Below are 115,343 nucleotides of genomic sequence, written 5' to 3' on the forward strand. Positions count from 1 at the left end.
TGAATTAAATTAGAACGTCATTCAATTTATACACAATCCGCTTTGAAGGGCTGTTTTGATTCTGGTAATGAAAGATTCAAGTCTATAATAAGATTTGTTTTCAAGCTAAAAGAACCCTCTTCTATTTATAATAGGTGGCTTGATAAAACTCTCTCATTATGGAAAATTTATACTTTTGTGTTCTGAAACTAGTGTAAGTATGAGAAACAAAGCTTTTACCTAAATCAACAAATTCGCTAATTTATTTTTGCAAGAAGCGGAAGAAGGCGACTCCCAGCGGGAAAAAACTGAAACCCCTACAACGGAGTGCTTAAAAAATAGGCTGTTGAGAAGTGACTTTCTCAACAGCCTGAGAACAGGCAACAAAACCTGTTCTTTTCGTGTATTCTTCTATTCTGCTGGTTTTACCCTTGGCTTCGGAATATATCGTAACACTTGAAACAAGAACACAATGGCTATTGTCCAGTAAAGAGCAAATTGGAATGGGATGTTCAATCCTACAAAGTTTAAAAGGGCGAACAGTGTTGTTGGCAAGGTAACTGCAAATGCAGATAACACCCAGCTATGCTTGTATTGCATATTCGGAAGACCTACAGTCTTTCTGAATAAGTATCCGATAAGTGCCAGGAATGTAACGCCGATAAACTTACTTGCGGTATAAAAAATGTACATAAGTACAATGATTAAGCCAATAATAAGGGGCAGCATCCCTGAGAATGTTTCAACCATTTCAACGGTTTGGCTTTTCGTTAGATTCAAATCTAAATCCTGATAAGAGACCGGTTGTTGCGTAACGCCATTCGTGATGAGTATGGCTTCTCTTTCCAAGAGTGCGATGGCTTCATTGTAGTTTCCGCTAACGTCGTCTGGTGTAATTTCACCTGTTGGGTCAAATATGATGGTTTGTCCGTCTTCTTCATTTATCACGGGTTCATTTGTTTCATTAGAAGTAAGAACACCGTTTTGAATGTGAAAATCCGGAACACTTTCTTCCAATTGACTCTCCAATTGGTTTACGAAGGAATAAATTGTGGTTCCAAGGGAAATAGCAAGGGGAAGCAGTGTTATAAACATAAGTAAAAATACATAGCCGATCGCTCTTCCGATCTTGTTTTGACGAAATGTGGCGACCGTACTAGGTGAGTATAGACTAGCCGCAAATTGTTTGAAAATATTCATGCGCGCACTCCTTTGACTAAGTAAATAATATCCTTTTCCATTCTATCGAAAGTCTTGATAATGTACAAGATTTCTGGATTTTTCCATAGAAGAACCTTATTTTTAACAATTGGTTAAAAACTTAATAAAATCTTTACAATTCATTAATAAAACATTAAAACTTTAGCTGTACGATGAGAGTCGTTGAGCAAAACAATCATAAAACATACAAAACAAACATTAGTCATAAGGGGATGAGATTGTTGGAACTTGAACTTCGAGATTTGCTATTTATGTTTTTTGGCGGACTAGCCATATTCTTATTTGGAATAAAATTCATGGGGGATGGCCTTCAAAAAGTAGCAGGAGAAAGATTAAGAGACATTCTTGATAAAACGACAAGCAACCCGGTTATGGGTGTTTTTGCCGGTATTTTTGTAACGGTATTACTGCAAACGAGTACCGGAACAACTGTACTTACAATTGGACTTGTAAACGCAGGATTTATGACATTTAGACAAGCGATCGGTGTTATTATGGGAGCGAACATTGGTACTACGATAACCGCATTTATTATTGGATTGAATATTTCCGAATACTCACTCCCGATTTTAGCTATCGGAACCTTCTTGATCTTCTTCTTGAAAAGTAAAAAAGCCAATAACTATGGTCAAGTATTCTTTGGATTCGGAGCGCTCTTTTATGGACTTGACTTGATGGGGGATGGCCTTAGACCGCTAAGAGACTGGGATGTTTTTACTGACTTAACGGTTCAAATGAGTGATAACCCACTTCTCGGAGTTCTTATTGGTGTGATCTTTACAGTTAGCGTTCAAAGCTCGTCTGCAGCAATCGGTCTCCTTCAACAGTTATACGCACAAGGTGCTATGGACCTGTCTGCAGCATTACCTGTCCTATTTGGTGATAACATTGGTACAACCATTACTGCGGTGTTAGCAGCACTTGGGGCGTCTCTAGCAGCAAAGCGAGCAGCTGCCTCTCACGTAATATTTAACCTAGTAGGAACGATCATCGTATTGATTTTCGTTGTCCCTTATACAGCGATGATTGCTAATATTAGTGAACGGTTAAATTTAAACCCGGAAATGCAAATTGCGTTTGCGCACGGGATCTTTAACACAGCTAACGTAATCATTCAGCTACCGTTTGTTGCCGTCATTGCGGCCATTATTCTGAAGATCCTTCCTGGTAACGAGAGCGTTGTTGAATATAAACCGCAACACTTGGATGCTTCGATTATCCAACAATCCTCATCCATCGCTCTTGGACAAGCTAAAAAGGAAACGCTTCGTATGGCAGAGCTTTCAGAAAAAGGTCTTGTTGAAGCTCGAGACTTTATTTTAACGGATCAAAAACGTCATTCTGAACTTGCTTTTCAATTCGAAGACGCGATTAACAACCTGGATCAAAAGATTACAGATTACCTTGTCAAGATTTCTGCAAACTCCCTTTCTGCTCATGATTCCGAAGAACACTCCATGTTAATGGACACAGTTCGAGACATTGAGCGAGTGGGAGACCACATGGAAAACTTGGTGGAGCTTGGCGAATATAAAATTGCGAACAAGGTCAAAATGAGTGAATTAGCAACAGAAGATATTACGGAAATGTTTGATTTGACAATCGAAACGTTGCAACAAGCTATAAATGCATTGGAAAACAAAGACATGATTGCAGCTCGTTCTGTTGTTCTTAAAGAGGAGCAGATTGATAAAATGGAACGACAACTTCGTAAAAAGCATATTATGCGCTTGAACGAAGGGAAATGTAGTGGTGCTGCGGGAATTATTTTCGTAGATATGATCAGTAACTTGGAGCGAATCGGTGACCATGCAGTAAACATTGCAGAAGCCGTGATTGGCGAAGAATAATATGGTAAAATAAGAGGGGCGATCATGCTCCTCTTATTTTTATTGAATAGTGGATAAGCCTTGGCATAGAGGCATTCGACACTTTTTTATTTATTTTTAAAAAACGATTGACTTCTTGTTTGATCACATGCTAAGATATTCATTGTCTTTGAGAAAATAAAATGACATCTTGGCGGTGTAGCTCAGCTGGCTAGAGCGTACGGTTCATACCCGTGAGGTCGGGGGTTCGATCCCCTCCGCCGCTACCAAGAGGACCCTTAGCTCAGTTGGTTAGAGCAGACGGCTCATAACCGTCCGGTCGTAGGTTCGAGTCCTACAGGGTCCACCATTCAACGACTACATAATTTTTAGTCTATGCGGATAAGCTTTTAATACGGAGGAATACCCAAGTCCGGCTGAAGGGATCGGTCTTGAAAACCGACAGGGGCTTCACGGCCCGCGGGGGTTCGAATCCCTCTTCCTCCGCCATTATCTGTAATCAACGATTTATGTGTTCATACGCTGAACATGTAAATCGTTTTTTTATTGTATACAATTATGATAATGTACTTATAACGACATTTAGAAAGGTGCGGTACGATTGGAAATCAAGGTAACGAAAGAAGCCCAGGATAAAATCCTTGGCATGACTGGGTATAATCCGCTTATTATAGAGATTGAACACGATACAGATGGCTGTGGATGTGTTGTGAGTGGTGTAGCAAGGCTTGTTCAACATGACGAAGTTCCAAATCGATTTGATACTCTTGAGTCCGACTTTCAGGAGGCCACCTTCGTCATTGATCCACAAATGAAAGTATTTTTCGATAAGCAAGTAACGGTAGATTGCTCCAATGGGAAATTGCAATTAAAAAGCCCGAATCAAATGCTTAATCCACGTTTGAAATTTGTTCCATACTCGTCATAACGGTCTCGTTTCCATACGTAATCCAGACGAAAATGCCGAGTAGGATACAGTAGATGGCAAAATACGAAAGCTTTGTTTTTTGAACCATACGAATCAACCATCGTATACCAATAAGAGCGAACAAAAAGGAACTTAGAAAAGCAATTGTCAAACTTAATAGGCTCACACTGGAAATGGCGGACATGCTTGTGAGTTTTAACAAAGTAAGTCCTGAAATAATAGGGATCGACAGTAAGAAGGAGTACCTTAGTGCTTCTTCTTTTTTTAGTCCGAGCATCATGGCGCCTACAAGTGTGCTTCCGGCTCTTGATATTCCAGGGATAACAGCGATGGCTTGAGCAACCCCGATCCAACAGGCGTCTTTAACTGAAATGTCTCCTTTTCCTTTTCGTTCATTGAAACCACCGTGTTCGATGAAGATGAGGAATATACCTGTTATAATTAAAGCGACAGCAATCAATGAGAAGTTTGTTATGCCGCTTCCTAATGCACTTTCGAGTATCTTCCCTACAACGAAGGTAATCACAGTTGAAATGAATAGAAGCAAAACGAAACGGAAGTCGTTTTTACCCTCTGTTGAGCGCTTGAGAAGGTAACGGGTAGCTTTTGTAATCAATGTCACAAGCTCTTGTTTGAAATACACGAAAACGGCTAACAAAGATGCGAAGTGGAGTAATACTTCAAAGGTAAGTGTAGGATCGTGATAAGAGATCCCGAGCATTTTTTCCACTATTAATAAGTGGGCCGAGCTAGAGATCGGTAAAAATTCACTGATTCCTTGTACGAGGCCGATAATGAGTGCTTCAAACCATGTCATTATAGAAACTCCTTTCGATAATGGGGCTTGTCTTCTTATCATTTATATTTCATTTCACTAACACTATGACAAAAAAGAAGGAAACGGATTTTAAAAATGGAAGTATGTAAGATAAATGCAAATGAGTATGCCTTTAGTCAGTCAAATATGCGAAGTGAAGCGCTAGCAGCGACGGATCTTTTACATCATGAGTTTTCTGTGAGTTTCTTAGACGCAGGTCACGAAGTGTTACTTGTAGAGGTATTTTTTACTGGCCCGCTGGCACCGCCGCAAAAAGGGAGCGAATGAGGTGAAGCAAAGCCATACACACTGACGTCAAGGTATACCTATTTAAATGAACGCAGTGTTTAATGTTTGAATAGCGAGGGTATATCTGGTAATGTAAAACCGTAGAGCTTGTTCGAAGTTCTACCTAATCGTGATGCGCTTACATGTGCATTCATCGGTTGAAATGAGGTACCACCTCATTCACATAAAAAAGGATTACATATTACTAAGGAGGAGATTTTAGATGGCTTTCACACTACCTGAACTACCTTACACACACGACGCATTGACACCACACATTGATGAGGAAACAATGCAAATTCACCATGGTAAACACCACAACACGTATGTTACGAAGCTAAACAGTGCACTTGAAGGGCACAGTGATCTTCAAAGCAAGAGCTTGGAAGAGCTTCTTACAAACTTGGAAGCATTACCGGAAGACATTCGCGGTGCAGTTCGTAATAATGGTGGCGGACATTATAACCACACATTATTTTGGCAGATCATGAGCCCGGACGGCGGCGGAGAGCCAACTGGTGAGCTTGCTGATGCCATCAATAGCGCCTTCGGAAGCTTTGACAAATTCAAAGAAGACTTTAAAAACGCAGCTCTAACACGCTTTGGTTCTGGCTGGGCTTGGTTAGCTGTTAATAACGGCAGCCTAGAAATTACAAGCACACCAAACCAGGATACACCGATTATGGAAGGTAAGACTGGAATCCTTGGTGTAGATGTATGGGAGCACGCTTACTACTTGAAATATCAAAACAAACGTCCTGACTATGTTGATGCGTTCTTTAACGTAATTAACTGGGATGAAGTTTCAAAGCGTTACGCTGAAGCAAAATAAAGAATACAAAAAAAGAAACGTTCCGGTTACTCCGGATCGTTTCTTTTTTTGTGTGTTTTATAAGTAAGTAGCGATCTGAATTTGGAGATTACACAATTGTTTTGAGGATCGTTTCTTTAAGTAGCCTGACCTCTCTTTTTGAGAAGGCATTGAAAAGTTCGATCTTTACTTTTTAATGCCTCCTTTTTCAGGTATGGAGGTCGTTTAGCGTGTGGATGTAGGGTATTAACGGGTAAGATAGAAAAATTCACGGTTCCATTTTGGAAATTAACGGCATCTGAGCGTCATTTCGCGGCAAAGACATCAATATTAACGGAGTGATTACGATAATTCCTCGAATAGCGTCACATGGCGCTATATCTCTTATGTGAACGTTAACATGGCCCTTCCTTCTTTAAATCTGAATATCCGAAGGACCTTTTGGCACACTAAATGACGTGATGACATAAGGAGAGTTCAGCCATGAAACGAATCCTAGGGACGCTTATCGGTGATATTGAATTGAATAGAGATTTAGGCTTGCTATTGTTTATTGGTGGGTTGTATGCATTGGGGATTGCTTTATCCAATACGTTCGTGAATGTATACTTGTGGAAACAATCCGGTGAATATGTGGATATTGCTCTTTACAATTTAGCGGTGGTCATTTTCCAGCCATTAACATTTCTTTTAGCCGGACGGTGGGCAAAAAAGATTGATCGAGTTATTGTTCTGCGCTTAGGTGTAATCTTTTTAAGTGTGTTTTTTACAACGGTTCTCACAATGGGGGAAAACGCAGGGAAATTTCTTCTGATTTTAGGCGCTTTACTTGGTATTGGGTATGGTTTTTATTGGTTGTCGTTCAATGTACTGACGTTTGAGATAACAGAACCGGAAACGAGAGATTTTTTTAATGGGTTTCTAGGTATTTTAACGTCATTTGCCGGTATGATTGGTCCAATTGGTGCCGGTTTTATTATTACGCATATGCCGAGGCTTACGGGATATCGTGTTATTTTCGCTATTTCACTTGCACTGTTTTTGCTTGCTGTTGTTTTAAGTTTTTTCTTGAAGCGCCGAGCGGCGGAAGGAGCTTATCAATTAAAGGACATATGGAATTTAAGAAAAGAGGATGTGAACTGGAAAGCAATATGCCATGCTCATTTTTTCCAAGGTCTTAGAGAAGGGACATTTATCTTTTTAATTGTTGTTTGGGTGTATGTAGCAACAGGGAGTGAACTGGCTCTTGGAACATATGGCCTTGTCGCCTCAGCTGTCGCCTTTATTTGTTATTATCTTGTAGGTCGTTTTATTAAGCCGCCACTTAGAAAAAGAGCGATCCTCATTGGAGGGATCATGCTTTATGGAGCAATTTTCTTAATTATTTTTGATTTGACCTTCACGAAGTTGCTGATCTACGGTGTCGTTGTTTCGATTGCCTATCCGCTACTGCTTGTTCCTTATATTTCATTAACGTATGATGTGATTGGGAGTGGTTGGAATGCAGCCAAGATGAGGGTTGAATATATTGTGGTCCGTGAATTGTTTTTAAACTTCGGAAGAATTACTTCCATCTTACTTTTCATTGCCGCTGTATTGCTTATGGGGGACGAAAAAGGAATTCCGATTGTTCTCCTTATTTTAGGGGCCGGTCATTCCATTATTTACTGGGTTGTTAAAGGGATAGAACTCCCCAGTGCCAAAGAAAAAGAGACATTTTCCGTACTAAAAAAACGATAAGTTTATTCATTCGGGACTAAAGGTTGATGTTGAAAAGATTCGCGAATATGCTATAATAAAGTTGAAATTTAACAGCGCCTGCGGTGTTGGTGAACTTCGAGCTTATTCGAACCGAACACCAATTCACACGGGAGCTTCACATTGAACGATGGACAACATGCCTCAACCATTTGAGGACGTTGGAAATGGTTCTGCGAGCACCCACCTGCCTAAGGCGGGTTCGTGATGTCTTTGAAGATAACCGCATTCGCGGGCAAACGTTTAAACGATAAGACACCTGTTGAAGGTGTCTTATCTGTATATTCTCATAAATTATGGTATGATCTAGATAGAAAAGAGCGGGTTTCCCGCTTATCAATAACTTGGCAAAGAGCCAAGTTTTCTTTGTGTAAATCATAAGAATCCTTCTCACAAATCACGCGATGCCAAGTCCCTATAATGATTACATACAACTGCTTACTATACATAAGAGCTAAGGGCATGATTTCGGCAGAATATTAGATTTTGCATCATGAAGATAAGAGGATGAGTATACTTGTTATTCAGTAAATCTTTTCAATGAATTGTGAAGCACGGCGTCCATTCTGGTCGTGCTGTACAATCTGAGTTAAGTGTATTTTCATCTAAATAAAATAAGAAAGGATTTCGAGATGGGAGAAAGAAGAAACAAAGCGCACGTTCCCGTTAGATTAAATACGTTGTTTTTTGTCGTATTTATTTTGTTTTCAGCACTTATTCTTCGACTAGGCATTGTTCAAATTGTGCAAGGGGAAGAGTACCAAGAGCAACTTGAAAGAACGATTAACATCAGTTCACCTGTAGAAGCGCCGAGGGGGCTTATCTACGACAGAAACGGAAACGTGGTCGTTGATAACGAACTCCAGATGACCGTTACATATACGAACAGGCGTACATCCATGAAAGAAATGCTGGAAGTAGCTAGAGAATTGAACACCTACATTACGATTGAACAAGAGCGGATCAACGAGCGGGATATCAAAGACTACTGGCTCGTGTTAAATCAGGAACGAAACGAAATGCTCGACTTGACTCACTATGACGAACCCTACGACATCCTGCCTTTGGATGAACAAAGAGAACTCGGATTAAGTGAAAATGAAGCCTATATGGAAAGGCTTGAGCGGATTACTGAAGAGCACTTGGGCATGATTACGGATGAGGGGATGGAAGTGTTCCATATATGGCGTGAATTTATTGCCGGATTTAACTACCTCCCTCATAAAGTAGCTCAAGGAATTGAATACGAAGAAGCTGCTCGAATTATGGAGAACATGGAAGATTTGCCTGGTGTAGATATCATTCGGGATAGTCAACGTAAGTATCCATACGGAGATACACTTGCTAGAATGTTTGGAAATACGGGGTCCATTCCAAGAGAGCGAGTGGACGAATTTCTGGCAAATGGTTATACGAGAAATGAATCGGTTGGGACAAGCTACCTGGAAGCCCAATACGAAAGTGTGTTGCGAGGTCGAAACGGCTCTCTTGACAATCACATGAATCGCCAAGGAGACTTTTTAAGAAATCCTGAAGTAAACGAAGGTAGTCGGGGAAATGATCTGATTCTTAGTATTGATATGGAACTTCAACAACGAGTTGAAGAAGCGATTGAAAAGGAACTTTCTGAATCAGCACGCCACTTTATCGAAGAAGAAGATGCTTATGTCGTGATGATGGACCCTAATACTGGTGAAGTGCTTTCCATGGCTGGTCATAACAATAATGAACTGGGAAATGTTCTTTCAGGTTTTGAAGTTGGGTCTTCCATGAAAGGGGCATCCGTTCTTATAGGCTATGAAACCGGGGTGTTTAGTCATGGAGAACAAATAGTCGATCGTCCCATTCAACTTCCAGGTGAAGGAGTAAGACCTGTACGTTCTCATAGGCCACTTGGAAGAATTAATGACATACAGGCATTGGAACAGTCTTCCAATATCTATATGGCTGAGATTGCCCTGCGTTTATCCAATTACATTCCTCAGGTGTCGAACACATGGGGAGACTACCACTCTGTTTATGACCTGCTTCGTTATCATTATGCTCAGTTTGGCCTCGGAGTGGAAACGGGAATTGATTTACCAAATGAAGCAACTGGATATGGTAGTGGTATCTATGGAAACCCTGGTAATATGCTCTTCCTAACATTCGGTCAGTATGACACGTATACACCGATGCAGTTGGCTCAGCACGTGAGTGTGATCGCAAATGGAGGATATCGAATTGCACCGAGAATTGTTTCTGAAATTCGTGAACCAGGTCGAAATAAACACGATCTAGGTCCGTTAGTGAGACAGAATGACCCCAAAGTGTTAAATAAGATTCCAATGAGTGACCAAGACCTTGCTCGTGTACAAGAAGGATTTCGACAAGTGATGCATGGAAGTCAAGGAACGGCGCGCTCTTTCTTTGGCGATCTTGATTACAAGGTAGCCGGAAAAACTGGAACGGCTCAACGAACAATTGAGGGAGAAGCGGCGAACAACCAAACGTTGGTTGGCTACGCTCCTTATGACGATCCGGAAGTAGCCTTTGCCATTGTCGTACCTGGCGTCTCTACCACTCACGGAGGGGTTGCCAACCGTATTGGTGTGGAGATAATGGAAGCCTACTTCGAGCTTAAGGAAGGTCGCTCAGACGACGTGGATGAATCGGAGATGCTTTTCGAAGAAGAGTTTACTAACTCTGATGATTGAGTAAGGTAAATCCAACATTATTAACGAGGTAACCGTTATACTAAAAAGCTCGGTGCGAAGAACCACTCGCACCGGGCTTTTTGACGTTCTTTTTTTAATGAGTATACTACGTTGTCATTCATCTTGAGGTCTTCCACACCCTGCGCTTTCGTTCTTTAATCAGGATTAGAGTTATACCCTGCAGTGAGTATAGCTGCGAGAAAGCTTGCACAAACAACGAGAATAAGAAGAAGCCTGCTAAACTGAAAGTTCTCTAAGAATGGGAAGATGGCTAAATAATGGAGCGGGAGAAGAAGGAAGGTGGCTAGAATAATTAAGATAATACCGAACGTTTTCATCGTAAACACTCCTCTATTACTGAACATAAAAAGGCTACGCTTGTTAGCGTAACCTGATTTCTTAATATCATACTTTACGAGGTTAATTGGCCGATAATCTCTCCGATGCTCATTGTACTATCAAAGACAAATTCCCCTTGCTTAAGGCTCATTTCTAAGTTGTTGTTACTAATATAGTCATTGAAGTCGCTGCGGTCTTCAATAATATCCGTACGCTCTAATATACCGGCAATTTCTCCGAATGTCATTCCTGGTGTTACGACGAGAGCCGTTTGATAAACAGTCTTTGTATCTGTCATTTCATCCGTGTGAGTATCGTCCTCTTCTCTTTCTGCTTCATCTGCTTCAAGATCTTGGATGCGTGCTTCCAAGTCTTTTTTTTCTTCTATTAAAGAAGTATATCCTTCGTTAGTTGAGACAACAAATTCTGAGGTTTCAAGGAATTCAATGGCATCCTCTTCGGTCAAAACCTCTGTCGATTCTGCAGTCGTTTCACTGTTGTTGAAATAGAGAGCACCGGTGAAAATTGAGGTCGTTACAAAAATACCAGCAGCCGTTCCTCTTAGTCCATTTTTTGTTAACATGTTGATTCTCTCCCTTTACCTGTTCTGTGCAAGAAGCTCATCAATGTCGGCTTCAGAGCGATTGGTCTGGCTGGATATTTCCTTTATATCAAAGCCTTCTTCATAGAGAGCAAGCACATCATCGCGAGTTAGTTCAGAGGGAGTTAATGCAGGTTCTGTGGCAGCTGCAACCTCATTGGTGTTTTCAATCACGAGTTCTTCCTCGAGAGCTTTAACTTTCTTTTTTACTTGATACATTTCTTGCATTAAGCTTATGGAGAAATTCTCAACCTGTTTCTCCATTTCTTTTGCAGGGTCTTTTTTAGCAAAAGACAGTACAAACAAAAGACTGCTTACACTAAACATGATGATGATTAACCAAGTCACTTTTGTATCCTCCTTCATCCATATGTACGTGTAATGTTATACCACATTTTCATGTCTCTTCCTAGAGACTTTAGTTAGAATTGTCGAAGATGGTCGTTTGAGCAAGCTTGTTTTATTGACGAAAGTTGGCGTGTTTATGTTCTTGAAGAGTGTTCGGCAATGTGTTTTAACTTTTTTTGTATGCCGTAAAAGCAACTGACAAACTGTGACAATATTGCCTTCTTGTTGATATCAATAAGGAAGAGTAAGATTAAGGTACAAGCCGCTAGCATCTCTAGAAGGAGGCGAAGACGTGTATCTAAACGAAGTAAAAGAACGAGTATCCTCATGGGAGAAGTCAAGTGTACTAGCCGTCAAAGGTCAAGGGAAAATCGCTTTATACAACGATCATCAATCCCCACTCAAGTATAAAGAAGGAGAGACGGCAAACGTTCAATGGAAATGGATTCATTTACCTATGAAAAGTCAGAACCGTACGATTAACAAAGTGTTGGTTTATAACCCTACGGATAAGCCGGTAAAAGTAAAATTAACAATTAGGTACCAAATGGTAGAACGAAGTGCCGAGGTTGTATATTATTCTCCAAGCCAAGAATCACTTATTGTTCATGACCAAAATGCCTATGCATTGTTTGGCGGGATCACTAGCCAAGGGACACATTGTTCATATTTAACAACTCTTGTAAATGACGGAGATACAGTGGAAGTGGATTACTACCAAATGCAGCCTATTGTACAATTTAGTCACGGATGGGGACTTGATTATGAGATTGAGCTTGAGGCATACGAGTCCGGGTTCTTTTACGAGTGGGAAATGAAAAACGAAGACCTTTTATGGTTGGAGGAAGCTCATAGCCAATATCATAACCTTCTTCAGACTTGTCAGATACCTTTGGATGACAAGGAATAAACCTTTACATTTTCACATTCCCTCTTGATTGTCTCTCTTGTTTTTGCTATATTTTAAAAGTATGAGTAAAGATTAGAGGTTTGGAGGGAGATATCATGCGCGTTCAAGTTACATTAGCTTGCACTGAAACTGGTGACAGAAACTACATTACGACAAAAAATAAACGTAATAACCCAGATCGTATCGAAATGAAGAAATACAGCCCACGTCTTAAGCGTCACACGGTGCACAAAGAAACAAAGTAATGTGGGAAAAGCGACTTTTTATAGGTCGCTTTTTTTATATCCTTTTATAGGGAGATGAATCTATTGGATTTTAAAAGTGAGAAAAGACAGTTGCGTGAGCAAGTGAAATCACGAATGGCTGAGATGAGTTCTCAACTATTAAAAGAAAAAACATCTACGATCCATCACAATCTCTTCAATCAAGCGGAATGGGATGATGCTCTGACCATTGGCATTACCTTATCTGTAGGACGAGAGATTGATACATATACTATTTTTTCGAAGGCCCTTTCTTGTAACAAACGAGTGGCAGCACCGAAATGCAACCCTGAAACGAACACATTAACTTTCTATCTTATTAATACGCTAGATGACTTGGAAGACAGCTTTTATGGGCTCAAAGAGCCTGATCCTAACAGGTGCAAAAAAATTGCGGGAAAAGATATTGATCTTCTTCTGGTTCCGGGTGTTGTTTTTTCGGAAGATGGTTATCGGGTAGGCTATGGAGGAGGATATTATGATCGTTTTCTATCAGCAAACAAGGAGCTTCTCACATGCTCCCTTGCTTTCGATTGTCAGATGAAAAAAGAGATCCCGGTTGAAGACCATGACCAATCGGTAAAAAAAATCATTACAGAAGAACGGATTCTCATTCTATGAGCCTCATTTACGCCTTAGGTGTCCTTATATTAGCTTTTGGGGCATGGAAAAAGGGTTCACTTACCATAGGGGCGACATTTGGTGCTATTGTTATTGGCGTGGTAATTGGTCTTGCTTTTGAATTAGCAGGCTTGCTCGTTCTTGCCAGTTTCTTTATTACATCTTCTGTCTTAGGGAAAGTCTTTGACAAACGATATGACCTTAATCAGATGGAGGAAAAAGGCAATCAAAGGGACATCCATCAAGTCCTAGCAAATGGAGGATGGTCGGCCGTTTGTGCCACCCTTTACTTGATCACATCAGACTTTGTTTGGGTTGTAGCTTTTTTAAGTAGTATGGCGGCAGCTACGAGTGATACGTGGGCCTCGGAATTTGGTCGTTTAAGCAAAAAGCGACCATTGGATCTTGTGCGTTTAAAGCCTGTAGAGAAAGGGCAGTCCGGAGCGGTTTCCATTATTGGAACTATCGGTGCGATCGGAGGGAGTTTGTTCGTTGGTGGTGTCGGAGCTTTACTTTTTCCAAGCGTGGGTCTAGGGTGGTTTATTGCTATTGTTCTCGTAGGCTTAATTGCACAACTCCTTGATACCATTGTAGGTGGTACATATCAAGTTCTTTACCGATGTAACAAGTGCGAAGTCCTAACAGAGAAAAAAAGGCATTGCGAGCAACATACAAAGGTTGTGAGAGGCATGTCATTTGTTAACAATGATGTAGTGAATCATGTATGTACGAGTTCAGCGGTGCTGTTGACAGGGATGATTTTTGTTTTAATGAAATGGGGGGTGTAGGCGATGACGAACAGGTACTCGCGTCAAGTGCTCTTTCAACCGATTGGAGAAGCTGGACAGGTAGAGCTGTCAAAGAAGAGGGTCTTTATAGTAGGCATGGGAGCCCTCGGCACGGTTTTGGCTACCCATCTTGTACGCTCTGGTATAGGCTATGTAGGCTTTGCTGATCGGGATTACGTGGAACGTAGCAACCTCCAACGACAAACGTTGTTTGATGAAGACGATGTAAATCACGCATTACCGAAAGCGGTTGCAGCGGAGAAAAAGCTTAAAAGAATCAATTCGGAGGTTCAAGTAAAGGGACATATAGCAAACATTACAAAAGACAACATTCTAACGTATGTAAAAGGCAGTGATGTGATATTAGATGGGACGGACAACTTTGAAACCCGTTTTCTTCTTAATGATGCTGCCTTCAAACTCGGTATTCCATATGTTTACGGCGGAGCAGTAAGTTCGAGAGGGATGCAGGCTACTTTTATACCAGGTATGACCCCATGTCTTCGATGCATGGTTGATCCTGGCTCTGGTAAAGGTCAAACATGCGATAGGATTGGCGTCCTATCTCCAGCCGTTGATATCGCGGCAAGTTATCAGGTAATGGAGACGATAAAATTATTAACAGGTCATAAAAAGGATGTTAGACGGACACTCCTTTCCTTTGACGTATGGCGCAATGACCGACTTGAGATAAAAATGAAACAAGCCCATGACTGTAAAACGTGTGTACATCACGACTATCCATCGCTGATGGACAGCGAGACACAAGTAACGGTCTTATGTGGGAGAGATACGGTCCAGATCATTGGAGAAGAAAGAATTGATCTTTCAAAGTGGGCGAAAAAGCTTAGGACTTTGGGGGACATAGAGCTAACGCCTTTTTTACTCAGAATCAAGCTTGCTGACAACAAGGTGATCGTCTTGTTTCCTGATGGTCGAGTGCTGATTCAAGGCACACAAGATCCGGAAGAAGCGAAAGTGTTGTATGCAAAATATATCAGCTGTTAACGATATGAACGAAGGATAGACATAAAGTTGTCATATTATTCCTTCGTTTCTACACCAAATGTTTGTGAAATAGTGTACAATCTAATTGTAGGCTGGGAAGCCCTCTGATTGAGATAGGTTCTATGGGGGTATGATGCTTATAGAAATACATGTCTTACTGATTATCATGGAGTGAGAAAGGTGGAGGTTCTTTTGCAAAAAGAATATGAAAACAAAACCACAAGAGTAGCTGTTATTGGTACAGGTTTTGTAGGTTCTAGTTACGCTTTTGCCCTTATCAATCAAAATGTTGCAGATGAAATGGTATTAATTGATTTAAATAAAAAGAAAGCGGAAGGGGACGCAATGGATTTAAACCATGGTCTTCCTTTCGGCTCGCCTATGAAGATATGGGCTGGGGATTACACTGATTGTAAGGAAGCAGATATCGTCGTGATTACAGCTGGAGCAAATCAAAAGCCTGGTGAAACGCGACTAGACTTAATTGAAAAGAATGCGGCTATCTTTAAATCGATTGTAGATGAAGTAATGAATAGCGGATTTAACGGTATTTTCATTGTTGCCACAAATCCTGTTGATATCTTATCGTATGCGACATGGAAGTTCTCAGGGCTACCTATGGAACGAGTCATTGGTTCTGGTACTATTTTGGATAGCGCCAGATTCAGATTCCTTTTAAGCGATTATTTAAATCTAGATGTAAGAAACATTCATGCTTATATCCTAGGAGAACATGGAGATACGGAGCTTCCGGTTTGGAGCCAGGCTCGAGTAGGACTAGAACCTCTTGCTCGTTATATCGAAAAGTATAAGCCAGAGGCAACACAAGAAGATCTTGATCAAATTTTTGTGAATGTAAGGGATGCCGCCTACGATATTATTGAGCGAAAAGGGGCAACTCACTATGCGATTGCGTTGGGGCTTATCCGTTTAACGAAAGCCATCTTGAGAAATGAAAATTCAATCTTGACCGTCTCCACTTTGTTAAAAGGAGAATATGGTTTAGAGGATTTGTATATTGGAGTTCCGGCGGTAGTTAATAAACATGGAATTGAGCGTGTCGTTGAGATTGATTTAAACGATGAAGAGAAAAAACAGCTCGTAGCCTCTGCTGAAACGCTAAAAAAAGCAATGAAACCGGTACATGAAATTGCAGCGGTAAAATAACAGGGAATATTTTCAATATGTGATCTTGGTGGATAACTTTCTTCATTCAACCTCATCCTAATGGGAAAGAAGGAGGGGTGGGCGTGGATAATCGGATCTGGATGTTCCTCGGCGCTTTCATTGGTGGATTATTCTTGTATCGAGTGAGGTACCGAATAATCAATGCATTTTTAAAACGTCCATGGTTACGTAGGTTGGCAGTTAGCTCAGTCATGAGAATACCAGCTGTTAGAAGTCGAATGGTTTCCCAAGCCTTGCGATAATCAAAAGAAAGAGGTCCTGTATGGTTCAGGGCTTCTTTTCTATTTTCCAGCATAGAATACGCAAAGTGGGAATCTTCGTAAATGGGATCGGGCCTCTGGTATACTAAGAGGAGGCCACTGAAAAAGTACAGCCGGACTTTTTCACTGCCTTTATTTGACTGGCAAGGGCTCCACTCGGTTGCGCGCCTGTTACGAAAAAACGACTCGTACCAGGCTCTCAAAACATGCAACCGTTCCGCTCATTGTTTCGAAAGCATTGAAAAAGGTATAGATTAAACTTTTCAATGTCTTCTACTAAGAAGGAGTGTTTGAACGTGAAATGGAACAGCGTGTGCTTTGATTTAGACAATACATTATTCAGTCATGAGCGAGCATTCAAAAAAGCAATGGCGGAATGCTTTCAGGAATTAATAGATAAACACTCATCGGATACAACCATTACATTTAATCAATTTTTCCCCATCTTCAAAAGGAATAGTGACCGGTTTTGGGGCTTATTTGAAAAAAAAGAAGTGTCAGCTAAAGAATATCGCCGACGTCGTTTTTTAGAAACAATGAAGGAACTGGACCTTTCTTTCTCAAAGGAAGACGCCGATTGGTTTCATAAACGGTATTATGAGGTTGTAGATAATTATTGTGTTCCTTATGAAGGCTTAAGTGATCTTCTACATTATCTTCACTCCCGTAAAGTGAATATGGGGATTATTACAAATGGAACTGCGGATACACAGTATAACAAGCTTGAAAAGCTTCAAATCTCCGATTGGATAACAAAAAACCAAATGGTTGTAAGCGAGGAAGTGGACGTAGCTAAACCGGACAAAAAAATCTTCGACCTTGCTAAAGAAACGTTTGGGTTAAAAGAACCTGTCTTATTTGTAGGAGACTCGTGGAAACACGATGTAGTCGGACCAATCGAAGCTGGCTGGGATAGTATATTCATGAATACAAGAGGTGAAGAAAGACAAACGGTTCATTCACCTGTAGCGGAATGTAATACATTGGTAGAAGTCTTGAGCGTGATCGCAAAGGAGGATGGTACATGAGCGTTCTCACCCAACAGCTAAGATATTGGGAGCTTCTTTATCATCTTGTGAACAAGGAAGGTATGCGCGTTGTTCACTTGTCTAAAAGCGATGGTGAAGCATGGCTTGAAGATGATCGAAAGGAACCGTATCAGATTATTAGGGTTTGCAGGAAGGAACTTGATTGGTCCCGTGAACTTCGATCAGATATTAAAGAAACAGAACAAAAAGCAAAACAAGTACGAAAAAAACTTGGCTTAAGGCAAGCAAATGTCGTGAGTATCATCGTGACCAAGTATCCTCCAGTTGATACTTACGAGGAGTTGGTAGACCAGCCGCTTCCGTTAACGGCTGGTGGGAAACAACAATTACGAACGATTCTTTTAACCGAGGATTCCTTGCAGTCGGTCATGTTTCCCCTTGCTACGGAGTGGGGGCTAAAGGAAACACCGGATTTCTTGCCTGTTGATGCTCTTCAAGATGAAGAAGAGATGGTAAGGATGCTTAAAAGGCATGTCAATCGTGCAGCAAATACTCGGATCGAAGATGAGAGAAAGCTGTTTTTTTATGGAAAACCCTTCTTCACTTTTTTTCTGCTCGCATCAATTTTAGCTATGTTCGCCCTCGTGGAACAAGCTGGATCTTCTACAGATATTAGAACGCTTATTGAGTTTGGTGCTAAGTTTAACCCGTTAATACACGATGGAGAATGGTGGCGCTTCTTTAGTGCCATGTTTTTGCACATTGGCTTTCTTCATTTATTTATGAACTCATTAGCACTTTTTTACTTAGGTGGCGCAGTAGAGAGAATCTTCGGTACGAGACGGTTCATTTTGATTTATTTTGTGGCGGGGCTCACGGGATCTGTTGCAAGCTTTGCGTTTAATGAACAAGTATCTGCAGGAGCAAGCGGTGCGATTTTTGGTTGTTTTGGTGCCCTGCTCTATTTCGGATTGAAGCACCGTCGATTGTTTTTTAGGACGATGGGCATGAATGTCATTGTCATCCTTGTCATCAACTTGAGTCTCGGTTTTCTTGTGCCGATGATTGATAACGGTGCACACATTGGTGGTTTAGTAGGTGGGTTTTTAGCGTCTGCTATTGTAAATTTGCCAACGTCACCGTTTAGGTTAAAAAGAAGGATTCTAGCTCTACTTGTTACAACTATTGGTGTAGGAGGCTTAATGGCATATGGTTTCGTGAAGCCTACTGATGGAAGTGGTTCGTTAGCCTATGCACAAATTGGCCAAGAGTACTTTCAAGAAGAGAACTATAGTGAAGCTCGAAGGTATCTAACGTTGGCTGTTGAAGCGGATGTTCAAATGAAGGAAGTATACTTTTTACTGGGAAATACGTATGCCATGGAAGATCAAGTTGAAGAGGCAGAACCCTATTACAAAAGAGCGATCGAATTGGATCCTGAGTTTGCACCTGCCCATTACAATCTGTCTTTAGTGTATTATCAGACAGGAAGGATTGATGAAGCGAAGCGATCAGTAGAGCAGGCACGATCCTTGGATCCTGAGAATTCACAGTTTAGAGAGTTTCAACAGGAATTACAAACGAATCATCCATCTTAACAAAAGCTCCTAAAGGGATTTATCCTTTTAGGAGCTTTACTTTTGTTCGTGAAAATGAAGATGTAGTCCAGACCTGAACTGAACTAAACAATGATGCTCTCTTCTTTTGCCGTGCATGTATTTTAGTATTTAGTAAAAAATGAATGGGAAGGGAGGGATGGCATTATGAAGTTGCCGAAAAAACATCCTGTATCTACAGAGTTAAAAGAAAATGTCGATTATTTAAAAAGAGAGCTGGCGATTGATAAGAGTTTTGATTTAATTCACCTAGATCTAGAGTATGGTGGTATCGAGATGGCTCTTTTTACCGTAGATGCCTTTGCAAAAGATGATGCTCTCACTCAGATTCAAAGAGAACTCAATCATATTGATGGTGCGACAAAAGAGAACATTCTTGACCATCTTTTAAAATCACGTATTCCATACATAGAGCTTGAAAAGGTAGATGACCTTGAAATCGCCTTGGTGGAAATCCTATCGGGGCCAGCTGTTCTCCTTATTGATGGACAGTCAGAGGCCTTAGTAATTGATACACGAGCGTATGAAATTAGAGGACCTGAAGAACCTGATTCAGAACAAGTTATTCGTGGGGCTAGAGACGGTTTTGTTGAGACGATGGTATTTAACGCCGGTCTCGTTCGGCGAAGGATTCGTGATCGCAATTTACGAAACGAATATATTCGAATCGGACGGAGGTCTCTATCCGATGTCTGTATTACGTATTTAGCCGACATTGCTGATAGGGAACTTGTAAATTACATTAAAACAAGTTTAGAAGAAATTGATACAGATGGTCTACCTATGGGGGATAAAACTATTGAAGAATATTTGTTTGGGCAACATCGAAATCCATATCCTGTAGTTAGGTATACAGAACGTCCTGACGTCGCGTCTTCTCATGTTTTGGAAGGCCATGTGCTTATTACTGTAGACGGATCGCCAAGTGTCATTATTACACCAACAACGTTTTGGCATCACTTGCAACATGCGGAAGAATATCGCCAAAAACCGATCGTAGGAAGTGCCTTGAGGCTTGTTCGCTTTGCAGCCGTTTGGACAAGTATTTTTTTACTTCCTTTATGGTATTTATTTGCCCAAAGCCCTGATTTATTACCTGAGAACTTGTCGTACATCGGGATGGATGACCCAGGGGAAGTCCCACTTATTGCTCAGTTTCTCTTAGCGGAAATAGGAATTGAAATGCTAAGGATGGCAGCCATTCATACACCATCGGCTCTTGCCACTGCACTTGGACTTGTTGCCGCGATCTTAATTGGTGAAGTAGCCATTGAAGTTGGACTCTTTTCCCATGAGGTCGTTCTATATTTAGCCATTTCCGCCGTCGGTTCATTCGCTACCCCTAGCTATGAGATGAGCCTGGCTAATCGGTTGATGAGAATTGCCCTTCTAATCGTGTGCGCAGTCTTTCATGTGCCAGGATATATTGTGGGCTCATTACTGTTGATTTTGCTTTTAGCGTCCATGAAGTCATTTGATACGCCATATTTTTGGCCGTTTATTCCATTTAATTTAAGAGGATTGAGGGATGTTGTGTTTAGAGCACCAATGCCTTTGAAAAATCGTCGTCCAAGGTCTATTCACCCGATTGACCCTGATCGATGATTGTGAAATTGGACGAGTAAGTAGTGGGAGAGACAAAGCTCATTAGGGGGATACCGGGAACTAATCATTTGGATAGGGAAGGTCCCCCATAGCTGTCAACTTAAGGTTGAGTGGAGTAAATCAGTTGAGCAAAGGTGGAGCCGGAATGTTCTTCGCTTTTTGCGGAAAGCGTCCACCTGTAACGGAATATATCCTTGTCAAAAAAAACTTCAGAAAGGAAGCATCTTTGTCATGTGAAAAATTGAGAGTGAATGATCAATAAGATAAAAAACCAAAAAAAGCTGCTAAGTTTGCTTAACTTGACAGCTATGAGAAGGTCCCCTTCGCTACACAGTCGTTGGCATAGAGTTTGGTGAAGTACTAATTAAGATCGATAAAAGATAAAAGGTGTCCCCAATGTTGGGGACACCTTTTATTCTTAATGACTCATGTCTTTTTCATATAATTCATCTGTAATAAAGATGTCTTCTTTCTCAATGGCGGATTTAGAGGCAAGCACAAGCCCGATAGGAGACTCTTTGCCGTCGTTTACAATGGTAAACTGTACACCGTTTTTATTTGCTTCTTGAACGTAGTTCGAATATGCCGGGTAGTTAAGGGATCCATTTATATAAAGCGTTACATCGGAATGTCTTTTCATTACGTTTAGGACTTGATTATACATACCACTCTCTCGAACTTGCCTATTCGTAAGGGCTAAGTAAATGCGCTCTCGAATCGTTGAAAGAAACAGCTTTCTTTCATCTGGTCTGATTTCAGGTGAACCATAGATGCCTTGTTTAAGCACTTCTTTGAGTTTTTGCTCTGACATGGTTATTCCCCGTTTCTTTTGTAGAGTTTGCTCAGTACTTCTCAAACTTTTTACATCTTTATTATACCAGTTTCAAAACGTATTACACAACATAAATTCTTGTCCTTAAAAAGGAACATGAATCATACACATAACCGAGGGGGGCGTAGTCATGATTGACGTTATGGTTTTCACGTTTTTTATTCTTTTAACTGGTGTAGCAGTGGGGTCATTATTAACGGTAAAGCTCATATTTTCCTGGCAAACGGTCTTTACAATTACAGGACTTATTTTCTTCTTTTTTGTGTGGATCGGCATGTTAGTAGGTGGGTGGCTTTGGCTTCCTGATCCTTTATTAAAAGGGCTCATCTCCTTCGTTGCTGTTGTAATGGCCGTATTCTTTTTTCGTACGTACCATCCGTCATTTGGCTACATCCCCAGTAACGGACTTGCTCATTGGGGTGCGTTGGCTGCTTTCTTTTTTTTCGTTGGTTTTGAGGTGGGAATTGCAGACTTATCCAAGTGGTTAATCTTGTTGTTTATGATTGTTTTTGTAGCTGGAGGGTTAAGTAGTGCTTGGCTTGTTTGGCGATTGAAAACAATGATGGAATTTCGGTTCTTGGTCCAGTATGTACCGATCCTACTGTTTGTTTTTATCGCTCTCTTAAAACTGGTATAATCGGTTAAAGAGGTGGAGGAAACATGAAGAACTATTACGATATTCTACAATTACTAAAACGCTTCGGAACGATCATCTACACAGGTGATCGTTCTGACGATATAGAGCTAATGGAAGAGGAACTGGATGAATTGCATGGAATGAACATGATTGAAAAAGAAGATTTTATCCGGGCAAAACTTATTTTAAGGGAAGAAAAGAGTCGTTTAAAAGAAAAGTAAATCACTTTGAATCGTGATACAATATTTAAGTGAACAGCAAAGATAAAAAAGGATGATACATATGACAAAACGAAATTGGCTTGCTGGTGTTGACGTTGGTGGAACAACGATTAAGCTTGCGATCCTCGATCATGATGGGGATTTTATTACCAAGTGGGAAGTGCCGACGGACATTAGCGACTCTGGGCATCACATACCAAAACATATTGCAGCAACTTTAAAGGACAAGCTTCATTCTTTTGACGCTACTTTTTCCGATCTGAGAGGAATAGGTGTGGGAGCTCCTGGATTTATTGAAGTGGAAACAGGATTTATCTATCAAGCAGTTAACATCGGGTGGAGAAACTATCCTTTGAAGGAACGTTTGGAAATGGAAACGGGAGTACCGGTTTTTGCAGATAACGATGCTAACCTAGCTGCAGCTGGTGAAATGTGGAGAGGTGCCGGTGGCGGTGCTAAAAACATGCTCTGTGTCACCCTCGGAACAGGGGTTGGCGGCGGATTGATTTCTGAAGGTATTGTCCTCCATGGTGCAGCAGGTATGGCAGGGGAGATTGGTCATATTACATCAGTTCCTGAAGGCGGGGCTCCCTGTAACTGTGGGAAAACCGGTTGCCTTGAAACAGTAAGCTCAGCTACAGGTATTGTAAGATTAGCAATGGAAAAAATCGAAGCGACCAAATCGGGGCAATTGTTTGAACTTTTTCAAACGACAGGGTTGGTTACAGCTAAAGATGTATTCGATGCTGCTGAAAATAACGATGAGAACGCCAAGGAAGTTGTACGGGAGGCTATGTATCACCTCGGATTAGCAGTGGCGAACTTGGCAAACAGTTTAAACCCGAATGTCATCGTCATTGGAGGAGGAGTATCCAAAGCAGGAAACAAATTGATTAATGCTTTACGACCTCATTTTAATCGATTTGCATTGCCTAAAGTTGCTGCTGAAACCACTTTTCAGATTGCTCAATTAGGAAACGATGCAGGTGTGATCGGGGCTGCATGGCTAGTAAAAGAAAATATAAACAACGAATAGATAAACATAAACAGAGGCAGGGACATTAAGAAAGTGTCTAGAGTGAAATTCGAACTTCGCTAACAGGGCGGATGTGAGTAGCGGTTTACTTGTACCGTATACCATTGTTCGGGTTTACGTTCAGAACATACACTTCTGTCCCGGCCTCTTATTTGTTCTTGCCGACTAAAGACCAGTTTTGTTTTTCAGAAGTGAGACAGAATCAGGTCTATGTGCCGCATGTGTGAAACAGAGCTTTGAATGGTTGAAAGGGTATTTAGCTTTTTTTTCCTCTTTTCAAAAGGGATTTTTGGCTCAAATCATTGATTAAAGGTATACTAAAAGTGATTTCAGGAGATGTGGTGATAAGTGGTGAGTGACAAAACTTTAATTAAGCTTCAACATTGTAGTACGCAAATTTTGCAAGATATTTCCCTTGAAATACATAAAGGAGAGATTGTTACACTGATTGGCTCATCTGGAGCTGGAAAGAGTAGTCTTCTTATGTTGTTGAACAGACTAAACGACCCTGATACAGGTTCGATCCATTACCGAGGTAAGGATGTAAAGGAATTTGGTATTACACAATTGAGAAAGAGTATCGGAATGGTGTTTCAATCTTCTTCTTTATTTGATGGAACGGTTGAAGATAATTTGTGTTACGGTCCATCTTTGTTTGGAGAATGGGAAAAAGGGATGGGAGAGCGCTTATTAGATAATGTACAGCTACCAAGAGACTATTTAAAAAGGAACGTGGAGGATTTGTCAGGTGGCGAAAAGCAACGTGTAGCGTTAGCTCGTACACTGGCGAATAAACCTGACGTTCTCCTTCTTGATGAAGTGACTAGTGCTCTCGATTTGAAAAATGTTGAACTTATCGAAGCCTTTTTACTTGGCCTTATACCCGAACGGGTTCACGCCATTGTGATGGTCACTCATGATGTTGCTCAAGCAAAGCGGCTTGGGAATCGAACCGTTTTTATGGACGAAGGAAAAATTGTAGAAACAGGAAATACAGCAGAGCTGTTTGAGAATCCTCAAACAGAAAAATTACAGTATTTCTTAAAGGAGTGAGAAAATGGCACCAGAGATATCTAACTTATCCATGTTTCTACTGATCTTTTTCGTGCTCATTCCTGTATCGTTGTCTTACATCTATTCGTTAGGATTAAGTAAGTCTATTGCTTGGTCGTCCTTTAGGGGAGTGGTGCAACTCTTTCTTATTGGATATGTGTTAACATATTTATTTTCATTGCCACCTTTACTTGGGATCTCTCTAATGCTTTTTGTGATGGTTACTGTGGCCACTTTTCACGCAAGTAAAAAAGGAACAGGGATTCCGTATTTAAGGCCAGTCATTTTTATTGTAATCGTAAGTGTACAGCTGCTGATTCTCGCGATGTGGCTTGGCTTTGATATGATTAACTTTCAACCCGATCAAGTGATTCCTATGAGTGGAATGGTTATTGGAAATAGTATGATTGCAATTGGACTTGCTCTTGAGAGAATGAAAAGTGAATTCAAAGAAGCGAAGGGAAAGATTGTAGCAGCATTAGCATTAGGGGCTAAGCCTGATCAAGCTTCCACTATCTTAATCAGAAAAATTGTAAAAGCAGCAATGATCCCAAACGTAGATGGTTTAAAAACAATTGGGCTTGTTCAGTTGCCAGGGATGATGACGGGTCTGATTTTAGGTGGAGTCGAGCCTATTGAGGCCATTCGTTATCAAATTGTGATTTCATTAAGTATTTTTGCCTCTGTCTCACTTGCTGCTATGCTTGTAACCATTATTTTTTACCGGTTTTTCTTTAATAAGAACCAGCAGATGCTCACTTTAGATGAGAAGTAAGTAGCGCGGAATAAGCAGTCATTTTTACGCGTGCCTGGGTTATCGTAATCAGACTTATGGAAAGAGGTAGGTAAAACTGTGAAGGGGAAGCAGCTTTCTCTGCGGACGGTATTAATCATACTGGTTGTCGCTGTCGTTAGCGCCTCGTTGCTAATGACCGACATCTTAATCAATCATGCTGTGGGGAATAATATATTAGAAGAACAGGAACGTAAGGGGCAGACGTTTGCAAGGCTTGTTGCGGAAGAGGAACAAATCAGACTGGGGTTGGAAGCTAATAATGCCTTAGCTGTGCAGGAGTATGCAGAGAAGGTAAGGGAAACGTCCGGCCTTCTGTTTGTTGTTGTAATGGATATGAACGGGATCCGCTTTTCTCACCCGAATGAGAGTTTAATTGGAGAACCGTTCATTGGAGATGATCAATGGCCTGCTCTTCAAGGCGAAACGTATAGTTCCGTGGCCGAAGGAACCCTCTCACCATCTCTACGTTCATTTACTCCGATTTTTAGTACAAGTGGAGAGCAGATAGGGGCTGTGGCAGTTGGAGATTCAATAGATTCAATCGATGAGCTACTAGCAGAAAATCATGGAATTATTCTCACGAGTTCCCTCTTTGGTATAACGATCGGAATCATTGGTGCTGTCCTTATTGCCGCTTATGTAAGGAAAATTTTGCATGGACAGGAGCCGAGAAACATCGCCAGAACCTTTGAGGAGCGCAACAGAATGCTCCAGTCTGTCCGCGAAGGCATCATTGCCGTGGACCAACATGGGGTGGTGACCCTCGTTAATGAGTCGGGAAGAAGGCTACTTGAGAAGGCAGGACTCGCCCAGGACCCAGTTGGTATAAAAGCGATAGACTTTCTGCCTGAGACAGGATTGAACCGGGTACTCGAGACTGGAGAGGCGGAGCTTGATGAAGAAATGCGTCTCGATCGAATGACACTGCTTATTAACCGGGTACCTTTGACTGTTGGAGATGAAGTCGTTGGAGCGATCTCAACATTCCGGGATAAAACGGAAATGAACGCGCTAGCAGAACAACTGACCGGGGTAAAGGTTTATAGTGAAGCGCTTCGTGCTCAGTCTCATGAAGTGAAAAACAAGCTACACGTCATTATGGGAATGCTCCATACTAAAGCATATGAGGAGCTTCAGAATTATATTTATGAGTTGACTGAGCTTAATTCCACAGCCAATGATTCAGCACTGAAGCAGTTTGCTGATCCGGTTTTAGGAGGCTTTATGCACGGAAAACTCAGTTTTACACGAGAAAGGAAGGTGCAGATGGAAGTGGTTGTTCCTTCTGTGATTCCCGCTCCTATTAATCCTCAAATGAAACACCACTTAATTACAATTGCCGGTAACCTCATCGATAATGCTGTAGAAGCGATACAACAACAGGAAGTTAGATTGATTCGAATAATGTTCCAGGTTGAAGTAAATGAAATGATCATTGTTGTTAAGGATAATGGACCAGGGCTGAGTGAGGAAGAGCAAGAGAAACTGTTTATGAAAGGGTACTCTACAAAAGGTGGTGACCGGGGATACGGTCTATACCTTGTCTGGTCGACAGTTCAGGACTGCTCTGGGACAATTTCAATTGATACTCTCAGAGGGAGAGGGACGACAGTTACTGTTACCTTACCTTATGAAAGTAAGGAGGAGAAGTAATGATCAACGTTCTTATTTTAGATGATGATCCAATGGTTGCGAAATGGAATAAATCATATGTAGGGAAGCTTGAAGGCTTTAGTGCCGTTGGAATTGCCCATAATTATGAGGATGCAAAAAGGTTTTTGAAAGATAAACGAATAGACCTTCTTTTACTTGATATCTACATTGGTGCTGATAACGGCTTAGAACTACTTAAGGAACTTCGAGCTGAAAGCTTATGGGAAGGGGATGTTATCCTCATAACGGCAGCGTCAGATGCCGGGTCAGTAAAAAAAGCGATGCAGTACGGAGCAGTGGATTATATCATGAAGCCTTTTGATTTTGAAAGGTTCCAAGAAGCGATGATGAAATACCAAAGCAGAAGGAAGTTATTCGAAGAGCATGATGTTCTGGATCAGGAGAAATTGGATGAGCACTGGTTTACCCAAGAAGAGAAAAAGGTAGGCGAGCTTCCAAAGGGGCTCTCTGAAAATACGCTTCTCATGGTAATGCATGGGATCATTAAGCTCGGAAAGCCGGCATTTTCTACTGAAGATGTTGCAACTGGCACGGGTATTTCCCGAGTAACTGTTAGAAAATACTTAAAATATATGGCGGAAACCGGATTGCTTGGAGAGCGGTTGACCTACGGTACAGTCGGTCGTCCACAACACTTATTCTTACTTGATGATGAGCAAAAAGAAAAGATTTTAGAACGTGTATAAAAATAGAGCAAGCTGGCTGGCCCGTGGTGGTCAGCTTTTTTTATTTACAAAACTAATTGTTAATTTACTTAATCTAGGATTCTCTAAAAAACTAGCTTACGATTAAACAACACTTAATTGAAAGCGTTTTCTCATAACGGGAGGGACAAAAATGGCAATTAAAAAACATACTAGCGAAGCAGTAGAGTTACACGAACGTCTAAATGGAAAAATAGAAATTACAAACAGGTTACCTATACAGAGCGAAGAGGATTTAAGCCTCGTATATACGCCTGGGGTAGCAGATGTGTGCCGAGAAATTGAAGAGAATCCGGGTAAAGTGAATACACTGACCGTCCGTGGCAGTATGATAGGCGTTGTGACAGACGGATCTGCTGTACTTGGTCTTGGAGATATTGGACCGAAAGCTGCGATGCCAGTTATGGAAGGAAAGTGCATGCTTTTCAAAGAATTCGGAGGATTGAATGCGTTCCCCATTTGTCTTGATGAAAAGGATCCTGAGAAGCTGATTAACATCATCAAGTCGCTGGCTCCAACATTTGCTGGCATTAACTTGGAGGATATTTCAGCTCCTCGTTGCTTTGAGATTGAAGCGAGATTGAAAGAAGAGCTTGATATCCCGGTCTTTCATGATGACCAGCACGGAACGGCGATCGTTGTGCTTGCAGGTCTAATTAATGCCTTAAAGTATACAGGCCGTAAGAGAGATAAAGCGAAGGTTGTTATAAATGGAGCTGGAGCGGCAGGCATCTCCATTGCAAAGTTGCTGCTCAGTGCTGGTTTCACAAATATCACCTTAGTCAGCCTCGAAGGAATTGTAGCAAAAGGTGAGCCTTGGTTGAACAGCCAGCAGGAAGAAATGGCTTCATGGACAAATTTAGAAAATAAAACGGGAAAACTGGATAACGTAATTGAAAAGGCTGATGTGTTCATTGGTGTTTCAGGACCGAATGCTCTTCGTCCACTTCAAGTAAGGCTAATGAAAGAGCGAGCGATCGTCTTTGCGTTAGCCAATCCTGTTCCGGAAATTTACCCAAATGATGCACTTGGGGCAGGAGCAGAGATCGTTGCGACGGGTAGGTCAGATTTTCCAAACCAAGTTAACAACTTACTTGCCTTTCCTGGCATTTTCCTCGGTGCGTTAAATGCAGGAGCCTCAGATATTACAGAGGAGATGAAAATAACGGCAGCAGAAGCGATCGCCAGATTAATTCCGGAAGATCAGCTGAAACCTTCTTACATTATTCCCGGTCCGTTAAATAAAAAAGTAGCACGGATTGTGGCTGAAGCAGTCGAAACTGTAGCACAGAAGCAGAGGGGGGTAAAACAGCATGGAAGCACTTAAGCGCGTAAAAAAGGATCAACCGTTTAAGACGGTACCTGATGTGTCAAAGAAGAACAGAGAAGTGTCTGTATTTAATATTCCAATGCCATACTTTGCGATCATATTCGTATTGACATTGGCTGCGGTCTTCACGGAGACGCTCCCTGCTGGGATGATTGGCAGTCTACTTATTATGATTGTAATCGGCGAGGCCCTTGGTTGGATTGGCGACCGTACTCCAATCGTGAAAGGTTATCTAGGTGGCGGTGCGATTGTGGCGATCTTTGGATCGGCCTACCTTGTTTATGGTGGCATTTTGCCAGATACAATAGTCACCCAGGTTGATCAGTTTATGACAACAGGTGGGTTCCTTGACTTCTACATTGCTGCACTCATTACAGGGAGTATTCTCGGGATGAATTCTCAAATGCTCGTTAAAATCGGCTTGCGTTATTTTGCTCCTATATTCGGGGCGATCGCAGGGGCGGTGTTGCTCGCAGGGATAATCGGGCAACTGGTCGGATTTACACTTCAGGATGCCGTTCTCGTTATTACCCTACCAATCATGGGCGGCGGTATGGGTGCCGGTGCCGTTCCGATGGCTCAGGTTTATTCCGAGTTTTTGGATCAGCCGGCGAGTTACTATATTTCAATTCTTGTTCCGGCTCTTGCGCTCGGTAACGTTTTTGCCATTGTGCTGGCAAGTATGCTTAATAAACTTGGGCAACGTGTTCCGAGTCTCAGTGGTAACGGTAAACTGATGGATGGTTTTGAGGAAACGAAAACCACGACGACATTCGATCTTAAAAAACTTGGAGTTGGTGTCCTGGCAGCTTTGCTATTTTTCACGGTCGGCCAGTTGCTTGGACTTATTCTGCCTATTCATCCCTATGCCATTATGATCTTGCTGGTAGCAGCAGTTAAAATCATGAATGTCATTCCTTCAACAATTGTAGAAGGAGCAAGCCAGTGGTATCAGTTTGTAGCTAAAACTTTTACCCTTGCACTGCTTTTTGGTATCGGGGTTGCGTATACAGACCTTGAGGCAGTATTAAATGCTTTAACGCTTCAATATGTGCTGATTGTCCTTGGAGTTGTAGTTGGTGCGATGCTAGGAGCTGGTCTCATAGGACGCCTAGTGGGCTTCTACCCAATTGAATCCAGTATTACTGCAGGATTATGTATGGCTAACATGGGTGGAACAGGGGACGTTGCAGTACTTTCTGCTGCAAAGCGTATGCAGTTAATGCCTTTCGCGCAGATCGCTTCTCGCCTTGGCGGAGCCGTTATTCTATTGTTAGCAGGCCTATTGATGAGCCTTTTCTGATGAAGTGACATGGTGAAGTGAAGCGACCATTATGTGGGTCACAAAGGTAAGAGCGTCTCCTTTAATAGAATAAAAAAGAAGGCAGAAGCGACAACACTTCTGCCTTCTTTACGTTTTTTATCATCAAATGCTTTAGTATATTAGAAACCTGGACTCAAAAAGTGTTACGATAAGCGAGTTAGAGAAAGAAGAGAGATTAAATTAGGAGGAGTAACTCTAGACATAATACATGGAGGGATTACTTTTATTACACTGGTGGAAATGAACCTTGAAAAAACGTATGATAATTGTAGGCATGACTGAATTAATAACTTATAGGAAAAATGTTTAAGAAGCTCTGCAGGAGAATACAGACAAATAAAGGAGTTATATTTATGGGGAATAATAAATTGGTTATCTTTTTGCCTTTGACAGTTATGATTGGTCTATTCTTTCTAGGATACTATTCAATCATGGGTGCAGATGAGGTGGATAATGAAAATTTGGATGAAAGAACTGAATTGCATGTAACGTTATCCGATACAGGTGCGTATGTGGGCTGGAGCTGGGATACCATGCCGAGTGACGGTGTCATCGGGGACGATTATATTGAAATGGTCTTTTATGATCAAAGTGGAGAAGTCATTGATGTTGATGTTCAAGAAGCAGAATTACACCTTTTGCAAGGAGTGGATCGAATTTATTCAACGGATGACATGGTAGAGAGTGAAAAAGGTGTCTTGTTCACGTTTCCTAACAGAATGGAAGAGAATCTTACATATGGAAACAGCGGAGCGATTAAAGTAGCCTTTAACGACGATCGTGTAGCCTCCGCAGAAGTAAGGTATGCTCATACATGGACTCACGGTAGTTATCTTGATTCGAATACGTTGGGTCAAAGTGACATTGCTTTTTCAGGACCAACTGAATATTGGGTGATATCAAGACAATCACAGGAAGAGTCGGAGGAATAGTCGTGATTCGGGGGATGTCGTTTCAAAAAGGCGTTATGTTTATGGGGAAGAAATACTTGGCCTGCTCGTATGAAGAGAACAATAAGCATACTACCTGGGTGAAACCTGTCAATGGGAAAACGATGTTAGCTGCAGGGAGACTTGTGTTTTTCTCTATGCCCTTTTGGTATCATGCAATTTTGCTCGTAATAGTGGGAGGAATAGGAGGTCCCCTCGGTTTAGGTGAGAGTTGGCCTTTACCTGCTCTTCCTTTCGGTGCATTGGTATTATTTTTAGCAGGAACGCATTTTTACTTTCCAAGCGAATTAAAGAGATATCACGGGGCAGAACATAAGGTGTTCAGTTGCAAAGAAAGAATTAGTATAGTAAATCGAAAACACATTTCAAATGCTGAAATAACAAATCGGAACTGTTCTACAAATGCAATTGTTCTTTATTTCTTTATGTTTGTTTTATCCAATGCAGTTCTTTTGAGCTCAGGTTTGATAAGCGGGGTAAACATGGTCATGACTGTTTCATCCCTAGTTGCTCTTCTATTGATGCCTTTCTTAACGTATTGGTTAAACCGAACGAAAGAAACAAGCTTCCATCGTGGACTTCTTACAATCTCTTATTGGCTTCAACGTCATGTTACAACCAAGGAGCCTAAAGAGAAGCATGTAAAAGCAGCAATACGATCCTACCGAAAACTGGCTATGAAAGAGTTTCCTGAAAAAGTTAGAAATAAGAGTAATTACGTAAAGAAACCAACTCTTTCAATCGCTACAGCTGATATTAGTGTGGTTCCCATCGGAGATAATACGAAGTCTGACGCTGAATATTTGGCGCAGGTAAAAGAGTTGTTAACCACGTACGAAAAATCTGTGACATGGACTGCATATGAGCGCAGTATTGTTATTGAAGCACCGTCCAAACGATTGTTTAACGTGCTTCAAGCTATTCATGACTTGCATGCGAAAGAAAATGTGGAGCGCGTCATTACCACGATTCGAGTGGATGAAAGAAGAAGCAGAGAGAGTCAAAAGTCTGCTCATGACCAAGGGCAAGGATAGAAAAAGGGGCTCTGGAAACGGACACCTTGCGTAGCGTTTGAATTGAGCGTAAAACTGCAATGCAGTAAAAAAGGGCGTCCAAATTGGACACCCTTTTTTACTAGAGTACTTTTTACAGTGCACCGCCACCGCCGCGTGTAATATAGGCAAAAATGGTCATAACAGAGAACCAGCCAAATACAGCAACTGTTAAAGCCGCAAAGCCCACGGCAAAAAAGTTTTTCTTCTTAAATTCGCGGTATAAGCCTAGAGCTGAAAAGATGGTTACTAATAAACAAATAATCCCAAAGGCCATACTTTCGCCTCCTATCGTATGTAAATAAAACTTTCTATAACTAGTTTTACCTAATGCAAGTTTATTTTACTTGTTTTTTTTCTTTTTGTCGAGTCCTACTCACACTCTTTGGAAAAACCTTTTCCTTTTAGTACAATAGAAATATCAGAAAAGAGGAGGAATAATGATGGAAGTCATACAAATGCCACTTGGGCCCCTTCAAACGAACGGGTATTTATTACATAACGAAAGAAAAGAAGCAATCATGATTGATCCCGGGGGTAATCCTGAAAAAGTATTATCCTTTTTGGAAAACGAACAACTAAACCTTATGGCCATTGTTCTCACTCATGCTCATTTCGATCATATTGGGGGAATAAACGGTATCCTGGAACAAAGGAAAGTACCGGTTTATGTTCATAAAAAAGAAGAAGAATGGCTTATTGATCCAGCGAAAAATGGGTCAGGGCGATTTGCAGGCATCACTCCAATTATAGTAAACGGAAATATCGATACGATTGAAGGTGATAAGGAGTTTCAGATTGGTTCTTTTGTGTTTCACATGTTGGAAACCCCCGGCCACTCTCCGGGAAGCGTTTCTTTTTACCTTCCTGAAGAAAGTGTGATTTTCTCAGGAGACGTTTTATTTCAAGGGAGCGTCGGGAGAACAGATTTACCTGGTGGTAACACGGACACCTTACTCAAATCCATTCATGATAAGCTTCTTGTTTTACCTGATGAAACGATCGTTGCCAATGGCCATGGCCCAGCAACAACCATAGGTGATGAAAAAGAAAGCAATCCCTTTCTAAACGGATTTTAATATGACTTGCACCCTCCTTACTGGTATAAGTCACCATCTTTCGTGTAAAAGTAACATTGAAAGAAGGTGTTTAATGTGAGTGAGGGTGTTTATTTAGGAATGAACGTAGCTGGCTGGTTTTTTTTATTTACACTGATGTGTCTGTCTGGAATGGCTGTGATCATCTATCTGTGGGGAAAAAGAAGCGGACAGTTTAAAGAAGTGGAAGGAGTTAAATATCGAATGATGGATGAAGAAAAGAAGGATATATAGGAAATGAAAAGGACTTCTTACTCTCTTTCTCGAATGATGTAAGCGATAAGAGGGGAGAGTGGGGCTATTGAAAGACCATCTCATTCAAATGATTGAAAGAGATCCGAACAAGCGAATCGATTATCATACGTTTATGGAAACGTGCTTATACAAGCCGGGAATTGGTTATTACGCAAAAGAGGAAACGAAGTTAGGTCGTGAAGGGGATTTTTACACGAGCAATCATGTTCACCCTGTATTTCCGAAAACGATCATGACTTTTATCGTGGATGTGATAAAGAAAGAAAAGCTTTCACCTAACATCATTGAATTTGGTGGTGGAGACGGGACGTTTGCTTTACATGCCTTATCTTACGTCAAACAGACGGATCCCGATCTTTACCAAACCATGAATTATTCAATAGTAGAAACAAGTGAACACCATAAAAAAGTAATTACCGAGGCACTCAAGTGTCACCAGGACATTGTTTCAGTAGTCCCATGTTTAGGGGATGTAGAAGTGGGGCAAAGGGAAGCTATTGTATTCTCAAACGAATTAGTGGATGCTTTTCCCGTTCATGTGGTATCAGGAAAGAAAGACGGTTCAATTGAAGAAGTATGTATCACGGTTAAAGATGGTGAGTTAGAAGAAGTAACGGTACCTTGTGAACATGAAGAGGTGCTTGAATGGATCTCATCTTATGGACCCTCTCTTCCTGAAGGTCATCGCACGGAGGTTAGCGTCTATATGAGAGCGTGGATTCAGAAGGTAGCGGCGTGGCTTGAGAAGGGGTTAGTGGTCACGATTGACTACGGTTATTCAAATGATGAAAAAGCAGCAACTTTTTTAAGAGATGGGTCATTACGGGGATATAAAAATCACCGACAAGTACGCAATCCTTTAGCTTATCCTGGAGAGATGGATCTTACTGCTCATATACAATGGGATGCTTATCGAAAAATCATGAAGGAAACAGGCTTTGAGGAGGTCGTTCATGAACGGCAGTCTTCGTTTCTTCTAAAAGCAGGATTGTTTACGTTCTTGCTGGAAGTGGAGCATCTTAATCCCTTTTCCGACAAAACCAAACAAAATCGCGCCATTGCCACGCTCGTGCAGCCTGGTGGAATCAGTGACGCATTCGAAGTAAATGTACAATCAAAGGGGTTAAGTGGTTATTACCGGTATGATTATTTTACACGGGACCCTTATAACCCCAACCTAGCAAAGTGAGGGTCCAAAGGGTAAACGACGAGGAAAAAACATGATGAAAATGCATTGGGAGAGCATTTTTACACAAAAAAATCCCCAGACTTAGTTGTCCGGGGATTTTTTTCTTCTTAGTGTCCTACTCCAGGTACCATGATGAAGGTAGTGTAGTAAGTAAAACCAACGAAGAACAATGTTAAGTATGCGCCGAAGATGTAGATGTAAGTACGTTCAGTCAGGTTTAAGTAGCTAAGGGCTAAAAACACGCCAGTCTGACCAAAGAACAACATTGCCATTTCGTGCATACCTCCAACCATAAAGAGAATAGCCATCATTCCGGTCCAGAAGCTGATTACACGGAACATGCGATCCATGATGCATCCCTCCTTTTATGTAGCTCCAAACGTTGCTTTGTTTAGTATGCATAAATCAATACACTTTATTATAAAACAAAGATTGTCCGTTTGTAAAATAAATCTCGGAGAAATAAAGCTTAGAACAAAAATTGTAAAAGGAATAACACCAAATAAGGAAGATAAATAAAAAAAGAATAAAAAATCGCCGAAAAGTGAAGAATAACTTTTTAGAAGAAATGTTCCTTTATTAAAGGGTTTTAGTTTAGAGAGGTAGAAAATAAGGGTAAAGGAATTATAAATGACTTTTTTTCATTGTGAAATACAAAACAAAACTGGAGGTTGTCAGGATGAGTAAAATGGACACGAAAGATTTTATTATTGGAGCAATTGTTGGGGGGATTGTAGGAGCATCCGCAGCGATGCTTACAGCACCAAAGTCTGGTAGAGAATTACGTGAAGACATTAATAAGCAAGCAACAACAGCAAAAGATAAAACGCTGGAGTTTACAAATGTTGCAAAAGAAAAAGGAAATGAATATTCGAAGCTAGCAAAAGAGAAATCTGGAGAGTGGAGTGAAGCGGCAAAAGAGCAATGGGGCCGTGTGGCTGACAAGTCTTCACGTCTTTCTGACAAAGCATCTGACTTAAGTGAAGACTTATCAGCAGATGTGAAAGATATTTTGGAAGACGAGAAAGGCGAAGGCCAAAAACTAGCTCAACAAGTAATTGAAGAAATTGAGCAAACGCGCGAAAAGCTGGCAGAAGATGCGGCTGAGCTAAAAAAATAAACCAGGTAAACACCGCGAAACTACCCTTTCGCGGTGTTTTTACATGAAAAAGTTTCATCTAGCTCCCGTTTAATTAATCATAGAGTGGGGAAGCCGATTAGATTTCTTTCTTGCACCTCCTCCTATAAAACAAAAAAGAACACCAATCTCTTGGCGTTCTTTTTTATGTATGGTTGGGATGGCAGGGATCGAACCTACGATCACGGAGTCAAAGTCCATTGCCTTACCACTTGGCTACACCCCATCGGCGCTACAAGATATAGAATGTCTCTTTTTAAAAAAGATTATGCACAGAATAAAAAAATGAAGGAATTTGGAATTTTTTGTAGAATCTTTAGGGGGAACAGGATTAAAATATTGTTAAAAGGTCGGTGATGCCAATGGATGTTGAGTATTGGACAAAGAAACTGTTAATGGATGCTGCACGCAAACACGCTTCAGATGTACACATTTTGCCCACCCGTCAAAATGGAATTGTCCGGTTTAGAATTAATGGAGATTTACTTGACGCCCACGTAACAACCTCGGTACTGCTACAAAAGATGATTGCCCATTTGAAATTTTTATCGGGAATGGATATCGGTGAACGTAGGAGGCCACAAAGCAGTGCCTTTGAGATGTTTCTTGGCAAGCAACTTTTTTCCTTGCGTTTATCCACCTTTCCTATGACCTACTCCGAAACCCTAGTTATACGCCTCCTTCATCAAGGTAGTCCACCTCCACTTAAACAGCTCACATTATTTAACTCCCAAGCGAAAGAATTACTCGATCTAACATTTGTAAATCACGGCCTTATTTTATTGTGCGGGCCTACGGGATCGGGAAAAACAACGACGCTTTATGCCCTAATGAATGAAAGTATAAAAACGGAGAGGAAAAATGTAATTTCACTGGAAGATCCCGTTGAACGAAGACACGACAGCTTTTTGCAGATGGAAGTGAACGAAAAGGCGGGCGTTAACTATGCTCAAGGCTTACGAAATGTGTTGCGTCACGATCCAGATGTGATTATGATTGGAGAAATCCGTGATGAAGAAACAGCCAGAATGGCTTTTAGAGCAGCGATGACAGGACATTTGGTTTTATCAACCCTTCATTCATCTACGACGACGATGGCTGTTAGACGGTTGGAAGAGTTCGGCTTAAGTGCTGCTGATATCTCTGAAACCCTCTTGGCCGTTACCACTCAAACCCTCGTTAAACTTCTATGTCCTTTATGCCATGGTGATTGTCATGCAGCATGTGGAAGAAGGAGAAAAAGAGCCGCAATTTTTGATACCCTCTCAGGAACCAACCTTCAACAAATCATTCGTCGTGAAATCCCACCTTCAACAAAAAATCACACCCATATGAAAAAAGCATATGCTCTAGGCTACTTATCTGACCAGGAAGTGGTTAAATGGAAAAGGCGAACGTATGTTACGAGTAAATAACAAATTAGATCCCTTTGCTAATGAATTGGAAAAAGGAGAATGGCTAAAGGAGTTAAGTACGTTGATTGACGGAGGGTATCCGATCAAAGAAGCTCTCGTCATTTTAGAAAAGTACTATGATGGCAAAGTAAAAGTGATGATCCAATCCATTACCGGCTCACTTCGTCAAGGAGAATACCTTTCTGATACGTTGGTTGAATATGGCTTTTCTAGAGAAATAACAAGTCATCTCCTGATGATGGAAAAATACGGTGATTTTAGTAAAGGCTTAACGATGGCAGCCGAATTGTGTAAAACCAAGCATAACCTTCGGGAACACATGAAACGACTGTTGCAATATCCAATGATGATGCTTTTCGCTTTAATTGTTCTCGTCTCCGTCGTTCTTCGTTCAGTGCTTCCACAATTTGAATCATTTTTCACTCAAATGGATCAAGATCTTCCTTTAATGACAACCATTTTGTTTCGTGTTCTTCAAATGATTGACATTCCGTCACTACTTATTCTTGGGGCTTGTTTTGCGATTGGTTTATGGTTCTTTAAGAAGTGGACGATTCAAAAACGACTCGATTTTCTCCTTACCATCCCCATTCTCTCCTACTATGTACGTGCTCTTCTTACTTTTTTTCTCGTTAGCCAAATCTATCCGTTACTTAACAGTGGAATGTCTTTGCATCAGTGCTTATTGATGATAAAACAGGATAGTCAGCTCACGTTTTATCAAAATGAAGCAGAACGCATGAGATTCATCATCCAAGGGGGAGAGCGGTTTTCTACAGCTGTTAATACGAGCGGTGTCTACGAGAAACAGTTGGTAACAGTCATTGCATTAGGAGAAGCAAAAGGAAGGATTGGTGAGGAACTGGAGAGATACAGTCACTTTTTATTTTCACGCATCTGCTTTAAATTCGAGAAGTCGATTAAAAGGCTTCAACCGATGTTATACCTTGTCATAGGTTTATTTGTCTTACTACTGTTTTTATCCCTTATGTTGCCGGTCTTTCAAATGACCTCAACGTGGTAAATAAAAAATGAGGTGAAGAGATGAAAAGAAACGAACAAGGATTTACGTTGATTGAAATGGTGATTGTGTTAATGATCATTAGTGTACTATTGCTCATTGCAGTTCCAGGCTTAGGGAAAAATACTGAAATTGCAAACGACAAAGGGTGCGATGCAACGATCAAAATGGTGGAAGCTCAGATCATCGCATACAACGCAAATGAAGAGACAAGACTAACAAACCTTGATGAATTGGCGGAAAAAGGATATGTGACCACAATTAAGTGTCCAAACAATAGAGAGTTGACTGTCGATGATAAAGGAAAAGTGAGTGCAAAACAATAAAGGCTATACCTTAATTGAACTTGTCGTTGTAGTGTCCATTCTATCTGTTTTGTTGATGGTTGCTATACCTGGTATAAAAAAGCCTGAAGCTAATGAAGCAGAGCTATTTTTTGAAGTCCTTGAAAAAGACCTTTATTACGCTCAAATCAAAGCCATTACTGACGGTTTATCCGTTCATTTCGTTTTTAATGCTCATGAGGGTTATTATAAAGTGATGCAAGGACGAACAGAGCTTCGAGTTAGGACTTTTCCTGAGGGACTAAACTTTAGTGGGACGTCAATGGGGTTGTCGAATCCTCGGTTTTTACCTAGTGGAAGAATAGAGAGAAGTGGCACAACCAGCTTCATTTACCATGGGTCTACTATCTATCGAGTGGTTTTTGTATTTATTAGGGGGCGCTTCTACATTGAAAAAATATGATGGGTTTACGCTCATTGAAGTGGTTATTGGTTTGTTTATATTTTCAATCATTGCTGGAACGGTATTACCAGTGTATGTGTCTATCAAACAAGAGCGAATTCTTCTTGAACAAGAGCGTTATGTACACGGGAGATTAATCGAAATGCTATCTGAATTGCGTTATGACAATTCTAAACCGTCTTCAGGGTCATTTAACCATAATGGCGTCAAGTTTGACATCCATTTGATTGAGGAGGACGGTGAATGGGAGGTATGTATTAATTGGGACTATTATGGTAAGGAACGATCGAAATGTTTACACCAATGAGCATGGGTTTTCATTGCTGGAAATGATAGTAACGTTAGTTGTATTTACAGTCGTTTTATCTACGCTATTTTCGTTATTCCTCGTTCTTTTTACTAAACCATCTCCTATGGTTACGGATGAAGATGTCAACCTATTTATGTTTCAATTGCAGTTGGCTATTAGATCAGTAGATGAGTATGAGGTCGATCGTGATGGAGAGCGGCTTGTTTTGAGTGTACTAGATGACGGGAGTGTGAAAACAGAGACATTCGTTCTTCATAACAAACGCATGGTCAGGCAAGTAGGAGGATTAGGCTATGATATTTACTTGGAAGGGGTATCTTCGGTTCGCTTTGAACAAGTTAACGGTGGTGTGGTAGTACAAATTCAAACCGTTGATAACAACTCCTATACAAAACGGATCAATACGCTTATAGGAGGAAAAAAAAGTGAAACATAACAACGAGAGAGGTTTCGTTGTGTTAATTAGCGTTTTTGTATTGCTCGTTTTTAGTGGCTTAATCCTCCATCAAGTAACTCTTTTAAAAAGTGAGCAACAATTCACATCAAAACATTGGGAATTGACAATATTGGACCATTTGCTTGTGAATGGTGCTGAGGGCGTCTCGGATATTCTCCTAAACGGTGAGTGGGCTAACTTGCAAAGAGGCGTTATAGTATCAATGGATGGGCGGATGGAATTTGAAGTTCAAGAAGTCAATTCACATGTTGTCTATGTTAAATTGTTTGTTGAAACAACAAAAGGTTCAAAGAGAGAAGGGTCCTTTCATTTTAATACTGAAAACGGTAATCGAGCTAAGTGGAGGGAGGGGGGGACCCTAGGGTAGATACTATTTTATCGTGTTTTACATCCTTTCCTTTTTTAACATAAGCAAATACGTTACGATGAGATTACGTGGAGATTATGACAAAGGTGATGGAGTGACGTAATCATGTCAGGATTAAATAAAACGATTTACTTAACGGGCTTTATGGGCGCGGGTAAGTCCACCGTGGGAAAGCTTCTCGCCCAAAAATTAGGTGTTGGTTTCGTTGATTTGGATGATTATATTGAAGAAACAAGTAACAAAAAGATTCCACACATTTTTAAAGAGCACGGAGAAGCGCACTTTCGTAAACTGGAAACACAGGCACTAATAGACGTTTCCCGAAAATCAATCGTGATTTCAACTGGGGGAGGGGTAGTAGAAACAAAAGAAAGTCAACGGATTATGAAAGAAACAGGGATGATTTTCTTTTTGGATGCTCCTTTTCCCGTTTTGTATGAAAGGATATTCGGAGATCCTAACCGCCCTTTAGCAGCTTTAAAAAAAGATGATTTACAGAAGCGGTTTGAAAGAAGGAAACCGTTGTATGAACGGGGGGCTATTACAATCCATACTCATGGTTGTTCTCCCTATGAAGTGGTCCAGCGGATTCTGCTTGATTTAACTGATTAAAGAGTAGCTGATCTGGTTATACTTAGTATCAGAAACCAGGTAGGTGAAATCTATGAAAACAAATGATTATGTAAAATTCGTCACACAGCAATTTGTTGAATATGCCGACCAACCGAAAAGCGAAAGAAAGAAAAAGCGGTTGGAAAAAAAGGAAGCAAGACCGCCTGCCATAAATCGGTGGTTTGGATTGATCCCCCTTGCTTTTTTTATTTCTTATAAGAAAAACAAGAAACGGTTTATGAAAAGAGCGTAAAAAGAATGGTCTTTAACGCGTTCTACACTTGAAACATTCATGATTTGAGGCTTGATTCAGAAGGGAAAACTCCTTTTGAATCAAGCCTCTTTTTATTTTCGGTATGGAAGGATCTTGCGTTTAATGCTAAGAGGATGCTGGTGGAGGTAGAAAAGGCCTCCGTTAATGACGTTCATACTTATTTTTGGATCATACTGGCGCGTAATGGCTTCCTTTTCATTTTCATATGATTCAGGGCGATCGTCTTCATCTGTATAGAACGTTTCCAAAAGGCGCAAATCTTGATTCATTTTCTCAACTGCTTGAGTAGCCCATGTATGGTCCTCTTTTAAAAGTTCATTTTCAAGGTACATGCGAATGCGATTCATACCACTTGCAGGTTTAATGAGGGGAGATACTGTGAAACAATAATCCGGAATTACAGGTTCTAACGGAAGATGGATCATTTGGTCCGCAAACCCATCAACCATTTCTCCATTTACTAAGTTCAACCCAAGGGAAACAAAGCGATCTTTCTTCTTTTCAGCTTCATACGATAGTTTCATGTTGACGTTGAGCCAAGGGAGTAAAGAGATCGAACCATCTGCCAATGTGGTTCGGGCAACCTTTTCATACATTCTCACATGAGAGCCTAGCTCTTTTGCGATTCGGAAAATGTGATGAAGTCTAGGTGCACCGAAGTGAATTCGCTCACCTTTCAAGTCCTCGGGTGCCTTACTGTCGTCTGTAATCAGTGTCAGCTTCATAGGGTTTGGGACCCCGCCGATTTTTTCAAGGTACTGCCAATAAAAAGGGCGATTCATTAAACGCTTGTCCATATCAATACTCAGTTGAATATGTATATGGCCGTCGCTTTCCTCTATGATAGGGCTTTCATTTTCAGTAAAGAATGTTCGGAGATAATTATGCACGTCGGTCTGCAACACGTTCGTTCTCCTCCTCATGAGCATCGATACAAGCTGTTAAATTGTCTAGTTTAATCCGAATTTCACCATCGGACTCGGAGTGGTTGAGTATATTGGAAATGTGCATTTCCAATTCTTCTTCACGCATTTTTTCCAAAATATCATCCAGCTTTCCGATGACTTCCTCAAACAACCCGATTTTTTTGTACAATGTTTTTAGTATATGATCTTCCACTGTATTTGCAACAGCGAAATTATAGATGTGAACATCATGTTCTTGGCCTAAACGATGGATTCGCCCAATTCGTTGTTCAATACGCATGGGATTCCAAGGAAGGTCATAGTTGATCATATGGTGGCAAAACTGAAGATTGATCCCTTCACCACCAGCCTCGGTTGCAATGAGCACTTGAGCTCGATCTTTGAATAACTGTTTCATCCAGTCTTTTTTACTTCGCTTAAAGCCACCTCTAAATGGAACGGCTTTAATACCGTGTTGGGCAAAATACCATTGGAGATAGAGCTGAGTGGCTCGGTACTCTGTAAAAATAATCACTTTGTCATCGATGGATTGAATGAGCTCAAGTGCTTTTTCGGCTTTGGCGTGGCGAGAGACGTTCTCTACCATTGTCATGATCCGCTCTAACTCTTCTTTTAACGCAGGAGCCATATCTTCTTGTCCTAATAGACCTTTTAAGGTCATATATACAGCTTCACGGCTAGAGCAACACTCCCTTTGTAAAGTGAGGACCGTAAAAGGGAACAAACTCCATTGGTATTTATTGCCCCAACGATTTTTTAGAGCTGAGACAGTATCGTATAGTTCTTTTTCCTCTTCTGAAAAGTCGATCTCGACCGTTTTTACGACACGTTTTGGCCAGTCCATTGTAGAGTCGGACCGGCGGTTACGAATCATTACCTTCTGTACAATTTGCCTAAGTTCTTCATGTTGATCAGCGTCTTTAAATTCTTTTGCAAAAGCTTCTTCATTACCTAAGTGCCCGGGCTTTAGTATGGAAATGAGGTGAAACACCTCACTCAATTTGTTTTGCACAGGTGTTGCGGTTAATAAAAGACAAAACTTCTTTTTTAATTGCCTTACGAACTGATAGTTTTTCGTATTTTTGTTTTTAAGTTTATGGGCTTCATCGATAATAATCATATCGTATTCTTGTTCAAAGATCGTTGACCTGTGAGGCTCTCGCTTTGCTGTATCAATAGAGCTGACGATCACATCGCATTGATCCCAAACATAGTGCTTTCGCTGCTCCACAGCAGGGATGTAGAATTTTTGATTCAGTTCACTGCACCACTGAGTGACAAGAGAGGCAGGAACTAAGATAAGCACTTTTTTTACAAGTCCGCGAATCATGTATTCTTTTAAAATAAGACCTGCTTCAATTGTTTTTCCAAGACCTACTTCATCCGCCAAAATGGCTTTTCCATTCATTTCAGTGAGCACTCGCTCGGCTGCTTCCTTCTGATGAGGGAAGATGCTTAGATGAGGGAGGTGTGATGGAGCTCTTAATCCTTCAAACTCTTCGATAAGCAACTCTTTCTCAGCTTCGATTGCCATTTTATACATTTGCCAGTTTTCCCACGGGCCGTTTTGTTCCACTCGTTCGATAAGGGAACTTGTCCATTCTTCATCAAAGATGATTTTAGGGGAGTGCATGGATGATGGCTCCTTTCCAATAAAAAGTAGTGCTCCTATTTGAAATTGTCAAACGATGTTATTGCCAACTAAAATAAGATAGTGATACCATAGAGATGCAACGGATTTTATCTAATAGTAGCTTTTCCAATTCCATAATTTCTATGAAAAAGAGAACGTTCCTAATTCAGTTTGGTTAATTACATATCAGGCGAATGAAAGCAAGGGGAGAGATCGCGACAGACGCGACGCCGAAGGAGCAAACAGAAACCTGTGAATCTCTCAGGCAAAAAAGACTCTTGCTAGACGCAACTCTGGAAAGAGCCCGACTTTTGGGCCACCCATGGGGACACTTTCTTTATGAAAGGAAACTCTCAGGTACATCAGACAGAGACCTCACCTACTTTTAGGGAGGTCTCTGTCTTTTTTTATGGAAAAAGCTAAGATTATCGCGTTAAAAAAGAACGAGAAGCTTTGGACTGATTTATTCGTGGAAGCGCGAACAAAAAGTGGAGGTGCATGATGATGGGGAACAAGACACCATTGTATGATGTGTACAAAGATCAAGCGAAAACGATTGACTTTGGGGGATGGGATTTACCTGTTCAATTTTCAAGCATCAAAGAAGAGCACGAAGCGGTACGTACGAAAGCAGGTTTATTCGATGTGTCCCATATGGGAGAAATTGATGTAAAAGGTTCTGGTGCAGAAGCTTTTTTACAAAGTGTACTTACAAATGACGTAGAAAAGTTAAAAACAAACGGTTGTCAATATACAGCCATGTGTTATGAAAGTGGTGGAACGGTAGATGACCTTGTTTATTATAAACGGGGAGAGGGAGACTACCTTCTTGTTGTGAACGCCTCCAATATCGAAAAGGACTATGACTGGTTGGTTTCTCGTATTGAAGGGTTTGAAAACGTAGAGGTGACAAACGTAAGCGATGACTATGCTCAAATCGCGATCCAAGGCCCTCTTGCTGAACAAATCCTTCAAAAAGAAACAGACACGGACCTTTCTGAGATCACTTTCTTCAAATTTCGTGATGGTGTAAAGATCGGGTCAATTGAAGCTCTTGTATCACGGACCGGTTATACAGGGGAAGACGGATTCGAGATTTATTGTAGCCCTGAAGATGCTAGAGCGCTATGGAACCTTCTCCTACAAACAGGTAAAGAAGAAGGAATCCAACCTTGTGGGCTTGGTTCTAGAGACACCCTTCGTTTTGAAGCGCGTCTTGCCCTTTACGGTCAGGAATTAACAAACGACATCACGCCAATTGAAGCAGGAATCGGCTTCGCTGTTAAAACCGATAAAGAGGCTGATTTCGTTGGGAAAAGTGTATTAAAAGAACAAAAAGAATCAGGGCTAAAACGTAAACTCGTAGGCCTTGAAATGATTGATAAAGGAATTCCTCGAACAGACTACGAGGTGTTCAATACAGATGGGGAGAACATCGGGTTTGTGACTACCGGAACACAATCTCCAACATTAAAGAAAAACGTCGGTCTTGCCATTCTTGACAAGGCATATACGGCCCTTGATACAGAGGTAGAAGTACAAGTTCGTAAACGCCGCCTAAAAGCCAAAGTGGTCGCCACACCATTTTATAAACGATCCAACTAGAGTGAGACGAAGAGGAAGGGGAGAAACATCATGACATTTCGCTATTTACCAATGACGGATAAAGATTTGCAAGAAATGATGGGGACGATTGGAATCGATTCTGTAGAAGAGTTGTTTCAAGACATTCCCAAGGATGTTCGTTACGATGGAGAACTAAAAATAGAGAAGGCATTAGATGAAATAGCTTTGGTCAAAGAGATGCAGCGTCTTGCAAACCGTAACTTCAACTCAAAGGATTACCCGTCCTTTTTAGGAGCAGGGGTTTATGAGCACTACATTCCTTCTATCGTAAATCACGTGATAGGAAGGTCTGAATTTTACACTGCCTACACGCCTTACCAACCGGAGATTTCACAAGGTGAACTCCAAGCCATTTTTGAATTTCAAACGATGATTGCAGAACTTACAGGCATGGATCTTGCCAATTCGTCCATGTATGATGGTCCGACTGCCCTGGCTGAAGCGGGAATGATGAGTGCCGGTCATACAAAAAAGAAAACGATTCTCGTTTCTGAAACGGTTCACCCAGAAGCCCGTGAAGTTCTTGTGTCAAATGCAAAAGGACAAGGTATTCAGGTAGTAGAGATCCGTGAAAAAGATGGCGTAACCGACATTGACCATTTAAAAGAACTTTATTCTAATGAAGTCGCAAGTGTCATTGTTCAATACCCGAACTTCCTTGGAAATGTTGAGGATTTAAAAGCGATTGAAGAAATCGCACATCAAGAAAAAGCGCTGCTTGTTGTATCTTCCAACCCAGTAAGTTTGGGCGTTTTACAACCTCCTGGGGCCTTTAACGCAGATGTAGTTGTTGGAGATGCGCAACCGTTCGGGATTCCGGCACAACTTGGGGGACCACACTGCGGTTATTTTGCTACAACTAAAAAACTAATGAGAAAAGTTCCCGGTCGTCTTGTAGGCCAGACTACAGATGACAAAGGACAGCGAGGGTTTGTATTGACCCTTCAAGCACGGGAGCAACATATCCGTCGTGAAAAAGCGACAAGTAACATCTGTTCGAATCAAGCATTGAATGCGTTGGGAGCAAGCGTAGCCATGACCGCCCTTGGCAAGAACGGTGTAAAGGAAATGGCTTATCAAAACATCCAAAAAGCGCACTATGCGAAAGAAAAGTTGATTGAAGCAGGTGTAGAAGTCATCAATGGTACGCCGTTCTTTAATGAGTTTGCAGTAAAATTACAAAAACCTGTGAGTGAAGTGAATGACATGTTGCTAGAAGAAGGGATGATTGGTGGCTTTGAACTTTCTCGCCACTACCCAGATAAAGAAAATCAAATGCTACTGGCATTCACAGAGCTTCGTACAAAAGAAGAAATCGATCGTTTAGCAACTGCATTGGGGGGAGTAAAATGAGTAACGAAAACCAAGCACTGATTTTCGAACTAAGTCAAGAGGGCCGCATCGGGCATAGCCTACCGGAGTTGGATATCCCTGAAAAGAGTCTTGATGACTTGCTCCCTGAATCGTTTCAACGAAGTGTTGATGCTGAACTTCCTGAAGTATCGGAACTTCAAATCATGCGTCATTATACAGCCCTTTCAAAACGTAACCATGGTGTAGACTCAGGATTTTATCCTCTAGGGTCTTGTACGATGAAATACAATCCGAAAATAAACGAAGACGTAGCACGATATCCTGGTTTTTCTCACATCCATCCATACCAAGAAGAAGGCACGATCCAAGGTGCTCTTGAGTTGATGCATAAGCTTCAGACGTCTCTTGAAGAGATCACCGGGATGGATCAAGTGACTCTTCAACCCGCAGCGGGCGCTCATGGTGAATGGACAGGATTGATGCTCATCCGTGCCTATCACGAAGCTAATGGTGACTTTAATCGTACGAAAGTAATCGTGCCCGATTCGGCTCATGGAACAAACCCTGCTAGTGCAGTTGTAGCTGGTTTTGAAGCTGTTACGGTTCGTTCAAACGAGCGTGGAATCGTTGACTTGGATCACCTTCGTGAAGTGGTTGGAGAAGACACAGCTGCTCTTATGCTTACAAATCCGAACACATTAGGTTTGTTTGAAGAAGAGATTGTTGAAATGGCTTCCATTGTCCATGAAGCAGGCGGAAAGCTTTATTATGATGGTGCCAATTCAAATGCAATCTTGGGAATCACACGCCCAGGTGATATGGGCTTTGACGTGGTTCACTTAAACTTGCATAAAACGTTCACAACCCCTCACGGAGGTGGTGGACCAGGATCCGGACCTGTAGGTGTAAAGAGTGACCTTGTTCCTTATTTGCCGACGCCGCTCGTTATTAAAGACGGTGAGAAATACCGTTTTGAATACAATGTTCCAGAATCAATTGGACGTGTAAAGCCATATTACGGAAACTTCGGTATTAATGTACGTGCGTATACGTACATCCGAACAATGGGGCCAGTGGGTCTTCGTAAAGTATCTGAATACGCTGTACTAAATGCTAACTATATGTTCAGAAAGCTCGAACCATACTTTGATGCCCCTTATAAACAGCATTGTAAACATGAATTCGTTCTTTCCGGTCGCAGGCAGAAAAAACTTGGAGTCCGTACGTTGGACATGGCAAAACGACTGCTGGATTTCGGCTATCACCCACCAACGATTTACTTCCCGCTTAATGTGGAAGAGTGTCTCATGATTGAACCGACGGAAACGGAATCAAAAGAGACGTTGGATGAATTCATTGAAGCGATGATTCAAATTGCAAAAGAAGCAGAAGAAAATCCTGAAATCGTACAAGAAGCTCCTCATACGACCGTGATTGGTCGTATGGACGAGACAACGGCAGCGCGAAAGCCGATCTTACGATATACAAAAAATTAAAAAACAGAATGAAAGCAGGTGCCACTTGTCCTTTGGATAAGTGGCCTGTTTTGAATAAAGGTCCGACTCAAAGGTGGTGATTGACCTTTGGATCTATCTTTTTGTTAAAACAACCGGACCTTAAGTAGAGCTAACAAAAAAGAGACCGCTTTTTTAACGGTCTCTTGACTTTTACTTTTTAATTTTACCTGTCCACTTACGGAAGCCGCCCTTAAGCTGGACGATATCCTCTGCACCACGCTTTTTTTTCAAGACTTTCGCAGCCTGGATGCAACGGGCACCTGATTGACAATAGATGTATACAGGCTTGTCCGGTCGAATCTCGGTTTGCCGTTGGCGAAGTTGAGATAACGGGATGTTACGGGCACCTAAAATGTGTCCTGTTTTAAATTCTTTTTCCTCTCGAATATCTACAAGTTGTGCTTTTCGATAGTCTTTCTTGAATTCTTCTGTTTCCATTGAGCGTAGGTATTTAGGTTTGATTACACGGGAAACGATAAAGAATACAAGAAGAACCGTTGTGATGGCAAGAATCCATGGTGTCATCGTTCGTATTCCACTCCTTCAAAATCATAATACAATGAGTTCTCCTAGAGTAATGATATATTGAAATGGGACAAACTGCAATCGTATTGAACGAACCTTTTGTTTTGTCATGATATTTTCGTTATGATGGATAGGACCTATTTAGTAAGAAGGCACTGAAAAAGATCGGTCTTTACCTTTTTTCAGTAACTTCAGTAAAGTGAGGGACCAACATGAAAGAAAAATGGCTTTATATCGATTCGGGGGATCAAAGTCCCTATTATAACATGGCACTGGATGAAAAATTGATGGACTGGCATAGAAGAGGCCTCATTCCTCCTGTGGTAAGGTTTTATGGATGGAATCCGCCTACCTTATCAGTCGGTTACTTTCAAAAAGCGAAAAAAGAGATTGATATGGAAGCGGTAAAAAAGCACGAACTAGGTTTTGTGAGAAGGCCAACAGGCGGTAGGGCCGTTTTACACGAAGATGAACTTACATACAGCGTCATCATCAGTGAGAGTCACCCCGAAATGCCAGAGACTGTAACAGAAGCGTATCGTGTAATATCTCAAGGGCTACTTGAAGGATTTTTGGAGCTTGGGCTGGATGCGGGGTTTTCTATACCGCGTACAGAAGAAGAGCGAAACAATTTGAAAAACCCGAGGTCCGCCGTTTGCTTTGATGCATCATCGTGGTACGAACTCGTTGTAGAAGGAAGAAAAATAGCAGGGAGTGCTCAAACCCGCCAAAAAGGCGTGATCCTGCAGCACGGCTCTATCATTTTGTCCATGGATGAAGACAAGCTCTTTGATGTATTTGTATATCCGAATGAACGTGTGAGAGAACGGATGCAGCGCAGCTTCAAAAACAAAGCTGTAGCCATTGAAGAGCTTTTAGGTGAAAAGGTACCAATGAATCGGGCGAAAAAAGTGTTCAGGGATGGCTTTGAAAAAGGATTGAACATTTCTTTGGAAGAGATGACGCTCACACAAGAGCAAGAAGATGAAGTACATGCCTTGATCGATCAAAAATATGGAACTGATGAATGGAATTATAAATCTTAGGTGACTAGGGGATGCCATTGTACCTTGCCTCGCTTTCAGGAAACTGGAGTGAGGCATTTTGTGTTTAGGATACCTTTTTCAATAAGTAACCCTCTTTTTCGTTCACTTCAGAGCTTACTAGCTCAAGGTCCTTTTATCCGGTCAGATAGTACGATAAAGCAGCTTCAATCTTATAGGGTGTAGTGCTCTAAAATTAACTTAATTTGGCCCCTTCGTTTTTATTTTCAACAAGGCAAAAGTGTGGTACCATTTCTTCTTGCATTGAAATTATCGGAGCCATTTACAAGGTGTAAAGAATAAAAAAAGCAATCAATAAAATTGGCCAAAATTGACGATTTTTAAGAAAAGATGTCCTTTTTTCTCGTTTTTTCTTCCTTGTTTAACCGATTTCAAAGTTGACAAAATGATTTGCTGTCTAACTAAACGCAATATATAGTATTTGAACAAAAATGTTTACCACTATATATTGATGGGTACAGAAAACTGTGGTAAGCTTAAACAAGATTAAATACACCAAAGATTACCAGTCGTCACCTATATATAGGTGACGACTGACTCTTTCACAACAAGATGTGCTATATGTTAATGAACTAGATAACAAAGGGGAGAATGCATGTGACAACGTTTATGTCTGCTATGTCGATTAATGTTGAGGAACTGAATCGAGATATTGAGCAGTTCCCGCAAGTGTTTCCAATTACTCCTGAGATGAACAAAAAGAAAAGTGGAGTATCTCGATTGGTCATGCTGGACCGCTATACGTTTAAAGATACGGAGAAGAAAACGCTCAAAGCAGGAGACTTTGTGGTACTAACGGTTAAAGCCGATCCTAAATTTCCTGCAAGGGGATACGGTTACGTGTTAGAAGTAGATTGGGAGAAAAGTAAAGCGAAAATTCGCGTAGACGATGAGTTTTTGGGCGTACTTGATAATCAAGAGGAAAAAGAATCTGGCGTTGTAACGCGCTCTCTCGATACGATCGATAAACCTCTGGAGATTTACTATGAACAAATCGCCAAGCGGAATGCAAGAGGGCTTTCTGAAGTAGAGACGGATCCGGTAAAACGTGAGGAGAGCTTTCATAAATTTTATCATGAACTTGTGAACATGAACTTTGTACCGGCTGGACGAGTCCTTTACGGTGCAGGTGCTGAAACGGATGTTACTTACTTTAACTGCTACGTTATGCCATTCGTTGCAGATTCCCGTGAAGGCATTTCCGAACATAGAAAACAAGTAATGGAGATTATGAGCCGGGGTGGCGGTGTCGGAACGAACGGATCCACCTTAAGACCACGCAATACGTTGGCTCGAGGTGTTAATGGCAAGTCGTCAGGATCTGTGTCATGGTTAGATGACATTGCGAAATTGACGCACTTAGTTGAACAAGGTGGCTCTAGACGGGGAGCACAAATGATCATGCTATCTGATTGGCACCCCGATATTTTGGAGTTCATCATCTCAAAAATGCAAAACCCTCGTATTTTGCGATACTTACTGGAAAATACAGAGGATGAGCAAATTCGCAATCTCGTAAAAGACAAGCTGAAGTTCACGCCGCTAACTGAAGTAGAAGAAGCGATGTACCAAAGCATCGTGAACTATAAATCCATTGAAGGACAAGGTGGGTTTGATGGTAAAGTCATCGCTGAAGCTGAAGAGAAGCTTCGTACAGGCGGTACTTATACCGTAAATAACTCGGAATTCTTAACGGGTGCAAATATCAGTGTTTGTATCACGAAGGAATTCATGGAAGCTGTTGAAAACGACAAGGAGTACGCTCTACGCTTCCCTGATGTAGAAAACTACTCAAAAGAGGAAATGGAAGCTTATAATCGTGACTGGCAAGAATATGGTGACGTTCGTGAGTGGGAATCAATCGGTTTTGGCGTTCGAACATATCGTACGATCAAAGCAAAAGAGCTTTGGAACTTGATTAACGTATGTGCGACGTATTCAGCGGAACCGGGCATTTTCTTTATCGACAATGCGAACGAAAAAACAAACGCTAGTGCCTATGGACAAAAAGTGGTTGCAACAAACCCGTGTGGGGAACAACCTCTCGCTCCATATTCTGTGTGCAATTTAGCAGCCGTCAACTTGGCTGAAATGGCGGACAAAGAAACAAAAACGGTAGATTTTGAAAAACTGAAGCAAACCGTAGCAACCGGCGTGCGTATGCAAGATAACGTGATTGATGCGACTCCGTACTTTTTGGAACAAAACACGAAGCAAGCTAAAGGAGAGCGTCGTGTAGGGCTTGGTGTAATGGGACTTCATGACTTATTGATCCATACGGAAACAGTGTATGGTTCAGAAAAAGGCAATGATTTGATCGATAAGATTTTCGAAACGATTGCGACGACCGCGTATCGAACGAGCATTGCACTTGCGAAGGAAAAAGGAAGCTTTCCCTTCCTAGTCGGAGAAACAAAAGAAAATACAAAGGTCCTTCGAGAGGCGTATGCAAACACGGGTTATATGCAAGGGATGCCCGATGACATCCGTGAAGGTGTGAAAGAGTACGGTATTCGTAACTCTCACCTCTTGACTGTGGCTCCCACGGGGTCCACTGGGACAATGGTTGGAGTCAGTACTGGCCTTGAACCATATTTTTCTTTCTCCTATTTCCGAAGTGGGCGTTTAGGGAAGTTTATCGAAGTAAAAGCAGAAATACTCCAAGAATACTTGGATAAAAATCCAAACGTTAATCCAACTGAACTACCTGAATGGTTTGTTTCAAGTATGGAACTCTCACCGGAAGCTCACGCTGATGTTCAGTGTGTGATCCAACGTTGGGTTGACAGCTCACTCAGTAAAACAGTAAACGCTCCAAGAGGGTATACTGTTGACCAAGTGAAATCCGTTTATGAGCGCCTTTATAACGGGGGAGCAAAAGGTGGGACTGTCTATGTTGACGGAAGTCGTGATTCTCAAGTTCTTACGCTTAAGGCGGAAGAGAATGACATGAACGATACAACTGAAAAGTTGTCCGATCATGCAGAAGAAAGAGGAAAAGTTGTTCTCGTAGATACGATTTCAGACTTGCGCTCTACATCTGTTAAATACGGCAACGAAGTGGGAGACAAGTGCCCGGTTTGTCGTAAAGGAACGGTAGAAGACATTGGTGGATGCAATACATGTACAAACTGTAATGCGCAGTTGAAGTGCGGACTTTAAAATAAATTAGAGGCTGTTTATTGGACAACATACGTCCAAGATAAGCAGCCTCTTTTCTTCTGCACCGGAGTGAGGTAGTCCCAGTGTTTAATTTATAGTATACTTAGTAATAGAGAAAAGACTGTTTTTGCTTTCAAGTACACTGCTCCGTATTCGCTTTGGATCAGGGTTTCTTGAACGGGGGACGTTTGGAGGGGACAGTATGCCAACACCGAGTATGGAAGATTACTTGGAGCGAATTTACCTGTTAATTGAAGATAAAGGATATGCCAGAGTATCAGATATCGCTGAGCAGCTTGAAGTGCATCCATCATCAGTTACAAAAATGGTTCAAAAGCTTGATAAGAAAGAATACTTAATATACGAAAAGTACCGAGGCCTCGTCCTAACACCTAAAGGAAAAAAAATAGGCAAGCGTCTTGTTTATCGTCATGAACTACTCGAAGAATTCATGAGGATCATTGGTGTTGACGGAGAAACCATTTATCAAGATGTGGAAGGGATCGAGCACCACTTGAGTTGGGATGCGATCGATCGGATTGGTGACTTGGTACAATATTTCGATGAAGAACCAAAACGTGTGAACGACCTTCGTGATGTTCAAAAGAAAAGTGAAGAAATGGAGCAATCATAACGAGTGTTATGATTGCTTTTTTTTGATTTTGAAAAAAGGCGGCTATGAGTTTCATTGGCTTGGTACATTTGTCCATCAAATTTTGAATTTGACAATCGAGTTGCGGCGTTTGTTCATCGACTTTGGGATTTATCAATCGAGATGCGGCGTTTGTTCATCGACTTTTGGAATTTATCAATCGAGTTGCGGTGTTTGTTCATTGACTTTAGAATTTATCAATCAAGTTGCCGCGTTTGTCCATCGACTTTACACTTTTCAAATCACCCTACAATAGTACCTCCAGGTTAAAAGAAATGATCTTGAAAAGAAAAAAATAACCAGTAGACGAGCTTATGAGCTAAAAAACGAGCATTTTTTCTGCCGTTTCTCTTTACAATGGAATAAAGGAGGAGTGGCCTGTGAAAGTGGATGGCGTTTTTGCTGGCGGAGGTGTGCGAGCGCTTGCGTTTGTAGGGGCCCTCAACGCTCTTGAAAAGAAAGGTATTGAATTTGAAAGGATTGCGGGTACAAGTGCAGGAGCAATAACGGGAGCTTTTATCAAAGCCGGTTTTTCGGGAGAAGAAATCGTTAGCCTCTTTGAAGAAATGGATTTAAGGCAATTGTTAGACCCAAGAAAGTCTATGTTTCCTCTCCCATTTATTAGATGGCTCACCATGTACAGGAAGATCGGACTATATAAGGGAAGTGAGTTTGAAAAATGGCTTGTTGACACCTTAAAGAAAAAAGGGGTTTCCACTTTTGCCGATCTACCTCCTGGCTCGTTAAAAATGGTGGCATCAGACATAACAAATGGTCGGATTGTGGTTTTACCAGACGACCTTCCGTTATATGGGCGAATTCCTGAGAAGTTCTCTGTTGCACGAGCGATTCGAATGAGTTGCAGTATCCCCTTTTTCTTTGAACCTGTAAAAATCTACGATGGTACCGGTAAACCTTCTTATGTGGTGGATGGTGGTGTTTTAAGTAACTTCCCAATGTGGGTGTTTAAGAAGAGAAATCAAAAAAGGCTAACAAGACCCGTATTGGGGTTTAGGTTGAGCCCGACGCTGGAAGAAGAAATGGCCAGTCCTCGCAAAATTAAGAATGCTATGCAATTTACTTATGCGATGGTGGAAACGATGAGGACTGCACACGACCAGCGTTATATAGCAAGAGACTTGGCAAAAGATATCGTATTCATCCCTGTTAAAGATGTGAAGACAACGGATTTTTCACTAAGTGATGATCAAAAAGCAAGCTTGATTCAGTTGGGGGAAGACAGTACAACGATTTTTTTAAAGCATTGGAGTAACTAACGATTCTTTATCACATCGGCAATGCCATCTTGTTGATACAATTTCGTTAAAACAAGGAGAGTAGGAACAATCAAAGTAATCCATAATCCGATGATTAACCCCATTGTAAATAAAGGAAGAGGCATCCAAGAAAAAAGTATGGGAGAAAAAATCTTTACTAATGCGATTCCGACTAAACCAATACCGCAACCGGTGATCCTTGACCTAAAGCTGGCAGATGGAATACTCATACGAACTTTAATAAATTCAAGGGAGATCCCTACACCTGCTCCAAGTAGATACCCCGTGTGAAGGAGTGCCTGTGTGTTTGGATAAATCAAAGCAACCAGAAATACAGGCAAAATGATGGCAAAAGCCATTATGTAACGATCGGGCATGGCTCCAATCCAATCGAAGCTGCGGTAAAACCCATACACAATGAAGCCGCCGATTAATATGGCACCAACAATAGAGAAGACAGACGATTGAGTAAAAAACAAAAACGTGATGGAAAAGGCAAGGATGGGTGCGACACAAGCAACAAGCTCGAGCCTATTACGAGTAAGTGGGATGAAAAAGGAAAAGAATGTCATGACAGCTTGGACGGGGAGGTGAGTTAAAGGTACCCAATTGTTCCCGATAATTAACCCTGGGAAAAATAGCTGGATAATGTGGCTAATGGTGACCGAGAATGACAGAAGAAAAAAGAGTTGAAAGCCAATCGTTTTATTAATAGCCCAAAAAATGAGGCCGATTAAAACGAGAAAGATGATATCAAGTTCGGTAACGAGTGTAAACTCTGAAGATAAATATGGAAGTGATTCGTTTAATCCAGTCATGGCACTACCTCCTCAAGACGAGAAAATCGAAGAAAAAGAACCAAGCGATTAGAATAATGCTCGGTTCTTTTTCTTACTCTTATTCTTCTTTCCCTCAATTACACGAAGTTGAACGTCAGATTGACGTTTAATAAGTGGTCTTTGACTTCGCTTTTTTTCCTGCTTAGCTTTCTTTTGTTTAGCTGCTTTAAAAGAAGGCGTTCGATTACCTGATCTAGCTTGTGTTTTGTAAGCATTAGCGGACATTTGTCTGCCATAATTGGCCTGGGATAACCTGGGCATAACAATGTTTTTAAACAATAAATACAAAAGCGTTGCAACCCCAACCATAACCAGCATGCTAACGAAGAATCCTCGGGGGTCTGTTACTAGGTTGCTACCAATACCTAAAAGAGCCAAACCAAACATGACAAGTAACAAGGGATGAAAAGACTGGCGAAGCATAAATCCACCTCCAAGATGTTTTGTCATTTTCCTTTTATCATACGATACGGTCTTCCAAATTATCCTTCGAAAAGGCGTCGTCCCGCTTTCTCATTTCTTCAAAAGAAGCAATTGCAACTTCTACTTGATCATCTTTTGGCTCTTTTGTTGTCAGAAGTTGTAGCCAAAGACCTGGATAACCAAGCCATCTTAGAGCTGGAACGTGACGAACCTTGTTGGTTAATTGTAATACTTCATATGAAGCACCAAGAACAACAGGAATGAGTGCAATTCGGTAGGTCAATCTTTCCCATAAAGGTTCTGAAGGTACAGCCAAATAAATAAATACACCGACAATGACGGTAAAGAGAATGAAACTGCTACCACATCGGTAATGCAACCGTGACTGGGCTTGTACATTTTCTACGGTTAGTGATTTATTGTTTTCAAAAGCGTTGATTACTTTATGCTCTGCCCCGTGATACTGAAATACCCGTCTAATCATGGGGGTCAAGCTTATTAAGTAAATGTAGGTTAAAAGGAAAACCAATTTTATAAAGCCCTCTATTAAGTTTTGAGCGACATGACCGGGGAAAATGGGTCTAAATAGCTCTGCTAGCGTGGCAGGGAGAGCCGTAAAAACCAATTTTCCGAAGATGAACGAAAGTACGCCTACCGCGGCTACTCCCAAAACCATCGTCAATTTTGACGTTTGTTCGACGGTTTCAATATTGTCATCATCCTTTGGATCAACGTCATACCGTTCAGTTGAGAAATTGAGGTGTTTTGTTCCATTGGCACTTGCTTCAACAATAGCGGCCACACCTCGCACAAAAGGAATTTTTTTCAGTTTTTCAACCCAAGGTCGTTTTTTCTTTTTAACCTCAAAAAAATCGAGCGTGTTATCTGTTCGACGGATTGCAGTTACTGTTGTATGTTTACCGCCAAACATCACTCCTTCCATGACGGCTTGTCCACCGTATGCAGGAGGTTGATTTTGTTTACTCAATGATGTCACCAGCCTATCTTAACTCTATTGTTTATGTTGCTTTATCTTTCTATTCTACATGAATTGTGAAAATACCTCCAATTAGAAGGATGAACTTGCAATAAATACACAGCTACTTTTCCCAAAAAAATGATTTATACTCGGTTAGGTTTTAGGTTTGAGCATTCAAAATCGTGAGCTTGTATAAAGCCTAAAAAAAAATATATCGGACATACTACCCCGTGAGGTGATAAGTATGTCAGAAGAAAACAAGCAAAAAGAACAAGAACAAAAGGAAGAATCCCATTCTTTTAATGGGACGGTTGCGTTGATCGGTTTTTTTGGCGGGCTGTTTTGGAGTATTATAGGGTATGTGGCATTTACATTGAATTTTACCCGGGTGGGGCCAGCCCTGATACTCATGCCATGGGCTCTTCCTGATTGGAAAAATGGATGGCTGGGTCAGTTGGTAGGCATTTTAGCCATTGGTGTTGTATCCATTGGAGTAGCGTTTATTTATCGCCTTATCCTAGCCAAAATCAATAAGCTATGGCCAGGGGTGGTGTTTGGATTTGTCATTTGGGCAATTGTGTTCGGACTATTCAATCCCATGTTTCCAGGGTTAAAACCTCTCAATCAGTTAGACATCAATACAATTACGACGACCCTTTGTTTGTATCTTCTTTATGGGGCTTTTATTGGTTATTCAGTCTCTTACGAATACCATGAGCGCACTGTACATGAAGGTGAATCTATTCAAAGCTGACAAGCTATGGTAGAATGTTCCGTGGAACATTCTATTTTTTATCGATGACGGAGGGCGTGAGTCAGGCTGATGAACATTCTCATTCTAAATGGTCCTAACCTGAACAGATTGGGTAAACGGGAGCCCGAAATTTATGGAAAAGAAACACTAAAAGACCTCGAAGAACAAGTGACTACATATGGAAAAAAAAGAAATATAACTGTTGAAACGAGACAGTCGAATCTTGAAGGAACGTTGATTGATTGGATTCACGAGGCGGATGAATCGTTTGATGGTATCATCATTAATCCAGGTGCTTTCACTCACTATAGTTATGCCATTCGTGATGCGATCGCTTCCATTACGAAGCCTGTCATTGAAGTTCACATTTCGAATGTTCATGCGAGAGAAGAGTTTCGCCAAGTTTCAGTTACAGCTGCCGTCTGCCTTGGGCAAATAAGCGGTTTCGGTTTTGAAGGATACGTAATGGCGATTGATTATTTTCATAGGGGGAATGGATCATGACCAGACTTGAAAAGCTAAGAGCCAAGTTATCGGAACAAAAGATTGATGGGTTATTAATTACCAGTGCCAGTAACAGACTTTATATGACCGGCTTTACCGGTTCTGCGGGAATTGCACTCGTGTCAGAAACAGGTGCCACATTTATTACTGATTTTCGCTATACAGAACAGGCCAATGAACAAGCAAAAGGATATGACATCGTACAACACACTGGACCAATTCATGAGGAAGTGGCGAAACAAGCGAAGAATATGGGAATCAAAACATTAGGTTTTGAAAAAGACCACATGACTTTCGGGACTTACGAAACATACAAACAAGCAATTGAATGTGATCTTGTTCCAGTCAGTGGACTTATCGAAAAGCTCCGAATGATAAAAGATGAAGGAGAGCTTAAGATCATTCGAGAAGCTGTTGAGATTGCTGACGCTGCGTTTTCTCACATTCAAAGTTACATTCGCCCAGGTGTTAAGGAAATCGAAGTTTCCAATGAGCTGGAATTCTTCATGAGAAAGCGGGGGGCAGTATCGTCTTCATTTGATATTATCGTTGCTTCTGGTTATCGTTCTGCACTGCCACACGGTGTAGCGAGTGAAAAAGAGATTGGTAGAGGAGAGCTTGTCACTCTTGATTTCGGAGCTTATTATAAAGGATATTGTTCAGATATTACTCGAACGGTAGCTGTAGGTGAGCCGAATGATGAACTTAAAAAGATTTATAACACAGTCCTAGAAGCACAACTTAAAGGTATGGAAGGCATTAAGGCTGGGATAACGGGAATTCAAGCCGATGCTCTCACACGTGATTATATTAAAGAGAAGGGCTATGGCGAGTACTTCGGTCACTCTACAGGTCATGGGCTCGGTCTTGACGTTCACGAAGGTCCGGGACTTTCGTTTAAATCGAATACCGTCTTGGAACCAGGAATGGTCGTAACCGTCGAACCAGGCATTTATGTTGCAGGTGTTGGTGGAACTCGTATTGAAGACGATACAATTGTCACAGAAGATGGTAACGAGTGCTTGTCTAAATCAACAAAAGAGTTGCTTATTTTAGGTGAATAAAAACACGATGAACTCAGGAGGAACAAAGAATGATTTCAGTTAACGATTTTAAAACAGGTTTGACTATCGAAGTAGATAATGGGATTTGGACGGTCATTGACTTCCAACATGTAAAACCAGGTAAAGGAGCTGCTTTCGTACGTTCAAAGCTTCGTAACCTTCGTAACGGGAGCATCCAAGAAAAAACGTTCCGTGCAGGTGAAAAAGTAGCAAAAGCCCACATGGAAAACCGTAAGATGCAATATCTATATTCAAGTGGCGATACTCACACATTTATGGACACTCAATCTTACGAGCAACTTGAACTTCAAAGTGATCAAATTAAAGAACAACTTAAATTCTTAAAAGAAAACATGGAAGTAGCTGTTTTAACGTATCAAGGTGAAACAATTGGAGTAGATGTACCTTTATCTGTTCAGCTTGAAGTTACTGAAACTGAACCTGGAATTAAAGGGGACACAGCGTCCGGTGGAACAAAGCCGGCTACACTTGAAACAGGTCTTACCGTTCAAGTTCCTTTCTTTATTAACCAAGGAGATGTGTTGATCATTGACACTCGTGAAGGAAAGTACGTATCAAGAGCATAGTAATACTCAGCGTCCGCACTCTGTGCGGGCGTTTTTATTTTATGAAGTAAATACTTTTCTCAATGAAAAAGGCCGGACTAGGTGGATATATTCCTAGTCCGGTCTTTTTTAAAATCCTCCTTTTCACACTCATTTACACAGTTGTTCGGGGGACAGACCCCATAGCCGGTCTCCCTCACAGGCGGTCTTGAAAGGTTTGATTTGGACGCGTCTTGTTCTTTTGGGACTTGCTTGGGTTCTCTTTTAAGGACAAGGGTCATAGCATAAACCAAGCGGGAAATGTGTGAGGTGAGTAAATGAAGGATTGGATCACAGGTCTTGAAACAGCGGTGTTGATTATGGTTTGCTTACGTATTTTCTCAGGCTTAGCCGAGCTTACGGTTGCGGGATTAATATTTAGGTTTAACAGCGTAGAAAAAGCACTCGTGTTAAATGCGGCTTTAGCTGTTATTGGACCAACCGTATTGATTTTATCCGTTGCTATAGGCGTCTATGCCTTGGCCGATAGCCTTTCGTTTACAAAGATTGCGCTAATTTTTGGAGGAGTACTGCTGATCCTCATCGGAGTGAAAAGCTAAACCATATGAATATTCACGTTTTTCCGGCATAAATTTGCAGTAGTACAACCTCTATTTTGTAGATTGCGGAGGTGAGAGATTGGAGCAGGTATTTAAGGTACTCCCTAATTCTATTAAGACACAGCTAAAAACATTGCCGATAAGTATCTTGAAGGCTGTAGAAGAAATAAGGATCAGGGTTTTTAGGCCACTTGAAGTTTTAACGTCAGATGAGGCCTATATCCTACCTTACAAGTCTAAAGCACCCTATATTGTAACCGAGGAAGATGGTGCGTTTGTACTTGGTTTCTTAAGCGGTCATTCGGTATACAGATTGGAAGAAGAATTAAAAAGGGGCTATATCACGATATCTGGCGGTCATAGAGTTGGACTTGCCGGTCGTGTGGTGACGGAAGGAGGATTTGTTAAAGGAATCAGAGACATAGGTTCTTTTAACATCCGAGTAGCCAAACAAACAAAAGGGGCGGCACTACCGTATTTGCCTAAAATGACCAAAGCAAATCGTTGGCTTCATACACTCATCGTTGGCCCACCAAAGACGGGGAAGACAACCCTTCTTCGAGATGTAGCCAGAATCGCAAGTATTGGAGATTCCACTCATCATCTGCCCCCTCAAACCGTTGGTATTGTAGATGAACGTTCTGAGATCGCCGGGTGTGTAATGGGTGTTCCTCAACACGAATTCGGGACGAGAGTAGATATACTCGACCGTTGTCCAAAAGCGGAAGGGATGATGATGCTTATTCGATCCATGAGTCCTGATCTGATCATTGTAGATGAAATAGGTCGGGAGGAAGATACAGATGCCATTATGGAAGCCATCCATTCAGGAGTGACGGTCATTGCTTCGGTTCACGGCCACAGTCTGGAAGATGTGAGGTGGCGACCGACATTAAAGACCCTATTTGATCAAAAGGCTTTTGATTCAGTTGTTGAGCTTAATGGATTCACACGTCGCAAAACTAGTAGTCCACCTCCTAAGCCAATTGAACAAGAACTGAAGGTGAGATTGAAATGAAATTGTTAGGCATTCTATTGGTGATTGCAGCAACGACTGGTATTGGCTGGGAATGGTCAAGAAGACTTAGGCTTCGTACAAAACAGTTAAAAGACATTAGGATAGCTTTGGAAGCTTTGGAAACGGAAATGGTGTACGGTTTAACACCATTAAAAGAGGCATGTAACAGTGTAGCAAAACAAGTCAGAGATCCTATTCGTTTATTATTCTCTACGTTTTCCGAAACGTTAGGACGTGAAGAAAAGCTTGCCTCAAAAGTGTGGTGTGAGACCATTGCCAAAACAAAAAAGAACGTGGAGTTTAAACAAGGAGAATGGGATGTCCTTCTTCAATTTGGACAAACGCTCGGTCTGCAAGACCTTGAGAACCAAAGGAAGCACTTAAGGTTAGCGCTAAAGTATTTAGAACAACAGGAAAATGATGCAAGAGAGAATCAAAAAAAACATGAGTCAATGTACAAAAGCCTCGGTTTTTTAGGAGGTATACTAATCGCACTCATGATGATCTAGCCTGGAGAGGGGTTAACGAATGACTTACGATATCAGTTTAATTTTTCAAATTGCAGGTGTTGGGATTGTTGTGGCCATGATGCATACCGTCTTGAAGCAAATGGGGAAAGATGACATGGCACAGTGGGTTACCTTAGTTGCATTTGTGGTCGTTTTGTATATGGTTGCGTCTGTAGTGGATGACCTTTTTCAGACGATACGCAGTGTATTCCTCTTCCAAGGTTAGGGGGCGGTTGCCATTGAGATTATTCAAATTGTAGGACTAGGACTTATTGCAACATTTCTTGCACTTGTTGTAAAAGAACAAAAACCGGTCTTTGCATTTTTACTTACCGTCTTTGCAGGTGTACTCATTTTTATTTTCTTGGTAGGGAAAATCAGTGAGATCATCGGCATGTTGGAAGAGCTTGCTGATAATGCGAACATTAACTTGGTTTACGTACAGACCATCTTAAAAATTATTGGAATAGCCTATATTGCCGAATTCGGTGCTCAAATTGCCAAAGACGCAGGGCAAGGAGCGATTGCATCTAAAATTGAGCTGGCTGGAAAAGTGTTAATCATGATTATGGCTATTCCGATTATTTCCGTCATTATTGAAACCGTTATCGGATTGTTGCCTTCATAAATGAGGAGGGAAAGAGATGAAAGGGCCAAAGGTAATGTCAATTGTACTTGTAATGATGATAGCCTCTTTTCTTTTTCCTTCTTCCATTGTGGCGGAGGAGCCGCAAGAGGCGGAAGAGGTCATAAACCAAGAAGCGTTTGTAGAGGAGCAGCTTGAAAAGCTAGGGATCGATGATATTAGGGCTTATTGGGATGACGTTCTTGAAAACTACGGTGGTTTTTTGCCGGAGAGTCATAAGGGATCACTGCTTGAATTTTTACAATCAGACAAGCCTTTTTCTATTAAAGAATGGCTATGGGGATTTGTGAAGTTTTTGTTGCACGAAATCATTGTAAATGGAAAACTTCTCGGGACGTTAATTCTACTAGCGATCTTCAGCATGATATTGGCTCAGCTTCAACAAGCCTTTGAAAAACACTCCATAAGTAAAGTGGCGTATGCAATCACCTACATGGTTCTTTTGATCATTGCTTTAAATAGCTTTCATGTAGCCATTCAGTTTACACAACAAACGATTGAAGCCATGTCTAATTTTATGATCTCTTTGCTTCCTCTTCTTCTCGTCTTGATGGCGAGTACAGGAAGTATAACCTCCGTAGCTCTCTTTCATCCAATGATTTTATTCTTAGTGCATACAAGTGGTCTTTTTGTTCAGTATTTTGTTTTACCTCTCCTCTTTTTATCAGCCTTGTTAAGCATTGTTAGTACAATGACCGAACACTACAAAGTAACCAATTTAGCCAACTTACTGCGTAATATCGCTGTTGGTGGGCTTGGGATATTTCTTACCATTTTTCTTGGTGTCATCTCTGTTCAAGGTGCCACAGCTGCTGTAGCAGACGGCATCGCTATAAGAACGGCAAAATTTGTAACTGGAAATTTTGTTCCGGTGGTTGGTCGGATGTTCACTGACGCTGCAGATACAGTTATGGGGGCATCTGTTCTGGTTAAAAATACGGTTGGCGTTGCTGGCCTGGCAATATTACTTCTCATTTGTATCTTCCCGGCTTTGAAGGTATTGAGTCTAGCGCTGATTTACTCCTTTGCATCAGCTGTCTTGCAGCCATTGGGTGGAGGGCCGATCATTACTTCTTTATCAATCATCGGAAAATCCGTCATCTATGTGTTTGCAGCTTTATCAGCTGTATGCTTAATGTTCTTTCTCTCAATCACCATCATCATCATATCCGGCAACTTATCATTGATGATGCGATAACAAAAGAAATCGAAGGAGGCTCCCTATGGCGTATGTGACCGAATGGATAACTAATATCATCTTACTCATTTTATTTGCAGCTATATTGGAGCTGCTCCTGCCAAATTCAAGTCTTCAGCGATACGTAAAGTTGGTTGTAGGATTAATGGTCTTAATGGTGATGATTCAACCAATTTTATCTGTGTTTAAAACGGATCCCGAAGATTGGTTAGCTTCCATGTCTGAGTGGGTCGACGGAGAAATGCCAAATGAAGAAAGTTCGATTGAAAGAAAAAAAGTGGAAATAGAAAAGGGCAAGCTTGCATATATTTCTGAACAGGTGGCTGTCCAACTTATGAACCAAGCCAGGGAACCACTGCAACAACAATATGGGGTGGTGCCGGTAGAGGTTGAAGTAGAGTTAGAAACTTTCGATGAGAGTGAGAATGTCCTTGAAGGCTTGAGTAAGGTTAGAGCCGTTCTTACCCCGAGAACAACAGAAGGTCATGAAGATGGAGATAGTCAAACAGTAACTCTTGTAAAACCCGTTGTAATCGAACCTGTGGGTGAAAAAAACGCTGCTGATGAAAAAGAGCTAGAAGTAATGGCTGATCCTGATGAAATGGAAGAGATTAAAACATTTTTGTCGGTCCATTGGCAAATTCCAAGTGAACAAATTGAGTTGGAGTTGAAAGGGGGAGAGAAGAATGGCGGACAATAAGAAAGATCCTACTTGGCTTGACCGGTACAAAGATGTAGGGAAATGGAAAAAGGTAAACGTTAAATATCTTGTTGTACTCCTTGGAGTAGGGATTCTGTTTATGATTGTGAGCAACGTATTGACTGAGAACACTGAAGAAGGATCAATGATTCCTGTATCAGGGATTGAAACGGAAGGGAACACTCCTAAAGATCAAGAGGAGGCGGAACCTGTATTTAAATCCTCAAATTCAGACGGATCACTTTCAATGGGAGATTATGAATCTCTTTACGAATCGCAGTTAAAGAAAGCACTCGAGCAAATGATGGGTGTGTCCGAAGTGAGCGTCTTTGTAAACTTGGCTGAGACAGAGAGGCAAGTCTATCAAACAAACATAAATGCAAAAGAACAAACAACCGATGAAACGGATCGTGAAGGTGGTAAACGCCAAGTTCAAGATGTCACAAAAGACGAACAAGTCGTTATCATCCGTAACGGTGATAAAGAAGAACCTCTTCTACAAAGAGTTGAAAAACCGGATGTCAGAGGCGTTCTTGTTGTAGCGAAGGGGGTGGATAACATTCAAGTTAAGACCTCGGTTGTCGAAGCTGTCAGCCGTGCGCTGGATGTGCCATCTCACCGAGTTTCCGTGATGCCGAAAAAAACTGAGGGGGAATTGTAAATGGTATTAAAACGTCAAACTGTGTGGTTACTCACAATGCTAAGTTTAATTATTGTCCTTTCTGTCTATTACATTAACATCAATAACCAAGACTTTGCTGGTGTACCTGACGTAAATGAAGATCAAGAAGTAAACGCAAGTGAAGACCAAGACGTAGATGAGGAATTACAAGATGGCGAAGATGTAACATTTATTGAAATTGAGGATGCTGAAGATGTAAACACAGAAAGTTCATTGTACGGTTCCATGACGACCGAAGAAATGTTTGATACGATCCGCCTTCAAAGACAAGATGCTCGAGGAAAAATGAAAGAGAATTATGTAGCTGTCGTCGCTTCTTCTGATGCTGGAGCTGAAGTTCAAAGTGAAGCATTCGATGGGATGAACGCTCTAGAAGTGATGGCGCAACAAGAAGAAGTACTTGAAACACTGATCAAGGCTAAAGGATACGAAGACGCACTTGTCATTACAGAAGAAGATCAAGTTCGCATTTACGTAAAGGCTGAACAGCTTTCAAAAGAAGAAGCGGTTCAAATTAACAATATGGCATACGAAGAGCTCGGTGTATCAAACATCCGAGTAGGGTATCAATCAAATTAAGAGTGGAGAAAAGCGGCACAAACGTGTCGCTTTTATTTTTGCTTCGTTAGCTTTTTTTCGAAGGACGTTTTCTTCAGTCTACACTTTAGCCTTAGAATTAATGAAAATTTAAATGCCCGAGACTCCTTTCCCTGCGTTGTGAAGAACGGATCTATGAGTGGTTAACTCCACTCCTATGAACCGCCATGAAAGGAGAAAGAACAAAACATCACCCAAAAAATTGATTTAAGAGTTACTCACAATAATATCAATCAAAACAAAGCAACCTTTGTGAAATGAAAGGTCACAGCCTTTTAAAGTGAAAATCACAATGGAACTAATGCTTTTCTTTATAGGAAGTGGTATAATTAGCTCTCGGAAATGCTAACATGAAGATGAAGCGTTTTGTACATAACCGTAATTTAAGGGAGAGATCCAAATGGAATGGTCTGATTTAACAGAAGGTGCAAAAGCCGTCCTTGAGCAAACAAGAAACATTAAAAATGATAAAATTCAAATTGTTGAGTTTGATGTAGGCTTTACACAAGAGGCAGACATTGAAGAGGGATATGACCCGATTTCAATTCAAGAAGAAGATTACCAAAGCCTCAAGCAATACACACAGCAAAATGAATATGGTGAAAAGTATCATATGGCGAGAAATAAAAAGACTGTAAAAATTATCCTCCTTGAAAAAGGGAAGATTCCGGACAACCTCTCCGATATTCCTGTGTTTAGAGAATACAAAATTGAACAGTAACCTTCTTCGAATGAAGAAGGTTTTTCTTCCATAAACATGATAACGCTTACATTAAAGCTGGCGCAGTGAATCCGTTTTAAATAAGAATACAGGGCCACGCCACCAATCTGTTAGAAAACACTTTTCAATTATGATAAAGTGAGGTAGCATAAAAATTAGGACTTGCTCATAAGACATCCTATAAAATAATAAAAAACAGCTGTTATTTACTAAAACAGATAAAAAGACAGGAACAAGGAGTGACGATTCATGTTGAAGATTCAAGAAATTCGTGAATTAATTAAACTGATTGACCAGTCAAGCATCGATGAATTCAAGTATGAACAAAATGGTGAGAAAATTACGATGAGAAAGCAAGTGAAAGGTGCCGGAAACACAACGGAAACGATTGTAAGAGAAGCGGTACAAGCTCCTCAAGCAGCACCTGCACCTGCCTTGCAAAGTGAACCTGCCAAAGCAGAGGCGCCATCTCAACCTAAAGAAGAAGCTAAGGGGGAAAAGGAGTCCAGAGAAGGGCTACATACGATTACTTCCCCAATGGTAGGTACGTTTTATGAAGCGCCGTCACCAGATTCTGCTCCTTATGTCAGCTCAGGGGACAAAGTAAAAGCAGATTCTGTTGTGTGTATCGTTGAAGCGATGAAACTAATGAATGAAATTGAAGCGGAAGTGAAAGGCGAAATCGTTGAGGTCCTAGTAGAAAACGGGCAACTTGTAGAGTATGGACAAGAACTCTTCTTGGTGAAGCCTGAGTAGGGGATGAGACGGATGATAAAAAAAGTACTTGTTGCAAATAGAGGAGAAATTGCTGTACGAATTATTCGAGCTTGTCAAGAGTTAGGGGTAGAAACGGTCGCTGTATTCTCAGAAGCAGACCGTGATGCTCTTCATGTGAGGATGGCAGACGAAGCCTATTGTATTGGACCGACTTCTTCGGCGCAAAGTTACTTAAACTTCACTAATATCATGAGTGTCGCCACTCTTACTGAAGTCGACGGAATTCATCCGGGATACGGTTTTCTAGCAGAAAATGCCGACTTTGCCGAGATTTGTTCCGCTTGTAACATTACGTTTATCGGACCAAGCCCTGATGCAATTAATCAAATGGGCACTAAAGACGTAGCGAGAAAAACAATGAAAAAAGCAGGTGTACCTGTTGTACCCGGTTCAAAAGGAATTATTGAAACGATTGAGGACGGAGTAAAAATTGCTGAAGAGATCGGCTATCCGGTCATTATTAAAGCCACTGCAGGTGGTGGAGGTAAAGGGATACGCGTAGCTAAAGATGAAGGTGAGCTCAGAAAAGGGATTTCAGTAACCCAAAAGGAAGCGAAAGCCAATTTTGGTAACCCTGGCGTTTACCTAGAAAAATATATTGAGGATTTCCGTCACGTTGAAATTCAAGTTTTAGCAGATACGTACGGAAATACAATTCACTTAGGTGAGCGAGATTGTTCCATTCAGCGTCGACTTCAAAAGCTGGTGGAAGAAACACCGTCACCTGCATTAACCCCTGAAAAACGTGCTGAAATGGGTGAAGCCGCTGTGAGAGCTGCCCAAGCTGTGGATTACGTTGGGGCAGGGACCGTTGAGTTTATATTCGACCATAATACCGGTGATTTTTACTTCATGGAAATGAACACGAGGATTCAAGTAGAGCACCCGGTTACGGAAATGGTAACAGGGATTGATCTTATTAAAGAACAAATTTTAGTTGCGTCTGGTAAAAAGCTCTCCTATACTCAAGAGGAAGTCACTTTCAAAGGTCATTCCATTGAATGTCGTATTAATGCAGAAAACCCGGACAAAAACTTTATGCCATCACCAGGAAAGATTGAGATGTACCTTCCTCCCGGTGGATTTGGTGTAAGAATCGATAGTGCTGTTTTTCCAGGCTATACGATTAGTCCATTTTATGATTCTATGATTGCAAAAGTAATTGTCCACGGTGAAACAAGAGAAGAAGCCGTTCAAAAGATGAAAAGAGCTCTCAGTGAGTTCGTCATAGAAGGCGTGGACACAACGATTCCGTTTCACCTAAAGCTAATGGATCATGAAGTGTTTAAAAGCGGGGACTTTAATACGAAATTTTTGGAACACTATTCTTTAAAGCCTGATAGTGACAAGGAGTAAGGAAGGCACTTAAAAAGTTGGACTCTTTAACTATTTAATGCCTTAGTAAGAGCTAGGAGGACGAAATGATGAAAGATAATCATTTAATTGACATGAGTGACGATAAAACGGATTTGGGGAAAGTTGAAATTTCACCCGAAGTGATTGAAGTTATTGCAGGTCTTGCTGCATCTGAAATTGAAGGCGTAGCTACAATGAGAGGGAACTTTGCTTCTGGAGTTGCTGAGCGTCTTGGACGTAAAAACAACCACGGCAAAGGTGTGAAAGTGGACTTGCAAGAAGATGGAATTACCGTTGATGTTTTTGTTATTACGAATTACGGGGTTTCCATTCCTGATGTTTGTAAAAAAGTGCAGGAAAACATCTTTCAAACACTAAAGAATATGACCGCAATCGAACTGATTGGCGTAAATGTTCATGTTGTTGGCGTTCAACTCGAGATCGAGAAGAAAGAAGAGCCTGCGAAAAAAGACTAATAAAGTATTAAAAAACCAGGGGGCACATATGCCCTTTGGTTTTTCTTCATTAGTTTTGCCAACCATTATCAGAATTTGCTCACTTTCATCGTAGGCTGTAACGTTAGCAAAAGATATGCTATATTGTACAGAGTATAGTACCGTACGATGAACAAAAAAGGAGACGTATTAAGATGAATAGACGAAATGCACGGATTAAAGCCGTTCAGTCACTATATCAAATAGATATGACGCACGTAGAAGCAGAAACGGCAATTGAGGCCGTATTAGAAGAAGGTGAGGAAGCGTCACCTTTTTTACAAACCCTTGTTGAAGGAACATTATCTCACCTTGAAGATATCGATCAAACGCTGAACGGGGCAATGGATAATTGGACTATAAATCGTATTGCAAATGTGAACCGTGCAATATTGAGAATGGCATTATATGAAATGAAATGGGAAGAAGAGATTCCATTAAGCGTTAGCTTGAACGAAGCGATAGATTTAGCAAAAGGTTTCAGCGCAGATGATGAATCTGGAAAGTTCGTTAATGGTGTATTATCAAAAATCGCTGAAGACTTGAAGTAAACCATAGAGACAATTATGAATGCTCGCTACTTCTCCAATTGAGTTGCTATAAGCATTTTTCTTTTGTTTTGTCTCAAGTATCAATGTCATTTGTAAGAATTTAGCCAACTAAAAAGAAATTCAGGAATAAGGGAGAGATCATCATGACCGCTGAAATAATCTCAGGAAAAGAACTTGCACAAAACAAACGTGATGAAATGAAAGTCATTACTGAAGATCTTAAGTCCAAAGGCATTACACCGGGTCTTGCGGTTATTCTTGTTGGAGAAGACCCCGCATCAAGGTCCTACGTTCGCGGGAAGAAGCGAGCTTGTGAAGAGGTTGGTATTTACTCAGAACTTGATGAACTCCCTTATGAAACGACTGAAGAAGAGCTTCTTGAAAAAGTTGAGAAGTTAAATCAATCCCCTCACATCCATGGCATTCTTGTTCAACTGCCACTTCCTTCACACATCTCAGAAGAAGCCATTATTAACAAAATTCTTCCAGAGAAAGATGTAGACGGATTTCATCCGATCAATATTGGAAAGATGATGATCGGACAAGAGGGCTTTTTGCCATGTACACCTTTTGGAATCGTAGAAATGATTAAATCAAAAGGGATTTCAATTGAAGGCAAACATGTGGTTATCATTGGAAGAAGCAACATTGTCGGAAAGCCTGTGGGTCAACTCCTTTTACGGGAGAATGCGACTGTGACTTACTGCCACTCCCGGACGAAAAACATGGAGGAAATCACAAAGCAAGCAGATATCCTCGTTGTTGCAATTGGTCGGGAGGAAATGATTGGTTCAGAACATATTAAACCAGGTGCTGTAGTGATTGACGTAGGTGTGAACCGGAATGAAGCAGGGAAGCTCGTTGGTGACGTGAAGTTTGATGACGTGAAGGATTTAGCATCATACCTTACCCCAGTCCCAGGCGGAGTGGGTCCTATGACCATTACCATGCTATTACATAATACAATTCAATCTGCGTCCCGAAGTCTTAAATAGGGGGCGGACTAATGAATAAAGAGTTTTTATCTGTATCAGGTCTTTCGAGACATATTAAACGGGTCATTGATAACGAACACCAACTACAAAATGTCTGGATTCGCGCGGAGATTTCGAACTTTAAAAAGCATAGTCGAGGGCACATGTATTTTACCTTGAAGGATGATCAATCTAGAATTCAAAGTGTCATGTTCGCTGGGCATAATCGTTATCTTAAGTTCTTGCCTGAAAATGGTATGAATGTACTCGTTAGAGGCGATGTGAGTGTCTATGAACCTCATGGCCAATACCAGTTTTATGTAAAAGAGATGCAACCTGATGGTATTGGGAACCTCTATCTTGCATATGAAGAATTAAAGAAAAAGCTAAATCAAAAAGGATACTTTTCCGAAGAACGCAAACAACCAATCCCGGCTGTACCTGTTTCCATAGCTGTCATAACGTCTAGAACAGGGGCAGCTGTGAGAGATATTCTTACAACATTGAAACGTCGTTTCCCTTTTGTGAGAATCACTCTCCTCCCTGTCCTCGTTCAAGGCCCAGGTGCTGCTCCCTCTATTGCTAGAGCCATTCAACAAGCTACCGACGCCGGAATGTTCGATGTGATGATTATCGGGCGAGGGGGAGGCTCAATTGAAGAATTATGGGCTTTTAATGAAGAAGTCGTAGCCGATGCCATCTTTAACAGCTCGGTGCCTATTATTTCTGCAGTGGGTCATGAAACGGATGTGACGATCAGTGATTTCGTAGCAGACCTTAGAGCTCCTACTCCCACGGCGGCGGCAGAGCTTGCTGTTCCCGATCAAAGAGAGCTAAAGGAAAAGGTTGCGCTCTTTAAAGCAAGACTATTACGACAGATGTCAGAACAAGTGGAATCGAACAAAAGCAAACTTGAACGGTATAACCAATCCTATGCTTTTCGTTATCCAGGCAAGCTGATCGAACAAAAGGAACAAGAACTTGATAAATTAATGGATGCTATGCAACGAGAAACAAAAAGACTACTCATATCTAACCGTGAAAAATACGGTTATTTGTACAAATCGTTGCAACGGTTTCACCCTCAGCATCAAGTAAACAGAGAGAAAGATCGATATAAACAAGTCCATGACCGTTTTTTACAGGCAATGGAAAACGCGCGGCAGGAAAAAAGGGAGTCCTTAAAGAAATGGATGTATAAGCTGGATGTTTTAAGTCCCTTGAAGATGATGGAAAGGGGCTACAGTCTTGCATACCGAGGTCCTGAACTTGTCAAAAGCGTAAAACAAGTCGATGAGCACGATACCGTTTATATTCAACTTGAAGATGGTAAAGTGTATGCAGAAGTAACAGGGAAAGAAGGAAATGAAATGATCAAGGACAAGAGAGGTGAACGGGATGAGTAAGGAAGAAAAGGAACAAACATTTGAAGGTGCGATGGAGGAACTGCAAGAAGTAGTAGAGAAACTTGAAGAAGGAAACGTACCTTTGGAACAAGCAATCGAGATGTTTAAGGACGGAATGGAGCTTTCGAAATATTGTCATGAGCGCTTACAAAAAGTAGAAGCGCAAATGGATCAAATTTTAAACGAAGATGGTGAAATTGAAGTCTTAACAATCGAGGGGGAAAAAAGCGAGTGAGCGTATTGTCTTTAGATCTTTTCCTAAGAGAACAAAGAGAAGAGCTTAAACAGCAACTACCACGCTATCTCTCAACTATGAAAGCGCCAGAAGTTTTAGTCCAATCGATGCTTTACTCATTGGAAGCAGGTGGAAAGAGGTTACGACCTGCACTTCTTCTGGCCACACTACAGGGTTATGGAATACGTTTGGAAAAAGGATATGATGTTGCTTGCGCAGTAGAAATGATACATACGTATTCACTCATTCACGATGATTTACCTGCGATGGATGATGACGATACAAGAAGAGGAAAACCAACCAACCATAAGATTTTTGGAGAAGCGATGGCTATTCTGGCAGGAGATGCCCTTTTAACGTATAGCTTTGAGATCATCAGTCGTTCAAAAAACCTGAATGACCAGGAGAAAGTAAGGGTCATCCAGTTGCTAGCTTCTGCATCTGGACCAACAGGTATGGTTGGAGGCCAAGTCGCTGATATGGAAGGGGAAAATAAGGTCGATCTCACTGTTGGAGAATTGGAGTATATACACCAACATAAAACGGGGGACCTTCTTGCTTTTTCAATCGAAGCAGCAGCCGTATTAGCAAATGCTCCAGAGAAGGATCAAATTCATTTGCGTCACTTTGCTAAACATCTAGGACTCGCTTTTCAAATTAAGGACGATATCCTCGATATCGAAGGTGATGGAGACAAGATGGGCAAGCCAATCGGAAGCGACGAAGAAAACCAAAAAAGCACATACCCGAAATTACTAGGGTTAGATGGTGCAAAAGAAAAGCTTGTTTATCATATTCAAAGTGCGAAAGATCATTTATCAAAAGTGAATCAAAAGCATGTGTTGCTAGAAGAACTCACAGATTACATTGCCAGCAGAACGTATTAGGGGTACGAATAGAAGGAAGCGACAAAGAGAACCATTGTAAAGCCTCTTCGACCAGGCCTCATTATACAGCAGATGGAAAAGCCTGCTTTTTTATGAAGGGGTTCCTCATTGCAGGTGAAAAACATATCATGGTATACTATAGATAGACCGAGTGGTGCAGTATTCTAGTCGGTTCTCCATTTTCGAAAGCGGGCCTAAAAATCCGCTAAAGGGCACATCGATGAAGTTCCTAGTTTTGGCTTGAGGCGCCCAGCTTTGGGTCAATACTGGGAGTAAAGGTTGTAGGGCGATCCACAATGGCATGTGGGCGATGACCCTACAACCGCGGAGGCCTTTTGTTGTTGCTTCCCTGCCCGGGGATTGTGATGACCAAAGGTATGAACCTGCTTGGCAAGTTTCGGGAACTTGTGAGCAGCGTAGCCTGCCTTGAGTGGACTGTGAGGGGATTATGAATACTATGATTGTATACTGGTATTATCATATGAAATCGCGTCTGCAAAAGAGGATAGAGGATGGCTAAGAACTGCTGAGGAAAACTCCTAGACTGTTCCACTGGACATTTAAAGGGGATTATAGTGCGTACTAAGTGGTAATCCAGTCTGACGTTTGGTGACAGCGTCAAGACGGATTTAAAGGGAAACCGCCTTAGCGGCGACGCTTCGGTATCCGTTTGGGAAAACCTACTGGACCTAAGACGCAGTTTTTACTCTTTAAGTGACCACTCGGATACATAATCTACTATAAAAGGACAATACTCCTTTTATACACATAGAATAGGATCGATGATAAGCCAATGAAGGAATCTGTAAAACAATCTTTACAATGGAGCTGGATGATTGCCGTTATCACCTTGGTGTTAGCGGCAATTTTTGCTATTATATCAACCCTTGTTCTCAGCGGTGTCATATGGGCTGTCGGAATGATGATTGTGTTTATGATCGTTCTCATAGGGGTAATCTTTGATACGATAGGTGTAGCTGCGACAGCAGCCAACGAAAAGCCGTTTCATGCCATGGCAGCCGAGAGATTGCCAGGTGCGAAACAATCTGTACATATTACTCGGAATGCGGACAAGTTTGCAAACTTCTGTAATGATGTAATCGGTGATATAGCCGGTGTAATTAGTGGTACAGCCTCCGCTTATGTCGTACTTCAGCTTTCTTTCCAAATGGGGTACGGTGAAGGTTCGAACATGCAGTTCATTATTAATGTTATCTTTACGAGTATCGTAGCTGCCTTGACAGTAGGCGGTAAATCAGTCGGAAAAACACTTGCAATTGAATACTCCACGCCGATCATATATCAAGTGGGTAGATTATTTTATATTTTAGAGGTAAAATTGAACATAATTATCTTTAGTTCAAAAAAACGCAAAAAAAAGGGCAAGAAGAAAAACAAACGAAAGTGAGGGTTTTTCTTGGATTTAACAAAAATTAAAGACCCTGAATTCCTGAAACATTATCGTAATGAAGAATTAGAAGACTTGGCAAAGGATATCCGAGAATTCCTAATCAGTAAGCTCTCGGTTTCAGGTGGACATCTGGGACCAAACCTCGGGGTTGTAGAATTAACGTTAAAGCTCCATCAATTGTTCGATAGTCCTAAAGACAAGTTCCTTTGGGATGTCGGTCACCAAGCATATGTCCATAAAATCCTAACAGGCAGAGCAGATCAATTTGACTCGCTAAGGCAATATAAAGGATTATGCGGGTTCCCAAAACGCTCAGAAAGTCAGCATGATGTTTGGGAAACGGGACATAGTTCCACGTCCTTATCGGGAGCCATGGGTATGGCAGTCGCAAGAGATTTGAAGGGTACTGATGAAAATGTCGTTGCCATTATTGGTGACGGAGCCTTAACCGGCGGTATGGCATTAGAAGCGCTTAACCACATCGGACATGAGCAAACGGATCTAATTGTAGTATTGAACGACAATGAAATGTCCATTGCTCCAAACGTAGGTGCATTGCACAGCATGCTTGGCCGTATGCGTACAGCCGGCAAATACCAAAAAGCAAAAGAAGAGCTTGAAATGCTTATCAAACGAATTCCTGCTTTTGGTGGGCGCCTTGCTGCAACAGCTGAGCGGGTGAAAGACAGCTTAAAGTATTTGCTTGTTTCTGGCATGTTCTTCGAAGAGATGGGCTTTACTTACTTAGGTCCCGTAGATGGGCATGACTTGGAGGATCTTCATGAAAATATGAAGTACGCCAAGAAGACAAAAGGTCCAGTTTTAATCCACGTGATCACAAAAAAAGGAAAAGGCTATGAGCCGGCCGAATTGGATGCAAAAGGTACTTGGCACGGCCTTGGACCCTACAAAATAGAGTCAGGGGAAGTCGTTAAAAAGCCGGGACCTCCCGGGTATAGTGCTGTTTTTGCCAATACATTGAAAAAAATCGCCAGACAAGATGAACGAGTAGTCGCTATTACGGCGGCAATGCCAGGCGGAACAAAACTTGATGAATTTGCAAAAGAATTTCCTGACAGAATGTTCGATGTGGGTATTGCGGAGCAACATGCGACCACGATGAGTGCAGGGCTTGCAACACAAGGGTTAAAGCCGGTCTTTGCAGTGTACTCTACTTTTTTGCAAAGAGGCTATGATCAGCTGGTTCACGACGTATGCAGGCAGAACTTGAATGTATTTTTCGCTATCGACCGTTCCGGTCTAGTGGGAGCTGATGGTGAAACACATCAAGGAGTCTTTGATATCTCATACTTACGTCATTTGCCGAACATAAAAATTCTGATGCCAAAAGATGAAAATGAACTTCAGCACCTTGTCTACACTGCCGTCGCTCATGATGATGGACCAATTGCCATAAGGTACCCTCGAGGTAATGGATATGGCGTGAAAATGGATGAGGACTTAAAGCAACTGCCGATTGGTAAGTGGGAAGTACTGAAGGACGGTAAAGATGTAACGATCCTTACATTTGGAACCATGATCCCTGTGGCCATGGACGCTGCAAAACGTCTCGAAGCAGAAGGAATTCAAGCTGAAGTGATAAATGCACGCTCCATCAAGCCTCTTGATGAAGCTATGCTCACTGAGCTGGCTGTAAAAAATAAACCAATAGTTACGTTGGAAGAACATGCTCTTATGGGCGGATTTGGAAGCGCCGTGTTGGAATACTTTCACGACCAGCACTACCACTCTGTTACAGTAGATAGAATGGGCATACCCGATCGTTATATTGAGCACGGTAGCGTATCGGAGCTGTGGGAAGAGATTGGACTCACTCCTGCAAAAGTCGCTGAACGGGTCGTTGACCTTTTGCCGCGGAAAAGACAAAGAGCATAGTATCGGAGAGAATGAACAAACATGGAAAAAAAACAGCGTCTCGATATCCTTTTGGTAGAAAAGGGGTTAATCGAAACACGTGAAAAAGCAAAACGTACGATTATGGCTGGACTAGTCTTTGCGGATGAAGAACGCATCGACAAGCCCGGGACTAAAATTAAGCCTGATAGTAAATTGGAGATTAAAGGTCAAACCTTACGATATGTAAGTCGTGGCGGTCTAAAGTTTGAAGGAGCTATAAAAGCATTCAACTTGGACCTTGAAGATAAGATCGTTATTGATATCGGCTCGTCTACAGGTGGTTTCACCGATTGTGCTTTACAAAATGGAGCTAGTCGCGTCTATGCTGTTGATGTAGGTTATAACCAGTTGGCTTGGAAGTTACGACAAGACGAGCGTGTTGTTGTAATGGAGCGTACCAATTTTCGTTATGCAAAACCTGAAGATTTTACAGAGGGGCTTCCACAGTTTGCAACAATAGATGTATCTTTTATTTCCCTTAGGCTGATTCTTCCTCCTCTAAAAGAGATTCTCACGATTGGTGGAGAGGGCTCTGCATTGATTAAACCTCAATTTGAAGCCGGACGGGAAGAAGTGGGGAAGAATGGTATTATTCGTGATCGCAACGTTCATGAGAAGGTCGTTCGTGATATGGTTACCTTTACGGAAAACCTCGGTTTTCAAGTCTCTCACGTGATCCCTTCCCCGATAAGAGGTGGGGAAGGAAACATCGAATTTCTTATGTACTTTAAGAAGCTAAACGAAAATGAAGATGCGATTCCTTTTACTGGTGATGTGTGCGAGATCGTATCTCAAGCCCACGCTGAAAAGGAAAAGCGATAATTGTCATCGGAGACATCACACTGTTGTCTCCTTTTCTGTGTGATTAAATGTAGGTGTGTTGTGAAATGGCGGATTTTTAGATAAGATACATAGTAGATATGATAAGTATTAATGAATAAGTATAATCATTCAATGAAAAACCCAGGTTCAAAGTGACGGAGGAGAACGTATGAATAAAGGACAGCGCCACATAAAGATTCGAGAAATCATTACAAATAATGAAGTTGAAACGCAGGATGACCTTGTTGCATTTTTACGAAATGCCGGCTTTAACGTAACCCAAGCCACAGTGAGTAGAGATATCAAGGAATTACACTTAGTAAAAGTACCTATGATGGACGGTAGGTACAAATACAGTTTGCCAGCAGATCAACGGTTTAACCCGTTGCAAAAACTAAAGCGTGCCCTTATGGACAGTTTTGTTTCCATTGAGCATACAAACAATATGATCGTCATGAAGACGATGCCCGGAAATGCGAATGCCGTTGGGGCTTTGATTGATAACCTTGATTGGAATGAAGTGCTTGGAACGATTTGTGGCGATGATACGATCCTCATTATTTGTAGACAGGATACGGACACTGAACCCGTGAGTGAACGATTTTTAGATATGCTATAGAATTCGTTTAAAAGGACGTGATTGTCGTTGTTAGTGGAACTATCCATAAAGAATTTTGCTATTATTGACCATGTTACTGTTCCTTTTGAGGAAGGACTGACTGTACTTAGTGGAGAGACAGGTGCCGGTAAATCAATTATCATCGATGCCATAGGGCTATTAATAGGTGGAAGAGGTTCGGTCGAATTTGTAAGGCATGGAAGTAAGCGTGCTGAGATAGAAGGGCTATTTTCAGTTGATCCGTCAAATGATATCCATTCTCTTATGGAAGAGGTAGGTATTGAGGTAGCCGGAGATGATATGGTTGTACTAAGGAGAGAAATTACGAGTCAAGGAAAAAGCATCTGCCGTGTCAATGGAAAACTCGTTACTTTGGCGATCCTTCGTCAGCTGGGACAAATGCTCGTAGATATTCACGGACAACATGAGCACCAGCAACTCCTTCAAGTGGACAAGCACCTCTTTTTGCTCGATCGTTATGCGGAAAATGAGATCAAAGAAGCGAAAGAAGAGTATCAATCGATCTACAAACGCTTCATTGAGACCAAAAAAAGCTTCGAGAAATTGTCTGCTAATGAACAGCAAATGGCACAACGGCTTGATTTAATTAAATATCAATTGAGTGAAATTGAAAATGCTGATCTCAAACCAAACGAAGATGATGAACTGCAAATGGAAAAACAAAAGCTTGGGAATAGTGAACAGTTATATCAAAATGTTCATGATAGTCATCAAGCATTATACGGTGAAAATAAAGGACTTGAATGGATTATGGTGGCATTGAATCAAATGGAAGAGGCTCAAGAGCTGGATCCTGAATTAAAAAATATTCAAGAAACGATTGCAAACTGCTATTATTTATTAGAGGAAACGGCTTTTACATTAAGGGATTATGTAGAAAACATCGAGTTTAATCCTGATCGATTAAATGATATTGAAGGCAGACTTAGTGAAATCAATACGTTAAAGCGAAAGTATGGCGAGAGTGTTAATACCATTCTTGAATATGCCTCTAAAATTGAAGAAGAAGTGGAAACGCTTGAAAATAAAGATGAACACTTGCAGAAGTGGGCAGATGAACTTGAAGCCCTGCAAAAAGATTTGACTGTTGAAGCCAAAAATCTGACAAAGCTTCGAGAGAAACAGGCCACTGAGCTCACAAAAGACATTCAAAGGCAATTAAAGGCCCTCTACATGGAAAAGACGAAGTTCGAAGTGACCTTTCACCCGGAAAAGAGTGGTTCTTTTACTAAGGATGGGGTAGATCAAATCGAATTTATGGTTGCTACTAACCAAGGTGAACCGTTAAAGCCGTTGGTTAAGGTTGCATCAGGCGGTGAAATATCGCGAATTATTCTGGCTTTAAAGTCCATATTGGCAAGCCACGAAGGTGTTACCTCTCTCATTTTTGATGAAGTGGACACTGGTGTCAGTGGTAGAGTAGCCCAAGCAATTGCTGAAAAAATACATCATATTTCTATCGGTTCTCAAGTTCTTTGTATTACTCACCTTCCTCAAGTAGCTGCGATGGCAGATACACATCTGTTCATTGCCAAAGGTGAAAAAGGCGGACGAGTGACCACAGAAGTGACCCCCCTCACATCCGATGAAAAAGTGGATGAAATTGGTCGTATGATTTCTGGTGTAGAGATTACCGATCTTACACGGAAACATGCTGAAGAACTTCTCATCCAAGCAGAAGAAACGAAAAAGAAGCAAGTGTCGTAATCCAAGCTCAAAAGGGACTAACCCTTTTGAGTTTTTTTATTTATCAATTTGGATACAGTTATTCCCTCTTTAGTGAAAATCCTTATCTATCAAGGAAGAACGGGTCATTTTCTATATCTTCCTGTTATAAATGATTCTTTTCAAGGCTACATTATAGATACAGCCATGATGGAGGTGCAGGTCGGGAGCGAGGAGAGTGAAAGCAATTTGAAAAATGGAATGATAAAAAAAGCCGTTGGGGCATTTCTCCTTGTATTGCTATTCAGCGCTGCGTTTTATCCTCCCCTTCAACAATATGTTCATACACCGGCAGACGTTTTTGTTTTTGAATCTCAAGAGCTTGCCTTGGATACACCACTACAAGTACTTGATTCTGACGATGCCATTGACGTTTTTTCTCAAGACAACCAAACAACCTTAACAGGTGCAAAACCGGGTAGCGGAAAAATTCATTTGGGGGTGGCCGGTTTTCCTTTAAAAGCGATGGATGTCACGGTATTACCTGAGAAGAAAATCATCCCGGGAGGACAATCAATTGGGGTGCGCGTTCATACGCAAGGGGTTTTAGTAGTTGGGCATCATCTTGTGGACACGGAAAAGGGAGCACGATCACCTGGTGAAAAAGCCGGGGTTGAAGTTGGAGATATGATTACGAGCATGAATGGTAAAGAAATTAAAGACATGAGCGAGATTACCGGTATTGTACAAGCGGCCGGTAAAGAGGGAAGACCAATCAAGCTGAAAGTGAAGCGGGGAGAAGAAACTTTAAATCGTGAATTAATGCCGTTAAAAGCAAAAGGGGAACACTCATACCGTCTTGGGCTTTATATTCGAGACTCTGCAGCGGGAGTGGGAACGCTAACGTTTTATGATCCTGACTCCAAAAAGTATGGGGCTTTGGGTCACGTGATTTCAGATATGGATACAAAAGAGCCGATTCACGTCAATGATGGGGAAATTCTCTCATCGAGAGTCACATCAATTGAAAAAGGGCTTAATGGTGAACCGGGAGAAAAGTTAGCTCGCTTTTCGAGTGAACGAAAAGTTCTCGGAGATATAAATAAAAACAGTGCATTTGGCATTTTTGGCACATTGAATGCACCTATTTTGAACGGCGGATGGGATGAGCCAATGGAAATTGGATTATCTGATCAAGTCAAAGAAGGGCCTGCGGAAATCTTGACAGTTGTCAACGGGGAAGAAGTGGAGAAATTCAGTATAGAAATTGTCAACAGTACAGTGCAAAAGTTTCCTGCAACCAAAGGGATGGTCATTAAAGTAACGGATCCAAAACTCCTTGAAACAACAGGTGGGATTGTTCAAGGCATGAGCGGAAGTCCGATTATTCAGGATGGAAAAATCATTGGTGCTGTTACACATGTATTTGTAAATGATCCGACCTCAGGTTACGCATGTCATATAGAATGGATGCTTCAAGAAGCGGATGTTGATATTTATCAATCCGATACAAATGAAGCAAAGGCGAGCTGACAATCAGCCCGCCTTTTTCTTTGACGAAACGCCCATTTACTACCGCATTTTTTTCTCGATTGTCAATTGAAAAGTAGTTATTAAAACGAGTGGGATGAGTAATACGAGTAACACGGGAAGTTGCGGAAAATAAGGAATGAAAAGAGGATAAGCGGTCATAATGGCAGCTACTAAACCTACAACAAGCCACATTGCCATGTATACATGTTTACAAGCAATTTGAATTACTTGTTCTTCTCTTTCATCAGCTGAATAAAACTCGAACGGATTAAGCAGATGCTTAATGGAACGTTTCCCTTTCGGTAAGAGCTTTGAAAATACATATGCCACAATCATAGCAAAAACAAACAAAACCAGCATCGGCATAAGGTTCATTTCCATGATCCAAGGAGGTTCGGGGTTTTCTGCAATGATGGCTAATTGCTGACTAGAACGTAAGAGTTCAAACAGTCCCCATCCAAAAATAGCTAGTAGAACCAAATTGAAAAAGTATGACACACGTGCGATCTTCATTAATCATTCCCATCCTTTCTTTATTGAGAACACATCTTCTAGATTTAAGTCAAAAACATCGCTGATTTTTAACGCCAGTAATACAGAGGGAAGATAATCTCCCTTTTCAATAGCGGCTATGGTTTGTCTTGTAACGCCTGCATGTTGTGCTAATGTTTGTTGCGTTAATCCTTTTCTGGCGCGCAATTCTTTTACACGGTTAAAAAGTCGATCCTCCAACGGGAATCACCTTCCATCATTTTCTAATCCCTTTCAGTGTATACTATGCTTAACACGATGTAAAGAGTACTTAACATTATAATGTTAAATAATTTATATAATATTTTTTGGGAGCTGGCAGATGTAATGAAGATTACATTTCACTCCATTTATCGTTGATGATGATACAGAAAACGATCCTGAGTTTAAAGTAACACCTCCTTTTCCTAATGAGCAGTGATAATACTAATTGGAATGTATGTTACAATGAATAGAGATTTTTCGACAAAACCTTGAAAAAGACCGAAGATAAAATCGAATGTAGTCGAAAATGAGAGTAAACGTTTAAAAACGAGAGAAAAGATAAGTTTTTTTAGAAAAAATTAGAATTCGAAAAGGAATTGTTTTCTGTTTGTCGAATCTATAATTACTAAGGAAACGAAAACTGTATGGGGAGGAAATACATCGTGCAAAATGTAAAAGTGTGCGTGGCGGATGATAATCGTGAGCTTGTCATGTTGCTAGAAGAATACATTGATTCTCAAGAAGATATGGAAGTGATCGGGAAGGCTTATAATGGACAGGAATGTTTGGATTTGGTTGAGGAAGTTGAGCCGGACGTTCTTATTTTAGATATCATTATGCCCCATTTAGATGGTCTTGCCGTTTTAGATAAAATGAATGGGTTAAAGCTAAACAAGAGGCCGAACATTATTATGCTCACAGCCTTTGGTCAAGAAGATGTGACGAAGAAAGCTGTAGAATTAGGGGCTTCGTATTATATCCTTAAACCGTTTGATATGGATACATTAATTAGTAAAATTCGTGACGTAAGTGGAAACGGCTCAAGCTATGTCAAAAAGTCTGGCAGCTCTCAAAGCATGAGAAGAGAAAACAAACCGATGAACCTAGATGCGAGCATTACGAGTATTATTCATGAAATCGGTGTTCCTGCCCACATTAAAGGTTACATGTATTTAAGAGAAGCGATTACGATGGTTTATAATGACATTGAATTGCTCGGCTCCATTACAAAAGTACTGTACCCTGACATTGCAAAGAAATACAACACAACCGCCAGTCGTGTAGAGCGTGCGATTCGTCATGCAATTGAAGTAGCATGGAGTAGAGGAAACATTGAATCGATCTCCAAAATGTTTGGCTATACCGTGAGTGTGTCAAAAGCCAAACCGACAAACTCAGAGTTTATTGCAATGGTGGCAGATAAGCTGAGAATTGAACACAAAGTTAGCTAAACTAACGAAATGGTGACCGAAGACAACTCGTCTTCGATCACTTTTTTTATTGTATGGGAAACGAAAGTCTGGCTTTCATTTGGATAAATGGTTTCCCGGGTTTAGCCTCCAGCGCCAGCACGCATCTTCTTAAGCCTTCGTAACGTGACTTCAGCTGAATGCGTCCCCCATATGCTTGTACTCTCAAAGCAAGGAAACGAAAAATGTTACCATCACAAGCCAAAAGCCAAGTTTTCTATCTCGGACCTTACCTGAGCAAGTTGCTTTTGTTTCTTCTAATAAGCTTGTTATTTGGGTATATTTTGTAAATATGGTTCTTTGAGTGAAAAATAGTTCAATCGTACATACTAAGCGTAATCTAATGTACAGGGGGACAAGGCCATGAATGGACCTGTCATCGTTGGAGTAGGATATTACGGTGAAAAAACAAAAGATTTGGTAAGGGAAATACCCGATCGCTCCGTTGCGCTTATTAATCATAAGGATATTGATGCAGTAGCTGCAGAATCTTTAATTAAAAAAGAAGTCAAAGCCATTATTAATTATAGTGAATCCATGACGGGAACGTTTTACCATGAAGGGGTAAAAATGCTGTTAGAACATCACATCCCTGTTTATGATCTTTTGCCACCTCATGATATTGGTCCATTGAAAGAAGTCCCTGTTATGGTCAATGACGATGGCTTTTTCACCAAGGATAAAAACCTTTGGGAAAATAGATGTGAAGTGAGGAAATGGGACGCAACAAAAGTAATGATGAAAATTACAGAGAGTCAAAATAGACAAATGGTAACATACAAAACATTTATGGAAAATAGTTTAGCGTTTGCCAACGATGAGCTTACTCAATTTGTGAAAAGTGTTGAAAGTTTGCGTGTCTTCTCGCAAATGGAGGGAAAAAATGTCATCGTCGTAGCAAGAGGGACAGGATATGTTAACGACTTAATTTATTGGAAAGAGATGATGTGTGACCCGAATACAGTGATAATTGCAGTAGATGGGGCTTGCGAAGGTGTTGATCAAATTGGCTCAAAAGCTGATTATATTGTTGGAGATATGGATTCTGTTCCAAAAGAGATGTTTTATCATCCTGCAATCTTTATTGCTCATGCCTATTTAGACGGAAATAGCCCAGGGAATGAACGTTTGCAGGAGATAGGGAGAACGGCAATTACGTGCAGATTTCCTGGTGTGAGTGAAGACTTAGCAGTGGCTTTGGCTTGTAAATCAGGTGCAAATCATGTGTATACCATTGGTTTACGAAGCGGCTATCTAGAAATGCTTGAAAAGAATCGTCCCGGGATGGGGTCCACCATTCTAACGAAAGCTTTCTTTGGTGATCGTATTAGTGATTTAAAAGGAACTCATCACTTTCAACAATCTTCATCTGACTTATTTAGTCCAAGAAAAAGGAGTGTTCATCGTATCTTGGGTGAGGAAAGGGATTGGAATGTGAGTGAGGAGGGGCGAAGATGAAAGTCGATGTTGTTATTCCTGCTTATAATGAAGAAGCAAACATTGGTCAGACTCTTCAAGTCCTGTCATGTGCAGATTGGGTGAACCGTATCTATGTCATTGATGATGGGAGCACGGATAGCACTTACACTGTGGCACTTCAGTTTACCAAGGATGTCTTACGGTTTCATATAAATCAAGGGAAGGCTCAAGCTGCAATGACAGGATTAAAGCAGACAAAGAGTGATTATGTGATGCTGTTGGATGCGGATTTAAGGCGTAGCGTTTCAGAAGCTCATAAACTTTTAATCCCTCTCTCTTTAAATATTGCGGATGTTGTTGTAGCTAAATTTCCTGCAGACGGAAAAAAACAAGGATTTGGTATGATGAAGAGGCGTGCACAACGTGTCATTGAACAAAGGTATCAGATGCACATGACTTGCCCTCTTTCTGGTCAGAGAGCTTTTCATCGAAAATGGATCGGTTGTTTATCGGAAGATGTGCGTCATAGTCGTTACGGTTTTGAAATGGCGTGTAATTTGGATTTTCTTTACCATGGGGCAAGGATTCAAGAAGTACCTGTAGTCATGGAGCATAGTGGGTACGGTAAGACGGTGCGTGGTATGTTGCATAGGGCTAGGCAATGGTATGAAATGGAGAGGATCTTATGGCAACGTACATCTGGAAACCACTTTTAGTTGTTTTGTTTTATACATTTACAAGAAAACACTTTATCCAGAATGGGTGGACAGTCAAGAATTTTAGTGAGAAGTGGGTCCCATATAATTTTGGTATGGTCTTATTGCTTTGGATTACCCTTGAGATGATTCACCCCGGGCTTACAGTTATCTCTATTGTGGATTATGGATTTTTGTTTTGCTTATGGCTAATTGGCTGGTTGGACGATCGGTTTGGTCAAGCGTACCCAAAAGGGATTAAAGGTCACCTCTACTACTGTTTATCAAGATACACGTTAACGACAGGATTAGTTAAGGCGGTAGGAGGTGTGGTACTCGCAGCTTCCTATCTGTTACTTTTACACCGCCAGGGCACGGTTACGCAGTTGGAAGCATTATTTTATATGCCACTATTGATTTTAATGCCTCATGTTTTTAATTTATTGGATACAAGACCCCTGAGAGTTATGAAAGTAGCGATGGTCGTAATACTTGTTGTTTTACTTGTATTAGGGAGTTTACCTGTCTTGAGTGGACTCATTGTGTTGTTTGTTTTATGGTTCAAGGAAGAAGGTCATGAGAAAACAATGCTTGGAGACAATGGAGCCGTTTTGATAGGAGGGTACTTAGTTGTTACAATGGTTCATGCGGGTTCCGATCTTTTGGTGTTTATTTTTTCCCTCATATGTGTAGGTGTAACTTTCCTTGCTGAAAGGTACTCAATATCAAAGCTGATTGAAGAGATAAAAATGCTGAATAGAATTGATCTTTTTGGTCGAAAGAAAAGTCCTTTATAAAAAGGGTCCCCTCTCGTCCGTTTCACATAAGAACAGGGCTGTGAGAGGGGAATCTCACAGCCCTGTTTGGATCAGTTTTGTTTTTGAAACCTTGGTGCTACTTTATTGTTTTTACGATCGCGGTGTAGGATGAAGCCACCGATAAACCATACCCCGAATATAAGTGCGAAAAGCCCGACGAAAAATTGAAGCATTAAAAAAGGGTAAGGAGGGTTTAATATGCTAAACACAGTATCTCTCATGAGTTTGATACCATAACCTGCAATCCAACCGGGTATCACTAAAACAAGTAAAGCCATAAAGCGCTGTACCGTCATTGAAAAATTCCTCTCTCTCAGAAATATCTCCTTTCATTTTAAACGAAACAAAGTATGTCTGCAAACTTGACAATTCTTCCATACAAAAGAGCGAAGTAAGGTAGAGTAAATGAGGAAAGCCTTCTTCTCTATGACTATGCAAAAAATTGCATAAAGGGTAAACTGAAAGAAGAATGTTCGGCAAGAGGAGGTACAGGAGATATGAAAAGGATTTTGCTTATAGGAGGAGGCAAAGGAGGTGCTTCGTTATTTGATGTGCTACACTTTACTGCCTATACCAAGGTTATTGGATTGGTAGATGTAAATCCCGAAAGTCTTGGTTGCCAAAAGGCTAGAGAAGTAGGCCTGCCTGTGTATGAGGATTGGAAAGAAGCTGTTGATGAAGTTGGAGACTTTGATGCAGTGGTCGAAGTCACAGGGGATCATGATCTATATAATCAATTAAAGGACGGACTGAAGGACCTGGATGTCTCCATCATTCCCAGTTCAGTAGCTTCGATCCTCTTTTATTTAATTGAAGAAAAAGAAGAATTAATCAACGAAAAGACAGAGCACTTCTCAAAACTTGAACTGATCCTGGACTCTACCCATGACGGAATGATTGCGATTGATCAAAAGGAACGAATTACACTCATTAACAAGCGTGCTGAAGAGATGTCTGGTCTTAAGAAAATAGAGGTGATGGGGAAGGCAATTGCTGATGTACTTCCTTCAAGTGAACTACCTAGAGTTCTTAGGACAGGTGTTGTTGAAACAAACAGGCGGCAGGCGATTCATAAAAGCAGGTCAATCATTACAACACGCATGCCGATTAAAAAAGGCAGTAAAGTCATGGGAGCTCTCGGTGTATTTAAGGACATTACTGAAATTGAGCAGATGGCAGAAGAGGTAACCAATTTGAAAAGTGTTCAGACGATGCTTGAGGCCATTATTCAATCGTCTGATGATGCGATAAGTGTGGTAGATGAAGAAGGAAAAGGGTTAATGATTAACCCCGCTTACACACGTCTAACTGGGTTAACGCCGGAACAAGTGCTTCACAAACCTGCAACGACAGATATATCAGAAGGGGAGAGTATGCACCTTCAAGTTCTTGAGACGAGAAAGCCGGTTCGTGGCGCGAGGATGAAAGTGGGACCTAAGAAAAAAGACGTGATCGTTAATGTTGCCCCTGTTATAGTTGATGGGGTTTTAAAAGGTAGTGTTGGTGTTATACACGATGTTTCGGAACTGGAGATCTTAAACACCGAGCTTGAAAGAGCAAAACAAATCATTCGAACGCTCGAAGCCAAATATACGTTTGATGATATTATGGGTGATTCTGAAGAATTTACTTTTGCAATTGAACAGGCGAAGATGGCTGCTAAAACACCTGCTACCATCTTGCTAAGGGGAGAATCAGGAACAGGAAAAGAACTCTTTGCACACGCGATACATAATGCAAGTGATCGGAAATACAACAAATTTGTAAGAGTGAATTGTGCAGCCATTTCAGAAAGTCTCCTTGAAAGTGAGCTCTTCGGTTATGAGGAAGGGGCCTTCTCTGGAGCAAAGCGTGGTGGCAAGAAGGGGTTATTCGAAGAAGCTCATGGTGGAACGATCTTTCTTGACGAAATCGGGGAACTAAAAAGTCAAACGCAAGCAAAACTATTAAGAGTTTTGCAAGAAAAAGAGGTCGTGCGAGTAGGGAGTACGAAAACGCTGGACATTGATGTACGTGTTGTGGCGGCTACAAACGTTAATCTTGAGGAAAAAATGAATAATCATGAATTCAGAAGTGATTTGTACTATCGATTGAATCGAATGCCGATTCAAATTCCGCCTCTAAGAGACAGGAAGGAAGATTTGGATAAGTTGTGTAGACACTTATTAACAAAATTAAATCAAGACTATGGTAGAAACGTAAAAGGTCTAACTACTGAGGCAATTAATCACTTGCGTTCCTATTCATGGCCTGGCAATGTCCGGGAGTTAGAGAACGTACTAGGAAGAGCTATGATTCATACTCATTACTCTGTTCATTTCCTTGATCACCATCATCTACCCGCATTCACGGAAGACCCGCTCGTTGAAGCAAGTCAGCTAAAACCGAGGAAACAAATGACTGAGATCAAAAGCCTTGCGGATCAAATTGCAGAGAAAGAAAAAGAAGTCATAGTAGAGGCACTTACTGTATGTGAGGGCAACAAAACAAAAACAGCCCAAGCGCTCGGCCTATCCATTCGTAATTTATACTACAAAATGGACAAGCTATCCATTGAGAGATTCTAATGTTGCAAAAATATGCCTGCAAAATTTTGCGCACCATGAAAAATATTGCGTATTTGTGTTAGTGTAGTAAAAGGGAAACGCACTTCCTGTAAGCGTTTCATCCAAAAAAATAATTGGCACGGAACTTGCATTAAAATAAAGGTGGAACATCGGCATCTAGAAAGGCGGGTAAAGAATGACATTTGATGAGTTGTTGAATCAAATAAAAGACCAATCTGGTAACAGAACCATTGCCGTAGCTCATGCAACCGATGAAGGACTTTTTCATTGTGCAAAACGGGCAATTGAACTTGGAATCGCTTCATTTATCTTCGTGGGACCAAAAAGTACTTTGACCAGTCTGTCTGAAAAAACAGACCTTAACGAGAGTGAGAAACTTCGTTTTGTAGATAGTGTCGACGAAGCTCAATCTGCAAAAAAAGCGGCCTCCTTAGTAGGAACAGGTGAAGCAGACGTTTTAATGAAAGGGATGCTTGGCACCTCAACTCTATTAAAAGCCGTATTAGATAAAGAACATGGTTTAAGAACAGGTAACGTTCTTTCACACGTAGCTGCGTTTGATTTTCCTGAGCGAGAACGTCTCTTATTTTTAACAGATGCGGCGATGAATATTGCACCTGATTTAAAAAATAAAGTAGCAATCACTGAAAATGCTGTTCGAGTAGCTCAAAAGATTGGGATTGAAACACCAAATGTTGCTGTCCTTGCTGCAGTGGAAACGGTCAACCCTGCAATGGAAGCGACATTGGATGCTGCGTCACTTACCCAAATGAATCAAAGAGGCCAGCTGAAAGGATGCAACGTTGATGGGCCTTTGTCCTTCGATATTGCTGTGTCTCCTGAAGCGGCAAAACAAAAAGGAGTTTATTCCCAAGTAGCAGGTCATGCAGATATTCTTGTTGCCCCGACAATAGAAGTGGGAAATGCCTTGTACAAATCATTTACGATTTTCGGGGGCGCTCAAGTAGGAGGCATGATCGCCGGTGCTAAAGCTCCGATCGTACTGACATCTCGGGCTGACTCTATAGAAAGTAAACTACTGTCCATTGCGATTGCGGTAGGATCTGTCTAACGTAAAAAGGGAAAATAAAATAAAGAGTACGATTAAGAAGATACGGCGGGAAAGAATCCGCAATCATGAGGAGGAAATGAGAATGGAAATTTTTAAGTATATGGAGAGTTATGATTACGAGCAAGTGGTTGTATGTCAAGATAAACAGTCAGGTTTAAAAGCGATTATCGCTATTCACGATACGACACTAGGGCCAGCCTTGGGTGGAACGCGTATGTGGACTTATGAGACAGAAGAGCAAGCTTTTGAAGATGCCCTAAGACTTGCAAAAGGCATGACTTACAAAAATGCCGCAGCAGGTCTAAATCTTGGTGGAGGAAAAACAGTTATCATTGGTGATCCTCGTAAAGATAAAAATGAAGCGATGTTTAGAGCTTTCGGTCGATACATCCAAGGCTTAAATGGTCGCTATATTACTGCTGAAGACGTAGGAACAACCGTAGAAGACATGGACCTTGTTTATCAAGAAACAGAATTTGTTACTGGGATTTCTCCGGCATTTGGTTCGTCCGGAAATCCATCGCCAGTCACAGCTTACGGCGTTTATGTAGGGATGAAAGCGGCTGCAAAAGAGGCGTTTGGAACGGATTCTCTTGAAGGGAAACGAGTAGCCGTTCAAGGGATTGGAAATGTTGCATTTAATCTATGTCGTCACCTTCACCAAGAAGGAGCTCACTTGATCGTTACAGATATTAATGAAGATGCAGTAGCCCGTGCGGTGGCAGAGTTTGGTGCGGAAAGTGTAGGAATTAACGATATTTATAGCGTTGATTGTGATATCTATGCTCCATGTGCACTTGGAGCAACGATCAATGATGAAACACTATCTCAATTAAAGGCAAAAGTCATTGCTGGAGCTGCAAACAATCAACTTAAAGAAACCCGTCATGGTGACGCACTAGAAGAAAAAGGGATGATCTATGCTCCGGATTACGTAATTAATTCAGGTGGAGTGATCAACGTAGCGGATGAGCTTAATGGTTACAACCGGGAACGTGCGATGAAAAAAGTTGAAACCATTTATGATAACATTTCAAAAATCTTCGAGATTGCTAAACGTGATAACATCCCTACTTATATGGCGGCAGATCGTATGGCTGAAGAGCGGATTGAAACGATGAGGAAGTCAAGAAAACAATTTTTGCAAAATGATATGAGCATTTTAAGTCGAGGTCGAAGATAATAAAGAGTAGAAGCTTCCGCCATTATGGCGGGATGCTTTCGTTTAATTTGATGGAGGGAATACGAAGTGGAACAAACAGAATACCGAATTTTAGCGATCAACCCAGGTTCAACATCAACGAAAATAGGGATTTTTGATAATGAAAGGTCAATTGTGGAAGAGACGATTCGCCATGACCGTGATACTTTGGCTACATACGACTCCATTATTGATCAATATCCATTTCGTAAACAAATGATACTAGAAACTCTTGATCAACAAGGGATTAACTTGTCTAAACTGTCTGCGGTTGTTGGAAGAGGCGGTCTTCTTCGTCCCATCGAAGGTGGAACGTATGAAGTGAACGAGTCCATGTTAAAAGATTTAAGAGAAGGCTACTCAGGGCAACATGCTTCAAACCTCGGAGGGATTTTAGCTAATGAGATTGCCGAACAATTTAATATCCCTTCATACATTGTTGACCCTGTAGTTGTCGACGAGCTTGATGACATTGCTAAGGTATCAGGTTTTGCGGACTTTGAAAGAAAAAGCATTTTTCATGCACTGAACCAAAAAGCAGTAGCTAGAAGGGTCGCAAAGGAAAAAGGTTATAAGTATGAAGAGATGAACCTGATCGTGGTCCACATGGGCGGAGGAATTACTGTAGGAGCTCACAAACAAGGTCGTGTTATTGATGTGAATAACGGGTTACACGGTGAAGGGCCATTCTCACCTGAACGTGCCGGTACGGTACCAGCGGGAGATTTGGTTGCCATGTGTTTTAGTGGTGAGTACTACTCGGATGAAATTATGAAGAAGATTGTAGGACAAGGTGGACTTGTAGGTTATTTGGGAACAAATGATGCTATCGAAGTAGAGAAAAGAATTGCTTCAGGGGATGAAAAGGCCGAACTTGTCTATCATGCAATGGCTTATCAGATTGCAAAGGAAATTGGCGCCTCAGCAGCGGTTTTAAAAGGTGAAGTGGACGCTGTCATCCTTACAGGCGGGCTTGCTTACGGAAAAGACTTTATCAATCGCATTATTGAACGTATCCATTGGATCTCCGATGTTATTGTGAAGCCCGGAGAAAATGAACTAGAAGCTCTCGCAGAAGGAGCTCTACGCGTGTTAAGGGAAGAAGAGGAAGTAAAAGTCTATGGTGAAGACAGAGAGAAAGCTTCTGTTAATCACAGCTAACGAGGAGGACCAAAGATGTCTAGAGATTACGATTTGGTTATTTTAGGTGCCGGTACAGGTGGTTATGTTGCCGCAATCCGTGCCGCTCAATTAGGAATAAAAGTGGCCATTGTTGAAAAAGGTAAATTGGGCGGGACATGCTTACATAACGGGTGTATTCCGAGTAAAGCGTTACTAAGAAGTGCTGAAGTCTTCCAAACGGTTAAGAAAAGTAGCGAATTTGGAGTTACATCTGCTGAGCCGATCCTGGACTTTAGCCAAGTGCAAAAACGTAAAGAAACAATTGTTGACCAGCTGTATAAGGGTGTTCAACACTTGATGAAAAAAGGAAAGATTGATGTATACAAAGGACACGGTCGTATACTTGGCCCATCGATCTTTTCGCCATCACCTGGTACGATCAGCGTTGAAAACCTTGACGGTACCGATAATGAAATGCTTGTACCAAAGAACGTGTTGATTGCAACGGGAAGTCATCCAAAAACACTTCCGGGTCTTGAACTTAACGGAACTACGATTCTTTCATCGGATGATGCCCTAAAGCTCGAAGCCCTTCCTCAGTCAATCACAATTATTGGCGGAGGTGTAATTGGGGTGGAGTGGGCGTCAATGCTTGCTGACTTTGGAGTAGAAGTAACGGTCTTAGAGTATGCACCAAACGTTCTTCCCCTTGAGGATGAGGATATCTCCAAAGAGATGAAACGTTCCTTAAAAAAGAAGAAAATCAATGTGATTACAAATGCTAAAGTACTTTCTAATGAAGTTGAAGAACAAGATGGTCAGGTTACCATTCCTTATGAGCATAAAGGGGAAACAAAAGCTGTGACCAGTGAAAAGGTCCTCGTATCTGTTGGACGAGCGGCAAATGTGGATGATATAGGGCTACAAAATACAGATATTCAAGTTGAGAACGGATACATTTCTGTTAACGAACATTATCAGACAAAGGAATCTCATATCTATGCGATCGGTGATGTAATCGGTGGACTACAGCTTGCTCATGTCGCGTCACATGAGGGTATTGCAGCTGTTGAGCATATGAATGGTCTCGATACCCACTTCATTGACCCTGATATGGTAGCAAAGTGTACCTATTCATCTCCAGAAGTTGCAAATGTAGGATTAACCGAAAAAGCGGCTAAAGAAAAAGGATACGATGTAAAGACAGGAACATTTCCTTTTAAAGCCATTGGAAAAGCTCTTGTATATGGAGATACAACCGGTTTTGTAAAATTTGTTTCTGATGCTAAAACCGATGACCTCTTAGGGGTTCACATGATTGGCCCCCACGTCACAGACATGATTTCGGAAGCCGCATTGGCTAAAGTGTTGGATGCAACTCATTGGGAAGTAGCTGAGACGATCCATCCCCATCCGAGTTTGTCAGAAGCAATCGGTGAGGCAGCTTTGGCAGTAGACGGGAAAGCTATTCATGGATAATACAAAGATGGAACGATTTAAAGGAGGGACCACAATGGACAAACTGCGCCACGAACAATTAGGTTTATCGAATGACGATGTTTTTGAAATGTATGAGCAAATGCTTTTAGCGCGTATGATCGACGAACGTATGTGGTTATTAAACCGAGCAGGTAAAATCCCATTTGTAATATCTTGTCAAGGGCAAGAAGCGGCTCAGGTAGGAGCGGCAATGGCATTAAACCGCGATAAAGATTATGTTTTACCATACTACCGAGACATGGGTGTTGTTTTAACATTCGGGATGACGGCAAAAGAACTCATGCTCTCAGGGTTTGCTAAAGCAGAAGATCCAAACTCCGGTGGCCGACAAATGCCAGGTCATTTCGGTCAAAAGAAAAACCGTATTGTAACAGGTTCATCTCCTGTTACAACGCAAGTGCCTCATGCGGTTGGGTTCGGCCTTGCTGCAAAGGTGAAAAAACAAGACTTTGTCAGCTTCACAACATTCGGGGAAGGATCATCAAACCAAGGGGACTTCCACGAAGGAATCAACTTCGCTAGTGTTCATGATCTTCCGTGTATTTTTATGTGTGAAAATAACAAGTACGCGATTTCCGTACCTTATGACAAGCAGTTACGATGCGAGAAAGTGTCTGATCGTGCGATTGGATACGGAATTCATGGTGAAACTGTTGACGGTAACGATCCACTTGCAGTTTATGAAGCTGTAAAAAACGCAAGAGAAAGAGCCGTTCGTGGAGATGGACCATCTCTCATTGAGACGGTATCGTACCGTTTGACACCACACTCCAGTGATGACGACGACAGTGTTTACCGTGAGCGTTCTGAGGTAGAAGAAGCGAAAAAGCTGGATGCCATTTTCACTTTTGGTGATTATTTGCGTGAAGCCGGTATTATGACAGAAGAAAAAGAAAAAGAGCTCAAAGACCGACTAAGAAAAGTGATTGATGAAGCGACCGATTATGCGGAAAAAGCACCATATGCAGATGCATCTACGGCATACGATCACGTTTATGGAGGGGAGTGACACGATGGCTGTTAAATCTTACATTGAAGCAATCACGTTAGCCATTAAAGAGGAAATGGAAAGAGACGAAAACGTATTTGTTTTAGGTGAAGACGTTGGAAGACGAGGAGGAGTGTTCCGAGCTACCAACGGCCTTTACGAACAATTCGGCGAGTATCGAGTGCTTGATACGCCTCTTGCTGAATCGGCTATTGCAGGGGTTGGTATTGGAGCCGCCATGTACGGCATGCGTCCGATTGCAGAAATGCAGTTTGCTGATTTCATCATGCCTGCTGTAAACCAAATTGTTTCCGAGGCAGCTAAAATCCGCTACCGATCAAACAATGATTGGCATTGTCCGATAACGATCCGTGCCCCTTATGGAGGCGGTGTTCACGGGGCTCTTTACCACTCCCAGTCTGTAGAAGCGATGTTTGCGAATGTTCCTGGGTTGAAAATTGTTATGCCGTCAACACCATATGATGCCAAAGGTCTCTTGAAAGCGGCGATCCGTGATGATGATCCTGTTTTATTTTTCGAGCATAAACGAGCGTACCGTTTGATAAAGGGTGAAGTGCCTGAAGATGACTATACACTTCCGATTGGCAAAGCTGATGTGAAGCGTGAAGGAGAGGACATTACCGTCATTACATACGGGTTATGTGTTCATTTTGCTATGCAAGCGGCAGGGAAACTTGAAAAAGAGGGATATAGTGCACACATCCTTGACCTTAGAACTGTATACCCCCTTGATCGTGAAGCGATTGTGGAAGCAGCGAAGAAAACCGGAAAAGTGCTACTTGTTACAGAAGACAATAAAGAAGGAAGCATCATGAGTGAAGTATCGGCTATTATTTCAGAGGAATGTCTGTTTGACCTTGATGCACCTGTGCGCCGACTTTGTGGTCCGGATGTGCCGTCAATGCCTTATGCACCAACGATGGAAAAAGAGTTTATGATTAACCCTGACAAAGTAGAAGCGGCCATGCGTGAGTTAGCTGAATTTTAATTGAACCGGAGGTGCCGAACTGTGGCTACAAAAATTACAATGCCCCAACTGGGGGAAAGTGTTACAGAAGGAACGATTTCGAAATGGCTTGTGCAACCGGGTGACCATGTAAACAAATACGACCCGATTGCAGAAGTAATGACAGATAAAGTAAACGCGGAAGTGCCTTCATCGTATACCGGTACTATTTCTGAACTCGTTGCTGATGAAGATGAAACGATTGAAGTCGGTGGGGTCATTTGTACGATTAGTGTTGAAGGTGAAGAAAGTCAAGAAGGTCAAGAGGAAGAACCAACACCTGAAGCCTCGTCTGCAAAGAGTGAAATCAAAACAGAGGTATCAGAAGATACATCAAATAAAAAGAGATATTCTCCTGCTGTTCTAAGACTTGCTCAAGAGCATAGTATTGACCTTGAACAAGTGAGCGGGAGCGGTAAAGGTGGACGTATTACAAGGAAAGATTTACAGGCGATCATTGAAAGTGGCTCGATTCCTTCAAAAGGTGAACCTGTAAAACAGGCTCAGTCTGAGGAGAAGACGAAATCGTCAGTTCCGAAAGCACCTGAGCCAAAGAAAGCGCAAGAAGCACCCCCTTCTAGCGGAGGGCGAGTGGAGGAAATTCCTGTTTCCGGAGTGCGGAAAGCTATTGCTCAAAACATGGTTAAGTCTAAGCATGAAGCACCACATGCTTGGATGATGGTTGAAGTGGATGTAACTAACCTTGTGAACTTCAGAAATAAAGTAAAAAACCAATTTGCAGATCAAGAAGGTATGAAGCTAACCTTCCTTCCGTTTTTCGTGAAAGCGGTAGTAGACGGGTTAAAGAGGTACCCACAAATCAATTCCAGCTGGCAGGGAGATAAAATCCTTCGTCATAAAGATATCCACATTTCCTTAGCTGTTGCAACAGAGGACTCTTTGTTTGTCCCTGTAATCAAACATGCTGACGAGCAATCAATTAAAGGATTGGTAAGACAAATTGATACGCTTGCAACGAAAGTGAGGTCTGGAAGCCTCAGTCAAGCAGATATGCAAGGCGGCACATTTACGGTCAACAATACCGGTTCCTTTGGATCGATCATGAGTCAACCGATCATTAATCACCCTCAGGCTGCGATCCTAAGCGTAGAGTCCATCGTGAAAAAACCTGTCGTTCTTGAAAATGATGCGATTGCAATCAGACACATGGTAAACTTGTGTATGAGTCTTGATCATCGTGTATTGGACGGGTTGATTTGCGGGAAATTCATGGCCGATGTGAAACAAACGCTTGAAACCATGAACGAAGAAAACACAAACCTATACTAAAAATAAAGCCGTTTTAGTCCCTTTATACGGGGAGTCTCCCCATAGCCGTCAAGTTAAGCAAAATTGGCGGCTTTTTTTTGGTTCTTTATCTTATTGATCATTCACTCTGATTTTTTCACATGACAAAGAAGCTTCCTTTCGGAAGTTTTTTTGACAAGGATATATTCCGTTACAGGTGGACGCTTTCCGCGGGCATCGCCTTAGCCTCCTCGGGAGTAGTGCTTCTTCCTCTGCTAGTATTGCTTTGTAGCGTTTGCGTCGAAGCAACTCGTAGCATACTCGTAATGTAAACGCTCGTCGCTGGAGTCTCCCCTTTAAAACGGCTTTTTTACTTCTTAAAAGGATAGTCATGTGTGTTGCCGGCTTGAGAAATTCATTTGACATGTTCAAGCCACACATAATGCTCCGTTCCTTTGGAATAATAAATGAAAAGGGTAAAGGGAGTGTGTATGTTGAAAAAGGTCTTATTTTTTCTTGCGATTGTTTCCTTTATAACGAGCTTAGCAATGCCACTTCAAGCGATGGCTAAAGAGCCCGTTGAATTGGACAAAGACAGCTACCATGATCACGTTTACCATGAATATTATCTTCGTCACGATGCTATGAGGCCACATTTCAATTTCTATTATGATCTTTTGATTGATCGTTACCAGCCTGAATTACAAGAAGAGTGGCGACTCATTGTCAATGAGCGAGAAACACTTATAAAGAAATACAAGGAATTGAAGAAAGAAGGAAAGCTCAAGGATCCTGTTGAAAAGGATGAATCTTGGAAGACGGAGCATCAAAACATACATGAACGCTTCTTAAATGCTGTAAAAGAAAGAAATGACGAAGCGATCGAGGAAGTGTTGCCGGATTTGTTAGCGTTGCAAAAAGAGATGAACGAGTTTTTGAAGTCGCAGATTAAACCTGAATAACGAAAGATACTCTAAAGGATAGTCGGGTGCTTAACGCCAAACTATCCTTTTTTCTATAAATCATAACAATTACTGTTTACAAATCGAAATCTGTCCGATATAATTCATGTTGGTTATAAAACGGAATCGTTACGAAAGGGGAAAGAGAAATGAAACGGGTTAAAGCTAGTTTATTTTCATCCATGTTAGTAGCTTCAGCTTTTTTGGTAGCATGTGGAGCAGATGAAGATACAACCGATCAAGGTCAAGAAGGTGGAGAAGAAGCAGTCGAGGAAACAGAGGATCCTCTACTTGTTTACACTACCCTATATCCTTTGGAGGATTTTGCAGCTAAAATTGGTGGAGATCACGTAGAGGTTGAGAACATCGTACCAGTTGGGGCTGATGCACATACATTTGAACCGACAGCCCAACAAATGATTCGTGTAGCAGAAGGGGACTTGTTTGTTTATAACGGGGCTGGATTTGAAGGATTTGCAAGCCAGATCAAAGAAGTGCTTGAAGGTGAAAACGTTAAGATTATAGAAGCCGCTGAAGGTATTGAACTAATCGATTATCACCACGACCACGATCACGGACATGAAGAAGATGATCATGGCCACGAAGATGACCACGATCACGGACATGAAGAAGATGATCATGGCCACGAAGATGATCACGACCACGGTCACGAAGAAGATGAGCATGGCCACGAAGATGATCACGACCACGGTCACGAAGAAGATGATCATGGCCACGAGGAGGATCACGACCACGGACATGAAGAAGATGATCATGGCCACGAGGATGATCACGACCACGGTCACGAAGAAGATGATCATGGCCACGATCACGGTCACGATCACGACCATGGGGATGAAGATCCACACGTTTGGCTTGATCCTGTAAGAGCTATTGAATTGGCTGAAAATATTAAGCTTGCACTCATTGAACTTCGTCCTGAAGCGGAAGAAGATTTCCGCGCAAATTTTGAAGGGTTAGAAGAAGAGCTATTAGAGCTTGATGAAGAATTCCAAACGATGGCAGATGAGAAATCGCAAGATACCATTATCGTTTCTCATGCTGGTTACGGATATTGGGAAAATCGTTACGGAATTAAACAAGTAGGTATTTCAGGTATTTCACCAAGTAACGAACCTTCCATTCAACAAGTACAAGAAACGATTAATTTTGCTGAAGAAAACAATATTAATCATGTAATGTTCGAACAAAACATTCCGACAAACATTGCTGAAACCGTCCGTGAACAAGTTGGAGCAGAAGACTTATGGCTTCATAACTTGGAAGCATTAACGGAAGAGGATATCGAAAATGGAGAAGACTACTTCTCTCTTATGAGAAGAAACATTGAAGTACTTGAAACAGCTTTGCACGACTAATGTAAAATAGTATCACCACCATTCACATTTGAGGGAAGGCGATGGACCTTTGCTCTTAGGTTGATTAAAAAGGTATCAAGTTACCTCTTTAATCAACCTTTTCTTTTTTAGAAAATAAACGTATTTACTTGGTAAAACGATTGTTTCAGTGTAAAATGGAAGACAGTTATGATAAAGGAGTGTTCACATATGGACTTTCAGCTTTTTATGAACGATGTTGTACAAACAGCTCGTAAAGATATGGTAGAAGCAGGGTATGAGGAGTTAACAACACCTGAACAAGTAGATGAGGTTTTTAGTAAGGGTGGAACGGCCCTTGTACTAATTAATTCCGTTTGTGGCTGTGCAGGCGGCATTGCTCGTCCATCTGCACATTATATGAAGAACTATGAAGTTCAAGCTGATCACTACGTGACGGTATTTGCAGGGCAAGACCGCGAAGCAACAGCGCGCGCACGGGATTACTTTGAAGGATATGAGCCATCATCCCCTTCATTCGCCCTTCTAAAGGACGGGAAAATTCAAACGATGCTTGAGAGACACGAAATTGAAGGACACGAACCAATCGAAGTTGTTCAAAAGTTGGAACAGGCGTTTGATACGTATTTTAAAGGGTAATACTTGTGAAAAGGAGGTGGAAGCCTCCTTTTATTTATGCTATAATATTGAGCTGGAGCTTATTGCATTACGAATAAGCCTTTCACCATAAAAAGGAGTGTCAATGCATGCAAGAATTATACAAAGAAATTCATACATATTTGAATATGGACGAAGAAATTCCATTCGATCAATTCGACGACTTTTACAAAAGAGTGATCGACCATTTCAATGATAACGCTGATAAATTTGACGAAGAAGATGTTTGGAGAGCATTGTTTATCTCTGAGAACGTCATGTCTAACGCAGACGGTCGAGCGAAAGAAGAAAAAGGCTCCCGTACTAAAAAGTATAAAAAAATGGCTCAACGCTTAAAGTTATGGGCACAAAACTTTGCTGGTCGACTAGCTCAAATGGGTTATAATGATGAGCAAATGAATGAGCGATTTGAAAAGATGTTCGACGAAGAAGTATAAAGCGAATCGTAAATGAGGTTCACATTAGAGCTTTTCACATAAAGATGGTGTGTGTTAGGTTCGTACATCCATTGAAAAACATCTTGCTTCGGGCTTCATTTATTGCTATACTTCAATAGTGCAATCGGAAGGCATTCCGGTTTGCCATGCGCCCATGGTGAAATGGATATCACACGAGATTTCGGCTCTCGCGTTCTGGGTTCGAATCCTGGTGGGCGCGCCATAAGAAGAATACATAAACCTCCGTCATGACGGAGGTTTTTCTTTATCTACTGACAAAAAGAGTGGAGAGAAAGGGTTTGAACGGTTCAGTCTATTTCCCGAACCAATCCTTCATGAATACAATTTTCACTTTATGGTCTAATCTTCAATACATGTATAGCCCCTATATGCTGATTGCCTCTTTTTAAAGGACCTTATTTTGTGAAACAATAAACAAACAGAGTCATGCATTGTATGTAAAAAGGGTATATATTCTCATACTATAAAATGCAGGTGGAAGAGAGGAGATAGTGTGTTCCGCATTGGTTATCGTACATTAAAAACAGCACTTGGGGCCTCCGCGGCAATTGCAATTGCGCAAGGCTTGCAACTTGATTTCTATGCTTCAGCCGGGATTATTGCTGTATTATGTATCCAAAAAACGAAAAAGCAGTCTTTTCAAATGTCTTGGGAGCGGCTACTAGCTTGTATGGTCGGCCTTTTATATGCAGGTGTCCTTTTTGAATTACTCGGATATCACCCGATCAGTGTAGGTATTTTGCTTCTACTTTTCATTCCCACAATGCTTGTATTAAAAGCGCAGCATGGTATTGTCACCAGCACCGTCATCATTCTACATATCTACACATTAGAAGCCATTAGTATCCCTATTGTAATCAATGAGATTGGTCTGATCTTAATAGGGATAGGGTGTGCTCTCCTTATGAATATTTACATGCCAAGTGTAGAATCGGAATTATTGAAGCTTCAAGAAGAACTTGAAGAGAAGTTGCGAATTATTCTCCATGAGTTTGCTGTTTATGTTAAAGAGGGCGATAATGCTTGGTCAGGAAAGGAGCTTACAGAGGCTGCTGATGTCTTACATCAAGGAAAAAGCATAGCCCTTCAAAACCTTGAAAACCATGTGTTACGCTATGAAGACCTATATTATCATTACTTTAAAATGAGAGAAAAACAATTGGACATCATTGAACGTATGATGCCGCTATTAGCATCTGTTGATGTTCAAATCAGGCAAGGAGAAATGGTGGCGGAGTTTCTCGATGATCTCAGTGCTGGTGTCCACCCAGAAAACACGGCACACATCTTTATAGATCGTCTAGAAGAGCTTCAAGAATCGTTTAAAGATATGCCTCTTCCAAATACGAGAGAGGAATTTGAAACTCGATCGGCACTTTTCCAGCTCATTAAAGAGTTGGAGCAATATTTAATCATTAAACGTCAATTTAAGCCCAAAAAAGAATATACGATGTTTCGATGAATAGCAAACCCCTTTCTGATAAATAGTAAGAAAAATAGGGTGGGGGCGACGTGCATGGGGAAAGGGATATTGGTTGTAATACTTTTGATTGTTTCACCAATTTGGCCACTCGGTGAAAATCCGCTGCCGGGGGATCCTTATATCATCGTAAACAAACATGTAAACGAACTTGCCTTTTATCATTCAGGGGAAATCGAACAGGTCTTTCCTGTTGCACTAGGAAAAGAGACAGACGAAACACCTGAAGGAGAGTTCAACCTTTTAATAAAAGCTAAAAATCCTTACTATAGAAAAAAAGATATCCCAGGCGGAGATGAAGATAACCCGTTGGGAACGAGGTGGCTTGGCTTTGATGCCCAAGAGACGAATGGGCGAATCTACGGCATTCATGGAACGAACAACCCTGAGTCAATTGGGAAACGAGTAACGGCAGGGTGTGTGAGAATGGAGAATAAAGACATTGAATTTCTCTTTGAACAGGTGCCAGTTGGAATGAAAATCCTTGTTATCGATGATGAACGGTCCTTTGAAGAGCTTGGTATTGAGAATGGTGCATTGGAGTATAAATGAAAGATCTGAACAGCTAAAAGGCCGTTCCCCAATATTGGGGAACGGCCTATTTTTATTGCTTCATTATAACGGGTTTACCACATTGTTGCTCCCATCATTACTGTACCTAAAAACATAATGGCAATCATCATATAAATAATGGCTTTACGTGCTTTGCGGGGCATACATCGTACCTCCTTACAAGAATCATACCCTTATTTTAATAAAAATGAAGCAATAAGACAAGGGGCACTCCTCTTATAAATCACGGTTTAAATATACTTTAGGAAAATAATGAATTTTTTGACGAGAAGGATTTAACCATGTCGAAATCGAAGTATAGTATGTTAGCGCTTTCTTTACAAAGCTATTGATCAAAGGAGGTCACATCCCCATGAAAACGAAAGAGTCCTCATATTATAAAGAGTGGACAGAAAAGACAGAACAAGAAACCACTAAAAAGCCGGAAAGACAAGATGGTTTCAAAACATCCTCAAACATTCCATTAGAACGAGTATACGTTCCGGAAAATATAACGGAGACATACAAAGAAGAAATCGGATTACCGGGTGAATATCCTTATACGAGGGGTATTCGACGCACCATGTATCGCGGTCGACATTGGACGATGAGACAATATGCAGGTTTCGGATCAGCAAAAGAAACCAATACGAGATTTCGTTACTTACTCGATCAAGGACAGACAGGATTAAGTGTTGCATTTGATTTGCCGACCCAAATTGGCTACGATTCCGACGATGGGATGGCACTGGGTGAAGTAGGGAAGGTCGGGGTAGCGATTGATTCACTAGAAGATATGGAGCAATTGCTTGATGGTATTGCCTTGGACAAGGTAAGTACCTCTATGACCATTAATGCACCTGCTGCTGTACTTCTGGCAATGTATATGGTTGTAGCTGAAAAGCAAGGTGTACCACCTGAAAAGATCCAAGGAACCATTCAAAATGACATCTTAAAAGAATATATTGCCAGGGGAACGTATATCTATCCTCCTAAACCTTCGATGAGGTTAATTACAGATATCTTCTCCTATTGTGCTGAACATGCACCGAAGTTTAATACTATTTCAATAAGCGGCTACCATATCCGAGAAGCTGGATCCAATGCTGTTCAAGAGCTGGCATTTACAATTGCAAATGCAAAGGCGTATGTGGAAGCTGCAATTGAATCTGGACTTGATGTGGATATATTTGCCCCAAGGCTAGCGTTCTTCTTTAACGGTCATAATCATTTCTTTGAAGAGGTGGCAAAGTTCCGAGCGGCTAGACGAATGTGGGCTAAGATCATGAAGGAAGAATACGGTGCAAAAAATGAAAAGAGCTGGCAACTTAGGTTCCATACTCAAGTTGCAGGATCAACGCTTACCGCACAACAGCCTGATAATAATATCGTTCGGGTCGCACTTCAGGCACTTGCAGCCGTTATGGGTGGTACTCAGAGTCTTCACACGAATGCAAAAGACGAGGCACTCGCCCTGCCGACTGAAGACTCAGCCAGAATCGCGCTTCGCACGCAGCAAATTATTGCGAATGAAACAGGCGTGGCAGATACGATTGACCCTCTAGGGGGTTCTTACTATGTGGAAGCTCTTACTGACGAAATGGAAGCGGAAGCCATTAAATACATTAAAGAAATCGAAAACCGTGGAGGAGCTGTAGCGGCAGTCGATCAGCAATATATGCAACGAGAGATCAGAAGAACGGCGTATGAAACACAAAAGAAAATTGAAAACGAAGAAGAGATCGTTGTAGGGGTAAATAAGTACCGATTAGAAGAAGAGCCGGAGCCGGAACTTCTAGAAGTGAATGAAAGCTTTGTGAACGAGCAACACGATCGTTTACAGGCGATACGAAAGAAAAGAGATAGTGTGAAAGTGAAAAAGGCCCTTGAAGAATTGAAATTCCAAGCAGAAGGAAATGGGAACCTGATGCCTTACATTAAAGAAGCTGTTAGAGAATATGCAACAATAGGGGAAATTTGCAACACACTTCGAGACGTGTTCGGAGAGTATCAAGGGTAAGTTAAGGGGGAAACCAACATGAATAAAAAGATCAGAGTACTTATTGCGAAACCAGGTTTAGATGGACATGATAGAGGGGCGCTTGTGATTGCTCAAGCGCTTCGGGATGCTGGTATGGAAGTGATTTATACTGGATTAAGGCAATCGCCGAAGCAAATCGTAAGGGCAGCTCTACAAGAGGATGTAGATGCCATTGGTTTATCTTGCTTGTCAGGGGCTCATAATGTTTTGTTTCCGGAAGTGTTGAGGCTGTTAAAAGAAGAGAAGGCTGAAGATATTATCGTTTTTGGTGGGGGTGTTATTCCCTATCACGACGCCGTTGCCCTCGAAGAGAAAGGAATCAAGAAAATCTTCACACCGGGTACATCAACAAAAGCGGTAGCTGCTTTTGTTGAACAAGCAGTCTATGAAAACCTTGGTTTGAAAAAAGAGTTGTTACAGCCTCCCACTGGGGTTGATCATATCGGCATTGCTGTCCATTCGATTGAGCAAGCGATGACGTTTTACGGAGACCACCTCCATTTAAAAGCGGAGGCAACGGTTGAAGTCCCTTCAGAAGGGGTTCGAGTAGCTTTTGTACCTGTTGGTAATACAAAGCTGGAATTACTGGAGCCGTTAAACGAAGAAAGTCCTGTAGCTGCCTTCCTAAAGAAAAGAGGAGAGGGTATTCACCACGTCGCTTTCTCTACTGGATCACTTGAAGAGAGGTTGGAACAGTTGAAAAAAGAAGGAATTCCTGTTATTACGGACAAGCCGAAAACAGGTGCTGGAGGATATCCGATTGCATTCTTGCATCCGAAAGCATCCAACGGGGTACTTGTGGAGCTTTGTGACCCGAAGCAAAAAGAAGAAGGTGTAAAGTCATAATGGATATGTACGATAAAATCAATGAACTGTATGATAAACGTCGCGCTGTTGAACTTGGAGGCGGGGATGATCGAATAGAAAAGCAACATGAAAAAGGTAAATTAACAGCAAGGGAGCGAATTGATTTACTTGTTGATGAGGGGACATTTGTAGAACTGAATCCATACATGGAGCACCGAAGTGTCGATTTTGGGATGGAGAAAGGATCAGCCCCTGGGGAAGGGGTCGTAACTGGATATGGGAAGGTAAACGGGCGGCTCATTTTCTTATTTGCCCAGGATTTCACTGTATACGGTGGTGCTTTAGGAGAAATGCACGCTAAGAAAATAGCAAGTGCAATGGACCTTGCTGTGAAAAACAAAGCACCATTTGTTGGTTTAAATGATTCGGGAGGAGCGAGGATACAAGAAGGGGTATTATCCCTTGATGGGTATGGACACGTTTTTTACCGAAACTCGATATACTCAGGAGTGATCCCTCAAATAAGTGTCATTCTTGGGCCTTGTGCAGGTGGAGCTGTATATTCTCCAGCGATTACAGATTTTGTTTTTATGGTTGAGAAAACAAGTCAAATGTTTATTACAGGTCCTAAGGTTATCGAAACCGTGACAGGAGAACAAATCAGTAGTGAGGAATTAGGGGGAGCTTCCGTTCATGGAGCGATTAGCGGTAATGCACATTTTTCATGCCCAACAGAACAAGATGCCTTAAGTCAGGTCCGAGACTTATTAGGATATTTGCCACAGCATAATGAGGAGCTGCCTCCAAAAACAAAGGTGGAGTACGCAGGTGATGACTTTTTGTACAACCTTCCTGACATCGTGCCATTCGATCCAGCACGACCATATGATGTGAGGAAAGTATTAGAAATGGTCGTTGATGACCAATCTTTCATGGAAGTTCAAAAGTCATTTGCTAAAAATGCTGTGATCGGTTTTGCAAGAATAGGCGGTCGTTCTGTAGGCCTTGTTGCAAATCAGCCGAAAGTGATGGCAGGAGGGTTGGATATCAATTCTTCTGATAAAATCTCCAGGTTTATTCGCATGTGCGATTGTTACAACGTACCACTCATTACATTTGAAGATGTGACCGGCTTTTTCCCGGGAGTAAAACAAGAACACGGAGGGATTATCCGTCATGGTGCTAAAATTCTCTATGCTTATTCAGAAGCAACAGTACCAAAAATTACGGTCATTACACGGAAAGCGTATGGTGGTGCCTATGTCGCATTGAACAGTAAGGCAATTGGAGCGGACCTCGTGTTTGCATGGCCCAATGCAGAAATAGCGGTTATGGGACCTCATGGAGCTGCTAACATTATTTTTGCTAAAGAAATAAGAGAAAGTAGTAACCCCGAAGAAACGAGACAAAACAAAATCGAAGAATATCGTGAGAAGTTCGCTAATCCGTATGTTGCTGCAGCAAATGGTATGGTTGACGATGTGATCGACCCACGAGAAACAAGGCAAAAACTCTTGCAGAGTCTTGAGATGTTGGAGAAGAAGACGGAAGAACGTCCGAAAAAGAAACATGGGAACATACCCTTGTAGGACATTTGGCTTTTCCTTTGCTATACTAAAAGAGAAATAAGGCGAAGGCGCTAAAAAAGTTTGGTCTTCAACTTTTTCAGTCCCTTCCAATAAGGCATAATGGAGGCTTTTACATGATTAATGAACAACGTTTAGTTGATGAGTTTAAAGAACTCGTTCAAATTGATTCAGAAACGAAGTACGAAACAGCCATTGCAAAAGTATTAAAAGAGAAGTTTGAAACGTTAGGCGTTCACGTTAAAGAAGATGATACAACATCAATTACGGGTCACGGAGCAGGAAACTTGATCTGTACTTTGGAAGGAACAAAAGAAGTAGATCCTATTTATTTCACCTCTCATATGGATACTGTTGTACCTGGAAAAGGTGTAACACCTATTGAGGAAGATGGATACATAAAATCAGATGGCACAACGATCCTAGGTGCAGATGATAAAGCAGGTTTGGCTGCCATGTTTGAAGCGATTCGTGTATTAAAAGAGAACAACATTGAGCATGGGACCATTCAATTTATTATTACAGTAGGTGAAGAATCCGGACTTGTTGGTGCGAAAGCTCTCGATCCTGCTGATATTATTGCAAAGTATGGATTTGCATTAGACAGTGACGGAGAAGTAGGGAATATTATCATTGCTGCTCCAACACAAGCAAAAGTGAAGGCAACAGTATACGGAAAAACGGCTCATGCAGGTGTAGCACCTGAAAAAGGTGTCTCTGCCATTACGATTGCATCCAAAGCGGTGGCACGTATGCCTCTTGGACGTATTGACGAGGAGACAACTGCCAATATCGGACGTTTTGAAGGTGGTAGCCAAACAAACATTGTCTGCGATCGTGTTGATATTCTTGCTGAAGCCCGCTCTCTCATTGGCCCTAAAATGGAAGCGCAAGTAGAGAAAATGAAAGTTGCATTCGAAGAAGCGGCAGAAGAGATGGGTGGCAAGGTTGAGCTTGATATCGATGTTATGTATGCCGGCTTTAAGCATGAAGATGGAGACGACATTGTTGAACTTGCTAAACGAGCGGCACGTTCCATCGGGCGAGAGCCAAAGCTTTTACAAAGCGGCGGGGGAAGTGATGCGAACATCATTGCAGGTCATGGTGTTCCAACGATTAACCTCGGTGTGGGTTATGAAGAAATTCATACAACAAACGAACGCATGCCCATTGGCGAACTCGTAAAGACTGCTGAAATGGTTGTCGCACTCATTGAAGAAGCGGCAAAATAACGATCAAAAAACCTTGAAATCTCCTTGATTTCAAGGTTTTTTTTGTTTTGATAAGGGATACAGAAACAGTTCTGAGTTCTATTTTTAGACATCCTTTGTGAAAAACTGTGACTTTTTATGGAATAACACACTTCATTTGGCGAATTATGGTATTATAACTTAGAAGCTTTTCTATTAAACTTATTAGCTAAGGAGAAGTTGCCCCATGTCAGTGAGTCAAAACAATCATCTATTAATGAACTATATTAGAGGAATGGCCAAAACACTGGAAGAAGAGTGGCAAACAAGTGCTCGTGATCTAGGTCTGACTTTAGCTGAACAGCACATCATGTGGATCGTTCATTTAGAAGGGAAAGCATCTATTTCGCGTATTGCAAAAGTCGGCCTTTGGGACCGGTCAACGGTTATGCAAGTCATTAAACGACTTGTAAGCAAAGGGTTTGTGCAAGTACTAAAAGACGATCGTGATTTACGTGTATCCTATGTGGTCTTAACAAATGAAGGAGAATCGAAGCGGAAGGAAACGCAAAAGGAATCCTTTGAACTATTTGATTTCATTGATGATTATCAAAAGCGTAATCCGGGATTTATCGAGCAATTGATCTCTTTTCATAGAGAAGCAAACCGTCATTTTCACGGTGATGACTTTGTGGAATGGGTGGATAAAACGACGCAGGAATACGACGAAAAAACAGCTGAGAAGAGTAGTGCAAATCATAAATGAAGCAAAAAAAGAGCCGGCGGACGCCTTTATTGAAGGAGTCCAGCTGGCTCTATTAATTCTCCAAATTCAAGTGACTCTAAAATGATCTCCTGTGAATAACCTATCGTATCTGAAAGTTGCTCTATAGAAGGGGAAGGCCATTCGTTTTCCGCGTAGAGGGCCACAGTTTCCGTAATCAAGTAAAGAACAGAATCGTAGATGGTCTGGTTTCGGATGCATTCCGTCATAAATGGTGACCACCTTTCTATGTGGGGTTACTACAATGATAACATACTTTATGGTTTATGAAACCCACTCACCCACAATCATCCCCTAAAGGCATTTTATTCCACCACCGAGTTGCTCAATTTGATTTTTTCGATCCATCCATTCATGATGGAGAATGTGAGGTGAAAGGCAGTGAGTAAGCATAAAAGAGGTCGAATTATCTTTCACGTGGATATGAACAGTTTCTATGCATCTGTTGAAGCTGCCTACGATCCAACGTTAAAAGGGAAGCCCGTTGCGATTGCGGGAAACATAGAAGAGAGAAGAGGCATTGTTGTAACAGCCAGTTACGAAGCGCGGGGAAAAGGCGTGAAACCTCCAATGCCTTTGTGGGAAGCTAAAAAGCTTTGCCCAGACCTTGTTGTAAGAAAGCCGAATTTTGACCGGTATCGAAAGGCTTCCCAGGAAATGTTTCGCATTCTCTATGAGTATACACCACTGGTAGAACCAGTTAGCATTGATGAAGGCTACATGGATATAACGGAGGCAGTTGCTTCCACAAGCGCTATTCAATTGGCTGAAATCATTCAATCTAGGCTAAAAAAAGAACTCAATCTCCCATCAAGTATAGGTATCGCACCTAACAAATTTTTAGCTAAAATGGCCAGTGATATGAAAAAGCCAATGGGGATTACCGTGTTACGAAAACGTGAGATCAATCGCGTTCTTTGGCCTATGAATACAAAGGAAATGCATGGAATTGGTGAAAAAACAGCGGAAAAGCTCAATAAATCAGGAATTGATACTATTGGCGAACTGGCTAAAGCAAACCCGGAACACTTAAAACAAATACTTGGTATTCATGGGCTGAAATTATATGAGAAAGCAAACGGAATTGACAATCGCCTTGTCGACCCCGATAGTGTAAATGAATTTAAAAGTATTGGGAACTCTACTACGATGCCAAAAGACCTGACAGATGTTCACAAGGTAAAGAAAGTCTTAATGAATTTAGCCGATTCCGTAGCAAGAAGAATGAGGAAAAAAGAAGTATATGCATGGAATGTTCAATTAACCATTCGTTATCATGACCGGAAAACAATAACGAGGAGTAGGAAGCTTGAATACCCTGTTCGTTCTCACCAAGATCTTTTTGAAGCATCTTCCGCCCTTTTCGATAAATATTGGAATCAAGAACCAGTAAGGCTTCTAGGTGTGACGGCTATGGATCTTGTAGAGAAATCGTACGCTTATAAACAGCTTGATTTATTTTCCTATAAAGAAGATGAAAAAAAACACCAGTTATCGACGACGGTGGATTCCATCCGTGATAAATTCGGAGAAAGCATGCTCTTAAAAGGTGTACAACTTTCGAAAGACCGGAGTGACCAGCTACGAGATCAAAAAAGACGGGGAACAAGCCTTGAAAAAGACTTTCTTAGAGAAAACCTGTTTAAAGATAAAGATGAATAAAAGATGACTACTTCAATGGGAAGGGTCATCTTTTTTGTTATTTGAATGTTTAAAAATGCTTCCGTTTATCCGATATAAGAAACAAGGATAAATGAGGTGAACAACATGAACGTCCAAGTGAAGGGGTTAACAAGTCAGCTAGGTGGGAGCGATCGTAGTGCTTCCTTAAATGTAGGCGATCGATATGAAGCAAAAATAGTAGAAAAGAAATCGGACCGTGAAGCGGTCGTTTCAATAAGAGGACAAAAAATTCATGCGATATTTGAAAAAGGTGTACCTACGTCACCGATTACATCAATAGAAGTAACAGGAAAATCCGAAGAAGGTATCCAGGCAAGAGTTGTGTCTGCACCGCTTCGACAATCGAGTGGTGGCGACCCCGTTCCATCTAATAGAACATTAGATCTAATAAACGGTCAATCGAGTGAAGTGATAAAGGCGGCGGAGAGGTTTGTACAAGCTGGCGTGCCTCTTACAAAAGAGTCCGTTAATGACCTTAAGCAATATATAGAAAAAGGGCCTAAAACGTTGGAGAACCGTCTTGATACTGTGCGGCAATTGGTGAATCGGCAGCTTGAACCGACACAAAGCCATTTACAAGCAGTACACGAAGCCCTCCATGGTCAGTCTCTTCACAAACAAGTATCCACCATTTCACCATCGGCCCAAAGAAGCGCTTCGGTAGACCTTGAAAGAGATCCTTTTGATTCGCTTCGAATGCAACTAAATGAGTCGCGAAATCCGGACACCATCGCTACTCTTAAACGGCTTCTATTACAACAGAACGTTCCAATAGAACATCAACGCACAGCAAATGAACTCATCCAGCGAATGGAAACCCTTATTGATCAAGGGAGAGGAACACAAGCATTGCCGGTGCTCGATCAACTAAAAAACCTTATACAAAAGCCAGAACCTCAAACGAATCAACAACAAATCCTGAACGGCATTGTAAATGAACCGAACATGGAAGAAAATCTTATTCGTGCGAGAGATGTATTAAGCACGCTTTCCATGACGGTGGATGAAAAGCGCGTGTTGCTTGCCAATGTGAGTGAAGCAGAAGAACTTGTATTCAGAGGCCGTGAGCTTAAAGGAAGGCAATTGCTCTTAGAAACGATGGAACGAGCGGTGTCCATTGGACAATCTTCTCAACAAGCACCCCCTGTCAAAACACAAGAGTATATCAATCAGGCTTTTGCTCAAACGCTTCCGGTTGCATCACGAGATTACGTAGTAACAACTGTAACACAGAAAATGGCTTTAGCTACCGATGACTTTAAGCAAATGCAAAGAGACGTCTCAAAGCAACTTGACCGTATTCAACATCTTATCGTTTCATTTAAAGCTCAAAGTCAACCTCAAGTAAGACCTATGATTGAGACAACGATTCAGAGTTTGGACAGAGCACTTATGAGAAGTGACTGGCTTTTATTTTCAGACATGAAGACCGAGAGAAGAATGCTTGAGGCTAGCAGTCAATTAACGAGCGCTAAACAACTTCTTGCCAAAGGTGATTATCAAGGAGCAAGGAAGCTTGTAAATGAGGTTTCTCAAATCATCGACCGCCTCCAATTTAAGCCTTCGGATACTAAAGTTCAACATTTTGCCTCGCGACAAGGGGAGTGGCAAGCCGAGCGACCTACTCATACTCGCACAAGTTTACAGCTCGACGAAGCGGCGAGGGGGATGACTAGAAATGAAGGGTCAGGAAGAACGGTGTTTGAGGGATTAAGGCAACTAGGCTTAACTAGGGAAGCGGACATCGCTCGTATTCTAGCTGCTGGTAAAGGAAATATCGAAGAGGCGAGCCAACGAAACGTAAAAGGTTTATTGATGCAGTTGGCTAAAGGAGAAGAAGAAAGTGGAAGAAGCCAAGCGCAACAGGCGTTACTGAATACCACAGGTCAACAACTCCTTGCCAGAAGCGATTCCCAACATGCCCACCTGCAGTCTTTTTTACTTCAACTACCGCTTTTATTACATAATCAATCCGAGAACTTGCAAGTGTTTATCAATGGGAGAAAACAAAACAGCGAACAATTAGATTGGGAAAACTGTCGCCTATACTTTTTAATTGAGACGAAGAAGCTTGGTGAGGTGGGCATTTCTCTTCAAGTATCAAATCGAACGCTCAATCTTATATTAGAGAATGATTTACCTGACTTCAAAAGAAAGTTGGAGCCAATTACAAAAGCATGTTTAAAACGCCTTGAAGAAGTAGGATATATTGCAGGGAATATATCCTATCAGCCACGTACACGCGAAGAAGAAAGCCCAAAACGGGTACCTGAAAAGGCGATTGCTGATAAGAGGAAAGGATTCGATTTAAAGGTATGATGATAACCAAGCATGTTAACCAAGTGAATCAGAAAAGAGTAAGGGGACCTTTAGCCGCTGTCATTCAATATGATGAATCGAACGACGGTGCACCATCTGTAGTTGCTCAAGGGCGGGGTGACGTGGCCAGTCAAATCATTGAAGTAGCAAAGCAACACGGAATTCCAATGGAGGAGGACGCGAATTTATTGGCAAACCTTCTTGATCTTGACTTAGGTGAACAGATTCCTCCCCAGTTGTATTCAGTAATGGCGGAGATATTATTGTTAATTGAAGAAATTGATCAGACCTATTAAAAATAATCCTAAAAAACCGATATAACCAATAGAAGAAAAAAGGGGAATGAAAATGATTAGTAAGGAAGCTCTACATAGAAAAACGTCCCAGGAAATAACAGCGCTTTTGTACGAGGCATTGCTTGATCATCTTGAAGAGGCGTTAGCTTCCTCTAATAAAACGGATTATCATAGCACAAACCTTCATTTACAGAAGGCGAATAACATTCTCGAACGCCTTGGGGCGGGGTTGAACTACGAAGCCGGTATTATTGCTGATCAGCTAGAGACCCTGTATCAATATGCTTCTAGCTTAGTCGTTGAAGCTAACCTTACAAAAGACTCTGATAAAATAATAGAAGTGATAGCCATCATCGAGTCCATTTCAATTGCATGGAAAGAAGCAATTGAAACAAATGATGACCATCAGCATATTCGGGTCAAAAGACAAACTCAAGCATATGAGAGCCAGGCTACCTATCAATCTTAAGGAAAAGGTGAAACAATGAAAATTAATAATAATATACAAGCGTTGAATGCATATCGAAACTTGTTTCAAAATCAAACAAATACGTCAAAGAATTTGGAAAAGTTATCTTCAGGACTTCGAATTAACCGTGCAGCGGATGATGCGGCAGGCCTTGCTATTTCTGAAAAGATGCGATCTCAGATTAAAGGACTTAAACAAGCGGAAAGAAATGCCTTGGACGGGATCTCCTTAATCCAAACGGCTGAAGGAGCCCTTACTGAAGTTCATGCTATGCTACAACGAATGAGGGAATTGGCTGTTCAAGGAGCCAATGATTCTAATACAACAGAGGACCGTGAGCAGATTCAAAAGGAGATCGATCAGCTGAAGGAAGAGATCGATAGCATATCAGAAAAAACCGAGTTTAACACTCAAAGTCTTTTGGATGGTTCAGTTAAAGATTTGGTTTTTCAAATTGGACCGAATGCTGACCAAACGGTGTCCGTATCGATTGAAGAAATGACTACGAATACGTTAGGCATTAATAACATCAATGTTGAAACGGATGCAGAGGCAGCCATTTCTCAATTGGATCGTGCTATTAATGAAATTTCCAATCTTCGCTCTGAGCTAGGTGCCGTTCAAAACCGATTGGAGCACACCATTAACAACCTTCAAGTCACACACGAAAACCTCACATCCTCTGAATCCCGTATTCGAGATGCGGATATGGCAAAAGAGATGACGGAATTTACAAGAAACAATATTTTAAACCAGTCTGCCACAGCTATGCTTGCTCAAGCTAACCAGTTACCACAAGGAGTACTTCAATTACTACAATAATCCGAAAAACCCGGCTGCTTGTTGGAAAAGCAACGGGTTTTCTTTATAATCAGAAACAGATAAGCAAAGTGGGGGATTAGGTGTGGACATACAAAGAGTAGCCAGAATGAACGCAACAAGCAAGGCAGAGCCTAAAAAAACGGGAACAGATGCCAAAGTGACTTTTCGAGAGTTGATGACTAAAGGACGGGACAACCAAGCATACGAAAAATTACAACAGCTTCTAACAAAGATTGACGATCAAGGAAAAGCGTTAGCAGAATCGAGGACGATCGATGAATTGAGGGCTTATAAATCGCTTGTAAAAGAGTTTATGGACGATGCTGTGAAGCTTGGTTTGAGTTTGGAAGAGCGACAGGGATTTAATAGAAGAGGGCGAACCAAAGTCTATAAAATTGTTCGTGAAGTAGATCGGAAGTTACTTGATTTGACTGATGCGGTGTTAAATGAACAAAAAAAAGGGTTGCACGTATTAAGTTCAGTAGGTGAAATCAAAGGGCTTCTTGTCAGTATTTATGCGTAAAAAATTATTGATTGTTTGATAAAGGGGCTGGAACATAAAGAACGTGTTTAAAGTAAATCCGAATACTTTGCCTTTAGAGCGAATAGTTCTAGTTTCCGTACATAACAATTTTAGTTTAATGAATAAGGTGTATACACGAAAATTGGAATTTAAATCTATTCTCCGTCTATTGGTAACATTGGCAATTTCTCTTCGTT

122 protein-coding genes, 5 tRNA genes, 1 other RNA gene and 1 riboswitch are annotated in these 115,343 nt (G+C 41.3%); of the genes, 108 read left to right on the forward strand and 20 right to left on the reverse strand.

All coding sequences use genetic code 11. From position 1 onward, the window contains the following. Nucleotides 1-390 precede the first annotated feature (390 nt). A complete protein-coding gene (locus G476_RS0105750; protein WP_026689247.1) occupies nt 391-1,179 on the reverse strand; it encodes a DUF1189 domain-containing protein in 789 nt (262 codons plus the stop codon). A gap of 233 nt (nt 1,180-1,412) precedes the next feature. On the opposite strand from G476_RS0105750, the gene G476_RS0105755 reads away from it, so the two are divergent. From G476_RS0105755 to G476_RS21355, 5 genes are all read left to right on the forward strand, one after another. Beyond that, entirely contained in the window at nt 1,413-3,050 is a 1,638-nt protein-coding gene (locus G476_RS0105755) for a Na/Pi cotransporter family protein (RefSeq protein WP_245579635.1), read from the forward strand. A 171-nt stretch (nt 3,051-3,221) separates the two neighbouring features. Further along, a tRNA-Met gene (locus tag G476_RS0105760) sits at nt 3,222-3,298 on the forward strand. Between the two features lie 3 nt (nt 3,299-3,301). Further along, nucleotides 3,302-3,378, forward strand: a tRNA-Ile gene (locus tag G476_RS0105765). A 47-nt stretch (nt 3,379-3,425) separates the two neighbouring features. Next, nucleotides 3,426-3,518, forward strand: a tRNA-Ser gene (locus tag G476_RS0105770). Between the two features lie 112 nt (nt 3,519-3,630). Beyond that, a complete protein-coding gene (locus G476_RS21355) occupies nt 3,631-3,957 on the forward strand; it encodes an iron-sulfur cluster biosynthesis family protein (protein ID WP_051314676.1) in 327 nt (108 codons plus the stop codon). Here G476_RS21355 and G476_RS0105780 read toward each other — a convergent pair. Further along, nucleotides 3,920-4,774 (reverse strand): undecaprenyl-diphosphate phosphatase, encoded by an 855-nt coding sequence (locus tag G476_RS0105780; RefSeq protein WP_026689249.1) that lies wholly within the window; start codon nt 4,772-4,774, stop codon nt 3,920-3,922. The genes G476_RS21355 and G476_RS0105780 overlap by 38 nt on opposite strands. A 511-nt stretch (nt 4,775-5,285) precedes the next feature. On the opposite strand from G476_RS0105780, the gene G476_RS0105790 reads away from it, so the two are divergent. The 4 genes from G476_RS0105790 (at nt 5,286) to G476_RS0105800 (ending at nt 10,327) form a co-directional block, all read left to right on the forward strand. Beyond that, entirely contained in the window at nt 5,286-5,894 is a 609-nt protein-coding gene (locus G476_RS0105790) for a superoxide dismutase (protein WP_026689251.1), read from the forward strand. A gap of 462 nt (nt 5,895-6,356) precedes the next feature. Next, nucleotides 6,357-7,613, forward strand: a complete 1,257-nt coding sequence (locus G476_RS0105795) for an MFS transporter (protein WP_026689252.1) — start codon at nt 6,357-6,359, stop codon at nt 7,611-7,613. Nucleotides 7,614-7,685: 72 nt separating this feature from the next. Further along, nucleotides 7,686-7,873: non-coding RNA, 6S RNA (ssrS, locus tag G476_RS23230), on the forward strand. 390 nt (nt 7,874-8,263) lie between these two features. Then, nucleotides 8,264-10,327, forward strand: a complete 2,064-nt coding sequence (locus G476_RS0105800) for a penicillin-binding transpeptidase domain-containing protein (protein WP_026689253.1) — start codon at nt 8,264-8,266, stop codon at nt 10,325-10,327. A gap of 155 nt (nt 10,328-10,482) precedes the next feature. Here G476_RS0105800 and G476_RS0105805 read toward each other — a convergent pair whose 3' ends face one another. The 3 genes from G476_RS0105805 to G476_RS0105815 all read right to left on the reverse strand — a co-directional run bounded on the left by G476_RS0105805 (nt 10,483) and on the right by G476_RS0105815 (nt 11,615). Then, entirely contained in the window at nt 10,483-10,665 is a 183-nt protein-coding gene (locus G476_RS0105805) for a hypothetical protein (protein ID WP_026689254.1), read from the reverse strand. Between the two features lie 74 nt (nt 10,666-10,739). Continuing rightward, the gene (locus G476_RS0105810; protein ID WP_026689255.1) at nt 10,740-11,249 is read right to left on the reverse strand and encodes a hypothetical protein; all 510 of its coding nucleotides are present in this window, start codon (nt 11,247-11,249) and stop codon (nt 10,740-10,742) included. A 15-nt stretch (nt 11,250-11,264) separates the two neighbouring features. Next, nucleotides 11,265-11,615: a hypothetical protein gene (locus G476_RS0105815; protein ID WP_156906525.1), complete on the reverse strand. Its 351-nt coding sequence runs from the start codon at nt 11,613-11,615 to the stop codon at nt 11,265-11,267. Nucleotides 11,616-11,907: 292 nt separating this feature from the next. Here G476_RS0105815 and G476_RS0105820 point away from each other — a divergent pair, with 292 nt between their 5' ends. The 10 genes from G476_RS0105820 to G476_RS0105860 all read left to right on the forward strand — a co-directional run bounded on the left by G476_RS0105820 (nt 11,908) and on the right by G476_RS0105860 (nt 20,863). Further along, the gene (locus G476_RS0105820; RefSeq protein WP_026689257.1) at nt 11,908-12,525 is read left to right on the forward strand and encodes a hypothetical protein; all 618 of its coding nucleotides are present in this window, start codon (nt 11,908-11,910) and stop codon (nt 12,523-12,525) included. Between the two features lie 95 nt (nt 12,526-12,620). Beyond that, complete coding sequence (rpmG, locus tag G476_RS0105825) at nt 12,621-12,770, forward strand: 50S ribosomal protein L33 (protein WP_026689258.1); 150 nt, start codon at nt 12,621-12,623, stop codon at nt 12,768-12,770. A gap of 63 nt (nt 12,771-12,833) precedes the next feature. Beyond that, nucleotides 12,834-13,409: a 5-formyltetrahydrofolate cyclo-ligase gene (locus tag G476_RS0105830; protein WP_425387209.1), complete on the forward strand. Its 576-nt coding sequence runs from the start codon at nt 12,834-12,836 to the stop codon at nt 13,407-13,409. After that, complete coding sequence (locus G476_RS0105835; protein ID WP_026689260.1) at nt 13,406-14,197, forward strand: DUF92 domain-containing protein; 792 nt, start codon at nt 13,406-13,408, stop codon at nt 14,195-14,197. The genes G476_RS0105830 and G476_RS0105835 overlap by 4 nt, the downstream gene beginning before the upstream one ends. Nucleotides 14,198-14,200: 3 nt before the next feature. After that, on the forward strand, nt 14,201-15,205 hold the full coding sequence (locus tag G476_RS0105840; protein WP_026689261.1) for a ThiF family adenylyltransferase: 1,005 nt from the start codon (nt 14,201-14,203) through the stop codon (nt 15,203-15,205). Nucleotides 15,206-15,397: 192 nt separating this feature from the next. Beyond that, entirely contained in the window at nt 15,398-16,372 is a 975-nt protein-coding gene (locus tag G476_RS0105845; RefSeq protein ID WP_026689262.1) for an L-lactate dehydrogenase, read from the forward strand. Nucleotides 16,373-16,455: 83 nt separating this feature from the next. Next, the gene (locus G476_RS23235; RefSeq protein ID WP_084405635.1) at nt 16,456-16,635 is read left to right on the forward strand and encodes a hypothetical protein; all 180 of its coding nucleotides are present in this window, start codon (nt 16,456-16,458) and stop codon (nt 16,633-16,635) included. A 314-nt stretch (nt 16,636-16,949) separates the two neighbouring features. Next, a complete protein-coding gene (locus tag G476_RS0105850; protein WP_026689263.1) occupies nt 16,950-17,681 on the forward strand; it encodes an HAD family hydrolase in 732 nt (243 codons plus the stop codon). Next, nucleotides 17,678-19,240, forward strand: a complete 1,563-nt coding sequence (locus tag G476_RS0105855) for a rhomboid family intramembrane serine protease (protein ID WP_026689264.1) — start codon at nt 17,678-17,680, stop codon at nt 19,238-19,240. Before G476_RS0105850 ends, G476_RS0105855 begins: the two co-directional genes overlap by 4 nt. Nucleotides 19,241-19,405: 165 nt before the next feature. Further along, nucleotides 19,406-20,863 carry a spore germination protein gene (locus G476_RS0105860; protein ID WP_026689265.1) on the forward strand — a complete coding sequence of 486 codons (1,458 nt, stop codon included), beginning with the start codon at nt 19,406-19,408 and terminating at the stop codon, nt 20,861-20,863. A gap of 418 nt (nt 20,864-21,281) precedes the next feature. Here G476_RS0105860 and G476_RS0105870 read toward each other — a convergent pair whose 3' ends face one another. Further along, nucleotides 21,282-21,674: a YueI family protein gene (locus tag G476_RS0105870; protein ID WP_026689266.1), complete on the reverse strand. Its 393-nt coding sequence runs from the start codon at nt 21,672-21,674 to the stop codon at nt 21,282-21,284. A gap of 151 nt (nt 21,675-21,825) precedes the next feature. On the opposite strand from G476_RS0105870, the gene G476_RS0105875 reads away from it, so the two are divergent. The 11 genes from G476_RS0105875 to G476_RS21360 all read left to right on the forward strand — a co-directional run bounded on the left by G476_RS0105875 (nt 21,826) and on the right by G476_RS21360 (nt 32,454). After that, nucleotides 21,826-22,332, forward strand: coding sequence for a hypothetical protein (locus G476_RS0105875; protein WP_026689267.1), 507 nt, complete (start codon nt 21,826-21,828; stop codon nt 22,330-22,332). Between the two features lie 23 nt (nt 22,333-22,355). Then, complete coding sequence (locus tag G476_RS0105880; RefSeq protein WP_026689268.1) at nt 22,356-22,553, forward strand: YqgQ family protein; 198 nt, start codon at nt 22,356-22,358, stop codon at nt 22,551-22,553. Nucleotides 22,554-22,614: 61 nt separating this feature from the next. Further along, nucleotides 22,615-23,589, forward strand: a complete 975-nt coding sequence (locus tag G476_RS0105885) for an ROK family glucokinase (protein ID WP_026689269.1) — start codon at nt 22,615-22,617, stop codon at nt 23,587-23,589. Nucleotides 23,590-23,940: 351 nt separating this feature from the next. Further along, nucleotides 23,941-24,642 (forward strand): ABC transporter ATP-binding protein, encoded by a 702-nt coding sequence (locus G476_RS0105890; RefSeq protein ID WP_051314834.1) that lies wholly within the window; start codon nt 23,941-23,943, stop codon nt 24,640-24,642. Nucleotides 24,643-24,646: 4 nt separating this feature from the next. Then, nucleotides 24,647-25,417: an ABC transporter permease gene (locus G476_RS0105895; protein WP_051314677.1), complete on the forward strand. Its 771-nt coding sequence runs from the start codon at nt 24,647-24,649 to the stop codon at nt 25,415-25,417. A gap of 78 nt (nt 25,418-25,495) precedes the next feature. Further along, nucleotides 25,496-27,091, forward strand: coding sequence for a DcuS/MalK family sensor histidine kinase (gene dcuS / locus G476_RS0105900; protein ID WP_026689272.1), 1,596 nt, complete (start codon nt 25,496-25,498; stop codon nt 27,089-27,091). Then, nucleotides 27,091-27,798, forward strand: a complete 708-nt coding sequence (locus G476_RS0105905) for a response regulator (RefSeq protein ID WP_026689273.1) — start codon at nt 27,091-27,093, stop codon at nt 27,796-27,798. Before dcuS ends, G476_RS0105905 begins: the two co-directional genes overlap by 1 nt. A gap of 151 nt (nt 27,799-27,949) precedes the next feature. Further along, complete coding sequence (locus tag G476_RS0105910) at nt 27,950-29,143, forward strand: NAD(P)-dependent malic enzyme (protein WP_026689274.1); 1,194 nt, start codon at nt 27,950-27,952, stop codon at nt 29,141-29,143. Then, nucleotides 29,130-30,449 (forward strand): 2-hydroxycarboxylate transporter family protein, encoded by a 1,320-nt coding sequence (locus G476_RS0105915; RefSeq protein ID WP_026689275.1) that lies wholly within the window; start codon nt 29,130-29,132, stop codon nt 30,447-30,449. The genes G476_RS0105910 and G476_RS0105915 overlap by 14 nt, the downstream gene beginning before the upstream one ends. Nucleotides 30,450-30,823: 374 nt before the next feature. Beyond that, nucleotides 30,824-31,402 carry a hypothetical protein gene (locus G476_RS0105920; protein ID WP_026689276.1) on the forward strand — a complete coding sequence of 193 codons (579 nt, stop codon included), beginning with the start codon at nt 30,824-30,826 and terminating at the stop codon, nt 31,400-31,402. Between the two features lie 2 nt (nt 31,403-31,404). Next, nucleotides 31,405-32,454, forward strand: coding sequence for a DUF1385 domain-containing protein (locus G476_RS21360; RefSeq protein WP_035186164.1), 1,050 nt, complete (start codon nt 31,405-31,407; stop codon nt 32,452-32,454). Between the two features lie 112 nt (nt 32,455-32,566). Here G476_RS21360 and G476_RS0105930 read toward each other — a convergent pair whose 3' ends face one another. Beyond that, a complete protein-coding gene (locus tag G476_RS0105930) occupies nt 32,567-32,749 on the reverse strand; it encodes a DUF2759 domain-containing protein (protein ID WP_026689277.1) in 183 nt (60 codons plus the stop codon). 163 nt (nt 32,750-32,912) lie between these two features. On the opposite strand from G476_RS0105930, the gene G476_RS0105935 reads away from it, so the two are divergent. The 3 genes from G476_RS0105935 (at nt 32,913) to G476_RS21365 (ending at nt 35,013) form a co-directional block, all read left to right on the forward strand. Continuing rightward, on the forward strand, nt 32,913-33,551 hold the full coding sequence (locus G476_RS0105935; RefSeq protein ID WP_342664041.1) for an MBL fold metallo-hydrolase: 639 nt from the start codon (nt 32,913-32,915) through the stop codon (nt 33,549-33,551). A gap of 75 nt (nt 33,552-33,626) precedes the next feature. Continuing rightward, a complete protein-coding gene (locus G476_RS23500; protein ID WP_156906526.1) occupies nt 33,627-33,803 on the forward strand; it encodes a cbb3-type cytochrome oxidase assembly protein CcoS in 177 nt (58 codons plus the stop codon). A 58-nt stretch (nt 33,804-33,861) separates the two neighbouring features. Then, on the forward strand, nt 33,862-35,013 hold the full coding sequence (locus tag G476_RS21365; RefSeq protein WP_051314678.1) for a class I SAM-dependent methyltransferase: 1,152 nt from the start codon (nt 33,862-33,864) through the stop codon (nt 35,011-35,013). A gap of 107 nt (nt 35,014-35,120) precedes the next feature. On the opposite strand, the gene G476_RS0105950 is transcribed toward G476_RS21365, so the two are convergent. Continuing rightward, nucleotides 35,121-35,363, reverse strand: coding sequence for a DUF2626 domain-containing protein (locus G476_RS0105950; RefSeq protein WP_026689279.1), 243 nt, complete (start codon nt 35,361-35,363; stop codon nt 35,121-35,123). Between the two features lie 329 nt (nt 35,364-35,692). Between G476_RS0105950 and G476_RS0105955 the strand changes: the two genes are divergently transcribed. After that, nucleotides 35,693-36,133 carry a YtxH domain-containing protein gene (locus G476_RS0105955; protein ID WP_026689280.1) on the forward strand — a complete coding sequence of 147 codons (441 nt, stop codon included), beginning with the start codon at nt 35,693-35,695 and terminating at the stop codon, nt 36,131-36,133. A 170-nt stretch (nt 36,134-36,303) separates the two neighbouring features. Here G476_RS0105955 and G476_RS0105960 read toward each other — a convergent pair. Then, nucleotides 36,304-36,377: transfer RNA gene (locus G476_RS0105960), tRNA-Gln, on the reverse strand. A 136-nt stretch (nt 36,378-36,513) separates the two neighbouring features. Here G476_RS0105960 and comGA point away from each other — a divergent pair. The 9 genes from comGA to G476_RS0106005 all read left to right on the forward strand — a co-directional run bounded on the left by comGA (nt 36,514) and on the right by G476_RS0106005 (nt 41,333). Further along, nucleotides 36,514-37,566, forward strand: coding sequence for a competence type IV pilus ATPase ComGA (gene comGA, locus G476_RS0105965; protein ID WP_051314835.1), 1,053 nt, complete (start codon nt 36,514-36,516; stop codon nt 37,564-37,566). Next, nucleotides 37,550-38,590, forward strand: coding sequence for a type II secretion system F family protein (locus G476_RS0105970; RefSeq protein WP_026689282.1), 1,041 nt, complete (start codon nt 37,550-37,552; stop codon nt 38,588-38,590). The genes comGA and G476_RS0105970 overlap by 17 nt, the downstream gene beginning before the upstream one ends. 20 nt (nt 38,591-38,610) lie before the next feature. Further along, nucleotides 38,611-38,913 (forward strand): competence type IV pilus major pilin ComGC, encoded by a 303-nt coding sequence (gene comGC, locus G476_RS0105975; RefSeq protein WP_026689283.1) that lies wholly within the window; start codon nt 38,611-38,613, stop codon nt 38,911-38,913. After that, complete coding sequence (locus tag G476_RS0105980) at nt 38,900-39,334, forward strand: prepilin-type N-terminal cleavage/methylation domain-containing protein (RefSeq protein ID WP_026689284.1); 435 nt, start codon at nt 38,900-38,902, stop codon at nt 39,332-39,334. Before comGC ends, G476_RS0105980 begins: the two co-directional genes overlap by 14 nt. After that, a complete protein-coding gene (locus G476_RS0105985; RefSeq protein WP_026689285.1) occupies nt 39,321-39,641 on the forward strand; it encodes a type II secretion system protein in 321 nt (106 codons plus the stop codon). Before G476_RS0105980 ends, G476_RS0105985 begins: the two co-directional genes overlap by 14 nt. Further along, nucleotides 39,574-40,080, forward strand: a complete 507-nt coding sequence (locus G476_RS0105990) for a competence type IV pilus minor pilin ComGF (RefSeq protein ID WP_156906527.1) — start codon at nt 39,574-39,576, stop codon at nt 40,078-40,080. Before G476_RS0105985 ends, G476_RS0105990 begins: the two co-directional genes overlap by 68 nt. Next, nucleotides 40,070-40,468, forward strand: coding sequence for a competence type IV pilus minor pilin ComGG (gene comGG / locus G476_RS0105995; RefSeq protein ID WP_026689287.1), 399 nt, complete (start codon nt 40,070-40,072; stop codon nt 40,466-40,468). Before G476_RS0105990 ends, comGG begins: the two co-directional genes overlap by 11 nt. Before the next feature lie 105 nt (nt 40,469-40,573). Next, a complete protein-coding gene (locus G476_RS0106000; protein ID WP_035186168.1) occupies nt 40,574-41,080 on the forward strand; it encodes a shikimate kinase in 507 nt (168 codons plus the stop codon). Nucleotides 41,081-41,132: 52 nt separating this feature from the next. After that, nucleotides 41,133-41,333 carry a YqzE family protein gene (locus tag G476_RS0106005; protein ID WP_026689289.1) on the forward strand — a complete coding sequence of 67 codons (201 nt, stop codon included), beginning with the start codon at nt 41,133-41,135 and terminating at the stop codon, nt 41,331-41,333. A gap of 92 nt (nt 41,334-41,425) precedes the next feature. Here the strand turns inward: G476_RS0106005 and G476_RS0106010 are convergent, their stop codons facing one another. Both G476_RS0106010 and G476_RS0106015 read right to left on the reverse strand, forming a co-directional pair. Beyond that, complete coding sequence (locus G476_RS0106010; protein ID WP_026689290.1) at nt 41,426-42,259, reverse strand: YqhG family protein; 834 nt, start codon at nt 42,257-42,259, stop codon at nt 41,426-41,428. Then, entirely contained in the window at nt 42,237-43,913 is a 1,677-nt protein-coding gene (locus tag G476_RS0106015) for a DEAD/DEAH box helicase (RefSeq protein WP_026689291.1), read from the reverse strand. Before G476_RS0106015 ends, G476_RS0106010 begins: the two co-directional genes overlap by 23 nt. 194 nt (nt 43,914-44,107) lie before the next feature. Continuing rightward, nucleotides 44,108-44,201: riboswitch (glycine riboswitch) on the forward strand. Nucleotides 44,202-44,417: 216 nt separating this feature from the next. Here G476_RS0106015 and gcvT point away from each other — a divergent pair. The 3 genes from gcvT to gcvPB are packed head-to-tail and all read left to right on the forward strand — an operon-like array spanning nt 44,418 to nt 48,349. After that, complete coding sequence (gene gcvT / locus G476_RS0106025) at nt 44,418-45,518, forward strand: glycine cleavage system aminomethyltransferase GcvT (protein ID WP_425387225.1); 1,101 nt, start codon at nt 44,418-44,420, stop codon at nt 45,516-45,518. Between the two features lie 30 nt (nt 45,519-45,548). Beyond that, nucleotides 45,549-46,892, forward strand: coding sequence for an aminomethyl-transferring glycine dehydrogenase subunit GcvPA (gene gcvPA, locus G476_RS0106030; protein WP_026689293.1), 1,344 nt, complete (start codon nt 45,549-45,551; stop codon nt 46,890-46,892). Next, nucleotides 46,889-48,349 carry an aminomethyl-transferring glycine dehydrogenase subunit GcvPB gene (gene gcvPB, locus G476_RS0106035; RefSeq protein WP_026689294.1) on the forward strand — a complete coding sequence of 487 codons (1,461 nt, stop codon included), beginning with the start codon at nt 46,889-46,891 and terminating at the stop codon, nt 48,347-48,349. Before gcvPA ends, gcvPB begins: the two co-directional genes overlap by 4 nt. 171 nt (nt 48,350-48,520) lie before the next feature. On the opposite strand, the gene G476_RS0106040 is transcribed toward gcvPB, so the two are convergent. After that, nucleotides 48,521-48,895, reverse strand: a complete 375-nt coding sequence (locus G476_RS0106040; protein ID WP_026689295.1) for a rhodanese-like domain-containing protein — start codon at nt 48,893-48,895, stop codon at nt 48,521-48,523. Nucleotides 48,896-49,107: 212 nt separating this feature from the next. Here G476_RS0106040 and G476_RS0106045 point away from each other — a divergent pair, with 212 nt between their 5' ends. From G476_RS0106045 to G476_RS0106060, 4 genes are all read left to right on the forward strand, one after another. Next, nucleotides 49,108-49,941: a lipoate--protein ligase family protein gene (locus G476_RS0106045; RefSeq protein WP_026689296.1), complete on the forward strand. Its 834-nt coding sequence runs from the start codon at nt 49,108-49,110 to the stop codon at nt 49,939-49,941. 609 nt (nt 49,942-50,550) lie between these two features. Continuing rightward, entirely contained in the window at nt 50,551-53,121 is a 2,571-nt protein-coding gene (locus G476_RS0106050; RefSeq protein ID WP_245579636.1) for a vitamin B12-dependent ribonucleotide reductase, read from the forward strand. Nucleotides 53,122-53,323: 202 nt separating this feature from the next. Beyond that, nucleotides 53,324-53,755, forward strand: a complete 432-nt coding sequence (mntR, locus tag G476_RS0106055; RefSeq protein ID WP_026689298.1) for a transcriptional regulator MntR — start codon at nt 53,324-53,326, stop codon at nt 53,753-53,755. A 398-nt stretch (nt 53,756-54,153) separates the two neighbouring features. Continuing rightward, the gene (locus G476_RS0106060; protein WP_026689299.1) at nt 54,154-55,050 is read left to right on the forward strand and encodes a patatin-like phospholipase family protein; all 897 of its coding nucleotides are present in this window, start codon (nt 54,154-54,156) and stop codon (nt 55,048-55,050) included. On the opposite strand, the gene G476_RS0106065 is transcribed toward G476_RS0106060, so the two are convergent. Genes G476_RS0106065 through G476_RS0106075 form a run of 3 tightly spaced genes read right to left on the reverse strand, consistent with a single transcriptional unit; the run spans nt 55,047 to nt 57,300 of the window. Then, entirely contained in the window at nt 55,047-55,868 is an 822-nt protein-coding gene (locus tag G476_RS0106065; RefSeq protein WP_026689300.1) for a hypothetical protein, read from the reverse strand. The genes G476_RS0106060 and G476_RS0106065 overlap by 4 nt on opposite strands. Before the next feature lie 48 nt (nt 55,869-55,916). Further along, nucleotides 55,917-56,312 carry a hypothetical protein gene (locus G476_RS0106070; protein ID WP_026689301.1) on the reverse strand — a complete coding sequence of 132 codons (396 nt, stop codon included), beginning with the start codon at nt 56,310-56,312 and terminating at the stop codon, nt 55,917-55,919. Between the two features lie 37 nt (nt 56,313-56,349). Continuing rightward, nucleotides 56,350-57,300 carry a DUF1385 domain-containing protein gene (locus tag G476_RS0106075; RefSeq protein WP_026689302.1) on the reverse strand — a complete coding sequence of 317 codons (951 nt, stop codon included), beginning with the start codon at nt 57,298-57,300 and terminating at the stop codon, nt 56,350-56,352. Nucleotides 57,301-57,535: 235 nt separating this feature from the next. On the opposite strand from G476_RS0106075, the gene G476_RS0106080 reads away from it, so the two are divergent. From G476_RS0106080 to spoIVB, 28 genes are all read left to right on the forward strand, one after another. Continuing rightward, nucleotides 57,536-58,045 (forward strand): YqhR family membrane protein, encoded by a 510-nt coding sequence (locus G476_RS0106080; protein ID WP_026689303.1) that lies wholly within the window; start codon nt 57,536-57,538, stop codon nt 58,043-58,045. 66 nt (nt 58,046-58,111) lie between these two features. Further along, on the forward strand, nt 58,112-58,549 hold the full coding sequence (aroQ, locus tag G476_RS0106085; RefSeq protein WP_026689304.1) for a type II 3-dehydroquinate dehydratase: 438 nt from the start codon (nt 58,112-58,114) through the stop codon (nt 58,547-58,549). After that, nucleotides 58,546-59,613, forward strand: a complete 1,068-nt coding sequence (locus G476_RS0106090; RefSeq protein WP_026689305.1) for a M24 family metallopeptidase — start codon at nt 58,546-58,548, stop codon at nt 59,611-59,613. Before aroQ ends, G476_RS0106090 begins: the two co-directional genes overlap by 4 nt. Nucleotides 59,614-59,642: 29 nt before the next feature. Further along, on the forward strand, nt 59,643-60,200 hold the full coding sequence (gene efp / locus G476_RS0106095; protein ID WP_026689306.1) for an elongation factor P: 558 nt from the start codon (nt 59,643-59,645) through the stop codon (nt 60,198-60,200). A gap of 296 nt (nt 60,201-60,496) precedes the next feature. Continuing rightward, complete coding sequence (locus G476_RS0106100; RefSeq protein WP_026689307.1) at nt 60,497-60,778, forward strand: YqhV family protein; 282 nt, start codon at nt 60,497-60,499, stop codon at nt 60,776-60,778. 79 nt (nt 60,779-60,857) lie between these two features. Then, nucleotides 60,858-61,796, forward strand: coding sequence for a stage III sporulation protein AA (gene spoIIIAA, locus G476_RS21370; protein ID WP_084405640.1), 939 nt, complete (start codon nt 60,858-60,860; stop codon nt 61,794-61,796). Continuing rightward, nucleotides 61,793-62,305 (forward strand): stage III sporulation protein SpoIIIAB, encoded by a 513-nt coding sequence (gene spoIIIAB, locus G476_RS0106110; RefSeq protein WP_026689308.1) that lies wholly within the window; start codon nt 61,793-61,795, stop codon nt 62,303-62,305. Before spoIIIAA ends, spoIIIAB begins: the two co-directional genes overlap by 4 nt. A gap of 19 nt (nt 62,306-62,324) precedes the next feature. Continuing rightward, the gene (gene spoIIIAC / locus G476_RS0106115) at nt 62,325-62,531 is read left to right on the forward strand and encodes a stage III sporulation protein AC (RefSeq protein ID WP_026689309.1); all 207 of its coding nucleotides are present in this window, start codon (nt 62,325-62,327) and stop codon (nt 62,529-62,531) included. Between the two features lie 12 nt (nt 62,532-62,543). After that, on the forward strand, nt 62,544-62,933 hold the full coding sequence (gene spoIIIAD, locus G476_RS0106120) for a stage III sporulation protein AD (protein WP_026689310.1): 390 nt from the start codon (nt 62,544-62,546) through the stop codon (nt 62,931-62,933). Nucleotides 62,934-62,949: 16 nt separating this feature from the next. After that, a complete protein-coding gene (gene spoIIIAE, locus G476_RS0106125; protein ID WP_026689311.1) occupies nt 62,950-64,149 on the forward strand; it encodes a stage III sporulation protein AE in 1,200 nt (399 codons plus the stop codon). Nucleotides 64,150-64,174: 25 nt separating this feature from the next. Next, nucleotides 64,175-64,849 carry a stage III sporulation protein AF gene (gene spoIIIAF / locus G476_RS0106130; protein ID WP_026689312.1) on the forward strand — a complete coding sequence of 225 codons (675 nt, stop codon included), beginning with the start codon at nt 64,175-64,177 and terminating at the stop codon, nt 64,847-64,849. Then, nucleotides 64,836-65,510 carry a stage III sporulation protein AG gene (gene spoIIIAG / locus G476_RS0106135; RefSeq protein ID WP_026689313.1) on the forward strand — a complete coding sequence of 225 codons (675 nt, stop codon included), beginning with the start codon at nt 64,836-64,838 and terminating at the stop codon, nt 65,508-65,510. The genes spoIIIAF and spoIIIAG overlap by 14 nt, the downstream gene beginning before the upstream one ends. Continuing rightward, nucleotides 65,511-66,110, forward strand: a complete 600-nt coding sequence (locus G476_RS0106140) for a SpoIIIAH-like family protein (RefSeq protein ID WP_026689314.1) — start codon at nt 65,511-65,513, stop codon at nt 66,108-66,110. A 418-nt stretch (nt 66,111-66,528) separates the two neighbouring features. Beyond that, nucleotides 66,529-66,849 carry a hypothetical protein gene (locus tag G476_RS0106145; RefSeq protein WP_026689315.1) on the forward strand — a complete coding sequence of 107 codons (321 nt, stop codon included), beginning with the start codon at nt 66,529-66,531 and terminating at the stop codon, nt 66,847-66,849. Between the two features lie 249 nt (nt 66,850-67,098). Further along, entirely contained in the window at nt 67,099-67,605 is a 507-nt protein-coding gene (gene accB, locus G476_RS0106150; RefSeq protein WP_026689316.1) for an acetyl-CoA carboxylase biotin carboxyl carrier protein, read from the forward strand. A gap of 12 nt (nt 67,606-67,617) precedes the next feature. Next, on the forward strand, nt 67,618-68,982 hold the full coding sequence (gene accC / locus G476_RS0106155; RefSeq protein WP_026689317.1) for an acetyl-CoA carboxylase biotin carboxylase subunit: 1,365 nt from the start codon (nt 67,618-67,620) through the stop codon (nt 68,980-68,982). Nucleotides 68,983-69,050: 68 nt separating this feature from the next. Continuing rightward, on the forward strand, nt 69,051-69,458 hold the full coding sequence (locus G476_RS0106160) for an Asp23/Gls24 family envelope stress response protein (protein WP_026689318.1): 408 nt from the start codon (nt 69,051-69,053) through the stop codon (nt 69,456-69,458). A gap of 173 nt (nt 69,459-69,631) precedes the next feature. After that, nucleotides 69,632-70,027, forward strand: coding sequence for a transcription antitermination factor NusB (gene nusB, locus G476_RS0106165; protein WP_026689319.1), 396 nt, complete (start codon nt 69,632-69,634; stop codon nt 70,025-70,027). A gap of 143 nt (nt 70,028-70,170) precedes the next feature. After that, nucleotides 70,171-71,022 (forward strand): bifunctional methylenetetrahydrofolate dehydrogenase/methenyltetrahydrofolate cyclohydrolase FolD, encoded by an 852-nt coding sequence (gene folD / locus G476_RS0106170; RefSeq protein WP_026689320.1) that lies wholly within the window; start codon nt 70,171-70,173, stop codon nt 71,020-71,022. A gap of 11 nt (nt 71,023-71,033) precedes the next feature. Beyond that, a complete protein-coding gene (gene xseA / locus G476_RS0106175) occupies nt 71,034-72,407 on the forward strand; it encodes an exodeoxyribonuclease VII large subunit (protein WP_026689321.1) in 1,374 nt (457 codons plus the stop codon). After that, nucleotides 72,400-72,642 carry an exodeoxyribonuclease VII small subunit gene (gene xseB, locus G476_RS0106180; protein WP_026689322.1) on the forward strand — a complete coding sequence of 81 codons (243 nt, stop codon included), beginning with the start codon at nt 72,400-72,402 and terminating at the stop codon, nt 72,640-72,642. Before xseA ends, xseB begins: the two co-directional genes overlap by 8 nt. Further along, a complete protein-coding gene (locus G476_RS0106185) occupies nt 72,639-73,529 on the forward strand; it encodes a polyprenyl synthetase family protein (RefSeq protein ID WP_245579637.1) in 891 nt (296 codons plus the stop codon). The genes xseB and G476_RS0106185 overlap by 4 nt, the downstream gene beginning before the upstream one ends. Nucleotides 73,530-74,322: 793 nt before the next feature. Next, nucleotides 74,323-74,937 (forward strand): hypothetical protein, encoded by a 615-nt coding sequence (locus tag G476_RS0106190; RefSeq protein WP_026689324.1) that lies wholly within the window; start codon nt 74,323-74,325, stop codon nt 74,935-74,937. Between the two features lie 9 nt (nt 74,938-74,946). Next, nucleotides 74,947-76,836, forward strand: coding sequence for a 1-deoxy-D-xylulose-5-phosphate synthase (gene dxs, locus G476_RS0106195; protein WP_026689325.1), 1,890 nt, complete (start codon nt 74,947-74,949; stop codon nt 76,834-76,836). A gap of 21 nt (nt 76,837-76,857) precedes the next feature. Continuing rightward, nucleotides 76,858-77,679 carry a TlyA family RNA methyltransferase gene (locus G476_RS0106200; protein ID WP_026689326.1) on the forward strand — a complete coding sequence of 274 codons (822 nt, stop codon included), beginning with the start codon at nt 76,858-76,860 and terminating at the stop codon, nt 77,677-77,679. Between the two features lie 169 nt (nt 77,680-77,848). Then, the gene (gene ahrC / locus G476_RS0106205) at nt 77,849-78,298 is read left to right on the forward strand and encodes a transcriptional regulator AhrC/ArgR (protein WP_026689327.1); all 450 of its coding nucleotides are present in this window, start codon (nt 77,849-77,851) and stop codon (nt 78,296-78,298) included. Between the two features lie 27 nt (nt 78,299-78,325). Next, the gene (recN, locus tag G476_RS0106210) at nt 78,326-80,026 is read left to right on the forward strand and encodes a DNA repair protein RecN (RefSeq protein ID WP_026689328.1); all 1,701 of its coding nucleotides are present in this window, start codon (nt 78,326-78,328) and stop codon (nt 80,024-80,026) included. Between the two features lie 168 nt (nt 80,027-80,194). After that, complete coding sequence (spoIVB, locus tag G476_RS0106215) at nt 80,195-81,517, forward strand: SpoIVB peptidase (RefSeq protein WP_084405766.1); 1,323 nt, start codon at nt 80,195-80,197, stop codon at nt 81,515-81,517. 39 nt (nt 81,518-81,556) lie between these two features. Here the strand turns inward: spoIVB and G476_RS0106220 are convergent, their stop codons facing one another. Both G476_RS0106220 and G476_RS0106225 read right to left on the reverse strand, forming a co-directional pair. Next, nucleotides 81,557-82,030, reverse strand: a complete 474-nt coding sequence (locus G476_RS0106220) for a hypothetical protein (RefSeq protein ID WP_026689330.1) — start codon at nt 82,028-82,030, stop codon at nt 81,557-81,559. Between the two features lie 3 nt (nt 82,031-82,033). After that, nucleotides 82,034-82,249: a helix-turn-helix transcriptional regulator gene (locus G476_RS0106225; RefSeq protein ID WP_026689331.1), complete on the reverse strand. Its 216-nt coding sequence runs from the start codon at nt 82,247-82,249 to the stop codon at nt 82,034-82,036. A 446-nt stretch (nt 82,250-82,695) separates the two neighbouring features. On the opposite strand from G476_RS0106225, the gene spo0A reads away from it, so the two are divergent. From spo0A to G476_RS22815, 4 genes are all read left to right on the forward strand, one after another. Then, nucleotides 82,696-83,484, forward strand: a complete 789-nt coding sequence (gene spo0A, locus G476_RS0106230) for a sporulation transcription factor Spo0A (protein WP_026689332.1) — start codon at nt 82,696-82,698, stop codon at nt 83,482-83,484. 381 nt (nt 83,485-83,865) lie between these two features. After that, nucleotides 83,866-84,960, forward strand: a complete 1,095-nt coding sequence (gene steA, locus G476_RS0106235) for a putative cytokinetic ring protein SteA (RefSeq protein ID WP_026689333.1) — start codon at nt 83,866-83,868, stop codon at nt 84,958-84,960. Further along, on the forward strand, nt 84,957-85,637 hold the full coding sequence (locus tag G476_RS0106240) for a glycosyltransferase family 2 protein (protein ID WP_026689334.1): 681 nt from the start codon (nt 84,957-84,959) through the stop codon (nt 85,635-85,637). Before steA ends, G476_RS0106240 begins: the two co-directional genes overlap by 4 nt. Beyond that, nucleotides 85,607-86,413, forward strand: coding sequence for a hypothetical protein (locus tag G476_RS22815; protein WP_026689335.1), 807 nt, complete (start codon nt 85,607-85,609; stop codon nt 86,411-86,413). The genes G476_RS0106240 and G476_RS22815 overlap by 31 nt, the downstream gene beginning before the upstream one ends. A gap of 71 nt (nt 86,414-86,484) precedes the next feature. Here G476_RS22815 and G476_RS0106250 read toward each other — a convergent pair whose 3' ends face one another. Next, nucleotides 86,485-86,730 carry a DUF2627 domain-containing protein gene (locus G476_RS0106250; RefSeq protein WP_026689336.1) on the reverse strand — a complete coding sequence of 82 codons (246 nt, stop codon included), beginning with the start codon at nt 86,728-86,730 and terminating at the stop codon, nt 86,485-86,487. Between the two features lie 201 nt (nt 86,731-86,931). Here G476_RS0106250 and G476_RS0106255 point away from each other — a divergent pair, with 201 nt between their 5' ends. The 15 genes from G476_RS0106255 (at nt 86,932) to G476_RS0106325 (ending at nt 102,626) form a co-directional block, all read left to right on the forward strand. Beyond that, nucleotides 86,932-89,001, forward strand: a complete 2,070-nt coding sequence (locus tag G476_RS0106255) for a sigma-54 interaction domain-containing protein (RefSeq protein WP_026689337.1) — start codon at nt 86,932-86,934, stop codon at nt 88,999-89,001. Between the two features lie 175 nt (nt 89,002-89,176). After that, the gene (locus G476_RS0106260; protein ID WP_026689338.1) at nt 89,177-90,073 is read left to right on the forward strand and encodes a bifunctional enoyl-CoA hydratase/phosphate acetyltransferase; all 897 of its coding nucleotides are present in this window, start codon (nt 89,177-89,179) and stop codon (nt 90,071-90,073) included. A gap of 82 nt (nt 90,074-90,155) precedes the next feature. Continuing rightward, nucleotides 90,156-91,256 carry a branched-chain amino acid dehydrogenase gene (gene bcd, locus G476_RS0106265; protein ID WP_026689339.1) on the forward strand — a complete coding sequence of 367 codons (1,101 nt, stop codon included), beginning with the start codon at nt 90,156-90,158 and terminating at the stop codon, nt 91,254-91,256. Nucleotides 91,257-91,322: 66 nt separating this feature from the next. Then, nucleotides 91,323-92,435, forward strand: coding sequence for a butyrate kinase (gene buk, locus G476_RS0106270; RefSeq protein WP_026689340.1), 1,113 nt, complete (start codon nt 91,323-91,325; stop codon nt 92,433-92,435). Between the two features lie 15 nt (nt 92,436-92,450). Next, nucleotides 92,451-93,875, forward strand: coding sequence for a dihydrolipoyl dehydrogenase (lpdA, locus tag G476_RS0106275; RefSeq protein ID WP_026689341.1), 1,425 nt, complete (start codon nt 92,451-92,453; stop codon nt 93,873-93,875). Between the two features lie 34 nt (nt 93,876-93,909). After that, nucleotides 93,910-94,905 carry a thiamine pyrophosphate-dependent dehydrogenase E1 component subunit alpha gene (locus tag G476_RS0106280; protein ID WP_026689342.1) on the forward strand — a complete coding sequence of 332 codons (996 nt, stop codon included), beginning with the start codon at nt 93,910-93,912 and terminating at the stop codon, nt 94,903-94,905. Nucleotides 94,906-94,909: 4 nt separating this feature from the next. Then, a complete protein-coding gene (locus G476_RS0106285; RefSeq protein WP_026689343.1) occupies nt 94,910-95,893 on the forward strand; it encodes an alpha-ketoacid dehydrogenase subunit beta in 984 nt (327 codons plus the stop codon). A gap of 21 nt (nt 95,894-95,914) precedes the next feature. Then, nucleotides 95,915-97,201, forward strand: a complete 1,287-nt coding sequence (locus G476_RS0106290) for a dihydrolipoamide acetyltransferase family protein (protein ID WP_026689344.1) — start codon at nt 95,915-95,917, stop codon at nt 97,199-97,201. Between the two features lie 449 nt (nt 97,202-97,650). Next, nucleotides 97,651-98,121, forward strand: coding sequence for a hypothetical protein (locus G476_RS0106295; protein ID WP_026689345.1), 471 nt, complete (start codon nt 97,651-97,653; stop codon nt 98,119-98,121). A gap of 149 nt (nt 98,122-98,270) precedes the next feature. Next, the gene (locus tag G476_RS0106300; RefSeq protein WP_026689346.1) at nt 98,271-99,500 is read left to right on the forward strand and encodes a metal ABC transporter solute-binding protein, Zn/Mn family; all 1,230 of its coding nucleotides are present in this window, start codon (nt 98,271-98,273) and stop codon (nt 99,498-99,500) included. Between the two features lie 189 nt (nt 99,501-99,689). Next, a complete protein-coding gene (locus G476_RS0106305) occupies nt 99,690-100,118 on the forward strand; it encodes a BrxA/BrxB family bacilliredoxin (protein ID WP_026689347.1) in 429 nt (142 codons plus the stop codon). A gap of 107 nt (nt 100,119-100,225) precedes the next feature. Continuing rightward, nucleotides 100,226-100,573: a hypothetical protein gene (locus tag G476_RS0106310; RefSeq protein ID WP_026689348.1), complete on the forward strand. Its 348-nt coding sequence runs from the start codon at nt 100,226-100,228 to the stop codon at nt 100,571-100,573. A gap of 148 nt (nt 100,574-100,721) precedes the next feature. Beyond that, nucleotides 100,722-100,796: transfer RNA gene (locus G476_RS0106315), tRNA-Arg, on the forward strand. A gap of 291 nt (nt 100,797-101,087) precedes the next feature. Next, the gene (locus tag G476_RS0106320) at nt 101,088-102,056 is read left to right on the forward strand and encodes an aromatic acid exporter family protein (protein ID WP_026689349.1); all 969 of its coding nucleotides are present in this window, start codon (nt 101,088-101,090) and stop codon (nt 102,054-102,056) included. 54 nt (nt 102,057-102,110) lie between these two features. Further along, nucleotides 102,111-102,626 (forward strand): L,D-transpeptidase, encoded by a 516-nt coding sequence (locus tag G476_RS0106325; protein WP_026689350.1) that lies wholly within the window; start codon nt 102,111-102,113, stop codon nt 102,624-102,626. 74 nt (nt 102,627-102,700) lie between these two features. Here G476_RS0106325 and prli42 read toward each other — a convergent pair whose 3' ends face one another. Next, complete coding sequence (gene prli42, locus G476_RS23505) at nt 102,701-102,790, reverse strand: stressosome-associated protein Prli42 (RefSeq protein ID WP_156906528.1); 90 nt, start codon at nt 102,788-102,790, stop codon at nt 102,701-102,703. Between the two features lie 209 nt (nt 102,791-102,999). Here prli42 and G476_RS0106335 point away from each other — a divergent pair, with 209 nt between their 5' ends. The 5 genes from G476_RS0106335 to G476_RS0106355 all read left to right on the forward strand — a co-directional run bounded on the left by G476_RS0106335 (nt 103,000) and on the right by G476_RS0106355 (nt 109,016). Then, complete coding sequence (locus G476_RS0106335) at nt 103,000-104,646, forward strand: acyl-CoA mutase large subunit family protein (protein ID WP_026689351.1); 1,647 nt, start codon at nt 103,000-103,002, stop codon at nt 104,644-104,646. An 18-nt stretch (nt 104,647-104,664) separates the two neighbouring features. Further along, nucleotides 104,665-105,513, forward strand: a complete 849-nt coding sequence (mce, locus tag G476_RS0106340; protein ID WP_026689352.1) for a methylmalonyl-CoA epimerase — start codon at nt 104,665-104,667, stop codon at nt 105,511-105,513. Next, on the forward strand, nt 105,510-107,063 hold the full coding sequence (locus tag G476_RS0106345) for an acyl-CoA carboxylase subunit beta (RefSeq protein ID WP_026689353.1): 1,554 nt from the start codon (nt 105,510-105,512) through the stop codon (nt 107,061-107,063). Before mce ends, G476_RS0106345 begins: the two co-directional genes overlap by 4 nt. A gap of 113 nt (nt 107,064-107,176) precedes the next feature. Then, nucleotides 107,177-108,292 carry a M20/M25/M40 family metallo-hydrolase gene (locus tag G476_RS0106350; RefSeq protein WP_026689354.1) on the forward strand — a complete coding sequence of 372 codons (1,116 nt, stop codon included), beginning with the start codon at nt 107,177-107,179 and terminating at the stop codon, nt 108,290-108,292. A 205-nt stretch (nt 108,293-108,497) separates the two neighbouring features. Continuing rightward, nucleotides 108,498-109,016, forward strand: coding sequence for a MarR family transcriptional regulator (locus tag G476_RS0106355; RefSeq protein WP_026689355.1), 519 nt, complete (start codon nt 108,498-108,500; stop codon nt 109,014-109,016). Nucleotides 109,017-109,042: 26 nt separating this feature from the next. Here the strand turns inward: G476_RS0106355 and G476_RS0106360 are convergent, their stop codons facing one another. Next, nucleotides 109,043-109,243, reverse strand: coding sequence for a hypothetical protein (locus G476_RS0106360; RefSeq protein ID WP_026689356.1), 201 nt, complete (start codon nt 109,241-109,243; stop codon nt 109,043-109,045). A gap of 172 nt (nt 109,244-109,415) precedes the next feature. Between G476_RS0106360 and G476_RS0106365 the strand changes: the two genes are divergently transcribed. From G476_RS0106365 to G476_RS0106390, 6 genes are all read left to right on the forward strand, one after another. Further along, the gene (locus G476_RS0106365) at nt 109,416-110,696 is read left to right on the forward strand and encodes a DNA polymerase IV (protein WP_026689357.1); all 1,281 of its coding nucleotides are present in this window, start codon (nt 109,416-109,418) and stop codon (nt 110,694-110,696) included. A gap of 105 nt (nt 110,697-110,801) precedes the next feature. Next, nucleotides 110,802-113,036 (forward strand): hypothetical protein, encoded by a 2,235-nt coding sequence (locus G476_RS0106370; protein WP_026689358.1) that lies wholly within the window; start codon nt 110,802-110,804, stop codon nt 113,034-113,036. A gap of 23 nt (nt 113,037-113,059) precedes the next feature. Continuing rightward, nucleotides 113,060-113,332 (forward strand): EscU/YscU/HrcU family type III secretion system export apparatus switch protein, encoded by a 273-nt coding sequence (locus tag G476_RS0106375; RefSeq protein ID WP_425387211.1) that lies wholly within the window; start codon nt 113,060-113,062, stop codon nt 113,330-113,332. Between the two features lie 52 nt (nt 113,333-113,384). Beyond that, complete coding sequence (gene fliS, locus G476_RS0106380; protein WP_051314681.1) at nt 113,385-113,801, forward strand: flagellar export chaperone FliS; 417 nt, start codon at nt 113,385-113,387, stop codon at nt 113,799-113,801. Between the two features lie 15 nt (nt 113,802-113,816). Further along, nucleotides 113,817-114,623, forward strand: a complete 807-nt coding sequence (locus tag G476_RS0106385) for a flagellin N-terminal helical domain-containing protein (RefSeq protein WP_026689361.1) — start codon at nt 113,817-113,819, stop codon at nt 114,621-114,623. A gap of 82 nt (nt 114,624-114,705) precedes the next feature. Continuing rightward, complete coding sequence (locus tag G476_RS0106390; RefSeq protein WP_026689362.1) at nt 114,706-115,146, forward strand: YaaR family protein; 441 nt, start codon at nt 114,706-114,708, stop codon at nt 115,144-115,146. Nucleotides 115,147-115,343 lie beyond the last annotated feature (197 nt).

The sequence above is a fragment of the Alteribacter aurantiacus DSM 18675 genome (genome assembly GCF_000429705.1).
In the GTDB taxonomy this organism is placed as follows: Bacteria; Bacillota; Bacilli; order Bacillales; family Salisediminibacteriaceae; genus Alteribacter; species Alteribacter aurantiacus.

Coding starts and splice junctions, on each gene's coding strand:
- G476_RS0105750 (WP_026689247.1), bottom strand. CDS start 1,179: ATGAATATTTTCAAACAATTTGCGGCTAGTCTATACTCACCTAGTACG.
- G476_RS0105755 (WP_245579635.1), top strand. CDS start 1,413: ATGAGATTGTTGGAACTTGAACTTCGAGATTTGCTATTTATGTTTTTT.
- G476_RS0105780 (WP_026689249.1), bottom strand. CDS start 4,774: ATGACATGGTTTGAAGCACTCATTATCGGCCTCGTACAAGGAATCAGT.
- G476_RS0105790 (WP_026689251.1), top strand. CDS start 5,286: ATGGCTTTCACACTACCTGAACTACCTTACACACACGACGCATTGACA.
- G476_RS0105795 (WP_026689252.1), top strand. CDS start 6,357: ATGAAACGAATCCTAGGGACGCTTATCGGTGATATTGAATTGAATAGA.
- G476_RS0105800 (WP_026689253.1), top strand. CDS start 8,264: ATGGGAGAAAGAAGAAACAAAGCGCACGTTCCCGTTAGATTAAATACG.
- G476_RS0105805 (WP_026689254.1), bottom strand. CDS start 10,665: ATGAAAACGTTCGGTATTATCTTAATTATTCTAGCCACCTTCCTTCTT.
- G476_RS0105810 (WP_026689255.1), bottom strand. CDS start 11,249: ATGTTAACAAAAAATGGACTAAGAGGAACGGCTGCTGGTATTTTTGTA.
- rpmG (WP_026689258.1), top strand. CDS start 12,621: ATGCGCGTTCAAGTTACATTAGCTTGCACTGAAACTGGTGACAGAAAC.
- G476_RS0105835 (WP_026689260.1), top strand. CDS start 13,406: ATGAGCCTCATTTACGCCTTAGGTGTCCTTATATTAGCTTTTGGGGCA.
- G476_RS0105840 (WP_026689261.1), top strand. CDS start 14,201: ATGACGAACAGGTACTCGCGTCAAGTGCTCTTTCAACCGATTGGAGAA.
- G476_RS0105855 (WP_026689264.1), top strand. CDS start 17,678: ATGAGCGTTCTCACCCAACAGCTAAGATATTGGGAGCTTCTTTATCAT.
- G476_RS0105860 (WP_026689265.1), top strand. CDS start 19,406: ATGAAGTTGCCGAAAAAACATCCTGTATCTACAGAGTTAAAAGAAAAT.
- G476_RS0105870 (WP_026689266.1), bottom strand. CDS start 21,674: ATGTCAGAGCAAAAACTCAAAGAAGTGCTTAAACAAGGCATCTATGGT.
- G476_RS0105875 (WP_026689267.1), top strand. CDS start 21,826: ATGATTGACGTTATGGTTTTCACGTTTTTTATTCTTTTAACTGGTGTA.
- G476_RS0105880 (WP_026689268.1), top strand. CDS start 22,356: ATGAAGAACTATTACGATATTCTACAATTACTAAAACGCTTCGGAACG.
- G476_RS0105885 (WP_026689269.1), top strand. CDS start 22,615: ATGACAAAACGAAATTGGCTTGCTGGTGTTGACGTTGGTGGAACAACG.
- G476_RS0105895 (WP_051314677.1), top strand. CDS start 24,647: ATGGCACCAGAGATATCTAACTTATCCATGTTTCTACTGATCTTTTTC.
- G476_RS0105905 (WP_026689273.1), top strand. CDS start 27,091: ATGATCAACGTTCTTATTTTAGATGATGATCCAATGGTTGCGAAATGG.
- G476_RS0105910 (WP_026689274.1), top strand. CDS start 27,950: ATGGCAATTAAAAAACATACTAGCGAAGCAGTAGAGTTACACGAACGT.
- G476_RS0105915 (WP_026689275.1), top strand. CDS start 29,130: ATGGAAGCACTTAAGCGCGTAAAAAAGGATCAACCGTTTAAGACGGTA.
- G476_RS0105920 (WP_026689276.1), top strand. CDS start 30,824: ATGGGGAATAATAAATTGGTTATCTTTTTGCCTTTGACAGTTATGATT.
- G476_RS0105930 (WP_026689277.1), bottom strand. CDS start 32,749: ATGGCCTTTGGGATTATTTGTTTATTAGTAACCATCTTTTCAGCTCTA.
- G476_RS0105935 (WP_342664041.1), top strand. CDS start 32,913: ATGATGGAAGTCATACAAATGCCACTTGGGCCCCTTCAAACGAACGGG.
- G476_RS0105950 (WP_026689279.1), bottom strand. CDS start 35,363: ATGGATCGCATGTTCCGTGTAATCAGCTTCTGGACCGGAATGATGGCT.
- G476_RS0105955 (WP_026689280.1), top strand. CDS start 35,693: ATGAGTAAAATGGACACGAAAGATTTTATTATTGGAGCAATTGTTGGG.
- comGA (WP_051314835.1), top strand. CDS start 36,514: ATGGATGTTGAGTATTGGACAAAGAAACTGTTAATGGATGCTGCACGC.
- G476_RS0105970 (WP_026689282.1), top strand. CDS start 37,550: ATGTTACGAGTAAATAACAAATTAGATCCCTTTGCTAATGAATTGGAA.
- comGC (WP_026689283.1), top strand. CDS start 38,611: ATGAAAAGAAACGAACAAGGATTTACGTTGATTGAAATGGTGATTGTG.
- G476_RS0106000 (WP_035186168.1), top strand. CDS start 40,574: ATGTCAGGATTAAATAAAACGATTTACTTAACGGGCTTTATGGGCGCG.
- G476_RS0106005 (WP_026689289.1), top strand. CDS start 41,133: ATGAAAACAAATGATTATGTAAAATTCGTCACACAGCAATTTGTTGAA.
- G476_RS0106015 (WP_026689291.1), bottom strand. CDS start 43,913: ATGCACTCCCCTAAAATCATCTTTGATGAAGAATGGACAAGTTCCCTT.
- gcvT (WP_425387225.1), top strand. CDS start 44,418: ATGGGGAACAAGACACCATTGTATGATGTGTACAAAGATCAAGCGAAA.
- gcvPA (WP_026689293.1), top strand. CDS start 45,549: ATGACATTTCGCTATTTACCAATGACGGATAAAGATTTGCAAGAAATG.
- gcvPB (WP_026689294.1), top strand. CDS start 46,889: ATGAGTAACGAAAACCAAGCACTGATTTTCGAACTAAGTCAAGAGGGC.
- G476_RS0106040 (WP_026689295.1), bottom strand. CDS start 48,895: ATGACACCATGGATTCTTGCCATCACAACGGTTCTTCTTGTATTCTTT.
- G476_RS0106045 (WP_026689296.1), top strand. CDS start 49,108: ATGAAAGAAAAATGGCTTTATATCGATTCGGGGGATCAAAGTCCCTAT.
- G476_RS0106050 (WP_245579636.1), top strand. CDS start 50,551: ATGCATGTGACAACGTTTATGTCTGCTATGTCGATTAATGTTGAGGAA.
- mntR (WP_026689298.1), top strand. CDS start 53,324: ATGCCAACACCGAGTATGGAAGATTACTTGGAGCGAATTTACCTGTTA.
- G476_RS0106065 (WP_026689300.1), bottom strand. CDS start 55,868: ATGACTGGATTAAACGAATCACTTCCATATTTATCTTCAGAGTTTACA.
- G476_RS0106070 (WP_026689301.1), bottom strand. CDS start 56,312: ATGCTTCGCCAGTCTTTTCATCCCTTGTTACTTGTCATGTTTGGTTTG.
- G476_RS0106080 (WP_026689303.1), top strand. CDS start 57,536: ATGTCAGAAGAAAACAAGCAAAAAGAACAAGAACAAAAGGAAGAATCC.
- G476_RS0106090 (WP_026689305.1), top strand. CDS start 58,546: ATGACCAGACTTGAAAAGCTAAGAGCCAAGTTATCGGAACAAAAGATT.
- efp (WP_026689306.1), top strand. CDS start 59,643: ATGATTTCAGTTAACGATTTTAAAACAGGTTTGACTATCGAAGTAGAT.
- G476_RS0106100 (WP_026689307.1), top strand. CDS start 60,497: ATGAAGGATTGGATCACAGGTCTTGAAACAGCGGTGTTGATTATGGTT.
- spoIIIAB (WP_026689308.1), top strand. CDS start 61,793: ATGAAATTGTTAGGCATTCTATTGGTGATTGCAGCAACGACTGGTATT.
- spoIIIAC (WP_026689309.1), top strand. CDS start 62,325: ATGACTTACGATATCAGTTTAATTTTTCAAATTGCAGGTGTTGGGATT.
- spoIIIAE (WP_026689311.1), top strand. CDS start 62,950: ATGAAAGGGCCAAAGGTAATGTCAATTGTACTTGTAATGATGATAGCC.
- spoIIIAF (WP_026689312.1), top strand. CDS start 64,175: ATGGCGTATGTGACCGAATGGATAACTAATATCATCTTACTCATTTTA.
- spoIIIAG (WP_026689313.1), top strand. CDS start 64,836: ATGGCGGACAATAAGAAAGATCCTACTTGGCTTGACCGGTACAAAGAT.
- G476_RS0106140 (WP_026689314.1), top strand. CDS start 65,511: ATGGTATTAAAACGTCAAACTGTGTGGTTACTCACAATGCTAAGTTTA.
- G476_RS0106145 (WP_026689315.1), top strand. CDS start 66,529: ATGGAATGGTCTGATTTAACAGAAGGTGCAAAAGCCGTCCTTGAGCAA.
- accB (WP_026689316.1), top strand. CDS start 67,099: ATGTTGAAGATTCAAGAAATTCGTGAATTAATTAAACTGATTGACCAG.
- accC (WP_026689317.1), top strand. CDS start 67,618: ATGATAAAAAAAGTACTTGTTGCAAATAGAGGAGAAATTGCTGTACGA.
- G476_RS0106160 (WP_026689318.1), top strand. CDS start 69,051: ATGAAAGATAATCATTTAATTGACATGAGTGACGATAAAACGGATTTG.
- nusB (WP_026689319.1), top strand. CDS start 69,632: ATGAATAGACGAAATGCACGGATTAAAGCCGTTCAGTCACTATATCAA.
- folD (WP_026689320.1), top strand. CDS start 70,171: ATGACCGCTGAAATAATCTCAGGAAAAGAACTTGCACAAAACAAACGT.
- xseA (WP_026689321.1), top strand. CDS start 71,034: ATGAATAAAGAGTTTTTATCTGTATCAGGTCTTTCGAGACATATTAAA.
- xseB (WP_026689322.1), top strand. CDS start 72,400: ATGAGTAAGGAAGAAAAGGAACAAACATTTGAAGGTGCGATGGAGGAA.
- G476_RS0106190 (WP_026689324.1), top strand. CDS start 74,323: ATGAAGGAATCTGTAAAACAATCTTTACAATGGAGCTGGATGATTGCC.
- G476_RS0106200 (WP_026689326.1), top strand. CDS start 76,858: ATGGAAAAAAAACAGCGTCTCGATATCCTTTTGGTAGAAAAGGGGTTA.
- ahrC (WP_026689327.1), top strand. CDS start 77,849: ATGAATAAAGGACAGCGCCACATAAAGATTCGAGAAATCATTACAAAT.
- spoIVB (WP_084405766.1), top strand. CDS start 80,195: ATGGAGGTGCAGGTCGGGAGCGAGGAGAGTGAAAGCAATTTGAAAAAT.
- G476_RS0106220 (WP_026689330.1), bottom strand. CDS start 82,030: ATGAAGATCGCACGTGTGTCATACTTTTTCAATTTGGTTCTACTAGCT.
- steA (WP_026689333.1), top strand. CDS start 83,866: ATGAATGGACCTGTCATCGTTGGAGTAGGATATTACGGTGAAAAAACA.
- G476_RS0106240 (WP_026689334.1), top strand. CDS start 84,957: ATGAAAGTCGATGTTGTTATTCCTGCTTATAATGAAGAAGCAAACATT.
- G476_RS22815 (WP_026689335.1), top strand. CDS start 85,607: ATGGCAACGTACATCTGGAAACCACTTTTAGTTGTTTTGTTTTATACA.
- G476_RS0106250 (WP_026689336.1), bottom strand. CDS start 86,730: ATGACGGTACAGCGCTTTATGGCTTTACTTGTTTTAGTGATACCCGGT.
- G476_RS0106255 (WP_026689337.1), top strand. CDS start 86,932: ATGAAAAGGATTTTGCTTATAGGAGGAGGCAAAGGAGGTGCTTCGTTA.
- G476_RS0106260 (WP_026689338.1), top strand. CDS start 89,177: ATGACATTTGATGAGTTGTTGAATCAAATAAAAGACCAATCTGGTAAC.
- bcd (WP_026689339.1), top strand. CDS start 90,156: ATGGAAATTTTTAAGTATATGGAGAGTTATGATTACGAGCAAGTGGTT.
- lpdA (WP_026689341.1), top strand. CDS start 92,451: ATGTCTAGAGATTACGATTTGGTTATTTTAGGTGCCGGTACAGGTGGT.
- G476_RS0106280 (WP_026689342.1), top strand. CDS start 93,910: ATGGACAAACTGCGCCACGAACAATTAGGTTTATCGAATGACGATGTT.
- G476_RS0106285 (WP_026689343.1), top strand. CDS start 94,910: ATGGCTGTTAAATCTTACATTGAAGCAATCACGTTAGCCATTAAAGAG.
- G476_RS0106295 (WP_026689345.1), top strand. CDS start 97,651: ATGTTGAAAAAGGTCTTATTTTTTCTTGCGATTGTTTCCTTTATAACG.
- G476_RS0106300 (WP_026689346.1), top strand. CDS start 98,271: ATGAAACGGGTTAAAGCTAGTTTATTTTCATCCATGTTAGTAGCTTCA.
- G476_RS0106305 (WP_026689347.1), top strand. CDS start 99,690: ATGGACTTTCAGCTTTTTATGAACGATGTTGTACAAACAGCTCGTAAA.
- G476_RS0106310 (WP_026689348.1), top strand. CDS start 100,226: ATGCAAGAATTATACAAAGAAATTCATACATATTTGAATATGGACGAA.
- G476_RS0106325 (WP_026689350.1), top strand. CDS start 102,111: ATGGGGAAAGGGATATTGGTTGTAATACTTTTGATTGTTTCACCAATT.
- prli42 (WP_156906528.1), bottom strand. CDS start 102,790: ATGCCCCGCAAAGCACGTAAAGCCATTATTTATATGATGATTGCCATT.
- G476_RS0106335 (WP_026689351.1), top strand. CDS start 103,000: ATGAAAACGAAAGAGTCCTCATATTATAAAGAGTGGACAGAAAAGACA.
- mce (WP_026689352.1), top strand. CDS start 104,665: ATGAATAAAAAGATCAGAGTACTTATTGCGAAACCAGGTTTAGATGGA.
- G476_RS0106350 (WP_026689354.1), top strand. CDS start 107,177: ATGATTAATGAACAACGTTTAGTTGATGAGTTTAAAGAACTCGTTCAA.
- G476_RS0106355 (WP_026689355.1), top strand. CDS start 108,498: ATGTCAGTGAGTCAAAACAATCATCTATTAATGAACTATATTAGAGGA.
- G476_RS0106360 (WP_026689356.1), bottom strand. CDS start 109,243: ATGACGGAATGCATCCGAAACCAGACCATCTACGATTCTGTTCTTTAC.
- G476_RS0106370 (WP_026689358.1), top strand. CDS start 110,802: ATGAACGTCCAAGTGAAGGGGTTAACAAGTCAGCTAGGTGGGAGCGAT.
- fliS (WP_051314681.1), top strand. CDS start 113,385: ATGATTAGTAAGGAAGCTCTACATAGAAAAACGTCCCAGGAAATAACA.
- G476_RS0106385 (WP_026689361.1), top strand. CDS start 113,817: ATGAAAATTAATAATAATATACAAGCGTTGAATGCATATCGAAACTTG.